Source organism: Roseburia sp. AF42-8, from assembly GCF_003435965.1.
Classification (GTDB): Bacteria; Bacillota; Clostridia; order Lachnospirales; family Lachnospiraceae; genus Roseburia_C; species Roseburia_C amylophila.
In genome coordinates, this window is sequence record NZ_QTVB01000007.1 from 1 (window position 1) to 103,371 (window position 103,371).

The window sequence follows — 103,371 nt, forward strand, 5'->3', positions numbered from 1 at the left end:
TATATTAAGGATAAAAAGATAGATTACAATTAAATGTATACCAGAAGAATGCCAGAGCAATTTCTTTTTACCAAAGAGAAGGGTTCATTATTCAATGTAAAGGTTTGGATGAAGTTACTGGTGAAAAAGAATACACTATGCTATGGAAACAAAAATAGAAATCAAAATTTGACGGAGTGACAATATATGAAGTATTTATATTTGCATGGACTAGGGCAAAAACCAGACAGTTGGAATAGAGTAATAAAAGAAACGAAAGTATCGAAAAGCAGTTACAGTTTGAGTTTATCAGAGCTGTTAGAAAGGAAATCTGCTACATATAAGGAATTATATTCAGCATTCTCATCAGAATGCGACAAGGAGAACGAAGAAATTGTCTTATGTGGGCTTTCTCTAGGAGCTGTTTTGGCACTTAATTATGCGATAGACCACCCAGATAAAGTAAAGGCACTCGTATTAATTGCAGCACAATATAAAATGCCCCGAAAATTATTGAAAGTTCAGAATATATTGTTTCATCTTATGCCGAATTCGGCATTCAATAAAATGGGCTTCAAAAAAGCAGATGTTATTAAACTATGTGGTACGATGGCTGAATTAGATTTCAGTGACTCACTGCATAAGGTGTCTTGTCCGGTATTAATCGTTTGTGGAGAGAAGGACAATGCAAACAAAAAAACTTCAAAAGAACTTTGCCATTATCTGAACAATTCCTACTTCCATGAACTTATGAAAACAGGTCATGAAGCAAACATAGAAGCCCCGGAAGAGTTGGCGATTGTGTTGCAAAGATTTTATGATAGTATCAGTTAACTTCCTGCTTGTGAGGATTGCACCATTTGTTCTTATTGCATCTGTAATTGGAGTTGTATTCACATATAAAAGAAGTTAAAATGGAAACAGAACAGGAAAAGAAAATTAATAAGAAGATAGGAAAAACAAACTATGAAAATCGAACATATTGCATTATATGTAAATAATCTGGAAGAAGCAAGAAATTTTTTTGTGAAATATTTTGATGCAAAATCAAACGATGGATATCATAATTTTCAGACGGATTTCCGCTCTTATTTTCTTTCATTTGATGATGATACACGCATAGAGATTATGAATAAACCAGAAATGTCGGATTGTCCAAAAGAGCTTACTCGTACCGGATATGCGCACATTGCTTTTAGCGTAGGCAGCAAAGAAAAGGTTGATACTTTGACGGCAGAGTTAAAGGCAGATGGTTATGAAGTTGTCAGCGGTCCAAGAAAGACTGGAGATGGTTATTATGAAAGTTGTATTGTTGCATTCGAAGATAACCAAATTGAAATTACAGTCTGAAAAATAGGAGGCACAAATCGGAAATGGACGAGGTTTGGAGAGATAATCAAAAAGCAGGCAATGCAGGAAGAGAGGGAAAACCTTGAATCCTGTATTTTTTATACGCACTAAACCAGGAGTAGAGTGCAAAAATATCGAAATTCATATAGAATAAAGGTATCAAAATATCAGGGAGGAGAAGAAGTCCGGCAAACGGACGAGGATGGGTATGGATAAAGAAAAAACAGGCGAATATATCAGAAACCTCGGAAAAAGAAAGGCTGGACACAAATGCAGCTTGCAGAACAGCTTCATATTTCAGACAAAGCAGTTTCGAAATGGGAGCGCGGAATCTCATTTCCAGATATTGAATTAATGGAGGAGCTGGCACAGGTATTTCAGGTGGATGTTGCTGATATTATCCGGGGAGAAGAGGCTGGCAGGGCAGAGCATACGGTAAATGAGCTGGTAAAAGATACTATAGATATTGCAAAGAGGGAGAAAAAAAGACAGATACGAAAGTACCGGTGGGTGTTGTGTATTCTGTTTGTGCTATTTGGAGTTTTAATCGGATACAGTGTAGAGAACATTCAGAAAAATTATATTTTAGAATATCATTTATGCATGAATGCAGTGGTTGAATCGAAGGGTGAGGTGATTTATGTAAGAGAGACAGATGCAAATGGAAAAAATCCCGGAAAGGTATATCGTCTGGCACAGGATGATGCAATCCCGGTAACATTACCGGATGGAAGTGCCGGAAGTTTTAAAGATATTAAAGAAGGACAACATATTCAAATCTGGTATTTGGGACACCGGGTATTATGGAAAAATGCATGGATACCGGGCGTAGAGGAAGTAGAGATTACAAAGGAGGTTAAAAAAGATGTATAGAATAAAAAAAGTAATTTGTTGTGTGATAGTATTGGCAATATTGGGGAGTATGCCAGTAAATGCAAAAGAAGTATTACAGAATGAAAATGAGGCATGGAGTCCTTTGCAGAGATTACCTGCGTGCACAAAAGGAACCCATTTCCAAGGGTTTTTTTATGCATATAGGAATTGATGATTTCGGAGCAATCAATAGTTCCAGAGGAGCGGATTATGGTAACCATATCTTAAAAAGTGTTGCCGACTGCATGGAGAGCTGTCTTTCTGATAATCAAAAGCTTTACCATCTGGTTGCGGACCAGTATGTGATCGTGGATCTGGAAGCTTCTTCCTCCGAAGACGCTGTGGTACTGAAAGAAAAGATCACAGATAAACTTCATAATTTCATAGTAGCCGAAAATTATGAAGCTATATTTTCTATTTCTATTGGTGTTATAGATGCAGCAACATTTTGTGAGGGAACCGAAGAATGCCGCAAAAAGTTTGAATTTGCCTTGAAACAGGCAAAAAGCATGGCTAAAAATGGATTCTATATTTTTGACCAGGATGACTATGAGGTCTTTTTACGACATGATAACGGAAGAAGGGCGGGAGTTTGTTTCACCGATAGAGTTTATCCCATTATTGGAAGAGACCGGAATGCTTATGTGTTGAAATGACAGAAAGCGGATTTATGGATATGACACCTTCGTTCTGTAAATTTCGTAAAACTCTGGACAAGAACGGAATTCCCTTTGTGGTCGATGATTTTGGAACAGGATATTCGAATCTTCATTGTATCCGTGATATGAATCCAAGTTACGTGAAAATGGATAGGGATTTTACTGCCAAGGCGATGAACAGTGCGAGGGATTATGAATTATATAAAAATATCATCCCAATGGTACATAGTATTAACGTCAGGATATGCGCAGAAGGCATCGAGGAAAAAGAATGGCTTCTGAAAATGAAAGAAATGAAGGTTGATTATCTGCAGGGATATTATTTTGGAAGACCATGTGGAAAGAAACAGTTTCTACAGCAATATGTCAGTGGCATCAATGTTAAATAAAGAGAGTAAGGTAGCCTCAGATATGTGGGGCTGCCTTATTTTATGGTCTTATCAGAAGGATGAGTTCCTAACGGCTTGTCTGAGTTTCTCCAGGTCATCTGCATCAGGGTGAGACAATGCACAGTCAAAATTCTGGATCAATACATCAAGATTTGCCGGATGATCGGGAGCATCCTTCATTTTCAAGTAGCGTTCCCGGACAGACTGTGGCATTCTGCCCTGACACATATACTCTCCGACGATAACATTACTTGCATCAACGAACTGCTTAACCTGACTCAGGATTTTCCAAAAATAGATATCACTGCCACCAAAGCCTGCAGTTCCAAACAGAAAAATCTGTTTATTCTTTAACTGCGATAATAGCTGTAATGTCTTGGTATCTGCATTACCCTTGTCTGTCCAAAATCCGATATAGAGCAGTTCGGAAGAAGGAATCACTGTGTCGGACACACCGAAATACTCACATTCATCCTGAGGTAATGCCTCGTGGATCGCATCAGCCAGCACCCTGGTATTACCTGTTAAGCTGCTATAAACGATGGAATATTTTTTATTCTTCATATCATATTGTCTCCTTTCATAGGATTATGAAATTATCATATCGCATTCCTATTTTAGTTCGGAAAGCATGATTTGTCGAATGAATTTTCCATAAACATTTTACAGAGCGAAATGGATAGTTGCTTTTCCTGCCGCTTGTGATAGACTTGTTCATAAGTGGGGGAAAGATCATGGACAGAACCCCGATAAGGGAATAAAAGCCGGGCTGTCCCGGTATCATTTAATGAGGTAGAAAAGTTGACAGAAGAGAAATATACAATCCGAAAGTATAAAAGAATTTTATTTTATGTGGTGATATGTGTGCTGCTTGCGGCATTCCTTTTGGGACAATATATTTACCCAAGTGAAAGGGAAACGGTCACGGAGGAAAGCATTACTTATACCGGAACCTTTTACCGGGTGCTGGCAGACGGAACCAAAGAGGAAATCCCGGTTCCGGGCAAATGTGATGTGCCTGCCGGAGAGCCTCTGGTCATCCGGTCGGTGCTCCCACAGGATTATCATGAAAATACGATCGCCATCAGGTCCTCTCTGGAGAATGTGCGCATTTACATCGGTGGGGAACTGAGGGCGGTGTATGATACGGAGAATACCAGACCTTTTGGGAAAAATTCTGCCAGTGGGTATGTGTTCTGCGAGACATCCGGCGAGGATGCGGGGCAGGAAGTGCGGATTGAACTGCAGTCCTTTACCGACAAGTATTCCGGTGTCGTCAACACGGTATATTGTGGGGACAAATCAGATATCTGGGCATATATGCTCCACTGCTATTTTATGGTAACTCTGATCGCCTGCACCATGCTGTTTGCCGGACTGGTCGTGCTGATTATCAGTCTGGTGCTTGATATTATATATAAGACGAGATTTGATCTGGAGTACCTGGGATGGTGCATGATTCTGGGAGCAGTGTGGATGCTGGGAGAATCGAAGCTGCGCCAGCTGTTCGTTTCCAATGCTTCTATTCTGTCGAATATGTGCTTCTTCGTTGTGATGCTCTGCCCGGTTCCGCTCATGTTCTATATTGACAGTGTGCAGCAGGGAAGGTACCGGAAGGTCTATCATGTGGCAGAGTGTATCACCTGTGTGAACTTTGTACTATGCACGTCCTTACAGCTACTGAATATCGCAGATTTTATCTCGACAATGTTCTTGTCCCACCTAGTGATCGCAGGAACGTTCCTGACAATATTTATCACCATTTGCCGGGATCTCATCAAGGGAACGGCGAAACATTACAAGCTTCCGCTGATCGGACTGGTAGTTGCCATGATTGCAGTCATGCTGGAGGTGACAGAGGTGTATCGAGTGGTGTCAATGTCAGGGATTTTTATCGCAACCGGACTGGTGGCCCTGCTGGTCGTTACGCTGATCCAGACAATGGACCGCATCCGCGAGCTGGAGCTGGCCAGGCAGAAAGAGGCCAGGGAAAGCCTGGATTATCTGACAGGTCTTCCTATGCGTCATAAGGGTGAAAAGCTGATCCTTGAGAAAATGCAGGAGCATGATGGCTGTCTGGGATTTGTCGATATGGATAATCTTAAGAAGATCAACGATGTCTATGGACATAAGGCGGGGGATTGTGCTCTCAGGCTGGTAGGAGCAATGCTCACAGAGTGCATGGAGAACGCAGTGGTCTGCCGGCTGGGAGGAGATGAATTCCTGTTCTATCTGCCGGAGGCATCAGAAGAAGAGATGAACATGCGGATGAGAAAGCTGTTTGAAAGCTTTGGTGCGGCAAAAAATCTCACGGCAGAGACTCACCGGCATCCCTGTCCTGCGGTCTGTGCATGTGCAGACAGGGAGGAAACTTTGAAGAATATTATATGAGAGCGGACAAGGCATTGTATTATGTCAAACAGAATGGTAAGAACAGTTACCGGTTTTATGAGAAGCTCGAGGAACAGCAGACGGATGCATAGGCCAGAAAAAATGACCTGGAGGTAATCGCCGGAGCATCATCCTTGCGTGAAGCCATCAAACGATTCTGGACCTTCCGTGTTCCATGGGGATGGACATACATGTGGTGAGCATGGATGTGGAAACCATAGCTGTCATTAAGAAGAATAAAAAATACAACACGAAAGGATGTGTCAAGGTAATGCAAGAATTATCGTGATACATCCTTTTGTATTTGGATTGATTATTTTTCTTTCCCTGCTTGTCGGAAGTAATGGATGGAATGTATAATATTGTTAATGATCCAGAGATATTTATTTTGGAAACAGCTTAATCAATTTGGAGGTATAAAATATGTTAGAAGTAGGAAAAAAAGCACCGGACTTTGAATTGCCGGATCAGAATGGAGAAATGCATAAATTAAGCAATTATGCAGGAAAAAAAGTGATCCTATATTTTTATCCAAAGGATAATACACCAGGATGTACGAAGCAGGCATGTGGCTTTTCTGAGCGTTATCCACAGTTTACTGAGAAGGGAGCTGTTATTCTCGGAGTAAGCAAGGACTCTGTAGCGTCTCACAAGAGATTTGAAGAAAAATACGGACTGGCATTTACGCTATTAGCAGATCCGGAGCGTAAAGTTATTGAAGCATATGATGTCTGGAAAGAAAAGAAAAATTATGGAAAAGTATCTATGGGTGTAGTAAGAACTACATATCTTATTGATGAGCAGGGAATCATTATAAAGGCAAATGATAAAGTCAAGGCGGCAGATGATCCTGAAAATATGCTTAAGGAATTGGTATAATGAAGATTATTTTATCACCTGCAAAAAAGATGATTGTAGATACCGATAACTTAGCACCGGTTGAACTGCCTGTCTATATTGATAGGACAGCAGAAGTATTAAACTGGATGAAAAGCAAATCAAAAGAAGAACTGAAAGCTATCTGGAAATGTAATGACAAGATTGCAGAGCAGAACTTTAACAGATTGGAAAATATGGATCTTTATAACAGGCTTACTCCGGCTGTTTTAGCATATGAAGGGATTGCATTTCAATATATGGCACCATCTGTGTTTGAAAACCAGCAGTTTGAGTATTTGCAAAATCATTTAAGAATCTTGTCTGCGTTTTATGGAATTTTAAAACCAATGGATGGTGTGACTCCTTATCGTCTTGAAATGCAGGCAAAGGTTGGAATTGGAGATGCAAAAAATCTGTATGAGTACTGGGGAGAATTGTTATACCGCTCAGTAATCGATGACAGTAGGATTATCATTAATCTTGCATCAAAAGAATACTCAAAATGTATAGAAAAGTATCTGACACCACAGGACAGATATATTACGATTGTATTTTGTGAGTTATCCGGAGATAAATTGGTAACAAAAGGTACCTATGCCAAGATGGCTCGTGGTGAAATGGTCAGATTCATAGCGGAAAATAATATTGAAAATCCGGTGGAGATTCAGAAATTTGACAGACTCGGATATTCGTTTAGGTCTGATTTATCTTCAGATTCAGAATATGTATTTGAACGCAAAATAAAATAGTTATTCAGGTAAAAGATGCTCAGTTTGGCATCTTTTATAATAATGAGAATTATTACTATTTTTTATTGACAACAGGATGATAGTGATATATAATCCTTATTAAGAACTAATCCTAATAAGGAGGACAAATGACAAGTAGGAGAAATACCATTCAAAAAGATCTTGTAAGAAATACCGTATACGAAATGAGAAGACACGTTACGGCAAATGAAGTGTATGAATTTATAAAAGAAGCATATCCAACAATTGGAAAAGGAACTGTATATAGAAATCTTGATATATTGGTAGAGGAAGGTGCATTAAGAAAGGTTGAAGTTCCGGATGGACCGAACCGATTTGATTTTACATTGAAAAATCATTACCATGTAAGATGTATAAAGTGCGGTGAAATTTTTGATGTGGATATGGATCAAATACCGAATTTGCTGGAAAGAATTCATAACACTCATGGAATTGAATTTGTGGATTATGATATTTCATTTAAAGGCATTTGCCAAAAATGCAGGGAGAAAAAGTTGTAAAGAAGACGGAGGTAAAATAGATGGCAGATAACAAATATGCAGGAACACAGACAGAGAAGAATTTGCAGGAGGCATTTGCAGGGGAATCACAGGCAAGAAATAAGTATACCTATTTTGCTTCTGTAGCGAAAAAGGAAGGTTACGAGCAGATGTCAGCATTGTTTTTAAAGACTGCAGATAATGAAAAAGAACATGCAAAGATGTGGTTCAAGGAATTAGCAGGAATTGGTGATACAAAGGAAAACCTGGCGGCAGCGGCAGAAGGCGAAAATTATGAGTGGACAGATATGTATGAAGGCTTTGCTAAAACAGCTGAGGAAGAAGGATTCCCTGAGCTTGCAGCAAAATTCAGGGCAGTAGGTGAGATTGAGAAGCACCATGAGGAAAGATATCGTGCACTTCTTAAGAATATTGAAACTGCACAGGTATTTGAAAAGAGCGAAGTTAAGGTATGGGAATGCCGTAACTGCGGACATATTGTGGTAGGAACTAAGGCGCCTGAAGTATGTCCGGTATGTAATCATCCACAGAGCTATTTTGAAGTACATGAAGAGAATTATTAAGGAGATGAGATTATTACGAAGAAGAAAGTGATTAATTCAAAAAAAGCAGTAATGATAGGCTGTGGCTTTGTTGGTTCTGCATCGGTATTTGCTCTGATGCAGAGTGGCTTGTTTACAGAGATTGTCCTTATCGATGCAGATAAGAACAAGGCAGAAGGAGAAGCGATGGATATCAGTCATGGTATTCCATTTGCGAGTCCGATGAAAATATATGCCGGAGATTATGATGATGTGGCTGATGCTGCAATTGTTGTCATATCTGCCGGAGCGGGACAGAAACCGGGAGAGACAAGGCTTGATCTCGTAAATAAAAATGTAGCAATATTTAAGTCAATCATTCCTGAAATAGCAAAGAGAAATTTTGCAGGTATCATGCTTGTAGTTGCGAATCCGGTAGATATCCTGACTCAGGTAGCCATAAAGTTATCAGGACTTCCAGAAAACAGGGTTATTGGATCGGGTACTGTGTTAGATAGTGCCAGATTAAGATATAAGCTTGGTGAGCATTTATCTGTGGACAGCAGGAGTGTTCATGCATTTATAGTAGGTGAGCATGGAGACAGCGAAGTTGTAGCATGGTCATCAGCCAATGTATCTGGTGTTCCATTAAGTGAAATGTGTGAAATGCGTGGACATTACAAGCACAAGGAAAACACGGCAGAAATAGCTACAGCAGTCAAGAACAGTGCTTATGAGATTATAAACAAAAAGCACGCTACATATTATGGAATTGCAATGTCTGTAAAAAGAATCTGCGAAGTGATTATGAGAGATGAAAAATCAATACTTCCTGTATCACACATGATGCATGGAGTATATGATATTGACGGAGTATCGTTAAGTATGCCAGCTATTGTAGGTGCAGATGGTATTGAGTCTGATATACCTATTAATTTAAGTGGAGAGGAAGCGTTAAAGCTAAGGAATCTGCAGATTCATTGAAAAAGATTATGGAGACAATTGAATTATAAATTTTACACATGGAAGGAGAAAAAGGCATGGAAGTAAGATATTATATTTGTAAGCATTGTGGAAACATTGTTGAAAAGGTAAAGGATAAGGGTGTACCTGTAATTTGTTGCGGAGAACCTATGCAGGAATTAAAAGCCGGAGTGACAGATGCTGCTGTCGAGAAGCATGTACCTGTATATACGATAGAAGGCAGTCATGTTCATGTCGTGGTCGGAGAGACAAAACATCCAATGCTTGAAGAGCATTTCATTGAGTGGATTACATTAAATACAAACCAGGGAATATACAGAAAACAGTTAAATCCAGGGCAGGAGCCGGTAGCAGATTTTTGTCTTTGCGATGGTGAACAGGTAGAAGAAGTATATGCATATTGTAACCTGCATGGATTATGGAAATGCTAAAAGCATTTATACATATTAAGGTTACAGAACAACACAAATATAACAGTAATATAGGCTGTGTATTAATATATTTACAAGGAGGGACAACGAATGAAATACGTATGTGATGTTTGCGGATGGGAATACGATGAGGAGAAGGGCTATCCAGAAGGTGGTATTGTACCTGGTACAAAGTGGGAGGATATTCCAGAAGATTTTGAATGTCCGTTATGCTCTGTAGGAAAAGACCAGTTCTCAGAAGCATAAATGTATTATGATAGGATTATACCAATGAAAGAAGAACTAAGTATAGATATCATCGGACTTGCAGGAGCCTGTTCTTATGCTTTGGACTGTATAGAAGCAGAGTTGGTAAATATCAAAAACAAACATGGAAAAAGAGTGGCTTATATAAGTATACGCATGGCTGAATATTGGAAAATTCAAGGTGATGAATTACAAGATTTAGCCATGTGTGCTTTACTGCATGATAATGCTTTGACACAATATATTTCGGAAGACTGAAAAAGGATTCCGTCATTCATTGTAAAAAAGATTTATCCGAGAAAAAAACAAATCTTCATTGTATTTATGGTGAAAAAAATATTACTAAAATTCCATTTAAAACAGATGTGTCAAATGTGATTTTGTATCATCATGAACATGCCGATGGAACTGGTCCTTTTCAAAAAAAGTGGAATCAAATTCCATTGTTTGCAAGGATTATTCATCTTGCAGATACCATTGATATTATAGGAAATAACACGGGATCTGGAAATAACAGTTGGAATTTTATATGTCAGTACCTTTTAAAAAATAGGGATGGATTATTCGATTCAGAATGTGTGAATGCCTTTTTTCATGCATTCACACATTCTGAATCATTTATATGTTTAAGTGATAATTCTTTTGAAATGAAGCTATGGGAGATTATCCCAAGACAAAAACGGGTTTTTGATTGGAAAACGTGTAAAAATGTCGCAGATTTTTTTGCAAAGATTGTAGATTATAAATCTTCTTTTACAAGCAGACATTCTATAGGAGTGGCTGAAAAAGCAGCTTTTTTTGCTCAATATATCGGATATGATTCTATTAATGTGCAAAAAATTTATCTGGCTGGTGCACTGCATGATATTGGGAAGATGGCAGTAGGCAATGAAATTTTGGAAAAACCGGATAAGCTTACGGATGATGAATTTTCAAAAATGAAGAATCATGCTGGCTATACATACCTTATATTATCAGAGGTTAATGATTTTGAAGAAATACGAGACTGGGCAGCTTTCCATCATGAAAAATTAAATGGAAAAGGGTATCCTTTTGGAAAAACCGCAGCTGAATTAAATGAGCCGGAACGTATTATGGCATGTATTGATATTTATCAGGCATTAACCGAGGACAGACCATATAAGAAAGGTTTATCGCACGAAAAAACGTGTGAGATGCTCGATGACATGGCACAGAAAGGTTTTGTTGATTCTGATATTTCCAAGAAAATTAGGGAATGTTTTGGTGGAATCTATTAATTATAAGAAGATATTTACACAGAAAGTTCAACATCAGGAATTTATACATAAACTTGATGAATTTATGGAATATCACAATGATGAGGTAGAAGATCAAGATGAACAGATTATGGGAATTTTAAAATATCTCACAGAGTGGTTAGTTAATCACATTCTGTATGTCGATGGTCAAATTCCAAAAGGCTGATATAGTAAGAAAGGCTGTTATTTTTTAGAGAGTAGCAGCTTTTTTTATTTTGAATATAAAATATGACATATACACTTGACAATATGCATACGTAGAAGAAACGCATCAAGTGCTTGCTAAGCGAAACTTTGTGCTGGCAGTAAGAGGAGGTATCTTTGGTGATAAACCAACTGCTTACTATGACTTTGGAGAGTGGAAAGCGACAAGATAGCTGTTTATTGGATGAAATAGGACATTTCTTCCCAAAAACAGTATGTTTATGGTATACTAGCTATTAGTAATGCGATTTCAACCGATATTACATATTATGATGAGAAATTAATACAAAGGACTATTCTTTCACAGCTTATGATGCAGGTGCAGGGCAGTGCTGCCCGGGTAAATGGTGAAGGTACCTATACGGACAGCAGAGACCATGGTAAACAGTTTTCAGTGGGCAGATTAGGTAACTTTGACAAGAGCGAGGAAACGAAAATGACGGAAAGTAAGATACTTCTGGTATTAGATAAAAAAGATTATAAGGATGGCATGCCGGTATTTGAAAGAAAGTGCGTCCGGGCAATCATAAAAAAGAATGGAAAAATTGCAGTCCAGCGCGGCAGGGCTGGGGACTGCAAAATATTAGGCGGCGGCATGAATGGTGAGGAAGATTTTGAAACGGCACTTTCCAGAGAAGTATTAGAAGAGGGCGGATTGATATTATGCCCGGGAAGTATGCAGCTGTTGGGCGAGATAGAAGAAAAACGCCGTGATTTATTTGAAACAGATAAAATATATCACTGTCACACCTATTTCTTTGCCTGCACAGTTGAGGAGAGAACAACAGAACCGCATATGACAGAAAGCGAGAAGGCAAAAGGCTATCATCTGGAATGGATGACACCGGAAGAGATTGTAAAAGCAAATGAGCCATTTTCGAAGGAACCGTGGATATATCGCGATACTGCATTTGTCAAAATGATGATGGAGGGAAATTTATGAACACAGGATATGAGGGAATCCTGCAATTTCGGGGAAAGTGGAGAGATTATCAGGAAAGAGTACTCTTACATGCACAGCAGTATTTGAAGGATGGAAAGATACATATTGTGGCAGCGCCGGGTTCCGGCAAGACTACACTTGGAATAGAACTGATTCGGAGGCTGGGAGCACCCTGCCTTATTTTTTCACCCAGCATTACCATCCGCCAGCAATGGCTGATGCGTATACAGGAGGGCTTCTTAACCGAGCAGGCAGATCCGCAGGAAATATTATCCAATAATTTGAAACAGATGAAACAGATGACTGCAACGACTTATCAGGCATTGTACAGTGCCATGAAGCGGGAACAGGGCACACTGGAAGAGGACAGCGGGGAAGCGGCAGAGGAAGATGCAGCAGCCAGTGAAGCGGTGGATGGAGTAGATGCGGCAGACAGTAAAGTGGCAGCCGGCGGAGTGACAGAAGAAGCAGATGGAGAGAAGGAAACGGAGCAGGTTGACTACCGGGATTTCGATATTTTTAAGGCAGTAAAGGAAGCCGGTATTACAACAATTTGTCTGGATGAGGCGCATCACCTTCGTAGTGAGTGGTGGAAGGCACTGGAGACTTTCTTAGATAAGCTGCCGGATGTGAAAATCATTGCATTGACAGCAACACCGCCTTATGACAGTACACCGGCACAGTGGAAGCGTTATATCGATATGTGCGGACCGATTGATGAAGAAATCTTTACACCGGAACTGGTAAGAGAAGGAAGTCTCTGCCCGCATCAGGACTATGTTTATTTTAACTGGCCGACAAGAGAAGAGGAAGCATATGTCAGGGAATATCAGAAACGGATGCAGATGCAGGTGCAGAAAATGATGGCAGATGAGACATTGCGAAGAATCGTATCTTCCCATCAGGGGCTTATGCATCCGGAAGAATACAGTGAGCGGTTCTTAGATAAACCGGAGTATTTTACAGCACTGCTGGTATACTGCCAGGCAAAAGGGATTCCATTTTCAGGTTATTTAAGGAAGCTCATCGGAACAAAGGGAAAGCTGCCGGGAATGGATGCACACTGGATGGAAGTGTTACTGCAGGGTGTTCTTTATGAGGACAGAGAGTCCTATACCATGATGGAAGCAGAGCGGGAAAGCCTGCTGCAGGAATTAAAAGAGGCAGGAGCCATCTACCGGAACAAGGTTGCGCTGCGGGATAATGAAGCCATTAAAAAGGTACTTATGAAAAGCCAGGGAAAGATGGAGAGCATCCATACCATTGTGCAGGCTGAGTATGAGGCACTGGGAAATGATTTACGCCTTCTGGTTCTCTGCGATTATATTAAGAAAGACAAATTGCCGGAGATTGGAAGTAAAGATACACTGGTAACAGAGCTTGGTGCAGTGCCGATTTTTGAATATTTAAGGCGGCAGAACATGACTGGAATCCGGCTGGGTGTACTGAGCGGAACAGTGATAATCGTTCCAATGGCAGTGGAAGCAAAACTGCCGGAATTACTGGCACAGTATGGCTGCAGTGGAACGTTGAATCCACTGGGAGATACCGGATATGGACAGCTTATGATAAAGGGAAAGAGCACCCACACCGTAGCTGTTGTGACGGAGTTATTCCGCCAGGGAGAGATTCATACATTGATTGGAACCAAGTCATTGCTGGGAGAAGGCTGGGATGCACCGTGCATCAATTCCCTGATACTGGCAACCTATGTAGGGTCTTTTATGCTGAGTAACCAGATGCGTGGAAGAGCAATCCGTACCGATAGAGAGCAGCCGGATAAGACTGGAAACATCTGGCATCTTGCCTGCATTTTTCCAAAAGAGCGGGGACAGCAGAGTAATACCGATGCAGAGGGCGATTATGAAATGCTGGAACGCCGGTTTGAATCATTTTTAGGAGTATCCTGCAGGGAAGATGTAATCGAAAGCGGAATCGGTCGGCTGGACATTCCAAAGATAACATCAAAATATGAGGTAGATAAAGCAAACCGCATGATGCTTGAGCGTGCAAAGGACAGAAATGCATTGAGGCAGCGATGGAACCAGTCCTTACAGGAAGTGCGAAATCAGATGGAAATAGAACAGATAGATGAAATTGCAGCAAAAGAAATAGAAACCGGATATATCTTTATTAATGCGGTCTGTATAGAAATCATACAGGTGATACTTGCAATACTCTTAATGAGTGGAAGAATGATGGCACAGAAGCTTGGTAATCATCCGGCTTTCCTGTTACTTGGAATTGCGCTGTTAGCCGCATTTGCCGGAATTGTCTATCAGGGATACGTCTGTTTAAATTCAGCACCCCGGCAAGACGGATGAAACAGCTTAGCGAAGCAATGCTAGATGCATTGAGGGAATGCGGGGAATTAGAGGATGGTGCCCATTGCAGGACAGAAGTAGAATCCTTTAACGGACTTGTGGTAGGTACCTGGCTTAAAGGTGGAACCACCAGAGATAAGACAACCTATTCTGCCTGCATGGAAGAATTGTGGGGTGTTATTGATAACCCAAGGTATCTTCTTATCCGGGAAAAAATCTTTGGCACATCAAGAGAGTGTTACAGTGTCCCGGAAATATTCGGAAGACAAAAGGAGCGTGCCCTGATTTTTGAAAAGCATATGAAAAGGGCTCTTGGACCATACCATGTGGTATATACAAGAACCCCGGAAGGACGAAAATTATTATTAAAAGAGCGGACACGCTCCTTTGTAAATCAAAACCAGAGCCTTTTGCAGGGAAAGAAAATTGCAAAAGGATATTAAGAATAATAAGAATTTTCAATTTTCGGATACTTTTTATTTACTCCAAAGAAAAAGAGGAACAGTCCTGCAACCAGTAGTCCTGCACCAACAAAGAACCACAGGAAGAAGAACGGAACGGTATCTGCTTTATACATAAACCAGTCCGGAGAGAAGGTTCCCCAGAGGTTAAAGAGGATATGGAAAAGCATGGAAGGATAAATGCTGCGGCTTTTCTCGCAGATAAATCCAAGAACAATTCCTACCACAAAAGCATAAACACCCTGAATCATATTCATATGGAACACACCAAAGAGCAGTGCCTGCAAGAGGTTAGCAACCCAGAAAGGCATTGCTCTTTTTGCATATTTCAAAGTCAGTCCACGGAAAATCAGTTCTTCACAGACAGGTCCAATCAGAACGGAATAGAGAACCAGAATCAGGGAAGGCTCATCCAGTCCCACCGATTCTACCAGGTTACTGTAATATTCCAGCCAGTGCGGGTTAATGGCTGCAGTAAAAGATACAATGTAATTGGTAATATACTGTAATCCTACTGCAGTAATAAGAATGCCGAAGATAACCGGAATATTAAATGGTTTCCGTACATTTTCCGGTTCTGTCTGCCGGAACTTTTTATAATACCAGTAGGCAAATATCACAAGGGCAACAGTACCGTAGGCTGCACTGACACCGGCATTAAAATTGGCGGTGGAAATAATATTTAAAAATGCATCCATACAGTCATCGATAGAAGTTGCCCCTTTGGTATAAAAACCACCCAGCAGGGCAAGCCCTACTGCCGGAATGGAGATAAGCTGCTGCAGGCCAAATGCCAGCAGAGCCGGAAGAAAACAGAACATAATTCTGCCAAATCGCTTCATGAAAAAACCTCCTCAAGTATCATCACTTTTCTTGGCACATTATAACAATTATGAAGCGAATATGCAAACTACTGAGGTACCGCCTGTTTAAAAATACATGGAAAAATGTATTTTTAAATGCAGATAAATACTCTCCGGGTACTTGTGAAATAGGCGGAATCATGCTATACTAGGCGTTATGTTGATATATTTTATGATGCTGTATGAAATATAAATTCACATAATTATAATCAGAGGAGGAATAAATATGAAGAACATGAAGAAATTTGCAGCACTTTTATTAACTGCAGCAATGACAGTAGCAATGGTAGGATGTGGCTCATCTGTAGCTGCAAACACGGTAAATTCCAAGGATGACCTTCCGGGAAAGAAAATCGGTGTTCAGCTTGGAACAACCGGAGATGCCGATGCAACAGCATATGAGGACGAAGGAAGCACCGTAGAGCGTTACAACAAAGGTTCTGATGCAATTCAGGCATTAAAGACCGGTAAAATTGATTGTGTAATCATCGACAAGCAGCCTGCAGAGGCATTTGTTGAGAAGAATGATGACTTGAAAATTTTAGATGATACCTTTGACGCAGAGGAATATGCAATCTGTATCGCAAAAGATAACACAGATTTAACAGACAAATTCAACAAAGCAATCGAAGAGTTAAAAGCAGATGGAACAATCGATACTATCATCAGCAACTATATTGGTGATGAAACAGGAGAGCATCCATATGAGACTCCGGAGGGAACAGAATATCCAAATGGAAAACTTACCATGGCAACCAATGCACAGTTTGAGCCATACGAATATTATGATGGTGACAATGTAGTTGGTATCGATGCAGACATCGCAAAAGCAATCTGTGACAAGCTTGGCTATGATTTAGAGATTGAAGATATGGAATTTGATGCAATCATCGCAGCAGTATCTTCCGGTAAAGCAGATTTTGGTGCAGCAGGAATGACTGTAACAGAAGACCGTCTTAAGAACATTGACTTTACAGATACTTATGCAACAGCAAGCCAGGTTATTGTAGTAAGAAATAAATAATCGGTATAGGAGGAAAGACCTTGAGCGATTTTTTAAGCAGCTTTCAACAGGATTTTATAGAGAAAGACAGATATCTTTATCTGTTACGTGGCCTTGGCAATACACTGCTTATTGCAGTGCTTGCAGTACTTCTGGGTATTGTGGTTGGATTTTTAGTCGCAATTATCCGTTCCACCCATGATAAACATGGTGGATTAAATGTTTTGAATTTTATATGTAAAGTGTATCTTACCATATGGCGTGGAACCCCTACGATGGTACAGCTTTTGATTATGTACTATATTATTCTGGTTGCACTCGATAATAAGATTGCAGTGGCTGTAATCGCTTTTGGTTTGAATTCGGCTGCCTATGTGGCAGAGATTGTACGTTCCGGAATCATGTCTGTAGACGAAGGACAGTTTGAAGCTGGACGAAGCCTCGGACTGAATTATTCGCAGACCATGCGTCTGATTATTCTGCCACAGGCATTTAAGAATGTACTTCCGGCACTGGCAAATGAGTTTATTACCTTACTGAAAGAGACTTCCATCAGTGGATATATTGCAATCCCGGATCTGACCAAGGGTGGCGATATCATCCGTAGCCAGACCTATGACCCGTTCTTACCATTGTTCGGTGTTGCAATTATCTACCTGATAATCGTTATGATTTTAACGGCTGGTGTACATAAACTGGAAACGAGGTTGAGAACAAATGAGCGATAAGAAGGTATTGATTGAAGTAAAGGATTTGTGTAAATCCTTTGGAAATGTAAATGTATTAAATGGTATCTCCACAGAAATCGCCCAGGGAGAGGTAGTAGCCATCATCGGACCATCCGGTTGTGGTAAATCTACATTCTTACGTTCCTTAAATCTTTTAGAGGAGCCGACTTCCGGTGTGATTACTTTTGAAGGAACAGATATCACGGATAAATCCGTAGACATCAACAAGATGCGTCAGAAGATTGGAATGGTATTCCAGCAGTTCAATCTGTTTCCAAATTATACCGTAAAAGGAAATATCATGCTGGCACCGGTTCAGACCGGACTTATGAATAAGGAAGAGGCATCTAAGCGTGCGGACGAGCTTTTGATGAGAGTCGGACTGTCTGATAAAGCAGATACCTATCCGGCAATGCTTTCCGGTGGACAGAAACAGCGTATTGCAATTGCAAGAGCACTGGCAATGAATCCGGATGTCATGTTATTTGACGAGCCGACTTCCGCACTGGATCCGGAAATGGTAGGAGAAGTCTTAGAGATTATGAAAGAACTGGCACAGGATGGCATGACCATGGTAGTAGTAACACACGAGATGGGATTTGCAAGAGAAGTGGCAAGCCGTGTCATGTTTATCAATGAAGGACAGATTCAGGAAGAGAATACACCGGCAGAATTCTTCGCCAATCCACAGAATCCGCGTCTTTGCGACTTCCTTTCCAAAGTATTGTAGGGAAAGAACAGATAAAACGGAAAAAATAGTTGATAAAAAGTTTTCATAAGCTATTGCAATCAGAAAAGAAATAGTCTATGATAAAACCGTTATATGACTGACGGATAAGTGGAAAAACCACATGAAGTATAACGAAAACGAGCCGACCGTCTGGGCGATGAACCTGGAGGACCGGCTCGTTTTTTTTTGTATGTTATTTTGAACACCAAAAGATATTGACAAAAAAATAACAGTCAGTATATACTAACTACAGTTAAACAAGACTAATTCAAACCAATGAATAAAAAGTCTGTTGACAGTAAATTTAGTAACCATTCAGTGTTCATACTGAATACATTTTTTTAGGAGGATATCGCAATGATAGAAATGAAAGAGTGGGATGGATTCGAAGGACGTCTCTGGAAAGAAGAAATCAATGTTCGTCAGTTCATTCAGGACAACTACACTCCATATGATGGAGATGAGAGCTTTTTAGCTGAGCCGACAGATGCAACCAACAAGCTGTGGGATGCACTTCAGAAATTACAGAAAGAAGAGCGTGCCAAGGGTGGCGTTCTTGATATGGAGACAGAGGTTGTAACCGGAATTACAGCATATGGTCCGGGATATATCGATGAAAGCTTAAAAGATTTAGAGCAGGTAGTTGGTCTTCAGACTGACAAACCATTAAAGAGAGCATTCATGCCATATGGTGGAATCAAGATGGCTGTTCAGGCTTGTGAGACCTACGGCTATGAGGTAAATGATAAATTAAAAGAAATTTTCACCAAATATCATAAGACACACAATACAGCAGTATTTGACGCTTATACACCGGAAATGATGAAGGTCCGTCATGCTAAGATTTTAACAGGTCTTCCGGATACCTACGGTCGTGGACGTATTGTAGGTGATTACCGCCGTGTGGCATTATACGGACTGGATTACTTAATCGCTGAGAAGAAGAAAGACAAAGCAAACTGCGGATGCGGACAGATGACAGATGATGTCATCCGTTTAAGAGAAGAAATCGCAGAGCAGATTAAATGTCTGGAAGATATGAAGAAACTGGCTGAGATTTACGGATATGACATTTCAAGACCTGCAACCAATGCAAAAGAGGCTGTCCAGTGGTTATACTTCGGATACCTTGCAGCAATCAAGACACAGAACGGTGCAGCAATGTCAGTAGGACGTGTTTCTACTTTCCTTGATATTTATATTAAGAGAGATATGGATAAGGGAATCCTTACCGAGCAGCAGGCTCAGGAGCTGATTGACCATTTCACAATGAAACTTCGTATGGTAAAATTCGCACGTATTCCTTCTTACAACCAGTTATTCTCCGGTGACCCTGTATGGGCAACCCTTGATGTAGCAGGAACAGGTGTAGACGGACGTTCCATGGTAACCAGGACAGACTTCCGTTTCCTTCATACTTTAGAGAATATGGGACCGGCACCAGAACCAAACCTTACTGTATTCTATTCATCCAGACTGCCACAGACCTTCCGTGATTATGCAGCACGTATCTCGATTGAAACAAGCTCAATCCAGTATGAGAATGATGATGCAATGAAACCGGTATGGGGCGATGATTATGCAATCTGCTGCTGTGTATCTGCTACACAGACAGGTAAAGAGATGCAGTTCTTCGGCGCTCGTGCAAACCTTGCAAAATGTCTGCTTTACGCAATCAATGGTGGTGTTGATGAGAAATCAGGCGAGCAGGTAGGACCAAATTACGCACCAATTACAGCTGAATATCTTGACTATGATGAAGTAATGGCAAAATATGACAAGATGATGGACTGGTTAGTAGACATCTATGTAAATACACTGAACCTGATTCAGTATATGCATGATAAATATTACTATGAAGCAGCAGAGCTTTCTCTGATGGATACCGACTTAAAGAGAACCTTTGCAACCGGTATTGCAGGATTTTCACATGTTATCGATTCTCTTTCTGCAATCAAATATGCAAAAGTAAAAGTCGTACGTGATGAGAACGGACTTGCAAAAGACTTCGAAATCGAAGGAGACTTCCCGAAGTACGGAAATGATGATGACCGTGCAGATGAAATCGGAGTATGGCTGCTTAAGACTTTCATGGATAAATTAAAGAAACATCATACTTATCGTGATTCTGAGCCTACAACTTCTATCCTTACCATTACTTCTAACGTAGTATATGGTAAAGCAACCGGAGCTATGCCGGATGGACGTAAAGCCGGCGAACCACTTTCACCGGGAGCTAACCCATCTTACGGTGCAGAGCAGAACGGACTTTTAGCTTCCTTAAACTCTCTGACCAAGCTTCCATATGAGTGGGCATTAGATGGTATTTCCAATACACAGACCATCAATCCTGGCGCACTTGGAAACAACGAGCAGGAAAGAATCGATAACCTTGTAAATGTAATGGACGGATACTTTGATCAGGGTGCACATCATCTGAATGTTAATGTATTTGGCAAAGAAAAGCTTATTGATGCAATGGAGCATCCGGAGAAAGAAGAGTATGCAAACTTCACAATCCGTGTATCCGGCTATGCAGTTAAGTTCATCGACCTGACAAAAGAGCAGCAGCTTGATGTTATTGCCCGTACCTGTCATGAGCGTATGTAATTTAAGACAGTAACCGAACTGCGGGGAGCATATGATTTTTCCGCGATTCAGGTAAAGCAGAATGTGCAGGCTTAATGAAAAAAGCCTGCACATTTTTATCGTAGGTTGTTAAGCAGCCGTAAGTATTTTGGTGTATAGGAGGCAACATGAGTGAAATAAAAGGACGTATCCATTCCGTAGAGAGCTTTGGTTCAGCAGACGGGCCGGGCGTAAGATATATTGTATTTTTAAAAGGCTGTAACATGAGATGTCAGTACTGCCATAACCCGGATACCTGGGCAAAAGATGGCGGAGAGCTGATGACACCGGAAGAAGTGTTAAAAAAGGCGCTTCGCTATAAAACATATTGGAAAGAAAAGGGCGGAATCACCGTAAGTGGTGGAGAGGCTCTTTTACAGATAGATTTCGTAACAGAACTGTTCCGGCTGGCAAAAGAAAAAGGGGTAAATACCTGTCTCGATACCTCCGGCAATCCATTTTCCATGGAAGAACCGTTTAAAAGTAAATTTGATGAGCTGATGAAATATACAGACCTTTTTATGCTGGACATTAAGCATATGGATGATACAGCACACCGGAAACTCACCGGACAGACCAATCAGAATATTCTGGAAATGGCAGCTTATTTATCAGACCATGGCAAAGCAATGTGGATCCGCCATGTGCTGGTGCCGGGTATTACAACAGAAGAGGATGAGCTTCACCGCTTAAGAAGTTTTCTTGATACCCTTAAGACAGTAGAGCGGGTGGAAGTGCTGCCATATCATACCTTAGGCGTCTTTAAATGGAAGGAACTTGGAATTCCATATCAGTTAGAAGGCGTAGACCCGCCTACAAAGGAGCAGATAGACCGGGCAAAAGAGATTCTTGGGGCACTGTAAAATAGATAAGCAGCATTACAGGAAAATAAAAAAGTAATGCTGCTTTTTAGATTCTGACGATAATGCGGGTAAGGTATTCACTTCGTTTATCCGTCATGGTAGCGTTAATCAATTCTTCTTCATAGAATCTGCCATCGGATGAAGTAATCTGGTGCTGCTTCATGTAGCTGCGCAGCCTGTCATAAGCGAGTGAAATATCATCCCAGTCTCCCAGGTGATAGGCAGCGAGACATTTAGAAGCCGGAAGAATCCGGTAAGGCATTTTCTTGGGAGGGGTCTGCATGGCAAGGCATACCTCGTGATAAAGATTGTGGGCACCCCGGGCAAGGTCACGCTCCATCTGGATATAAAGCACTGTAAAACCGGTAGTTTCCTTGCTTTCATAATAGGAGTTCAGAAGCTCACTGACTTTTACGGAGATGGTCTTATCATCGGAAGAACTGACAGGGTGTGCTGCAATATAAAATCCTGGCAGAGAGACTTCTTCAATGATATCCGGATTTGTAGTCAGGCTGGTTTTAATTCGTTTCTGCTGTCTTTGAATCCACTTCTGCTTTTCTTTTAATGCACGAATCTGCTGTTCGATGACAGCGTTTTCTTTCGTAAGAAGTGTGGCATAATTTTCCGGGCTTCGGTGTTCCATGTATTCTTTAATTTCCGACAGAGGCATGCCAAGTTCCCGCAGCGTGATAATGGCATCTAACACATCCATCTGGCGGACGGTGTAGTAGCGGTAGTCATTGTCCCCTCTTGCTTCGGGTGAAAAAATGCCAAGCTGGTCGTAGTGAAACAGTGTATTCTTTGTAGTGCCCATCATCCGGGCAACTTCTCCGGTGGTCAGATATTCATTTCTACTCATTAAAAAAATCTCCTTGACTATATGGTTACCATATAGTTTATGATAGCAAATAGTGATTCATAAGACAAGGAGGTTATCATGTCGAATTCATTAAATCAGAACTTTAAAACATTATCCTTATTGAAATTTGCATTGCCATCTATGATTATGATGGTATTTATGTCATTGTATACAATCATAGATGGAATCTTTGTGTCAAGACTGGTAGGAGAAAGCGCTCTTTCTGCAGTCAATATTGTATGGCCGGTTATTTGTATTCTCATTGCAATCGGCGTTATGTTAGCAACCGGTGGAAGTGCAGTGGTAGCAAGAAAAATGGGTGAGGGAGATGAAAAGGGAGCATGTGAGAACTTTACTTTTCTTGCAGTGGTAGGAGTTGCTGTAAGTCTGGTGCTGCTGGTTATTGTATTACTTTTTCATAAACCGATTGTATATGCATTAGGAGCAGACGACTCTTTATTCGAAAATGGGAAAACATATCTTATTGATATGATGTATTTTGGACCGTGCTGTATTTTGCAGAGTTTATTTCAGTGCTTCTTTGTGACTGCAGGAAAACCTGCATATGGACTCGGACTGATTACTGCCGGAGGTGTAGCCAATGCAATCTTAGATTATGTCTTTATGGGGCCAATGCAGCTTGGCATTGCCGGAGCAGCTATTGCAACAGGCATCGGACAGATGATTCCTGCGGTAGTGGGAGTCATCTATTTCCTGGTGAAAAGAAAAGGACTTCATTTTACCCGCTTCCATTGGGATGGAAAAGCATTGTGGCAGTCCTGCACCAACGGTTCTTCCGAGATGGTAACGAACCTTTCCAATGCAGTAATTACATACCTTTTTAATATTATTCTGATGCGTATGGTTGGAGCAGACGGGGTAGCTGCAATTACCATTATTTTATACGGACAGTTTTTATTCAATGCGCTGTATCTTGGATTTTCCATGGGTGTGGCACCGGTTATCAGCTTCCAGTACGGAGCAAAGAACAGTGAAAAATTAAGTAACGTTTACCATATCAGTAACCGGTTTGTAAAAATATCCTCTGGCTTTATGGCGGTGGCATCGATTCTTCTGGCGAAGCCGATTACATCAGTATTTGTCTCAGAAAGCAGTCATACCTTTGCAATGACAGTTACGGGATTTGCATTGTTTGGCATCAACTATCTTTTCAGCGGCTATAACGTATTTACCTCTTCGCTGTTCACGGCACTTTCTGATGGAAAAACATCTGCACTGGTATCCTTCAGCAGAACCTTTGTCTGTATTCTGGCCTCTTTACTGATTCTGCCGCAAATTATCGGATTAAAGGGAGTCTGGCTGGCAGTTCCGGTGGCAGAATTTGTGACATCAGGACTTTCTTTTTACTGTCAGAGAAGAAATTTATCGAAATACGGAATTTAAGAAACTTTTTTTTCATCTGGAACGTCTAATCTATAAAGAGTATAATGAATGGTAAAGAATGAATGGATAATACCATTTTAAGATAGTAAAGAGAGGATACGAAAGATGGTTTTTAGCAGCATAGCATTTATCATGTATTTTATGCCGGTATTTTTTCTGGTTTATTATATCCTGCCGGCTTCTTATAAGAATGCCTGGCTTTTCCTTGCCAGCCTTGGTTTTTATTACTATGGTGTCAGGGGAAATCCGGGTTATCTTTTACTTATGATTATGTCTGTGGTGGTCAATTTCGTGGCTGGAAAATTGATTGCGGCACAGAAGACGAAGCGGGCGAGGAAAGCCTGGCTTGTGGTTGGAATCGTCTATGATTTAGGATGGCTCATTCTGTTTAAATATCTGGGCTTTCTTATAGAGAATCTGAATGCCCTTTTTGGTGCAATGCACGTTAAGGTACAACTGGAAACATGGAATCTGATTCTGCCAATTGGAATCAGCTTTTATACGTTCCAGATTATTTCCTATCTGGTGGACGTGTACCGGAGGGAAACAAAAGCGGAAAAATCGTTGATTTCTCTGGGAACGTATCTATGCATGTTCCCGCAGTTAATTGCAGGACCGATTGTCAATTACCATCTGATTCAGGAGCAGCTTCATAAGAGAAAACATTCCATGGTAAAGGTGGAATCCGGACTTAAGGTATTTGCACTGGGACTTGCTTATAAAGTATTGCTGGCAAACCGGGTGGGACATCTTTGGACAGAGGTGACAGCAATCGGTTATGAGAGCATTTCCACACCGCTGGCATGGATGAGCATTGTGGCATACAGCCTGCAGTTATATTTTGACTTCTATGGGTATTCCCTGATGGCAATCGGACTGGGGCGGATGATGGGCTTTGACTTTCCACAGAACTTTAACAATCCGTATATGGCAGTGTCCATGACGGATTTCTGGCGCCGCTGGCATATGACACTGGGTGGCTGGTTCCGGGAATATGTATACATTCCGCTGGGCGGCAACCGCGGTGGTTTTGCAAAGACCGTCCGCAATATGTTTGTGGTATGGCTTCTGACAGGGCTCTGGCATGGCGCAAGCTGGAACTTTGTACTGTGGGGACTTTTGCTTTTTGTCTTATTATTCGTGGAAAAAGCCGGACTTGGAAAAGTGCTGGAGCGGCATAAGGCGCTTGGCCATATTTATATGATACTCTGGATACCACTTTCCTGGCTGGTCTTTGTGATTACGGATTTAAGCCAGCTTGGCATTTATTTACAGAAATTATTCCCATTCTTTGGCAGTACCGGAACGGTATTGTTTCAGGGAGATTATCTGAAATATGGTAAGACCTATGGCATTTATCTGGTGCTTGGTATCCTGTTTGCAACAGGTGTTCAGGAGAAGCTCCTTAAGAAGAATAAGAACCGCCTCTGGGTGATTTTACTGCTGCTGGCATTATTCTGGGCGAGCGTATATTGTATGTATCTTGGAATGGATGATCCATTCTTATACTTCAGATTCTAGTGAGGAAATACGATGAAAAAATATAAATTTACTATACTTTTACTGCTGACATTTGTGATTGCATTCCCGGTGATTACCGTAAAGCTTGTAACTGCGGAGCAGGAGAAGAAGGCAAGGCAGGAAGAACTGGCACAGGTGACAGACACAGAAAAAGAGCCGGCGGAAGCAGTTGCCGGAACGGAAGAAAACAGCACAGATAAAGCCGGTACAGGACAAGAAGATATTGATAGTACAGAAAATACAGAAGATAAAACAGGTACCAAGGATAATGAAACGGTGCAGATACGGAGCAGGAGGGAACCTTTACAACAGAGGATATCAGCTATTTTTCCGATGCTTTATTTATTGGAGATTCCAGAACAGTAGGATTATCGGAGTATGCAGACCTTGGGGATGCGGATGTATTTGCAACGATTGGCTTAAGTTCCTTTAAGCTGTTTGAAACAGAGGTGGATATGCCGGGCTATGGAAAAGAAACTTTGGATGAAGTGTTAAGCCGGAAAAATTACGGAAAGATTTATCTGATGCTAGGTATCAATGAACTGGGATATCCACATGCAAGCATAGAAAAGCAATATCGTGAAGTGGTAGAGAAAATACGGGAAATGCAGCCGGATGCCATTTTATTCTTAGAGGCGAGTCTTCATGTTTCCAAGGCAAAATCCGATTCGGACAGCCTTTATAACAATGCCAATATTGACTGGCTCAATGACGTGGTGGAGTCCTTATGTGACCAGAAGCAGACCTATTATATTGATGTGAATGAAATCTTTGATGATGGGGCAGGAAACCTCGATGCCCAGTATACCAGTGATGATGCCCATCCTCTAGGAAAATATTATGCCCAGTGGGCAGAATGGATTCTGACGAAAGCTATTGTAAAGGAAAAATAAGACCAAAACTCTTAGGAAAACGCAGTGGAAAACCGATGTATTATTTATAAAAGTGTATACAACAGTGAAAGAAATATCCGATAACCGGATAAGCGTTGCAGAAAGGCAAGGGAAGCGTATATGAATGGAATCAATACCAGTTTTGGGACACAGAGCTTATATCAGAATGACGGGACACAGGGAAGTGCAAAGTCAGATGATAAGAAGCAGGATAATAAGAATGACAGCAATGTAATAAAAGGTGCCGGTCTTAATCTGAATCAGACAGATCTGATTGGACAGAAGATGGCAAATGCCCAGAAAGAAGCATTAAAGAAGATTATGGATACATTTTCCGGTGAGCACGCAGTGGATGAAGAGATGGACGAGCGGCGTGCCCACATTAAGGAAATTGACAGCGAGATAAAAGATTATCAGAGTGAAATCCGCGACTTACAGAATAAGGAAGCTGAATTAAAGGGACGTTACCAGGTAGCGGATGGCAGCCAGGAAGAGGCAGACCTTGACCTTTTAAAGAAAGCCAGTACAGCAGAAGGAAGAAGCATGCTTTCCAAAGAAGAATTAGAGCATGTCTCAGAATTACAGAAAGGCGGAATGACAGACTATCAGAAAGAGTCCATGGACTACTATAAAATGGAGTCAGAATACAGAAGCAAGATAAAAGACCTTGGAAAGGAAAGAGCCGAGGATAACGGATACCTCCGGGCAGTACATACGGAACGGTTAAAGCATCATGATATGATAGACAGCCAGAAGGAAGCGGAAGAAATATTAGACAATGCATCCGATGAAGCAACATTAGGACTGATTGGGGAAGCAGTAGACCACATCGATGAGACCATCAAAGAAAATGAGAAAGATACGGATAAGAAGGATGCAGACAAGAAAGAGGATAAGAAGACTGATACAAAATTAGACAAGGAGACCCAGAGCAGCCTTTTAAAGAGTGAAGCAGAGAAAAAGGTTGCGGAGCATAAACTTGCCGAGGACGATATCAAAGGACTTGTCTATGATGAGCAGTTATAAACAAAATGGACAATTTGTGCTGTCAGATATACAAATTGTCGAAAAAGTATAACTTGACCATACAAAAAAAATCTATTGTATATGTCAAAAAAACGCATTGTTTCTTATACTAATAAATGTTAAAATACATAGAAGAAAAAAGAGGGAGGAAGTTAGCATGGCTTCATTCGTTGAAAACACACAGCACAAAGTAGAAAGAAAAGCTTTTGAGATAATGACCAATAGCATCGTAGGTAAGTTGACTAAGACAGATGATATCGCGAAAAGACAGGAAACATTCCTTGAACTTATTGATAAGGCAGAGACTTTCTGGGGAAATGGCGCAGACAAGGCAACATTGGATAAGGTCAGAGAGTATGTAAAGAATCCGGAGAACAGATGGGTGAAGTTTGTAAACCGTGTTCTGGATGAGACAAATCCAAATTATGCTAAGAAATTCCTTCTGAATTTAGGATATGAAGCATTTTTCCGTGGAACAAAGACAATCAGGGCAAACCGTGAGAAGTACAACTGTAATATTCCATGGCTGATTCTTTTTGACCCGACAGACGCATGTAATATGCATTGTGTAGGATGCTGGTCCGGCACATATGGCCACAAGAATAACATGTCCTATGAGGATATGGATAAGATTGTTACACAGGGTAAGGAACTTGGAACTTATCTTTACTTTATGACAGGTGGAGAACCGACTGTTCGTAAGAATGATATTTTAAAACTTGCTGAGAAGCATAATGATTGTATGTTCGGTCTTTTCTCCAACTCTACTCTGATTGATGAGGAGTTATGTAAGAAGATTGTAGAACTTGGAAATATTACATTCCTTCTTTCCATTGAGGGAACACCTGAGACAAATGATGGACGTCGTGGTGACGGACATTATGCAGCAGTTATGAAGGCAATGGATCTGTTGAAACAATATGGTATCATATTCGGAACTTCTATCTGCTATACCAGAGCCAATGTTGAGGCTGTTACCGATGAGAAATTCTTACGTTTCATTGCTGATAAGGGCGCACGTTTCGGTTTCTACTTCCATTATATGCCGGTAGGACAGAACGCAGCTCCGGAGCTGATGCCGACATTGGAACAGCGGGAAGAAATTATTAAGAAGATTCGCTGGGTTCGTACCGGAGACAATGATATCGGATTTTTCCCAATGGACTTCCAGAATGACGGAGAATTTGTTGGCGGATGTATTGCCGGTGGACGTAACTACTTCCATATTAATGCACAGGGAGACGCAGAACCGTGCGTATTTATCCATTTCTCGGATTCGAATATCCATGATAAGTCAATCCTTGAGATGCTGCAGAGTCCATTGTTTAAGGCATATCATGAAGGACAGCCATTTAACAGAAACCACCTGCGTCCATGTCCGATGCTTGAGAATCCAAAGCTCTTAAGAGAAATGGTAAACAAGACTGGTGCGAAGGGAACAAACGCTGAGGCAGAAGAGACTGTTGAGCATCTTTGCTCTAAGTGTGATCACTATGCAGAAGAGTGGGGACCGGTTGCAGACCGTATCTGGGCAGAACAGAAACATAAGAAAGCACCTTATGAGAACTATACGGAAGAAAAGAGAGAACATCCGGAACTTGCAGCATTTGAGCATGCGGATGGTTCCGATGGATTAAGAGATGAGGATCTTCAGTAATTAAATCAGATGATAAAATAGGACTAAATCAAGAGAAACCTTATACAACAAGGGTTTGAATGATTTAAGTCCTATTTTTTTGAAAGTCCGCGAGAGATAAGTAAAGCATCTTGAAGTCTTATACCTGATACAGTAAAATAGATACATCCGGCAACAGGGAGGTCTCAAATGAAACAGGAATCCATTACAATCATATGATGAAATAGTTTTCTCTTAAGATAACCGCAGCATAATATTTGAAATAAACTCCGTTTCCTCATTATAAAACCGGGTAGAACCATGATAACGTTCGGCAGTGGTTTGGATAGAAAGAAGTCCAATACCGCTGCCGCTTTCTGTTGTAGACAGAAACTGCCCGTTCATCTTTTTTACAATTCCATTGAAGCTGTTTACCATTGTGATATATATGGTGCCCGGACTGTTAAGGTCAGAACTGAGGTGGATATATCTATTTTCCACCGGAACTTGACAGCAGGCATGGATGGCATTTTCCAAAAGATTGCCGAAAAGCAGGCTTAAGTCTACATCAGAAATAGAAATCTTCCGGGGAACAATAACCTTAAAATCCATTTTGATATGGCAGGATTCTGCAAGGGAAGCATAGTAACTGATAACTGCATTCACAGCCATGTTTTGGCAGAAAAGATACTGCATGGAATGTCTTCCGGTTTCCAGCTGGTAGTCAGCCATATAATTTTTTAATTCTTCATATTGCCTGGATTGGGCCAGCTCCTGCATAACTGCAATGGTATGTTTGAAATCATGCCGCTCCTGACGGGACTGATCGAGATAATTCTGAAGCTTGACATACTGGCTTGCCTGGGCGCGGTACATAATCGAAGTGGTATCTGCTTTGATTTTCTGTGCAGTTGTAACGGCAATGAGATAAAGCAGAATCTGGAAGGTTATAAAAAAGATAAAAAGAACCACCTCGATAACCATGGCAATTACAAATACCCGGCCTACACGGATATTGTTGTAGTCCTTAGGCAGCATAAAGATATTACAAAAAGTAATAATGGCAGGAATAATCCATGTAAGCCACCAGAATAAAGGCTGATTTACATTTTCGAAAATCCATTTCAGCTTATCTTTTATGACGATAAATAAGAACATAATAAGAAAGCTGATGGCGTATTGTAAGAGCAGTCCCGGAACAGAGCTGTCATCTACATTGGAAGAAGGGACGGTATAAGCAATGATATAATCGTTGGCAATGCAGCCAAAGGAAAGGGCTGCGGTGGCACATAAAAATAAATACCAGAGCTTTAGATTACTCAGGCGGACCGTAATAAAATATACAATAAGGCATACGGACAGGAGTGGGAAAAAGAACAGATTTGCATCATAATTCCCGGTGGATTCAACGCAGCCTAAAATCAGACAAATTGCAGTCATAACCGGAATCAGAACAGAAAAGAGTTTCCGCAGGGGAATTGATATCCAGTCAGCAACCGGAACGATGCAGATAAAAATACCCGGGAAAATAACTCCGTAATGGGCTGCGGCAATCAGAACAGTAAAAGGATTCATGACAGACCTCCGTGTAAAAGTGACTTTGTGCGTTGGGTAAATTGCCAGGTAATATAAGTCTGCTGAAGGGTATTAGACTGCTTTTTGTTCATGGAAAAGGATGCTCCATCATTCATCATGCAGACTGCTCCGTCCATGGAAGAAACATAGTCCAGATTTACCATAACACCACGGTTAATGGTCAAAAAACGTTCATCCTCCGAAAGTGTGCGGGTAACATCCCGAAACAGCATACGGCAGCGGATTTCTTCGCTGGTATGAATAATAAGATAGTTTGAATCTGAAATAATATATTGAATGTCCGAATAAAGAATCGGAAGCTTCGTCTTGTTGGTATTTACGGTCAGAAATAAATGGGAATCCAAAACAGGACGGACAGCCAGAAGGTCATCTAATAACGGATGGATGGCAGCTTTGGTAATCGGTTTTTGTAGATAGTCGAAAGCGTGGACATGCAAAGCTTCCACATGATATTCCGAGCTGGAGGTCAGAAAGACAATCGGTGTCTTCGGTGAAATTTTTCGAAAAGAAACCGCAAGGTCAATCCCGTTTGCTTCCTTAAGATAAATATCGAATAGCACAAAATCATAGGAATTCGAGGCGGCAGACAACAAAAAAGCATCTCCTTCGGTAAAGGTATCACAGCAGACCGTCATGTTATGGCTGCCGCACCAGTCCTGGATGAGCAGCTCTGTCATATGTATTTCTTCTATATTGTCATCAACAATCGCAAACCGCAATAAGATAGCCTCCTTTCGATTTCATGGCTTTTCAGGCATTATTATAGCATACCTGTCGAAAAAAGACGAATCTTTCATCCCACTAAAGTGCTTTTCATCCCACCCCGATTGACAAGCCTTCAAAAAGAATGGTATAAAGGAAATTGGTATACAAATTCATTTTGAAAAATATTTCGTAAGAGAAAAATAAATTTGGGAGGTAACTTATGAAATTAAAAAAGAAAACATGTGGAATCTTGGCAGTGTTACTGCTGCTTATGACTGTATTTACCGGAATGCAGGAAGTAATGCCGGTACATGCAGAGGGACTGAAGGTATCCATAAACGGAACTGAACTGGAAGAGGGCAAATACTATGCATTCGGAGGAAGCAGAGGGAGTGGAACCATGAGTGAATGTGACCCGGCGGCTCTTCCGGAAGCATATATCTATTATAGTGCAGGTATAATGGAAGTAAAAGGAATTGTAAGAATATATTCGAACGGAGGAAGTTCAACAGAAATCTTAAAGATTGAAAATGGAACCCTGACATTGAAAGGGGATGGTAACTTTTATCTGACAAATTGTAATGATACGGAAACATTGGTTACAGGAACTGCAGATGCAGTACTTAAGACGGATGAATATACCGGAGATATTAAATTTTCTGGAAGGGGTGGAAATGCTCTTATAAAGGGACTTTCTCTGGTGGACTTAAAAACCGCCGGGAAGATAACTTTAGATGCAGACGATGTTACTGGTGATGCATTTATCTCTGCCGGTTCAGTTAAGCTTGAGGCGGATCAGTTGGACATCTATTTATCAGGTGGAGCGGTGAAGTATCTGATAGAGGCAACGGATGAGCAGAACGGAGAAATCAGCCTGAAAAAGACTGGTTCCCTGAATTCGTTTGATCTGGTAAATGGAAATAATATAAATGTAACAGAGGCATTTTTTAAAGCAACAGATACTTTCCTGTCATCCAATGGAAACAGTAATTCGAACAGTTCGAGTGGCAGGATAGTTCTTGTGGGTGAAACAATAGCAGAAGGCAATCTTGAATTAGAAACAGTAAAAGATGTAACAATCCGCGCAAAGAAGACTGCGGTAAAAGGAAATCTCGCTGTCAATGCAGAAAATGGATATGGTGTTGAGATAACCAGTGAAGGGGGAGCGGTATCAACCGGAAGTACAGAGATTACGGCACCTTCATTAGTTGTTATGCTGCAGGCAAATGGAGATGCTGCCATAATCGAAGGAAATGCAAAGATAAATGCAAATAGAATATCCATGAAGAGTGCGAACAATGCAGCAATTGCAGGGGATGCAGACCTTCAGGCACGAAATTACATTACACTTCTGGGAGCAGAAGGGCATTCTGTAATAGGGGGAAGCAACATTTTAATGAATGCAGCAGGCGGTGAGCTTTCCATATCCAGAACCGGAAGTGCTGCTACCGATACTCCGCCACTTCTGGGAGGAACATTGCAGACGCAGAATGATATCGTAAAATATAGCGATGGCGGGGAAAACTGGGTACAGATAATGGCAACCGGCGAGACATATGATGCAGATAACTGTGAACATCCGATTTTAGCAGGAGATTCCGGCAGATGTATGGTCTGTGGAGAATATGACATAGAATATGCAGAGCTGATTGGAACGGATGGAACGACTAAGAGAATGCTGAATGGAGACTTCGGTGGAACCGGAGCACGTAATGATTTCAGATACCTGGAAGATGGAGATACCATCAAATTTGTGAAAGATATTTATGGAAATGGAAGAACCGCAGCAATCGGAGACAGTAAAGCCGTAACCCTTGACCTGAACGGACATACATTGATTCTGGATACGATTTCCTCAGGAAACAATCTTACCATTGCAAATGGTAATTATAAGGGAAAGATTACCAATGGCGGTGTCGGACTTACAAAGGAACTGACCTTTAAAAATGCAAAAGCAGCACTGACTGATTTACAGTGGATGACGAACAGTGGAGTAAAGCTTGAGGGAAGTGAAGTTACAGTATCCGGAAATGACGGTTCTGGACGGTGCTGGTTAGAGAAGCTTACAATGGATGAAGATTCAAAGATGGTATTAAAGAATGTGAGTCAGGGCATTTCGAATTATGCCAACGTTGCTCTGGAAGAAAGTCTCGGAACAATCCGGGGATTCCTGCCAAAAGATTATTCTATTGCAAATAGGAAGAGAAATCCTGCAGATGCTGATTACAGAAATACCATTGTGGATGCAGATGGTCAGATTGCCCAGAATGTGGAGCTTCGTTATCGCAAGATGACAGATGCAGATTTATCGGCAACATTGAATCCAACGACCTATACTTATGATGGAACAGCAAAGGAACCGGAAGTACTTGTGGTATATGACGGACAGACACTGACAAAGGATACGGATTATACCGTTGCTTATTCGGATAACAAAAATGCAGGAAATGCAGAGGTAACAATAACAGGTATTGGAGTGTATCATGAAGCAGCACATCTGCAGTTTACGATAGGGAAGGCAGGTCAGGCGGCACCAACAGGATTGAAGGCTGTAAATACCAGTAAAACAGGTGCAAGTGATGGAGCCATTGAAAACCTGACTACTGCAATGGAATACAGCACAGATGAAATTCATTGGATCAAGGTTACAGATGGTACAAAGATAAGCCAGCTTGCAGCAGGTGACTATTTCGTACGGTATGCAGAGACAGGGAACTATCTGGCTTCTGCATCTACAAAGGTGACAGTTGCCGTAAAGGAAGCCCCTTCCACTGGAAACGGTTCCAATCCAGGTGAAACCACAGGCAGTAATGGAACTACAGGCAGCACTGGAACGAACGGTTCCGGCACAGTAGCGGGAACTTCAAATAGAAGCAGCTCTGATGCAACCGGTTCCAATACGGCAGCCCTGACGGGAACAACACAGAAGACTGCAACCATAAAAACTGGTGATGAAACACCGGTTGGAAGAATACTGCTTCTGATGTTTTCCGCAGCTGGATTGATGGTTGTGGCAGCTGCTGGCAGAAAGAAATATTGTTAATTGTTTAAGAAGGCACGCAGCGCATCCTTTTGTGCTTTATAATCACTGATTCCTAAATCATAAAGCTCCTGCATGATTTTTGGGTCAGTGGTAAAAGTGCCAATCTTAACCTGATGGGACGGTGCAAAGAGAAATGCCCGTCCTTCTTTTTGTAATTTTGCAGCAACTTCTACCGAGTGCCGGTAATTTAAGTGTCTGTTATCAATTGCAGTAATCGTATTTGGAAATTTCCGTAACATCTTTTTGTAAAGAAAACGGTAACTCTCCGGCTGCTTGACATAGCCAAGTGGACGGCAGTAGATAATTACTACCTTGTCGCAGCCATCTGCAATGGCACGTTCAACCGGAATGGAATCTGCAACACCGCCATCATAGTAATAATTGCCGTGAAAAGAAATCGGTTTGCAGAAGCCCGGAAGGGCACAGGTTGCCATAATGCCGCGGTAATCATCACGGCCTAAATCTTCTTTGGAAAAATATTCTGCCTTTCCGGTGGCAGCATTGGTTGCCGGAAAATGAAATTCACTTGGATTTGCTGCTAAGGCATCATAATCCAGCGGGTCGTTTCCTGTGGAATTGGTTAAGGTTCCGTAAATATATTGAAGCCCGAAGAGAGAACCGGTTTTAATCAGATTTTTGATACTGATGTAGCGGGGGTCTTTTACATGCTCTATATAGAAACGCAGATTACGGCCACGTTGCCCGGCAAGGTAAGAAGCAGTATTTGCCGCACCGGCAGATACCCCCATACAATAATCAAATGTAACATTGTCGTCTAAGAAGGCATCCAGAATTCCGGCACTGTAAGCGCATTTCATACCGCCGCCTTCTACAATCAATCCAGACTTTTCCATGATATCACCTCTTGAGATATACTTCGTTAATTTTTTCACATATAGTTTAGCACATTGAAGAAGAATGTCAAAATACATTTTTTATTGTATGTATATTCCGGGAAAATATAAGAGTTTGCGGCATTCGGGCTGCTCCCCATATGTCACTGCATTGTTAAGAGTCTCTAAGAATTTCATGAAATATAAAAAAAGTTCCGGCAACCGGCACAAATTCACATCCATGTTCATCTGTGCCTTGCTGGCACGTCCATGTGCCAGCATTGCCAGTTTTGGTGAGAAATTCTAAGAGTCTCTAAACAATTTCGTTAATATATGGGGAGCAGCACGAATGCCGCAAATTGATATAATTTCCCCGGAATAATCCACACAGAATCTCCTTCCGGTCGTTGAAACCTTCCGCAAAAAACGTTATAATATGAGACAGTGATAAAAGGCGAAGAATAGAAACAGCGGAAGAGAGGAAACGGGAATGGCATTTGCCCATTTACATGTACATACAGAATACAGTCTGTTAGACGGTTCAAATAAAATAAAAGAATATGTGGAGAAAATCAAGGCACTTGGCATGACAGCAGGGGCGATTACCGACCATGGTGTTATGTATGGTGTCATTGATTTCTATAAGGCAGCCAGGGATGCGGGAATTAACCCGGTTCTTGGCTGTGAAGTCTATGTGGCTCCCGGCTCCAGATTAGACCGCGAGATGGTACATGGAGAGGACAGATACTATCATCTTGTGCTTCTGGCAGAGAATAACACAGGCTATAGCAATCTGATGAAAATTGTATCCAAAGGCTTTGTGGAGGGATACTATTATAAGCCGCGTGTGGACATGGAAGTGTTAGAAAAATACCATGAGGGAATCATTGCCCTAAGTGCCTGTCTGGCAGGTGAAGTACAGCGTAATCTGGTACGTGGAATGTATGAAGAAGCAAAAGAAGTAGCTTACCGCTATGAACGCTGTTTTGGAAAAGGCAATTTCTTTTTAGAGCTGCAGGATCATGGAATCCCGGAGCAGAAGCTGGTAAACCAGCAGCTTCTCCGCATGAGTCAGGAGACCGGAATTGAGCTGGTGGCAACCAATGATGTGCATTATACCAATGCAGAGGATGCAGAGCCTCATGACATCCTGCTCTGTCTTCAGACCGGAAAGAAATTAGCGGACGAAGACAGAATGCGCTATGAAGGCGGACAGTATTATGTCAAATCCGAAGAGGAAATGAAATTACTTTTTCCATATGCACTGCAGGCACTGGAAAATACCCAGAAGATTGCAGACCGCTGTCATGTGGAAATTGAATTCGGACATACCAAGGTGCCGCATTTTGAGGTGCCGGAAGGCTATGATTCCTGGACTTATTTAAATAAATTGTGTCATGAAGGACTGGATAAGCGGTATGGAGCCGATGCACCAAAATATTTACAGAAATTAGATGACGAGCTTGCCGTTATTAAAAATATGGGATATGTGGACTATTTCCTGATTGTGTGGGACTTTATCCATTATGCGAGAGAGCATGATATTATGGTGGGACCGGGACGAGGCAGTGCCGCAGGAAGCCTTGTTTCTTACACCACCGGAATTACAGATATTGACCCGGTTCGTTACAATCTGATTTTTGAGCGTTTCTTAAATCCGGAACGTGTATCTATGCCCGATATTGATGTGGACTTCTGCTTTGAACGAAGACAGGAAGTTATTGATTATGTGGTAGAAAAATATGGCAAGGACTGTGTGACACAGATTGTAACCTTTGGTACGCTGGCAGCCCGTGGAGTAATCCGTGATGTGGGACGTGTCATGGATTTGCCTTATAATTTTGTGGATACGATTGCCAAGCAATTCCAAATGAACTGGGAATTACCATTGATAAGGCACTGTTGATGAACCCAGAGCTTCGGGGCATGTATGAATCCGACGAGTCAGTAAAGAAACTTATCGATATGTCAAGAAGATTAGAAGGTCTGCCGAGGCATACGTCCATGCATGCAGCAGGCGTGGTAATCAGCCAGAAACCAATGGATGAATATGTTCCGTTGTCAAGAGCATCCGATGGCACCATAACCACACAGTTTACCATGACTACCATTGAAGAATTAGGACTTCTGAAAATGGATTTCTTAGGACTCCGGACACTGACTGTAATCCAGAATGCAGTCCGTCTTGCAGAAAAGAGCAGCGGTAAAAAAATTGATATGAATGCCATTGATTATAACGATAAGAAAGTGCTAGACTCTCTTGGAACCGGCAAAACCGATGGTGTCTTCCAGTTGGAAAGTGCCGGAATGAAGAACTTCATGAAAGAGTTGAAGCCGCAGAGCTTAGAGGATGTTATCGCAGGTATTTCTCTTTACCGTCCGGGTCCAATGGACTTTATTCCGGCTTATATCAAGGGAAAAGACCACCCGGAAAGCATTACCTATGACTGCCCGGAATTGGAGCCGATTCTGGCGCCGACCTATGGCTGTATCGTATATCAGGAACAGGTTATGCAGATTGTACGTGACCTCGCCGGTTATACATGGGGCAGATCTGACCTGGTGCGCCGTGCTATGTCTAAGAAAAAAGGCAAGGTAATGGAGCAGGAGCGGAAGAACTTTGTCTATGGTAATCCGGAAGAAAATGTTCCGGGCTGTATTGCAAGAGGAATCGATGAGAAAGTGGCAAACAAGATTTATGATAACATGATTGACTTTGCCAAATACGCATTTAATAAATCCCATGCGGCAGCTTATGCAGTGGTTGCATATCAGACCGCATATTTGAAATACTATTATCCGGTAGAGTTTATGGCAGCGTTAATGACATCAGTCTTAGACAATACTTCCAAAGTCTCAGAATATATCTACACCTGCCGCCAGATGGGAATCGCAATTCTGCCGCCGGATATCAATGAAGGCGAGGGTGGTTTCTCCGTATCCGGTCAGGCAATCCGCTATGGACTTTCTGCCATTAAGAGTATCGGAAGACCGGTGATTGATGCCATTGTGGAGGAGCGTAAAATCCGTGGGCCGTTTACCACGTTAAAGGATTTTATTACAAGACTTTCCGGAAGAGAAGTGAATAAACGGACCATAGAAAACTTTATCAAAGCGGGAGCCTTAGACGGACTGGAAGGAAACCGCCGTCAGAAGATGATGATATACGGTTCTCTTTTGGATGCACTGAATCAGGAAAAGAAGACCACAATGGCTGGTCAGATGACACTTTTTGATATTGCACCGGAAGAGGACAAGGCAGAGTATGAAATCAAGCTTCCGGATGTAGAAGAGTATGACAAAGAAGTGCTTCTTGGCTTTGAAAAGGAAGTTCTGGGCATATATATCAGCGGACATCCGCTGGAAGAATATATGGAGCGTTTAAAGAAGAATACCAATGCCGTTACTACAGACTTTGTACTGGATGAAGAGACCGGAACCCTTAAGGTATCGGATGGCGCAAAGGTGTGTATCGGTGGAATGATTACCGATAAAGTCATCAAGTATACCAAGAATAATAAGGCAATGGCATTTATTACGTTAGAAGATCTGGTGGGAACAGTGGAAATCATCATTTTCCCGAAGGATTATGAGCGTTATGCAAAATATCTTGAAAATGATGCCAAAGTATTTGTGGAAGGCCGTGTAACTGCAGAAGAAGACCGCAACGGCAAGCTTATTTGTGAGAAAATCATTTCCTTTGATGAAGTGAAACGGGAGTTGTGGCTGCAGTTCCCAAGTAAGAGCGATTTCGAAGAAAAAGAAGGTACTCTTTATGAAAAAATGATGGATGCCGATGGCTCAGAGCATGTCGTTATTTATCTTGCAGCAGAAAAACAGATGAAGCGTCTGCCGGAAAACAGAAATGTTGCAATTACAAAAGAGCTTTTAGAAGATCTTGGGAATTTCTTAGGCAATGATAATGTAAAAGTTGTAGAAAAGTCGTTGTAGCCATTGCAAAACCACAGTTTAAGGATTAGAATAAAAATGATTGGATAAAGAACAAAGAGAAGTGTTTACATATAGGAGGTAACAGGGAATGTCAAAAGAAATTCAGACAATTGGTGTTTTAACCAGTGGCGGGGATGCTCCGGGCATGAACGCTGCTATCCGTGCGGTAGTAAGGGAAGCTATTGCAAAGGGAAAGAAAGTAAAAGGAATTAAGAGAGGTTATGCAGGTCTTTTGCAGGAAGAGATTATTGATATGGAAGCAAAAGATGTAGCAGACATTATCCAGAGAGGTGGAACAATTTTACAGACTGCACGTTGTCTGGAATTCGTAACACCGGAAGGACAGCAGAAGGGTGCTGAAATCTGCAGAAAACATGGCATTGATGGAATTATTGTAATCGGTGGAGACGGTTCCTTTAAGGGCGCACAGAAGCTGGCAGCACTTGGAATCAACACCATCGGATTACCGGGAACCATTGACCTTGATATTTCCTGTACCGATTATACCATCGGTTTTGATACCGCAGTAAATACTGCCATGGAAGCCATTGATAAGGTACGTGATACCTCAACCTCCCATGAGCGCTGCTCCATCATTGAAGTAATGGGCAGAGGCGCAGGCTACATTGCACTGTGGTGTGGTATTGCCAATGGAGCAGAGGATATCCTGCTTCCGGAGAAATATGATTATGACGAGCAGAAGCTTGTAAATAATATTATAGAGAACAGAAAACGTGGAAAGCAGCATCATATTATTGTAAATGCAGAAGGTATCGGTCATTCCGCAAGCATGGCAAAGAGAATTGAAGCAGCAACCGGAGTTGAAACCAGAGCGACCATCTTAGGACACATGCAGCGTGGTGGAAGCCCGACCTGTAAAGACCGTGTTTATGCATCTACCATGGGATGCATTGCCGTAGATTTGCTGTGCGAAGGCAAATCCAACCGTCTTGTAGCATATAAAAATGGTGAATTCGTAGATTATGATATTGACGAGGCACTGGCAATGACCAAATCCATTCCGGAATATCAGTATGAAATCTGTAGAAATCTTTCCAGATAGGATGTTATTATGATTACCAGTACAGCAAATCCGCAGGTAAAAAATTTAATTCAGTTAGTAAAAAAAGCCAAAGTTCGTAATGAACAGAGGCTTTTTGTTGTGGAAGGAATCCGTATGTTCCGGGAAATCCCGGAAGGCTGGCTTGATAGAATTTATGTTTCCGAGCATTTCATGGAAGAGGAATCCCATGTAAAAGTTCTGCAGGGGAAAAATTATGAAGTACTTGCCAATCATGTGTTTGAAAGTGTGTCCGATACCAAGACACCGCAGGGAATCCTTTGTCTTGTGAAAATGCCGGATTATACCTTAGAAGAAGTAATACCAAGGGAAAATGCCCATCTTCTGATTCTTGAAAGTATTCAGGATCCGGGCAATTTAGGCACGATGTTCCGAACCGGAGAGGGAGCGGGAATCAGCGGAATTATCATGAATCGCACCACTGTAGATGTTTTTAATCCAAAGACCATCCGCTCCACTATGGGCAGTATCTTTCGCGTGCCATTTTTCGTGACGGAAAACATGCAGGATATATTGATGCAGTTAAAGTCCCGGAAAATAAAGCTTTACAGTGCCCATCTGCAGGGCAGTGTTTCTTATGAGGAGCCGGATTATAAAGAACCCACAGGCTTTTTAATTGGAAATGAAGGAAATGGATTATCGGATGAGATTGCCAGAATGGCAGATACCTATATCCACATTCCAATGGCAGGAAAAGTAGAATCACTGAATGCAGCAATTGCGGCAACACTGCTGATGTATGAGGCAGCACGCCAGAGGAGGTAAGGGATGTTCCGGTTATGGGCAAAAGAATTTAAAGACAATCATATGTTAAAGGATACCACCATCTGTGATGACTCCGGGGATACCAGAACCCATAAGGTGTTCCGGGCATTAGATGAGGTGTGCTATACCTTTGATTTGGGAAAACCAATCTGGTTAGACCGCAATGTGGATGAATTTAAGCGGCATGCAAAGACCAGGTTTTATCAGGATAATTTTGTGGAAGAAATTGAATTTGATTTTTTGGAAATTCATGTGATTGAAGAGGATTAAGTAACTGTGTCAGGAGGAAAGAAAATGGAAGGGCAGATGCGCCGGGATACCATCATTAAGATGCTGGGGGAGAAGGGAAAACCTTTGTCCGGAACAGAATTGGCAAAAGAATTAGGAGTCAGCCGTCAGGTGATTGTACAGGATATTGCATTGCTTCGTGCAGTAAATAAGAATATTTTAAGCACCAACAAAGGCTATGTGCTTTATGACCCTTCGGAAGAGACACAGAAAGCAAGAAGAACCATTGCAGTAAGCCACAGTGATGAACAGACACAGGATGAGCTTTATACCATCGTGGATTTCGGTGGGAAAGTCTTAGATGTCGTAATCGAGCATGATATTTACGGACAGATAACGGTGGATCTGATTTTAAAAAGCCGTCAGGATGTGGACGAATTTATTGCAAAGGTTGCAAAGAGCAAGGCAAAGCCGCTTAAGACACTGACCGGAAATAAACACTTTCATACCGTAGAAGCAGATTCAGAACAATTACTTGACATCATAGAAGAAAAATTACGGGAAAAAGGCTACGCAAGATAACAGCTTGACTTTTTTTCTCGATATGGTAAACTACTCCTTGACTGACAAGACAACTGACAAGACAGTTAAGGTCAAGGAGGAAGAAAAATGGAAAAGATAAAAGCGTTCTTAAAACGCAAAAATATTATTATCTCAGCAAAAAGATATGGCATTGATGCCTTAGGTGCAATGGCACAAGGTCTTTTTGCTTCTCTTTTAATTGGAACAATTATCAGTACAATTGGTGAGCAGGCTGGCATCCAGCTTCTGGTGGACATCGGTGGATATGCCAAAGCAGCAACCGGTCCGGCAATGGCAATCTCCATTGGTTTTGCTTTGCAGTGTCCGCCACTGGTGCTTTTTTCACTGGCAGCCGTCGGTGTGGCCGCAAATACCCTGGGTGGAGCAGGCGGACCGCTGGCAGTATTGATTGTCACCATCTTTGCAGCCGAATTCGGTAAAGCAGTATCCAAAGAAACCAAAATTGATATTATCGTTACTCCGTTTGTAACCATTTTCATCGGAGCAGGCTTATCCATTTGGTGGGCACCGGCAATCGGAGCCGCAGCCAGTGCAGTAGGAAATGCCATTATGTGGGCAACCGAATTGCAGCCGTTCTTTATGGGAATTTTAGTCTCTGTAATTGTAGGTATCGCACTGACGCTGCCAATCAGCAGTGCTGCAATCTGTGCAGCTTTGGGACTGACCGGACTGGCAGGAGGAGCTGCAGTAGCAGGATGCTGTGCCAACATGGTAGGTTTTGCAGTACTGAGCTTCCGGGAAAATAAATGGGGTGGACTTTTCGCACAGGGAATCGGAACTTCCATGTTACAGATGGGAAATATCGTGCGGAATCCAAGAATCTGGCTTCCGGCAATTTTAAGCTCCGCCATAACAGGCCCAATAGCAACCTGTGTATTCCATCTTCAGATGAACGGTGCAGCTGTAGCATCCGGAATGGGAACCTGTGGACTGGTTGGTCAGATTGGTATTTATACCGGCTGGATTAATGATATTGCATCCGGCACCAAGGCAGCCATTACACCAATGGACTGGATTGGAATGCTGTTAGTATGCTTTATCTTACCGGGTGTTTTAACCTGGGCATTCGGTCTGTTCTTCCGTAAGATTGGCTGGATCAAAGAAAATGATTTGAAGCTCGATTTATAAGAAAGATTTAAGAAAATATAGATAAAAGTTATACCATAAGAAAACAAAAACAATACCTCTTGTGCATAATTATTAAAAATTGATAAAAATTTAACTAATAACAAACATATTATACAAAGATGTGCTATACTAAAGTTAGATTGTTATTGCATATATTATAACTTACGAGGAAAATTCCGGAAATATAAAAAGGTTATTTTCCGCAGTAGATGCATGGAGGAGTAGAAAATGGAATCACCAATTGAAGTGACAGAAGGTGTAGATGGTTGGAATACCATAATCTTTCTTTATAATTCTGCATTAAAAGAAGTTGGAACCAAGCTTGAAATATTAAATGATGAATTTCAGCATGTACATCAGTACAATCCGATAGAATATATAAAGCGGCGGATTAAGACGCCGGAGAGTATCGTAAAGAAGCTGAAACGATATGGTTACGAGAGTACCATTGATAATATGGTCAATTATGTAAATGATATTGCAGGAATCCGTATTGTATGTTCCTTTACCTCTGATATTTATCGTATGGCAGAGATGATTGGAAAACAGAATGACCTTACCGTGGTATCGGTAAAGGATTATATCAGGCATCCGAAGGAAAGCGGCTATAAGAGTTATCATATGTTGGTTACGGTGCCGATTTTTTTATCAGACCGTGTAGTGGATACAAAGGTTGAGATTCAGATACGGACCATTGCAATGGATTTCTGGGCGAGTCTTGAACATAAGATATATTACAAATTCGAAGGAAATGCACCGGAATATATCAGTAAAGATTTGCGGGAGTGTGCAGAAATTGTTTCTATGCTGGATGCAAAGATGTTATCCTTGAACGAAGCAATTCTAGAGGCTAAGGCAGCACAGGAAGCAGAGCTATTGCGGGAAGAAAAAAATAGAGCGGATAAAGAAAAATAAAAGAAGCTGCCAAAACCGGCAGCTTCTTTTTTACGCGAGTAGCGAGAAAAATCGCATGCTTGCGTGCAGATTTGGCGAGCACCGCGATAACTCGAGAAACTCGCAAAGCGTGTTTCTCGTAGTTGCAAGTGGCTTAAAAATGATTTAATCGTCTTCACCATTCATCCAGCTATCGAATTTTTCTAATACTTTATCATAGGTCTGCTGGGAAATATCAGGAAGCTTTCCACCCCAGGCTTTGGTAGCCTGATCGAAGCCCTTTTTAAAAGCATCTGCTAATTCCTGGGCCTTGGACTTATCATTACCGGATAATGCTTTTGCAAAATCTAAAATACGGTCAGAGGTCTGGTTTACACCCCAGTATCCGTCTTCTGCAATATCAGCCTGTGCCTGTGCCTTTACATCAGCAGAAACAGTGAAGTTACCGCCTGCAAGGAAAGACCACATATCATCGGCTTTGCCAATGGCTGCGCCCTGTTTGCTCATCATCTGTTCTACAATTCCGCGAAGCTGTGAAATACGGCTGTCAGAATCAGCTTTCATTTTTGCAATGAGAGCAGAGTTCTGTGTCTTTTGGGAAGAACTGCTCTTGTCACTGGAGCCTTTTTCATAGATAACACCAGTAGAGGTGTTATTCTTCGAAGATTCGGTCTTCTTAGAAGAAACTTTGGAATCTGTGGCAACAGTGGATGCAGCAGATACATAATTGTTAATAGAATTAATTGCCATAATCTTAACCCTCCTTGGTCAAATGCTTACTAAGTATCCATTCTTAGTCTTATTCATATATTTTATCGGTAAGAATGGGACAAAATATAAGAGGAAGAATTGACCTTTTTTAGAAAAAATGATAACATAAATTTGTATCATGTATACAAAATACAGGAGAAAAACAATGGACGAACTTGCAGTAAAAGCGCTGGCAAAAATTAATCTTGGATTGGACGTATTACGTCGGAGAGAAGATGGGTATCATGAAGTAAAGATGGTTATGCAGACCATTCATTTATATGACCAGCTTCATCTTAAGAAAATAGAGTCTGGCATACATTTAGAGACAAATCTTGGATTTCTTCCGGTAGATGAAAGTAATCTGGCTTACCGGGCAGCGAGACTTATGAAAGAAAAATATCAGATTGAAGAAGGCATTGATATCCGGCTGAATAAGCGGATTCCTGTTGCTGCCGGGATGGCAGGTGGAAGCACGGATGCCGCAGGCGTGCTTTATGGAATCAATGAATTATTCAATCTTGGAATAAAGCGGAAAGAACTGATGGAACTGGGCGTTCAGATTGGGGCTGACGTACCGTATTGCATCATGCGTGGTACAGCTTTGGCAGAAGGCATTGGAGAAAAATTAACTTCACTGCCACCGATGGTGAAGTGTCCGGTAGTGATTGCCAAACCGCAGGTCAGTGTATCTACTAAATATGTCTATGAGAATCTGAAGTTGGATGAGCATACACAGCATCCTGACATTGATGCCTTAATACAGAATATCCGCACAAAGGATTTGCCGGCAATTGCAGGTAGTATGGGAAATCTTTTAGAAACGGTTACTGCAAAGAAGTATCCGGAGATAGAGAAGATAAAAGAACTGATGCGGGAAAATGGTGCATTGAATGCCATGATGAGTGGAAGTGGTCCGACAGTATTTGGACTTTTTGATGAACTGGAAACGGCAAAAATGGCAGCAGCGATTGTACGCCAGAGCGGGCTCGCAAGGCAGGTCTTTGTAACAGAGATTTATAATAATAGAAGATAACAACATGCTCTTTATAAAAAGGGTTGGAGGGTTAATATATGACAGATAATCTGGAATTAAATATGAATGCATATCTTCCTTTGCGAGATGTTGTATTTAATACACTTCGTGAGGCAATATTAAAAGGAGAATTAAAACCGGGTGAAAGACTGATGGAGCTGCAGCTGGCATCTAAGCTTGGAGTCAGCCGGACTCCGATTCGTGAGGCCATCCGGATGTTAGAGCAGGAGGGGCTTGCTGTAACCATACCGAGAAGAGGAGCCGAGGTTGCCCGCATGACAGAAAAGGACATGGAAGATGTGTTACAGATCCGGGCAGCATTAGATGAACTGGCAGTGCAGCTTGCAACAGAACAGATTACAGATGAACAGTTTGGTGCATTAGAACAGGCAAGACAGAATTTTGAAAATTCTTTAAAAAGTGATGATGTAAAAGAAATTGCACAGGCAGATGTAGCATTTCATGATGCTATTTATAATGCTACCGGAAATGCAAAACTGGTATCCATGCTGAACAATCTGCGGGAGCAGATGTATCGTTACCGTGTAGAATATTTAAAGGACGAGACGATTTATCCGAGATTATTAAAGGAACATAAGGATATCGCAGAGAGTCTTCGCAGGAAGGACAAGTCCCGTGCTTCAGAAACCATGCGGGAGCATGTGAAGAATCAGGCAGAAGCAGTCAAAGATATGATTCGTCAGCAGGAACAAGACCAATAGCATAAAGAAACAGGAATAAAAAAACAAAATACGGAAACACTAAGGACAGACCATACAGGGTCTGTCCTTTTTGCATATGCACAGGTGACTGGAAAATCGCATGCTTATATGCAGAGTTGGCGGACATCCGATACTATAAAAATTATGCCAAGGAGTTGATTTATGCAGCAGAAAGAAGAAAAAATCGCAGGGCACACTGCAAAGCATATCGCAGGACATACCGCAGAACATACAACAGAACGTAATGCAGAATACAATGATGAAATTACAACCAGTTTGCAGGAAAATACTGCACGTTTTCAGAAGATATTTTCCGGGTGTGCGGATATTAAAATGCGAACCATGAAGATAGGACAGAAGCAGCAGATTGCATGTATGGCAGCATACATAGAGATAACCGGTGGTGGAGCAATTTTTGAAAAATCTCTCGTTGGCAGGCTTTTAAACGAATTGTGTCATTATAATGAAAAAGAAGTCTATGAGCGGCTGTCGCAGAATGCCCTTGGATTATCGGATGTTACGCCCTTTGATACTTTTTCGGATGCAGCGGCAGGTCTTCTGACCGGAGATACCATTCTATTTATAGATGGCTATGATAAAGCATTAAAGATTCCGGATAAGGGATACCCGTCTATGGGAATTTCTGAAGTAAATTCAGAAAAGGTAATCCGGGGCTCTAATGAAGGATTTACCGAGTCCGTAAAAGCGAATACGGCATTGGTACGTAAAAGGATTCGTTCTCCGAAAGTAAAGGTAAAAGAGAAAAAGGTAGGGCTGCGCAGTAAGACCAATGTGGATTTGATGTATATGGAGGATTTGATTTATCCCGGAGTTTTAGAGGAGGTAGAAAAGCGGCTTGACGGATTTGAAATTGACGGAGTCTTAGACAGTGGAATCATTGAACAGCTTACAGAAGAAAAATGGTATTCTCCATTTCCGCAGTTTCAGACCACACAGCGGCCGGACCGGGCAGCCATGGCAATTTTAGAGGGAAGGGTAGTACTGATTGCGGATAATTCACCAATTGCACTGATACTGCCGACGGATTATAACTCCTTCATACAGACCAGTGATGACTATTACAACCGCTGGGAAATTGCATCATTGGGAAGAATGTTACGTTTTCTGGCTTCTTTTTTTGCCATGACATTACCGGGACTGTATCTTGCAGTCTGTAATTTTCATACACAGATACTGCCGACGAAATTGCTGTTATCCTTTGCAGCAGCAAGACAAGGAGTGCCGTTTCCCGGGGTGGTAGAGGTACTTTTGATGGAGTTATCCTTTGAACTGTTGCGGGAAGCAGGCGTGCGCCTTCCGGGAGCTATGGGGAATACCATAGGAATTGTCGGTGGGCTGATTATCGGACAGGCGGCGGTGGAAGCAAATCTGGTCAGTCCTATCGTGGTAATTGTGGTGGCATTTACAGCACTTTGTTCCTTTGCGGTACCCAATGAAGAATTTGCAACAGCATTTCGCATCTTGAAATTTTTCTTTATTGCCATGTGTGCGTGGCTGGGCTTTTTCGGCTTTTTGATGGCTTTGCTTGCGGTACTCATTCATCTGTCACATCTTAAGAGTTTTGGCATTCCATATCTGATGCCCTTTGTAGGGGCAGATGTAACGGATTATCAGGATGAGCGGGACAGTCTGCTGCGTCTGCCATTATATCAACTGCGGCACAGACCGGTTTTTGCGAGATGCCACAATCGTCTGCGGCTTAGGAGGAAAAAGTAATTATGTTTTCAGAAAATCAGAAAATATCAGAGAGGCAGATGGCGAGGCTCCTGATTTTTGATATGTGCGGAATCAGTACGTTGCTGCTTCCCGGACTGTTAGGAAAAATGCTTGGGACAGACGGCGTATTTGCTATATTGCTGGGAGCAGTGCCGGTGTATCTATTTACCTTTCTTCCAGAGCTGCTACAGGAAAAGCGGAAAAACAGTAATACCAGAAATGGCAGTAATACCAGCAATATCAGTAATATCGGGAAAAGTTATCCGGAGATTTTAAAGAAGCAAGGAAATGGTTTTATTCGCATTTTTGTATTGGTAGTCTATACAGTCGAGGGAATTCTGCTGGCGGGCTATGGCTTATTTCTTTTAAGTGACCTGATGGTGAGTGAATTGTTAAAGGACAGTTCATTTGTGCTGGCAGCAGTTTTACTAATGCTTTTATGTGGCTATGGAATCTGGCAGGGCATCGAAGGGCGTGCCCGGGTGTATGAAATCCTGTTCTGGTTTGTATTTCTTCCACTTATTTTAATGTTGCTTCTGGCAACAAAGGATGTCAATACGATTTACTGGACTCCGGTAATGGTACATTCCTGGGGAAACTTTGTGAAAGGGACAGCGGCAGTCGTGCTCCTGTATGGCACAATGGCATTTGTTTTGTTTTTACAGCCCTATCTTGCAGAAAATGTCCGTGTAGGACGGACATGCCGGAAAAGCCTTTGTGTTACAGTGATTTTTAATGCTGCAATCTATCTGATTACGCTTGGCATCTTTGGCAGTGGCATGCTGCCGAAAATGAAATATCCGGCAATTACATTAATGAGCATGATAAAACTGCCAGGCGGTTTCTTCGAACGGCAGGATGCCTTTATGGTAGCAATCTGGTTCTTTACAATTTACGCATTTATCAATACCGGAATGTTTTATGCCTCAGATTTGCTGAAAGCTGTATGGCAAAAGGAAGGGCACCAAAAAGCGGATGGGAAAAATGAAGCGATTCAGGGAAAAGCCGATGCGAAAAGTATAGAAAAATTGATAATACTAATTGTAATGGTTCTTACATTTGCAGTCACATTGCTTTTTTACCGGTTACCGGAGTGGAAAATAATATTTATATGGATTCAGGCAATTGCATTTCTTCCGTTGACGGTAATTTTTCCGCTGTGCATTGGAGAGATAAGGAAATGCCGGGAAAAGGGATAGTGAAAAGGGATAGTGAAAAAGGATAGCGGAAAAAATGGTGGAAAGGAGCAGCAGTATGAAAAATAGAATCGTGACAATTGTTTCCATGATATTTTTGGCAGTCTTATGCCTTGGCGGCTGTGGGAATACAGAGTTGGAAGAACGGAATTTTCCATTGGCAGCAGCGTTGACTTTGACAAAGGAGAACTATCAGATGGCATTTGGTTTTGAGCAGCTTAAGGATGTGGCAGATGAGAAAAGCGAAAAAGAGAATACATCGGTACTTCTGGCGGAAGGAAAAGACTGCATGGAGCTGTTTTTACATGCAGATGGGGAAAATCCTGGAGAGATGGATTATAACCATTTAAAGGCATTGATTCTAAACAGGTCGCTGTTAGAGAATGAAAAGCAGCTGGGGGCATTTCTTGGGTATCTGGAAGAGGAAAATCTTTTTTCGAGGAATACGCTGCTTTTTGTTACGGAGGATGAACCGGATCAGGTGATGGAGATGGATACAGTTTTAAAAGAGCCGGTAGGAACTTATCTGAATGAAAGAATTGCCTCGGATGAACGTTTTAAGGACAGTGAGGCAGTTACCCTGGGCAGCCTGTTCCGGATATGGGAAAATGAGAACGAAAATCTGTGGATTCCCTATATTAACTGTGCAGAAGATAAAATGATACTGGAAAAATATTATCTGATGCAGGGCAGGACGGCAGCAGGCAAAGTGGACCGGGAAACGGGAGAACTGGCTTTGCTCTCAGAGCAGAAGATGAAAAGCTACAGCATTTCACTTGAAGATGCAGAAAGTGTAACACTTAGTAATTTATGCTGCAGCTATGCTTTTACGGAGCAGAATGGCCAGGTGACGGAAACCGTTACAATAAAGGCGGATGGAAAGTATCAGGGCAACAGGGAACTGCTGCAGAAAACAAAGCACAGGGATGAAAAATTGGAAGACCTTCATACAGACAGTCAGGATGAAAATGCACTGCTGGAAGTGGAAGCAGAAATAGAGCAGACTTTGGAAGAAAAGATGGATGCCATGACAGAAAAATTGCAACAGAATCAGAATGCAGATGGAACAAACAGTTATTATAAATTAGGGGCATATGCAAGAGATATTTATTTGCAATATCAGAAGGATTGGAGCAGTTACCGGAAAAACCTGACAGTGGAATATCATTGGGATGTCACGCTGGTGACATCTCCGTAGGATGCTGGACACCCGGTTACACTGGTAACATTGGCAACATCTTTGTAAGATGTCTGGTTCTGGTGATGCTGACGGCAGCCTATTATTTCTTAAGTTAATTTATTAATTTGACTTAGATTGGGCAAAAACAGAAAGATTACATTACTTTTTGCCCAAAATGAGTTGCAGAAGGAAGCATAGTCTTTGTTATTTGCTTCTGATTGGGTAAAAAGACTTCATTTTTCTAGAATCTTACCCAAACCGAGAGAACTTCGGAGATAACAGCAGAGGAGATTGGCAAAAAAGAGTCATTTTTCTTAAATTATACCCAAATCAACTTCACCAGCGACTTTTGAGAGAAAAGTCGCAAACTCAACCGTGTCCCCAAAAAGAAAAGTTACAAGCTCAGCCGCATCCCACCAAGAAAAATTTACAACCCCACCCCATTTCTACATAAAATTTTCTCCCCCAAAAAGTTATCAAAATGTATAAAGAAAATTTTTCGGTTATATTCCAGATAGAAAGTCAGAATAGTATGGCGAAAGAAAGTGTAGCAAGGAAAAGAAGAAATAAGAAATCAGAAACATGAAAAGGAGTTTTACCATGAAAGAATATAACCGAAAAAAATTGTATTTAAAAAGGGCGTTGTTCTATGGCATGCTGTTATTACTGTTGGTATTTACGGCAGGCAGTGCGAAAAAGGCTTATGAGGGGCGAAGAATGCAGGAGGACATTGCAGAAAAGATTCTGCGTTTCCATGTCAGGGCAAACAGTGATGGGGAAGCAGATCAGGCACTGAAGCTTAAGGTGCGGGATGCTGTTGGAAAAGAAATGGGAGAACTTTTGCAGGATGCTAAGACAGCCGAAGAAAGCAGCCGGATTGCAAGAGAACACTTCCCGGAAATTATACATATTGCAAAAGAAGTCATCCGGCAGGAGGGCTATGATTATCCGGTAGAGGTGAAATTATCTTCCGTGGAGTTCCCGGTAAAGACCTATGGCAGTTATACGTTCCCGGCGGGAACTTATCAGGCACTGGAAGTGATTATCGGAGCAGGCATGGGACATAACTGGTGGTGTGTCATGTATCCGAATATGTGCTTTGAAGGAAGTGTCTATGAGGTTGTGGATGGTAAATCAGAAAAGGTATTGAAGGATACCTTGAGTGAGACGGAATATCAGTCTCTGATGGAAGAGAAGAATTATAAGATTTCATGGAAATGGCTGGATTTCTGGGATAAATAGTGCTATACTGACCTGGATTTCTATAGAAGGAGCGGATTAGATGACAAAAGATGTAATTGTATCAATCAGCGGATTACAGATGCCGGCAGAAGGAGAAGCAGAGCCGGTTGAAGTGATTACAGTAGGGGATTATTACCAGAAAAACGGAAAACATTATGTGCTGTATGAAGAAGTAAATGAAGGTTTTGAAGGAAGCACAAAGAATATAATCAAGATGCAGGAAAACTGTATTGATATTACAAAAAAAGGAGTTTCCAATGTACACATGGTCTTTGAAAAGAACCGGAAAAATATGTCTTATTATGGAACGCCATTTGGAAATCTTCTGGTTGGAATTGATGCAAAGGATATTAAAGTGGAAGAGACAGAACATTGTATTGATGTGCAGATAGATTATGCATTGGAGGTAAACTATGAGCATCTGGCGGACTGTACCATTAAGATGAAGATTGCATCAAAAGAAAAAGGCGGATTCAGTCTTGCGTAGCTGGATGTATAAAAATAGAGCTGGGTGAAAACCCAGCTCAAGTTATTTTATTTACCAGCTTTTTCTTTTAACTTTGCCATAAAGCCTTTTTTCTTTTTGGCAGGCGCTTCAATAGGACCACGCATTCCTTTTACTGCAGTAATGTAAAGCCCGCTGACAGTAGCTTTTACTTCCTTCTTAACCGGAACAGAATCAAAAATCTGTCCGTCACAGATTAAAGTCATAACCTTTGGACCAACCTTTGCTTTGACGATTGGAAGTTTGGAACGGCGGAGCATTTTCGGGGTCTGGGCAATGACATTTGCCGGAAGACCGGAATCTTTAAGCCGCATCTTCTTCTTATCGATAATCAGCATGGAAATGGTCTGTGCTGCTGCTGCAATCTGGGCATCCTGTTCTTCTTTCTTTTTCTGAGCTCGTTTGCCCACAAAATAAAGAACAATCAGGGCAATAATCATAATAATCAGTATTGTTAATAATACAATCGCAAATTTTGGCACGATGAAAACCTCCTTAAGTAAAATCCAAATATGATTGTATCATTGATTGGCAGGATTGACAACCTGCAAATGCGAAAAATTCTATGAAATGCTTTTATTTTCGGTGAAAATGTGGTATCTTTAGAAAGTATGACTGACTGGAAAAATCCAGCCTTTGAATGAAAGACAGAAGGGAAATAAACATGAAGAAGAAAATAGTAGCAGTATTGTTATGCCTGACACTGGCATTTTCAGTAACTGGCTGTGGAAAAGACAAGAAAAGTGAATCGGTAGAGAATACAGAGAGCACAGAAGTGGTATCCAGTGCGGCAATTGATTTTGACCCGCTTGATTATGTGGAACTGGGCGATTATATGGGATTGTCAGTAGCTTTGACAGACGATTATTCCGTAAGTGATGATGATGTGAAGACTTTTATTGAGAATAGCGTAATTACCAACTATCCATACTATGCAGATACGGATAAAACAGTGGTAGAGGATGGAGATGCTGTAAATATCGATTATGAAGGATTAAAAGATGGCGTGGCATTCAGCGGTGGAACTGCAACAGATACGGTCTTAGAGATTGGAAGCAATACGTTTATTGACGGCTTCGAAGAAGGACTGATCGGTGCAAAAGTAGGGGATAAAGTAACCTTGAATCTTACATTCCCGGAAAGCTATAAAAATACAGACCTGGCAGGACAGGCGGTTGTGTTTAATGTAACCATCAATAAAATTGTTGAGAAGCAGGATATTACTTATGACAATATGACAGATGAATATGTGGCATATGTCAATGCTAAGGCCAGCCTTGGCTATGATACGGTAGATGAGATGAAGGCAGATGCACGCAATTATCTGGAATCTTCTAAGGAATCCTCCAAGAAATCTGCAATCCGTTCTGCAGTAATGGACAAGTTAGGAGAGGTATGTACCGTAAAGGAACTTCCGGATGGACTTCTGGATGCCCGTATGGAAGAGGTAATGGCACAGTATGAATCCTATTACTGCAGCGATGGAAGCAGCCTTAAGGATTATGTGGAAAATACAGCAAATCAGGATTATGATGAATTTGTAAGCAATGTAACTGACGAAGTGACATCAGATCTTAAGACACAGATGATTTTAGAGGCAATTGCAGAAAAGGAAGGCATTGAGTTTGACCAGGATGGCTTTGACAGCTACGTTGGAAATCTTATGAGCAATTACAGCTACAGCGATGAATCCACATTATACAAATCATATGGATTGAGCGCAGACAGCGGAAAAGAATATTTAAAGAAAGTATATGTATGCAATCTGGCACTTCAGAAAGTAGTTGACAGTGCAACTGTTGAAGATGAGGCAGGAACAGAAAATGTTACAGATACTGAATTAAATACAGAAAACTAAAAAGGATTAGAAAATTTTTTATCTAAGGGGGATAGAAAAATGGAACTTGTTGACATCAGAGATTTATTTCACCATCAGGAAGATTATGTAGGTAAGAAGATTACCGTCGGAGGCTGGGTAAGAAGTAACCGTAATTCTAAAAACTTCGGATTTATCGTAGTAAATGACGGAACTTTCTTTGAACCACTGCAGGTAGTATATGCAGACGGACTGGAGAATTTTCAGGAGCTTACCAAAATTAATGTTGGTGCAGCTATTGTTGTTACCGGAGTGCTGGAAGCTACACCGGAAGCAAAACAGCCATTTGAAATTCAGGCAGAGGAAATCGTAATTGAAGGCGCATCTGCACCGGATTATCCGTTACAGAAGAAACGTCACAGCTTCGAATATTTAAGAACTATTTCACATTTAAGACCACGTACCAATACCTTTGAGGCAGTATTCCGTGTACGTTCCCTGATTGCATATGCAATTCATAAGTTCTTCCAGGAGAGGGACTTTGTCTATGTACACACTCCGCTGATTACCGGAAGTGACTGTGAGGGTGCGGGAGAAATGTTCCAGGTTACTACCATGGACTTAAATAACATTCCACACAAGGAAGACGGAAGCATTGATTATACACAGGATTTCTTTGGAAAACCAACCAATCTTACCGTAAGTGGACAGTTAAACGGAGAGACCTTTGCACTGGCGTTCAAAAATATTTATACCTTTGGACCAACCTTCAGGGCAGAGAATTCCAATACTACAAGACATGCTGCAGAGTTCTGGATGATTGAGCCGGAAATTGCATTTGCAGATCTGGAAGATGACATGGTACTGGCAGAGAGTATGCTGAAATATATTATTTCCTATGTTATGGAACATGCACCGGAAGAAATGCAGTTCTTTAATTCCTTCGTAGACAAGGGACTGATTGAACGGCTGAATAATGTATTACATTCCGATTTCGCAAGAGTGACTTATACAGAAGCCATTGAACTTCTGGAGAAGAATAATGATAAATTTGATTATAAGGTATCCTGGGGCTGTGACCTTCAGACCGAGCATGAGCGTTTCTTAACCGAGCAGGTTTTCAAGAGACCGGTATTTGTAACAGATTATCCAAAGGAAATCAAAGCCTTCTATATGAAACTCAATGAGGATGGCAAGACAGTTGCAGCAGTTGACTGTCTGGTGCCAGGAATCGGAGAAATTATCGGAGGAAGCCAGAGAGAGGATGACTACGATAAATTATTAGAAAGAATCCATGAACTTGGATTAAAAGAGGAAGATTACAGCTTCTATCTTGATTTACGTAAATATGGTTCTGCAAGACATGCAGGCTTCGGACTTGGATTTGAAAGATGCGTCATGTATCTTACCGGTATGGCAAACATCCGTGATGTCATTCCGTTCCCAAGAACCGTTAATACCTGTGAATTGTAAGAGCAGCAGGTTATAAAAGAAGTATATAGAAGAAGGGCGTATGAAAAAACTTTCGTTTTTTCATACGCCCTTCTTTTGAATCATGGATTGATTTTATATAAGATAAATAAAGGGAGGTATTTTGCTTAACCCATAATTACTTCAACAGTAACTTCTTTCTTAGACGGATCAAATGGAATCATATTGCCATCAGCAATAACACCATCCACAGTAAGAACCTTGACACCTTTCTGTACGCCATTTGGATTCTTTACCTGAATGTGATAAGTTACACCACGGAAATCACGTTTTGCGGTAAAACCGGATAAAGTAGATGGAATACATGGGTCAATTACAAGACCATCATAATCCGGACGGATACCTAAGATATACTGGGATACATCAAGGAAAGTCCATGCAGCAGTACCGGTAAGCCAGCTGTTCTTTGCTTCACCGAAGTTTGGCGCATCTTTTCCGGCAATCATCTGAGAGTACACATATGGCTCAGTGCGGTGGATTTCGCTGATATCTTCGATATAAGCAGGACAGGTTCTGGTGTATACCTGCCATGCACGGTCGCCACGTCCAACGACTGTTTCTGCAATGGAAATCCATGGATTGTTGTGACAGAAGATACCTGCATTTTCTTTGTATCCAGGTGGATAGGAAGAAATTTCACCGAGCTCTACATGGTATTTGTGATAAGGTGGCTGCAGCAGTACAATACCGTATTTGGTATCTAAGTATTTTTCAACAGACTGCATTGCCTGAAGACAATTGCCTTCTTTCAGTCCGATTTCTGCCATAACACAGAATCCCTGCGGCTCGATAAAGATTTTACCATCGTCACATTCTTTGGAACCGATTTTCTGTTTGTAGTGGTCGTAAGCTCTTAAGAACCATTCGCCATCCCAGCCGGCATCGAGAACGGTTTTTTCCATGGAAGCAATTGCTTCTTCCGCTTCTTTGGCTTCTTCTTCCAGACCTCTGTGTTTGCAGATTTCTACATAATCTTTACCATATTTTACAAACATGCCTGCGATAAATACAGACTCTGCATTTGGTCCCTCAGATGGTCCGAAGGTCTGGAAAGATTCACCCGGCTCTTCTGAGAAGCAGTTTAAGTTCAGACAGTCATTCCAGTCAGCACGTCCAATCAGAGGAAGTCCATGTGGTCCTAAGTGTGTTCTGGTATAGTTGAAGGAACGTCTTAAATGTTCCATAAAATCGGTTGCTTTGCTTTCGTCATTATCATAAGGAGTGATTTCATCTAAAATGGAGTAATCTCCGGTCTCCTTGATATAAGCAGCAGTACCGGCAATGAGCCATAACGGGTCATCATTGAATCCGCTTCCGATATCAGCATTTCCTTTTTTGGTAAGTGGCTGATACTGATGGTAAGCACTTCCATCCTCAAACTGGGTAGATGCGATATCTAAAATACGCTGTCTTGCACGGTCCGGAATCAGATGAACAAATCCTAAAAGATCCTGACAGGAATCACGGAAGCCCATGCCTCGTCCAATTCCGGATTCGAAATAGGAAGCGGAACGTGACATATTAAAGGTAACCATACACTGATATTGATGCCAGATGTTTACCATACGGTCTAACTTCTCTTCGGAAGAAGATACGGTAAAGTGGTTTAAAAGGTTATTCCAGTATTCTTTTAATTCTGCTAAAGCAGCGTCAGCTTTTTCTGTGGTATCAAAACGTTTTAATAATTCTTCTGCCGGTTTTCTGTTGATGCATCCGTTTTCAGCAGGACCATCCCATTTCTCGGCAACCGGATTCTCTACATAACCCAGTACAAAAACAAAGGATTTTGATTCGCCCGGTGCAAGAGAAACCTTGATATGGTGGGAACCAATCGGAGACCAGCCGCTTGCTACAGAGTTCTTAGAGGTTCCGTTTATGACAACTTCCGGCGCGGAATTTTCGCCATAAGCACCAAGGAAAGATTCACGGTCGGTATCGAATCCGGCAAGCTGGGTATTTACAGCATATACCGCATAATGATTACGGCGTTCGCGGTATTCTGTCTTATGATAAAGGGCAGAGCCGTGAATTTCCACTTCACCAGTACTGAAGTTACGCTGGAAGTTTGTCATATCATCCATGGCATTCCACAGACAGAATTCTACATAAGAGAATACGGAAATTTCTTTGTGTTCGCTGCCGTGGTTGGTCAGTGTCAGTTTGTTAATCTCACAGGTATTTCCCATAGGAACAAACATGGTCAGCTCTGCGGATAACTGATTTTTGCTTCCCTCAAAAACAGAGTAGCCTAATCCATGCCGGCACTGATAGGAATCTAATTCAGTCTTGGCTGGCATCCATCCCGGATTCCAGATGGTGTCACCATCTTTGATATAGTAATAATGTCCATTGCTGTCATAAGGAATATTGTTGTAACGATATCTTGTAAGACGAAGGAGCTTGGCATCTTTATAGAAACTGTATCCTCCGCAGGTGTTAGAAACCAGTGAAAAGAAATCTTCACATCCTAAATAGTTGATCCATGGAAGTGGAGTCTTTGGGGAAGTGATGACATATTCTTTCGCTGCATCATCGAAATGTCCAAATTTCATAATTAAATAACCTCCTTAAATACAATAAGTCCGAAAACGATTAAGAGAGGTATTTCTTTAGGTTGAGTATAATATAAGAATCAGGAAAAAGCAACAGAAATATTGAAGAAAGTATGCATTTTAGGAGAAAAGAGCGAAAATGACAGCTTTTTGTCATATGAATCGAAAACACCGAGTGATAACGATTAAGTAAAGAGAAAGAAAAAAATCGACTTAATATAGAAGAAAGAAAACAAGATTAGTAAAAAATGCACAAAACTGACGACTTAAAACTGGATAACTGTTACAAATATACAAAAAATAGTTGCATTTCACACTGAATATGTTATGATAAAGCTACGAAAACGATTAAGAAAAGCAACTCAAAACAGTGAGGTGCAAAAGATGGTATCTTTAAAAGACATTGCGAAAGAATGTGGTGTATCAACTGCAACAGTTAGCAAAGCACTGAATGGACAACATGATATTGGAGAAGAAACAAAAGCAAGAGTAAGAGAGACAGCAGAGCGGATGGGGTATTTTCCAAATGCAGCTGCCAGAGCATTAAAGACCAACCGTTCCTACAACGTAGGAGTCCTGTTTCAGGAAGAAGCAGGAAGTGGCCTGACACATGAATATTTTTCAGGTGTGTTAAATGGAATTAAGGTGCAGGTTGAGAAGATGGGATATGACGTGACATTTATCAACAACAGTTACGGAGTAAAGAAAACCTCATTTTTTGAACATTGCAGATACCGGAACTTTGAAGGAATCGTTATCGTGTGTGCTGATTTTGCCAGCCAGGGAGTGCTTGAATTAATGAACAGTGCATTCCCGGTAGTGACCATTGATTATACACATTACAATTGCACAGCAGTTTGTTCCAATAATGTAAAAGGAATGGAAGAGCTGCTGAAGTATATATATAAGAAGGGTCACCGAAAAATTGCTTACATACATGGACAGAAAAACTCGAATGTAACAAGAGAAAGACTTACAAGCTTTTACCGGACGATGGAAGAACTTCATATTAAGGTAAATGAAGATTACATTCGGGAAGCTGCTTATCTGGAAACAAAGGGAGCGGCGGAGCAGACAGAAATTTTACTTGATATGGATGACCCGCCAACCTGTATTCTTTATCCGGATGACACCTCTTTAATCGGAGGGAAAAACGTGATTATGGAACGTGGGATGCATATCCCGGAAGATGTTTCCATTGCAGGATATGACGGAACAAGAATTTCCCAGTTATCTCATCCGAGAATCACAACGATTCGTCAGGATACAGAAGAAATAGGAAGAGAAGCAGCACGGCGTCTGATTGATGCCATCGAGAAACCGAGAACTACTCTCATAGAGAGAGTCGTTATAGAGGGCACATTGATTACCGGCCAGTCGGTAGGAGAGCTGCCTGAAACAACATCCGAGGAGGATGAAAAATGAGAAGGAGGAGAACTCAATGAAAAAGAAACTTATCAGTACTTTATTATGCGTATCCATGGTAGCAGCTATGGTAGCTGGATGTGGATCAGGGGATGACACAAAGGATGCGAACAATGATGCATCCAACACAGAAGGAACAGCAGATGCAGATACGGACACAGACAGTGGTTCTGATTCTACAGAAGTAGAGAACACCATCACCGGTGATCCAAGTGCAGATGATGCATTCGTAGTATGGGGCTGGAACGATGACATCAAGAACATTTTGGATGGACCGTTTGCAGAGCAGTACCCAGACCTTGCAAAACGTATCGTATTCGTAAATGCAGGTGGATCTGATTATTATCAGACAAAGATTGATGAAATCTTAGATGATCCTGATAATGAATTGTATCCAGACCTGATGGGACTTGAGGTTGACTACGTTTTGAAATATGTAAACAGTGACTGGCTGACCTCAGTTGGTGACTGTGGAATTACAGCAGATGATTATGCAAATCAGTATCAGTACAATCTGGATCTTGGAACTGTATCCGGCGAAGATTCTTCTGATGCAAACAATGTAAAAGCATTATTCTGGCAGGCTACTCCTGGATGTTTCCAGTTAAGAGCAGACCTTTGTGAGAAATATCTTGGAACAACTGATGTAAATGAATTAAGCACAATGTTCTCTACATGGGATGGTGTTCTTGATGCAGCAAGAAAAGTAAATGATGCATCTAATGGAAAATGTAAACTGTTCTCCGGTTATGATGAGTGCTTCCGTGTACTTTCTAACTCAAGAGCAACCGGCTGGTATGGCGATGACGATGTTATTTCTGTTGATGATAACATGACACAGTATATGGAACTTGCTAAGACAATGGTAGACGAAGGATTAACCTATGAAACAGACCAGTGGTCAACAGACTGGTATGCAAACATGGAAGGTGACGGCGAGACATCTAATGCAGCAGTTGCTTACTGTGGATGCCCATGGTTCACATACTGGAGCTTAAAAGATACCTGGAAAGGTAACACAATCCTTGTAAATGCTCCGGAACAGTTCTACTGGGGTGGTACAGGACTTGCAGCAACAGCTAACTGTGCAGACAAAGAAATGGCTGGAACAATTATCAAAGCATTTACCTGTGACACAGACTTCATGGTATCTATCAATGCAAAGAACAGTGATTTCGTAAACAACAAAGAAGCTGTTAAGAAGATTTCTGAAGCAGGCGCAACATGTGACTACTTATATGAAGCAGCTGGTCAGGATATCATGGCATTCTACTTACCAATGGCTGATTCCATCAGTGCTAAGAATGCAACAGCAGAAGATCAGAACATCAACTCTGCTTGGTCTACTCAGGTGAAAGAGTATGCAGCAGGAAACAAGGATAAAGATACTGCAATCGCAGATTTCAAATCCGCAGTACATGACTCCTATTCATACTTAAAAGCTGAATAATCAGTAAAAGAACAATAACTATGCTGCCCTTTCCGGCATGGGAAGGGCAGCATTTATAAACAAAACTATTGGAGAGTTATTTTAAAATATAGGGAAATGGAAGATGGATTGAGAGGAGTTGGCAAAGATGGACAAAAAGAAAAAACGTAAACATATTGAATATGGCAGATATGGATACTTCTTTATCGCCCCATTCTTCATTGCATATTGTCTGTTTCAGTTATGGCCGTTATTTAATACATTTTACTATAGTACATTAAGCTACTATAAGAGAAACGGTAGAGAATTTATTGAATTTTGCGGATTAGACAATTTCAAAAATATTCTCGGACTGACAGCCGGTGAAAAAGGATATGCATTGATTTATTTGAAAAATACACTGACAATGTGGGTATGTAACTTTATTCCACAGATTTTAGTTTCATTGTTACTGGCAGTATGGCTGACTGATAACATTGTAAAATTAAAAGCTCAGGGCGCATACAAAATTATTATTTACTTACCTAGTATTATCACAGCAGCGTCTGTATCTGTTTTATTCAATGCAATGTTTTCCCAGTATGGACCAATTACACAGACTTTACGTGATATGGGAATCATTTCACAGAAATTTAACTTTATGACAAGCGTCGGCGGAACGCGGGGATTAATATCATTTATCCTCTTCTGGATGTGGTATGGAAATACAACCCTGTTGCTGATATCAGGAGTTTTGGGAATTGACCCAAGTCTTTATGAAGCGGCTGATATCGATGGAGCAACCGGATGGAAGAAATTCCGTTATTTAACACTTCCATTATTAAAACCGATTATGTTATACGTATTGATTACTTCCGCAATCGGTGGTTTACAGATGTACGATATCCCGGCATTATTCAATGTCAGTAAGTCAGGACTTATCGGACAGCCGGATGATTCATCCACAACAATGGCAATGTACATCATGAGATTATATCAGAGTGATGTAGGTAAGGCAGCAGCAGTATCTGTATTCCTGTTTATTCTGACCTTGATTATTAGTCTTATCTTCTTCGGAACGATGACGGATCGGAGCGAGAAGAAACATAAGAAAGGAGGGAATCGATAATGGCAAGTTTTGATATGGCAATGAGCGGACAGACATCCCAGCCAAAACAGAAAAGTTATTCGAAAGTATTACATACAAAAAGAGCAATCCGAGGTTTGATTTGTATCCTCTTCTGTCTCCTTAGTTTACTGCCATTCCTTTTAATGGTTATGAATGCGACCAGAACTTCTGGAGATATTCAGGCAGGTGTATCCTTGATTCCTTCCTCCCACCTGATGGAGAACTGGAACATGCTTCTTCAGAAGCAGAATGGTATGAGATTAACATTAGGAAGAGCAATGATTAACTCCTTATGTATCACAGTACCAGGTACCTTCCTTGCAGTATATTGTTCCTGTATGACAGCTTATGGAATTCATGTATATAACTTCAAAGCAAAGAAGTTTGCATGGGCGTTCATCATGGCAATCATGATGGTGCCGAACCAGATTACAATCATTGGTTTCTACCGTTTTATGTTAAAACTGAATCTGGTAGATACTTATATCCCATTGATTATTCCTTGTATCGCAGCACCGGCAGTTGTATTCTTCATGAAACAGTATATGGAAAGTACCTTATCCATTGAAATGATTGAAGCTGCACGAATTGACGGAGCAAGAGAATTCCGGATTTTCAATACCATTATCATGCCGATTATGAAACCGGCAGTAGCAACACAGGCAATCTTCCAGTTTATTGCACAGTGGAATAACCTCTTTACCCCAACCATCATGTTAACAACTGATGAGAAGAAAACACTTCCATTGTTTGTACAGATGCTGACATCTGATCAGTTCCGTGTAGATTACGGTGTTGTATATGTAGGCCTTACCGTAACGGTACTTCCATTAATTATTGCTTACCTTATCCTTTCAAAGTATATTGTAGCAGGTGTAGCACTTGGTGGTGTAAAGGGCTAAAACAAAGATAATTCTTTTTTCCATTTCCTCATACAAAATATAATTAAGCGCGAAGAGAGGCTGCTACAGCAGCCTCTCTTTGTGTGCATACAATCGCTTGCAATTAGACAAGTTCTGTGATACACTTTCAAACGTTGCAAGTACCCCGTAAAACCAAGGTCTTAGGGGAAGAAGAAACCGAGTGTTCGAGACCTTCCACTCGTAAAACAAAACTAGAGGAGACAAAAGAATATGAGAAACAAAAAAGTATTATTTATTGTGCAGGCTGCGTTAATTGCAGCAATCTATGTGGCACTGACTTATCTTAGCAGTATTGCAGGACTGGCATCCGGTACGATTCAGGTGCGTATTTCAGAAGCATTATGTATTCTGCCAGTATTTACGACTGCAGCAATTCCGGGATTATGGCTGGGATGTTTTCTGGCAAATATGCTGACAGGCGGGATTCCGGTGGATGTTGTGTGCGGAAGCATTGCAACTTTGATTGGAGCGTTTGGAACTTATGCATTAAGAAAGCATAAATTCGCATGTACATGGCCGCCGGTTATTGCAAATATGGTGATTGTACCTTTTGTATTACGCTATGGTTATGGCTTTATTACAGAATATAAAGGCGTTGACTGGTCGATTCCATTTAATGCACTTACTGTCGGAATCGGAGAAGTTATCACTTGTGTGATTTTAGGCAGTGTATTACTCCGGGTACTGAATAAGTACCGCAATGTAATCTTTCATGAATAAAAATAAAATAATACTTGCAATTTAAAATGCCATAAAATATAATGGTTTTAGACCAAAGAGGGTATATTCGAAAGAATATGCCCTCTTTTTACATCTGAAAAATACTTAAAGAGGGTGATTGATTGAAAACATTAGAGACAAATGACTGGATGATTTTAAATAGTATTATTTATAAGATTTATACGACGGAAGATGCAGATATTATGCGGGAGCAGTTTTTAGAGCAGATGAAGATGGTGCTGGATTTTGACAGTGCAGATTTTTTTCTCGCAGACAGCCAGGAGAGCAGGCATCTGGTAAGACCGGTCACTTATAATTGTGATGATGAATCCCCGATGTATGATGAAATGAATTCGAATCGCGGAATTGTATATAGCGGAAAGAGTCTGGTGTACCGGGAAACAGATATGATATCGGATGAAAAAAGGGTACAGACAGAATATTATCAGAAGGTGTACCGGCCAAATAACTGGCATTATGCAATCCAGATGATATTGGGAAGAAATAAAGAATTTTTAGGCGTTGTCACTTTTTACCGGACAATCGGAAAAGATAATTTCCAGTATGATGACATTTTTATTCTGGACATGTTGAAAGACCATCTGGCATTCCGGTTATATAAGGACGGACAGCAAAAGGATGAAAGGGCAGAGAAACTAACGATAACAGAAGTAACAGAGAAATATGAACTGACAAAGCGGGAGCATACGATACTGCAGCTTCTGATGCAGGGAAAGGATAATCATACCATCTGTGAAGAATTGTCCATAAGCGTAAATACATTAAAGAAGCATATCTTAAATATCTATCGGAAGCTGGGCATCAGAAACCGTGTCCAGATGTTTAAAATGATTAAAGAAAAAGAATAATGTGCAGGAGAAGACCTTTTTGTTTGAAAGATAAAGGGTCTTCTTTTTTGACTTGAGTAGTAAGAAAATCGCAGAGTATGGTTCTTGTAATTGCACTAATAAATTGAAAAGATACATTTATAAAATTTCTCTGAAATAAAGGAATGTTATATTGACTTATCCGGAATCAGCCGTTAAGATAGCAGTGTCAGAAACATATCGTATGTTTTCTATCAGAATTTAAATGGGGATATTTCCCGTTTCAGTGGCATTTCGCCAGAAAAATCCAAGAAACAGGTACAAGAAGCAAAAGGATGAAATAGTAAAAGACTGTGTTCGGGTTGTCAATCAGGCATTCTTTTACTATAATGAAAGGAGAAGTAGTGTATATGGAAAGAAAATGGAAAAGTTATGAGGAACTGGAGCTTTCGGATGATTTTATGTTTGCAAAGGTAATGCAGAATAAAATGCTTTGTAAGGAATTGCTGGAATTGATTATGGGGTTTCCAATTGCAGACATTGTATATCTGGAAGAGCAGAAGACTCTGGACGTGGCGGCAAATGCAAAAAGTGTGCGTATGGATGTTTATGCAGCAGATGAGAATCATACAATCTATGATATCGAGATGCAGACAGGAAAGAAAAAGCATCTTCCGAAAAGAAGCCGTTATTATCAGGGAATAATAGATATTGATGAGACGGATAAGGGTATTGAGTATCAAAGCCTGAATAAAAGTTATGTGATATTTATCTGTACATTTGATCCTTTTGATGAAGGCAGACATATTTATTCTTTTGAAAACCGTTGTATACAGGATTTGAACCTGGCATTGGGAGACGAAGCGGGAAAAATATTTTTGAGTACAATGGGATGGCAGGATGATGTCAGTGCAGAGATGAAAGCATTTTTGGAATACCTGTCTGAGAAAACAATAGAAACAGATTTCGTCCACCGGTTGGACAGGGAGGTTCAACGGGTTCGTGATAACCAGAAATGGAGGAAAGAATATATGCAGAGACAGTCGGACTGGATTGAAGATAGAGAAGAAGCAAGGGAAGAAGGAAAAGCAGAGGGAATTGTAACTGGAAAGAGGGAAATACTAAACCAGTATATTGAAAAGATGCGGACAAAGAACGTACCGGCAGGTGAAATAAAGAACAGCCTGATGGACATTTTTGCTCTGCCAGAGGATGAGGCGGAAGCATTATTAAAGGGTGTGAAGAAGTTATAGATATGAAATAAATATGATATCGGAGAAGCTCGCTATTGCCATAAACTATATGGAGTGTGGCAGTAGCGATTTTGTGTTGCCCTGCATATCTTATGTGATGCAGGGCAGGAGTTGACAATCTGGGGTATAATATGGGGGAAGAAAAGAGAATGAGGAAGATGATATGATAGAATTTAGACCAATAACCATAGATGACAGAGACTGGATGAGTGAAAAGCTCAGGGAAGATAACAGACAGGGCTGCGAATATAGCTTTGCAAATAACTTTATCTGGTCTGTGATATATAAAGTGGAAGTGGCAGAAGTCTGCGGCTGCTGCGTGATAAAATTCGATGCAGAAGGGGAAGACTGTTATGCATTCCCAATTGGAGCCGGAGATAAGAAGGCAGCAATTATGCAGCTCCTTACACATGCAAAAGAAGATAACAGCAAGCTCTATATTGAAAGTATTGAGGAGGCAGACCGGGAGTTTTTAGAAACGTATTTTTCCGGTATTTTTCAGATCGAAGAAAACAGGGACAGCTTTGATTATATTTATACAGTGGATAAGCTGACCAGTCTGGCAGGAAAGAAGCTTCATGGCAAACGAAATCACATTGCAAGATTTAAAGATGACGAGGATTGGAGTTATGAGCCAATGACAGCGGAAAATAAGCAGGAATGCTATGATATGAATCTTAAGTGGTGCGACCGGAGAGCCTGCAAGTGGAATGAGGATATGAGTGATGAGCAGTGTGCCCTGAATCAGGCAATGAAATATTTTGATGAGTTGCATTTAGAAGGTGGCATATTGCGTAAGGCTGGAGAAATCGTAGCATTTACCATAGGAGAACGATTAAATTCCGATACTTATGTCGTGCATTTTGAAAAAGCATTTCCGGAAATACAGGGTGCTTATCCAATGATTAATCAGCAGTTTGTAATGCATAATTGTCAGGAGTATAGTTATGTAAACCGAGAAGATGATGCCGGGGATGAAGGACTGCGAAAGGCAAAATTATCCTATTATCCTGATATTTTGCTGAAAAATTATACTGCACGGGAGATTTAAGATGGAAATACGGTTTGCAACAAAAGAGATGATTCCACAGATAAAAGAGATTTGGCATCGGGGCTTCGGGGATGAAGAGGACTATATGGAATTCTATTTCACGCACCGGTTTACGGAAGAAAATATGCTGGTGTGTATGGAAGATAAGAAGCCTGTGGCAATGACAACATTTCTTAAGGCGTATCTTGTGACCGGGGAAGGCGAGATACCGGTACATTATGCTTATGCAGTAGCAACCCTGCCGGAATACCGGGACAGGGGCTATGCAAAAATGCTGTTAGAAAAAGGAAAACAGCATTTCCTGACACCGATTGTCTTAGAACCAGCCAGCGAAAGCCTCATATACTATTATGAGAAGCTGGGATTCCGTATGGCATTTTGCGTAGCAGAGCGAACCATTCTTCCGGATGAAATTGCAGAAGCAAAAGGGGAAGAAAAAGGGAAGCAGGAATACTGGCTGCTTACAGTGACACCGGATGAGTATGTGCAGCTTCGGGATGCTTATTTTATGGGAAATGGTTATATCCGCTGGGATAAGGATGCAATCACTTATGCGTTGCTGGAAAATGACTATGCAGATGGTTATGCTTATAAAGTGCAGCACCATGGCAGAGAGGAGCTTTTATTATTCCGGGAAGAGGAAAATGCAATCGAAGTATTGGAAACAACTTTATCAGAGCAGGATTTGCTGGCGGTATTAAAGCGTCTTCGGATAAAAGTTCCGGTCAGAGTCAGAAAATCTCTGGCGGCAGTTGAAAGAGAAGAACGAGTCGGAAATGATAAAAAAGAACAGGGCTATCAGAAAAAAGATTTTGGCATGATAACCGGCTGTGATGAGGTAAAGAATGGGTACTTGAATCTTACGCTGGAGTAGAAACTTTATGAGATAAATTCTATATGAGAGAAGAATTTTATAAGAAGATAATGAAATGCTGCTTTAGAATAGCAAGTGTGAAAGGAGGTGTTATATGATTGGAATATATATCTGGATTCCGTTTGTAGGAACATTTTTAGGGGCGGCCTGTGTGCTGTTTATGACTGGGGAGTTGAAGCCGCTGGTGCAGAAATCCCTGCTGGGATTTGCATCCGGAGTCATGGTGGCAGCGTCGGTATGGTCGCTATTGATTCCGTCTTTGGAAATGTCAGAAGAAATGGGAAGGTTGTCATTTATTCCGGCAGCAGTTGGATTTGCCCTTGGAATTGCATTTTTGCTGATTTTGGATAGGATTATTCCGCATTTACATTTAAACAGTGATGAGCCGGAGGGAATTAAAGCACACCTAAAAAAAACAACCATGCTGGTACTAGCAGTTACCTTACATAATATTCCGGAAGGGATGGCAGTGGGTGTAGTATTTGCAGGATTTCTGATGGGCAGCGGAAATATTACTTTGACAGGAGCACTTGCCTGGCAATCGGTATTGCCATTCAGAATTTTCCGGAGGGAGCAATTATATCCTTGCCACTTCGCAGTGAAGGAACCGGAAAAGGAAAAGCATTTCTTTACGGTGCATTGTCTGGCATTGTAGAGCCGATAGCTGCAATTATAACCATTGCAGCAGCATCCATAGTGATTCCGATTCTGCCGTATCTGTTATCGTTTGCAGCAGGCGCCATGATTTATGTGGTAATCGAGGAATTGCTGCCGGAGGCATCCACAGGCAGCCATTCGAATATTGCAACCATATGGTTTTCAGTAGGATTTCTGCTGATGATGATACTGGATGTGGCACTGGGATAGAAAATCCCGGATAACTGATAATTTGAGGAATATCTCATTTTTATCAGCTTTCCGGGATTTTTTTACTGTCGGAAGATACCACTTTTAAGATAAATTCAATAATTTCTGTATTGCTTCCTGCATTTCCGGGTGCTTCCGGTATTGTAGAATCAATTCTTTTTCATGTCTGGTCAGAATAATTTTTTCGGAATCGTCATAACCGAAAGTTCCAAGAATGTCATTGATTTTATATATTTCGCATAAGAGCAAAAGCGTATCGGCATCCGGCTGGGTCTGACCGCTTTCCCAGCCATAAATGGTTTTTGGCGCTACCGGGACAGATTTCTCACTTAACTGGATGGAGACATCCGTTACGGAAAGCTGGTTGCGTTTGCGATATTCTTTTAATACTTTTGCGATGTTTGCATTTTTCATTTTTTCACCTCTTTTTTAATCATAAACTAACATATTTTGAACGTCAAACAATTCTCGGATAACAGGAAAAATGAATGTTGATATTCTCTTTAAGAAAGAATATAATGCTATTTATAAGAAAATATTCCCGGAGTCAGAGAATATTATGAGTTGGAATCTTTTAAAGAGAGAAAGAAAAATGGCAAAGACAATAACAGAAAAATTAGCAATATACATAGCAGATAATCATTTATCCGTAACACAGGTTGCACGGGATACCGCCATTTCGGAGGATAAACTGCAGGTGGGAGCAAAAGAAAGCCTGAACGCAACAGAGTTTCTGGAATTGTGTTCCTATTTGAATGTGAAACCGGAAGAATTGAAGAAATGGTGAGTTAAATGCAAAGATATCGATGCACGAAAGATAATATCATAACACAGACCAGCGTCTGTCCGGTATGCAAGGAACGGGCGGAACTGGAAAAATCCGACATTTACTGGTGTGATACCTGTAACATTCCTTTATATCAGAAAAAATGTTCCTGTGGCAGTAAGCCAAGGAGAATGGTATCGGATATCCGCCCGGTATTTCCGGAGGAAGATTGCTGTTAGAAATTTTGCTGAAAAAGCCATTTGCATTTTTAAAAGATTCGGTATGGAATGGCTCCGGAAATAAATATTATGTCAATGGCAAACGAATTGACTTTTCTGTAAAAGATTTAATAGAAGTAGACGCAGAAGAAGTGCGTAAGCAGTATGAGGATTTGAGAGAACAGAATACCTATCAGTATTTTGATTCCTATATAAAAAGATTCTTAGAGGAGAACCGGGAGCGTTATGAAGAGATAACCACAGAAGCGACCGGTTATATCAGAGAGAGCACGAAGAATTATAAGATTCAGGATATGTTTGTCTCTTTTTCCGGTGGAAAGGATTCCACGGTGGTATCCAGTCTTGTAATGCGGGCGTTATCAGAACCGAAGATACTTCATATTTTCGGGGATACTACATTGGAATTTCCGGAAACCATGCACTATGTGGAGCGGTTTAAGAAAGAGCATCCGAAGACACCGGTTCTGTCATCGAGAAATAAAGAAAAGAATTTTGAAGAACTGTGTGAACTGATGGGACCGCCAAGCCGTGTCATGCGCTGGTGCTGTACTATTTTTAAAACGGGAGCAATTCAGCGGAAGATAAAAGCGTTGTTTGGTGATAAAGATAAAATAATTACATTCTATGGAATCCGGAGAAGTGAGTCTGCCAGCAGAAGCAAATATGAGCGGGAGACAGAAGGCTCGAAGATTACGAAGCAGATTACGATTTCGCCGATTATTGACTGGATGGACTTTGATATCTGGCTGTATCTTCTGACTACAAAGACAGATTTCAATGACGCATATCGCTGGGGTTATACCAGAGTAGCTGCTGGTGCTGCCCGAATAACAGTGCCTGGTCAGAATTTTTATCAAGAATTTATATGCCGGAGCAGTCAAAGCACTGGCAGGAATTATTGGTTGATTTTGCAAGGCGGATTGGCAAGCCGGATGCAGAAAGTTATATCCGGGATGGCAAATGGAAAGCCAGACAGGGCGGAAATGGCGTGGAATATGCCAATAAAGCAGTGGTGTCATTTAAACCCTGTGTATTGGAAGAAAACAGCTTTAATTATGAATTGCAGCGGCCGATTTCAGAAGAATTATATGAGCTATTCCGGCCGTTTGGATATATCAATAAGAATCTTGGAAATGAGCGTTTGGGAGAAGTGTTTATTACCACAAAAAATGGCAATCCAAGAATAAAATTGCAGGGACGAATAGGTAAGACCACTCTGAAGGTGACAATTTATGATACGCATCTGGATGGAGCAAAAAATCTGGAAACAGCGGAAGATAAGATAAAATGCCAGCTGACCAAATATCAGCTCTGCATGGGCTGTAAGGCCTGTGAAAGTATCTGTAAGCACAATGCGATTGTTATCCGGGATGAAAAGGACGGAAGCATTTCCTATCATATTTTGGATGAAAAATGTGTCCGCTGTGGAGAGTGCGTCAACCATTATGTAGGTGGCTGCTATATTAGAAAAGTGCTGGCAACAAAACGAGGAAAAAGGGAAGAGTAAGAAGAATGGGAGCAATGATAAAAAAGATTCGACTGAAAGGTCATGAGACATTTATATTGCGGGAAGGCTGGCTGACAAAGGGACTGGCAGCAGCAGAAAAGGATGGAACGGTATTCAGTAAAAACTCCGGGGCAGATGCTTTGGGAGTCGGAACCAATATGGCAAAGGCAATCCGTTACTGGATGCAGTCGGCCGGATTCATTGGAAAAACTGAAAACAGGGCAGCCGTAAAACTGGAATCACTTGGTCAATTAGTATATCAGAAGGACCCGTATTTTGAGGATGATTTTTCCTATTGGCTGGTACATATGAATCTGGTGACAAATGCCGAGGCAGTTACAAGCTGGTATCTTTTCTTTAATACGCTGCAGGCAGAAGAATTTACAAGAACAGAACTGGAAGATTATATGCTGCGGGAATATGCAGTGGAAACGGGACGGACAGAGATACCAAGACGTTCGCTGGCAGATGATTGCAGTGCCATACTCCGGATGTATAGCAGGGATCATGTGGAGGATTACGACCCGGAGGATAAGAGCATCAGTCCTTTTGCACACCTTGGATTATTAAAGCTGGATGGTGGGAAATACCGGAAGAGCCAGCCGAATTTAAACCGGCTCAGCCCATTTGCAGTCTGGTATCTTATCGAAAAGATGTGGAAAGAAAATAAAACGAATAGCATCAGTATTGCAAGCCTTTTGGAAGATGCAAAAGGTCCGGGAAAAGTCCTGCAGTTAAAACGGGCTGCATTGAATGAATATCTGGATAAACTGGATAACTATGGCTATATCCGGCTGAACCGGACTGCGGGGCTGGATATGGTATACAAAAACGAAGAGAAAAATTGGGAGCCGCAGAAAGTTGCGGAATTATATTATGAAAAATAAAGGAAACGATGAAGATGAAGAGACTGAAAGATTTCGTTGAGATAGATAAAAGATTTCAAAATTCCATAAATTTGCAACTGGATTTGCAGGATGATACCAAGCTGGAAAGTTATATTCCAACCAAATCATCTTTATTAATTCTGCAAAAATATCTGAAATCCGTAATGGGACAGGAACAGGAAAAAGCAACGATTCTGATTGGACCTTATGGAAAAGGAAAATCACATTTACTGCTGGTATTGTTGCAGATTCTTTCTGCACCGGAAAATGAAAAGGTAAATGACCTGGTTCAAAGAATCAGCAAATTAGATGCAGAAACAGCAGAATTAGTGGAACAGTACCGGAGTCAGAAGAAAAAATTCCTTCCGGTTATTGTATCCAGTTCGAATATGAATCTTTCGGATGCCTTCGTCTTAGGACTGACAGAAGCATTGCAGTATGCAGGACTTAGCGACATTGTTCCGGACAGCTATTATAAGGAAGCAGAAAAGGCAGCGGATAACTGGATGGAAAATTATCCCAAGACTTATCAGAAGTTTGCAGAACTGATGCATTCAGAGCATGGTCGCTCCATTGAACAGTGGAGAAAACAGATGGATAAAATGCAGGAAGATGCCTTAGAAGCATTCCGGGAAATTTATCCGAAAGTGACTTCCGGCAGCCAGTTCCAGCCGATTGTAAATATTGAAACCATGAAGGTCTATGAGGGCATCAATCGTATTTTATGTGAAAAATACGGTTATGCAGGCATTTTCCTTGTATTCGATGAGTTCAGCAAATATGTGGAAGGTCATGAAGAGGCAACCTTTGCAAGAGATATGAAGGTATTGCAGGACATGTGTGAGCTGGCAAATTCCGGCAAAGAGGAAATTCATATCGTATGTGTTGCCCACAAGAGTATTAAGGAATATGGACATCAGTTATCAAAAAATATAAAGGATGCTTTTGATGGAGTAGAAGGAAGATTAAAAGAAGTCCGGTTCGTAGTATCTGCGAAGAATAATTTTGAACTGGTGATGGACGCCATTCATAAGGATATAGAGGAATGCAGACGTGTGGCAGCAAAAAATGCAGAGTGGAAAAAGGTGTTAGAAGATACCTATCAACTGCCTTGCATTTCTGCACTTTTTGAACAGGAGGAGTATGACACAGTAGTAAAGGAAGGCTGTTTTCCTTTGCTGCCGCTTACCGTTTATCTGTTATTAGGAGTCAGTGAAAAAGTGGCACAGAATGAGCGCAGCGTGTTTACTTTCCTTGCAAATAATGAGCCGGGTTCACTGGTACGCCTGATTGAAGAAGATGAAAAGGAAGCCCATGGAATCGGTGCGGCAGTCGTTTATGATTATTTTTCCAGATTATTCCGGGAAAATACAGACCTTATCCATATTCATGCGGAATGGCTGAAGGCAGAGTATGCCCTTGGAAAGGCAGAGTATGAGGAAGAAAAAAACATCATCAAAGTAATGGCATTGCTTAAGATGATGGGAAATGAAGAAGAACTTCCGGTAAACGATGAAAGCATCTATCTGGCAAGCGGACTGGAATATGGAATTGTAAAAGAAAAATTAGAACAGTTAAAAGAAGCACAATTAATACAGTGGAGAAACCGGACTGCTTCTTATGATTTTAAAAATAATGTCGGTGTAGATATCGAAAAAAAGATTCAGGAAGAAATACAGAAACAGAAAAAAGTAAATATCGAAAAAGTGTTAGGTGAAATTGCAGAATTAGATTATGTCCTGCCAAAGCAGTATAATCAGGAATTCACCATGACCAGATATTTTCATTATGAATATAAAAAGTTAGAGCAGTTTCTTGCATTAAAGAAGGCAGAATATCTTTTTGAAGAGAAACCCGCAGACGGAAAGATTATCGCATTGACGGATGCAGATAAGACAACAGATATGGAAAAAGTCCAGCAGCATCTGAAGGAGTTAAAGGACGAGCGAATCGTAGTCTCATTCCGCGAGAACCGTTAATGGAAGAAGAAAATATCCGGCGTCTGATAGCAGTTCGGCAGTTAAAAGAAGATAAGACATTTTTAGAAGAAAATGCAGTATTGCAGCAGGAATTGCAGCTATATGAAGAAGATTTGATTTATGAAATCAATGCGGCATTAGAAAAGCGTTATCTTCCGGAAAATGGAAACTGCACAGTATTATGTGGAATTGTATCCCGGAACAAGAGTAAATCAGTAGGTGAATTTAATCGTACGCTCAGTAGAATCTGTGAGGAATATTATAATCTGACTCCGAAAATTAATAATGAAATGATTAACCGCAGAAAGGTGTCGTCCCAGACAAAACGTGCCAGAAGAACCATTGTAGATGCTGTTTTAAATGGAAAAGAAATGGCGCAGTGGGAGAACGGTTCGGCGGCAGAAGCAACCATTTACCGGGCAACCTTACGGGTACTGGATGAAGGAAGAGCAGAAGAGGGAAGCCAGCAGGTATTACAGGAAATCATGGAATATATCAACCGCTGTGCCGGGAAAAAACACAGTTTTTCCGAACTTTATGAAAGCCTTTCCGGAAAAGGCTATGGAGTAAGAGAAGGTATCATTCCAATTTATATCGCAAGGCAGATTGCGGAACTTGAGGATACACCGGTCATTCTTTTGCAGGAGCGTGAGGTGGAGATTACGCCGGAAATATTTGACAACATAGAAGAACATCCGGAGAATTACAGCCTCTATGTGGAAAAGGAAACGGTAAATAAAGAGAAGTATATTAAGCAGTTAGAAGAAATTTTTTGCGGACAGGATACCTATCAGAGTATTGGAAAACGAAACCGGCTTTATGAACTGGTACGAGCAATGCAACGGTGGTACAGAAGTCTGCCGCAGATTGCTGTTTCCTTTCAGACCTGCCCGGAAGGCATGGATGAGGAAGCTTATGTATTTATCAAGGGGCTTCGTAAGATTCTTAAAAATATGGAGCCGAACCCAAGGGAAATGCTGTTTGAACAGCTTCCGGGACTGGTAGAGAAAAAGAATTTAAAGGAAACGACACGGCAAATCAAAGAGGGAAAAGAATATTTAGATACCTTCCTTTTTAAGAAAAATGAGCAGGCAATAGAGGTCACAAAGAAAATCTATGGCGCAGCAAAAGAAGACAGTCTTTCTGGCGTTTTAAAGGCATGGTATGAGGAACAGGGGAAGGCGGCAAAGAGTTTTCTGGCCAGCAATCAGGTGACGGCATTGATGGGCTATTTATCCAGAATGCAGACCCACAATGAACAGGAAATTGTAGAACATCTTTCCAAGGCAGTCCTTGATATTTATATGGAAGACTGGCGGGATGAGTCCTTGAAGCAGTATGAAGAAGAGCTTGCCCGGTTAAAGGCAGAGATTGAACACATCGGAATGGAACAGAGTGAGTCCGGCAGCAGGCAGATGATAGAATTTACCGGAAGTGATGGAAAAAAGGTAAAGAAATTCTATGAAGCAGAGGATGACAGCACCAGTTATTTTCTGAAAAATGCCATGGAAGAAGCTATGGAGGAATTCGGAGACAGTCTGGAAGTGAACCAGAAGGTAGCAGTACTGGTTCAGATGATAGAGAAACTGACGAAGTAGCAAGGAGTTGTAGTTATGAATACAGAAGAAATTATTTATCTTGACAATGCGGCAACAACATATCCAAAACCGGAAGTAGTATATACGGAAATGGACCGGGTCAACCGCAGCCTTGCATTTAATGCAGGGAGGGGTTCCTATGCCCTTGCAAAAGAGGCGGATGAAATTATCGCGGAAACAAGAGAATCACTGCTTGATTTAGTACATGCAAAAGAACAGGCAGAGGTGGTTTTATCTGCCTCTGCTACTGTTGCTTTCAATCAGATCATTGGCGGAATGGACTGGAAGGAAACGGATGTGGTTTATGTCAGCCCTTACGAACATAATGCGGTGGTTCGCCCACTGGATTTATGGAAAGAGCGGATTGGGTTTACCACAATAGAGCTTCCTTTGGAAAAAGAATCCTTAAAAATTGATTTGGAAAAAATGGAATATCTTTTTACGGAGCAGCCGCCAACTCATATCTTTCTGTCACAGGTCAGCAATGTGACAGGTTATATACTCCCCATCGAAGAAATATGCAAAATTGCAAAGAAATATGATGCAATCACAGTAATCGATGCATCCCAGTCCCTTGGGCTGACAGAGCTTGATATGCGAAAAGTTCCGGCAGATATTGTAGCATTTGCCGGTCATAAAAATCTGTATGGTCCATTCGGAACAGGAGGATTTTTCTTAAGACATGGCATAAAGCTGAAAGTTTTTCTGGCAGGAGGAACCGGCAGTGATTCCCTGAATCCGAAGATGCCATTGGAAAGCCCGGCACGTTATGAGGCAGCCAGCCCCAATATTGTAGCAATAGCAGGACTTTGGGCAGCCTCATGGAGATAAAGGCAGCCGGAACGAAAGGCTGGCTGGCGCATGAACAACAGTTGACTGATAAATTAATTGCGCAGTTAAAACGGATTCCAGGTGTGAAATTATATGGAGATTTCGGGCAGGACAAAGTCGGAATTGTTCCTTTCCATATCCGGGGCTATCAGGCGTCCGAGGTGGGATTGCTTTTGGACACAGACTATGGAATTGCCGTAAGAACTGGATATCACTGTGCACCACTGATACATAAGCATTTAAAGGATGAAGCTTCCGGCGGCGTCGTCCGGATCGGAATCGGAAGATATACCACGGAGAAAGAGATAGATACACTGGTTGCCGCAGTAGAGGAACTGGCGGAGTAGGAGGAAGAAGATGGAGAATGAAGTTATGAGATCTCATATGATGAAATTTTCCTTGGAAGATTTAAAAAGTTTTCTTGGAGAAGATATTGTGGAATCTTTACTTGAATGGAATACAGGAAGTGAAGCTCTGCTTACGAAGAAAAGATTGGTTGATATGATCATGTGCATTTATGGGGTGAATATTTTAAAGAGTAAGGAATTCAGACATCATATTTTGAGTACCTTTCAAAAAGAAGATATTCTGGATTTTCGTGTGGAATTGCCTGAAAAATATAGAACCTGTGAGAATCCGGAATTGATTATAGATGTAGTAGCGAAGAAAAACTGGCGTGAAAGTCAGATAAATAATCATGTACTTCATTTGTTGAACTATTCGGAAAAAGATATTTTTCAGGAACAAAGTGTAGAGGAAGTTTCATCTGAAAAAATTGCATCATATGATAAGTTTTATGAATTGTTGGATTATCAATATATTATTCGCCAGAGAGCACTGAATATACTGACTTCAGAATATAAGCAAAGACGTTTTTTAATACATATGCCGACCGGAACGGGGAAAACCAAGACGGCAACTCATATTATATGTCATCACTATAATTATAATTTAAAGAAACAGGGATTGATTGTCTGGATAGCACATACCACAGAATTGTTGCAGCAGGCATATGACACATTTGTTAATGTTTGGAAGAACATAGGAAATGGAGAAATTTCAACGTATAAACTTTGGGGAGAACATAATATAGAAGCTATTCCAGAAGATATGTCTGGTTTTATGGTCTGTGGAATACAAAAATTGCAGTCTATGAAGGAAAATCAACCGGACAAATTTCAGAAGCTTGTAAATGCTACCAGATTAGTTGTATATGATGAGGCACATAAAGCAGCAGCTCAGGAGACAAGAAATGTAATTGAACATTTTATGCGTAGAACGGGAGAAATGAAGGATTGTGCGTTGATGGGATTATCGGCAACGCCGGGCAGAACAACAGAAATGAGTTTTGAAAATGATTTGTTAGCATCGACGTTTGGAAACAAAATCATATCCATTGATACGAAAGTTATGAATGAAGTGAATTTGTCCAGACAGGAAGCACTCAATGCAGAGGTGGAAAAAGATATTATCCGTTATTTTCAAAACAGAGGTGTGCTGGCAAAGATAAAGAAGAAAGAGCTTACATATGCAGAAAAATTAACAGATGAAGAACTGTCAAAGATAAAAGTAATAGCCACGAAGAATGGTTATTCCGATTTCTCGCCTGCAGCACTTAATGTGATTGGAAAAAATAAGAGCAGAAATTTGCGGATTATGCAGGAATTAAGAGCACTAAATCAATCACAGACACCTACAATCGTTTTTGCGTGTTCTGTAAAACATGGACAATTACTTTCTTCCATGCTTACTCTGGAAGATATACCTAATGCATTGGTAATAGGAGAGATGTCAGCAACTGAGAGAAGGGAAGCAATCCGGAAGTTTAAAGATACAAAAAATGATATGAATATTCTGATTAATTATGAAGTGCTGACAACAGGGTTTGATGCAACAAACATTGAATGTGTTTTTATTGCAAGGCCAACACAATCAGTAGTTCTATATAGTCAGATGTTAGGGCGCGGACTTCGTGGACCACAGATGGGCGGAAAAAAGGAATGTTTATTAATAGATGTAAAAGACAATTTGAATCAGTTTAATGAAAATATGGCATTTTCACACTTTAATAATTATTGGAATGCATAGGAGGAAAAGTTATGGCAAAAGACATATTTGTAATTCAGACAATGGGAGATGCACTGAGAAATACGGGTTATAAAAATATTGAATGTGCAATGGCAGAAATTATTGATAACTCTATTCAGGCAGAGGCAAAAGATATTTTAATAATTGTATCAGAAGAATATAATCCAGAAACAGGAAGAAATAATATCAAAGAAATCGGATTTCTGGATAATGGAAAAGGAATGGAGCAGTTAGAACTGGAAAGCTGTCTTGGAATTGGATATTCCACAAGAACTGACAGAAAAGGAATGGGAAGATTTGGAGTTGGTTTGCCGCAGGCTTCTTTATATGCATGCCCATCAGTTGATGTGTACTCCTGGCAGAATGGATATGATAATTGCAAGAAAGTATTTTTGGATATAAATAAAGTAAAGGATGGAGCGCAGACCGTATTGGAAGATCCGGTGCAAAGTGAGATTCCTTCAAAATACAAGAAGTATTTAACCTATAAAATGCAGGGGCAGAATGATGCTGTAAAAGAATACAATTTTATGGAGAGTGGCACATTTGTATTGTGGAAAAACTGTGATAGAGTAGTGCCTAAAACAGTATCATTTCTGTTTAAAAAATTGGAATTTGCATTAGGACAAAAGTTCAGATATTTTATTCATGATGGAATCTGTAATATCAGTTTAATTCATCATGAAAATCAGGATAATTCAAAAAGAATAATGCCAAATGATCCGCTGTTTCTCATGAAACCAAATTATGTATTGGGAAATCCTGCAACACCGGAAAATATCTGTCCAGGCGATAATATAAATTACACAGAAAGTATTTTTGAACCTTATACAGATGAGAAGCATACAGATGGAGTTATTTATTTTCCTATTCAATATATTGATAAGATAACAGGAGAAACAAAGGAACACAACATTGAAATTCGTTTTTCAAAAGTAAAAAAGGAATTTTATGACAAGACAGCAGTAGCAGGAGATCCGGGTGGAAAGCCATTAGGAAGCTATGTAAAAAAATTGGAAGGAATATCAATTGTACGGGCAAATAGAGAAATTGATTTTGGACAGTTCGATTTTTATGAAAATATTAATCAGCCGCAACATAGGTGGTGGGGCTGCGAAATTAAATTTGATCCTGTTCTGGATGAAGCGTTTGGAGTGGCAAATAACAAGCAGTTTGTCGAATTGAGAAAGATAGATAAAGATGATTATTTGGATGAGCCTGTAAAACCGGTATGGGTACAGTTGTATAGCATAATTCATCCTACAATAGAACGGATGTATAAAGAAAATAAGAAGACCAGAGAAAATGCAAGGTCTTCAAAGGATATAGATTCTCCGACAACGAAAATAATAAATAAAGTAGAAGAAAGTGAAATACCGAATGAGGAAAGTGAATCCGCAGAGGTAAGAAGAACTACTTCCAAAGAGGAATTATACGAAAAGAGCAAACAACAGTTAGAAGAGAGAGGGGTTATAGATCCTCAGCAGGAAGAAATCGTAAATAATCTTAAAAATCAGGTTAATATAGACTATCAGAATATGGGAAAACTGGCAGCTTTATTTGACTATTCATTTGGTTTGGGAAACTGTTATGTAAAGTTTAATATGGATCATATTTTTTATAAGACATTTCTTGAAGATTTGATAAAATCAAATGATGCAAAGGTTGCATTTGAACTTTTTGTGGCATCCTTAGTTAAGGCAATTGATGAGACTAATCGCAGACAGGAAGATGAGAATGATAATCTTATTGCTACATGGAATGAAAAATTAAGAAAATATATCAATGCACAACATGGAAGTTTGAAATAGCAGGTGATAACGTGAGTATCTTAATATCTGATGAAATAAAGAAATGTATCTATAAGGAATTACAAAGTTGTCATCAATCCATTGTAGTTATTACTGCGTTCTGCAAGCAAAATGCACTTGAGTTTATGCAGAAAAATTGTAATGAGACAATAAAGGATAAGACGTTAATTGTGCGTTTTCAATTAAAAGATATTATTAATGGTGCAACTGATTTGCAAATTTATGAGTATTGTAAATCACATGAATGGAAAATGTATGCTTATTTTGATTTGCATGCAAAAATGTATATATTTGATGATAAGAATGGAGTGATAGGAAGCGCAAATTTAACAAATAAAGGAATACTGCTGGAAGAAGGCGGTAATCTTGAAATGGCTGAAAAATGTGAAGTGGATGAAACAGATATACAAAGAGTAAACTGTCTTATAAAAGGCTCCGTGGAAATGGATGACCGAATATATAGTATTATGAAGGCAGAAGCATTAGACAAGATGAAAAATAGAACTTCTTCTGAGTTGGGCTGGTCAAAAAGGATTACCGACTTGTTTCGTCCGGTAGAAAACATGTTATTCGTAAATGATTTTCCGGAATATGATACAGCGAAGGAAAGCTTAGGGCAGAAAATAGAATTTCTGGAAATGAGTAAAGGAGAATCATTAACTGAAATACAGCAAGCATTTTCGTTATGCAGAGCATACCGATGGCTCTTAGAATTATTGCAGAAACATGGTGGTGAAATGTATTTTGGTGAAATTACGGTAGAATTACATAGTGCATTAGTAAATGATCCAAAGCCATATCGAAAAGATGTAAAAGTACTTCTGGCAAGATTGTTAGAGTGGACACAGGAGTTGGAATGCAAAGAAGTCATTGTGGACAGACCGAGGCATTCGCAACGGGTGAGATTGAGCCAGAAAGTGAATTAGAATATTTAAATAGTATTTTTAATAGACTACACATTTTGAATGAATTTTCAAGGTGTGTAGTTTTTTTGGGTCGAAAAATGTAGATGGAATTCATGGAAGTGGAAATCTTTGCCACAATGTTAAGTGGTGAACTTAAATTATTTTTGATTTTGTGCTTGTGTAGCAGGAATGAAGGAACTTCTCTTATATGGTTATTTATGGTATCATATAAGAGAAGTAGTACTATATAATCAGAAAGAAACAAATAACCTTGATTACAGGAGGTATGGCAATGAGAAATTGGATGGATTTAAATGGCGATGGAGAAATAGATAGCTCAGAAATGATGTTTGCAGGAGAAATGCTTTGCACTAGCAGGGAAGAACATGAAGTATTATTTGGAGATGCCGGAGACTTCGAGGATGACGCAAAGGATGATTTGTATGAGAAAGAATTCATTTGGACAGGGACTGGCAATATTCCTTGTAATAATAGGCGTTCTGTTTGTAATAGGTTCCATAGGTGAAGCAAGTGAGCCTAAGTGCATTAAGGCAGGATGTGATAATAAGCAGGCAAGTGGAAGCAGCTATTGTTATTTGCATAAACCATATACGGGAAGCAGTACATCCCATAGCAGTTCATCATATAGCAATAAATCGTCTGGCAGTACTTCTAAGAGCAGTACAAGTAACTCTGGTTCAAGTAGCAGTTACAATAATAAATCAAATTCTACAAACAAGTCATCATATAGCAGTGGTACAAAGAAAAGTACAACGACAAAGAAGAGTACATATGACTCTTATGATGATGGCTATGATGATATCTATATGGATGACGATTATGACTATGACAGATATGACAGAGACAGCGATTATGCAGATGGTGTAGATGATGCAATGGATGAGTATGGAGAAGATTGGTAATGCTGACAAAGTTTTACGGAAAGGAGACCACTATGGAAGAACTTTATTTTACCATCAGGAGTTTTCAGTTAAGAACCAATACTTGAATCACCACACCATACTTCATTTATGTGAGGTCTTTCATAGCGGCGCATATCCTGATTGCTGGTTGTTTTGAGCTTAAGAGCCAGGAGATTAATATATCTGTTAACCGTGGATTCAGATACATCCCCTTTTTTGATGCTTCCGTTTTCATGAAGCTGTCTGTAGATAGCAGAAAGTCTGATGATGTTATCGTTCCAAGCGTACCTAAAACCGGAAAGGCAAGGTAAGTGCTTATGACAGATAAAGAGAAAAGGTACTGGGCATATTTTCTGAATGGAAAGTAGTAGCTGAAGGGAGGGCGATTCATCTTATGGTGGATTGCTCTTTTTGTCGTTTTGCTTGAAAAAGTAAAAAAATTCCAGGTATATTTTTTTGAGAAAAGCAAAATATATTAATGGCACTAAAATAATAATAGTGCCGAAAAAATATTGACAAATATGAAAAGAGATATTACGCTATTCATATATTTCCGGCACTTGGCTGGGTGAAGTGCCGGAAAAATAATTGGAGGTGATATCACGATGACTGAAGAAATTTATTTCAGGGGTGTTCATAATGTGACGGAATTTACGCGCAATGAATTATTCGTCTCTTTTCGTCAGGGAGGATATCAATTAAGTGAAGCTTCGTTCTACAAAAAGGTTGAAGATATGGTCAATGATGGTGAGATAGTAAGGGTGGGACGTAATCATTATTGTTTGCCGAATGATAAGCGGCAGGTGTACCGTCATGACTATTCGGAATTGGCGGAAGAAGTGGCATTGCAACTAGAGGAACAATATCCATATTTGAATTTTACAATATTTGAATTTGTTCAAATGAATGATTTCGTAAATCATTTAGTGGCTCATAATGTTATATTCCTATCAGTAGAATCAGATATTATGGAATTTGTTTTTGATACATTAAAGGAGAAATATCCTGGAAAAGTGCTTATCAATCCAACGGCAGATATCTACCATCAGTATTGGTCGGATAACATGATTGTAATTGTAAAGCTTATAACAGAAGCACCAAAAGGACAGGAAAAATCGTGGCATACAAGATTGGAGAAGCTATTAGTAGACATTATGTCAGAACCGTTACTTCTGGCATCTATAAGTGAGTCAGAATATCCGGGTGTATATATGGATGCTTTTGCAAGATACTATATTGATGAAAATTGTTTGTTTCGATATGCAAATCGAAGAAAGAGCGCAAAGAAAATAAAGAAACTGCTACATGATAAAACGGATATTATATTAAAAACAAAGGAATAGGTGCAAATGCTTTTGAAAGAAAATTTTAGTGAGGAATATATTCGCAGTCTACAAAAGGACAGCAAGAGAGATCCGGTGCTTTTAGAACGTACTGTATATGCTTTTGGACTTCTTGAAGCTTTGGCAAGGGTGAGGATGCCATTTATTTTTAAAGGTGGTACCTGCCTTATGATGCTAATGGATAAGCCACGTCGATTATCTACAGATATTGATATTATTGTGGAACCAGGGACTGATTTGGATGATTACTTAGAAAAAGCATCTGCTATATTTCCATTTCAGATGGTGGAAGAACAGAAGAGAGTCGGAAAAAACAATATAGAAAAGCGGCATTTTAAATTTACTTATGATTCACCAATTAACAATAAACAATTTTATATATTATTGGATGTGCTATTTGAAAATAATCATTATGCAGAAGTTGAGACAAAGGAAATAAGAAATGATTTACTACTGACGGAAGAAGAGTATCTAACAGTTAAAATTCCGAGTGCAGATTGTATTCTTGCAGATAAACTGACTGCATTTGCTCCTCATACGACAGGTGTCGAACTTAATAAAGGTAAGGATATGGAAGTAATGAAGCAGCTTTATGACGTGTGTTCTTTAATAGAGGTTTTTAAAGAATGCGATGTTGTAAAGCGTACATATGAACCGATTGCGTTGGCGGAGATTGCATACCGTGGAATAAATGCAACACCAACGGACTGCTTATGGGATAGCTTTGAGTCAGCTTTATGTATTGCGTCACGAGGCAAGGTCGGAGCAGAGGAGTATCCGATATATGTTAAAGGTATACGTGACTTACGTGGACATATTTATGCAGAAAACTATAGTCCGGAAATTGCAGCAGGGAGAGCAACCATGGTTATGTACATGGTAATGTGTTTGTTGACAGATACAGAGTTTGAAAAGGTGAGGGACTTCCGGGAATATGCCAATCATAAATTAGTGCATGAAAAGTTATTGACTCTTCGTTACTTGAAAAAGGCAAATCCAGAGGCCTATGCTTATGTGGTGAAGACTGATGAGATAATGAAATAAAATGATACTTGAAGAATTAATATCAAAAGCTAATCTTTGAATAAATATTTTTTGAATTTAAGTGACTCTTGACACATTTTCCCCGTCTATTAGGGTGAAAGGCCTTAATACAAAGGAGGAGAAGCCTATGGATGATAAACAGATATTAGATTTATATTGGGAGCGCTCCGAAGCTGCTATATCCGAAACTTCAAAAAAATACGGAAAGTATTGCAGATACATAGCCTTTAATATTCTTCACAATGACGAAGACAGCGAGGAATGTGTAAATGATACTTATTTAAGAGCTTGGAACAGCATACCGCCTAACCGTCCATCTGTTCTAAAAACTTTTTTAGGGAAGATTACTCGCAACTTATCTTTGGACAGGTACGAACTGCTCAATGCAAAGAAACGTAATGGCGGGCAAATGCCATTGATTTTTGATGAAATACAAGAGTGCATACCATCGTTGGATAGTACAGAAAACATTGTTGAAGAAATTGCTCTAACGGATATTCTCAACCGCTTTCTTTCTTCCCTGTCATTAGAACAGCGAAAAATCTTTATGAGAAGATATTGGTATTTATCGCCCATTAAAGAAATTGCAACGGAATATGGTATGAGCGAGAGCAAAATCAAGATGTCATTATTTCGTTCAAGGAACGAACTCAAAAAATTGTTAGAGAAAGAAGGTATCTCTGTATGAAAGAAAAGAAACTTTTAAGGGCATTGGGAAATGTCGATAATCAGTATATTAAAGAAGCTGAACCTATGAAAAAAACAAGTAAAATAACTAATCGGCAAAAATGGGTGTCTGTTGCTGCTTGCTTCGTACTCGTTGCTGTGATTGGAGTGGGAGTTTTTCAAAGCAAACTGTTTGGTACAAAAAACGATATTGCCACGCTGGATAGTGGAGAAACAATTACTTTTGTTAAAAATGACTTATCACAATCTTCAATTGACTTAAATGTAACAACAAGACCTTTGAGCGATGCTGAAATTGAAATGCTTTTTGCAGACTTGCCTGTTACCGCAGATGCTTACTTTGATGCTGACAATCATAATATTCTGGGTTTTGAGGGAAAAATTGGTGATACAAGAATGGTAGTTTCTAAACAGGGTGTAAATCTATTAGATACTATCATTGATGGAAATACAATCACTTCAAGTGTAGACGGCGTTGATATCAATGCAGGATATTTCATAACAAAGTCAAATAGTCAAGGTATCAAAACCGTAATATATTATGCAACCTTTGATATGGGAGAGAACACTATTTATGTAGAGTATTCTGGCACTGAAAATGAAAGTGAAACTGTAAAGAACAACTTGGTAGACACAATTTTGCAGTTGATTGAGAACGGTGCATTTGATTTGAGCCAAATCCAAGAATAATCTGCAAATTTGTACGATAAGGCAAAGCTAACAGCATTGCATATTATGGAACGGTGTGCATTGTGCTGCTTGGATTAATGTGGAGTATAGTCATGGAATTGAAGCAGGAATTAAAAGAAGACCTTTTGGGGTTTCCACAGGAACATTGGCTTGTTCCGTGTTCTAATAGTTCAAGATATAACAAGGTGTTTCGTTTTATATGGTTAGTAGGCGTCGTTTTAAGAACGATATTTTTATTAATGATTAAAAGGGGGATGAGTCTTTGATAAAAGTTATATTTTATTTTTTGCTTGTAAGTATAGGAGCAGGTTTGGTGCAGATGAAAATACCGCTGTTTGGTGGTCATGGCAAGCGGTGGGAAGAACAAAATTATGCACAGCGGTTTGGCGGTATCTTTTTTCCGGCATTCATTGCGCTTGTAGTTATCTTTTTATTTAATGAGTATAAGACGGCTCAATTACCCACTTTGAATGAAGAAATGCTGATGAATGGAGCGGAGTATTGTTTGGTAACTGATCTGAATGAGATAGGAGATGCGGATTATGCTTATGAGATAAAAAGCGGAAGCTCACAAGAGGAGATTTGTGGAATTATATCAAGTATATGTATAGACTTAAAAAGGGAAGATGATTTGGTAAATGCCAGATATGAAAACGGAGAATATATTATCATCAGCAATGGCATAACAATAGGACGGGCTGTCATAAATGACAAAGCAACAACAGATTTGTTGAAAATATACTTTTGCGACTAACAGTGGATGAGCGTTTCTGTGTAACTTTAGGCGAGAATATCAAAAAATTTTCGTTCTGTTCACATTAACTGCTATATATTCGTTGAAGAATTTGCTATAAAATAAGTGGTTAAGGATACCTGTTAGCCCATAACACGAAAGGCGATGTTATGTATGCGTATGTAAGCTCAGTAACAATTCTGTCTTTCTGCTAACGACAAGGCTTCCTATGACGTGACGTAGATTATAAAAGATATTAAAGAATGGATTACATCATGGAACGAGTAGTACAATTTTTAAAAGAAGCAAGACAGTCTATGCTTGAGGCTTATCCTTCTTTAACTATGGAAAAGTAAGAGGATTGCGTGATGTAATAGATTATCGTACAATGGATTATTATCAAAGAAGATATATGGCAGGAAAGGAACAGCAAACCAACCAAAGTGAAATAAAATTATGAGCAGTAAAGCAGAAAGCAGAAGAAAAAGTATCGGGATGACATCCGGCTCTTTATGGAAGAACATCTTCCTCTTTAGCATACCGTTGATGTGTTCTCAGATATTAGAAGTATTATTTAATTTAAGTGACGTAGCAATTGTAGGAAAATATGCAGGATATATCCCCCTTGGGTCGGTTGGCTCGACCACGCTGTTGGTGTCCTTATTTACCGGCTTCCTGATTGGAATGGGTGGCGGTGTTAATGTAAGGGTAGCGCATAAACTGGGCGTAGGCGATGCGAAGGGAACGGAAGAAACCGTGCACACGGCGGCATTGATTTGTCTGGTGGCAGGACTTATACTGTGCCTGATATGTAATATATTTGCGGAGCCATTTTTAAACATTTTACATACAAAATCAGAGTTTATGGATGGCGCAGTACTATATTTTCGGATTTATGCACTGGGGCTTCCGGCACTTGCAATTTACAATTTTGGAAATGGTGTTTTAAGTGCATCCGGCGAGACGAAGCTTCCACTTATTTATCTGAGTATTGCCGGTGTGTTAAATGTGTTATTAAATCTTTTCTTTGTTATCCAGTGTAATATGGCAGCAGGCGGAGTGGCAATTGCCAGCGTTATTGCTCAGTATGTGTCAGCTATTTTGGTGGTTTCTCATCTGTGCCGGAGAAAGGATAGCTGCAGGCTTTACTTTTCCAGACTGCGTTTTCATAAGGAAGCGGCGAAAAGTGTGCTGATGCTTGGCGTTCCGGGCGGAATGCAGAATGCAATCTTTGCAATTGCAAATCTTTTTGTGCAGACCGGAGTCAACTCCTTTGATGCGGTTATGGTGTCCGGCAATTCAGCGGCAATCAATGCAGATACGCTGATTTTTAATATTATGACAGCATTTTATACGGCATGCGCCAGTTTCATGGGACAGAATATGGGGGCAGGAAACAGGGAACGCATGATAAAAAGTTACCGCATCAGTTTATTGTATTCGTTTCTGGCAGGCGTAATTTTTGGTGGGCTGCTGGTGGTTTTCGGAAGACAGTTCCTGTCTCTTTTTGCCAGCAAACCGGAGGTAATTGAAGCCGGAATGGAGCGGATTAAGATTATGGGATTTTCCTATGCACTTTCCGCATTTATGGACTGCACTATTGCGGCATCCCGCGGAATTGGAAAGAGCATTGTGCCGACCATTATTGTTATCATGGGCTCCTGCGTATTCCGTGTAATCTGGGTATATACAATTTTTGCATATTTTGGAACCATTGCATCCTTATATCTTTTGTATGCATTTTCCTGGTCGATTACAGCAATTGCCGAGATTATTTATTTCAAAGTATGCTTCCGGAAGCTTCGGATAGCGGCATAGAACCATAGAGTCATGGAAGAAAGTAAAAAAGAAAGCGGAAGAGAGAAAGAAAAATGGAAGAAAGACGTTCGGAAAATACAACGCTTTGCTATATAGAAAAGGAAAATTGCTACCTGATGATGCACCGGGTGAAGAAAAGCCATGATGTAAATAAAGATAAATGGGTTGGTGTTGGCGGTCATTTTGAAGCCGGAGAATCTCCGGAAGAATGCCTGCTTCGGGAAGTGAAAGAAGAAACCGGGCTTACCTTGGATTCTTATCGGCTGCGGGGCGTGGTCACTTTTGATTCCGATGCGTGGCCGACGGAGTATATGTTTCTATATACGGCAGATGAATTCTACGGTACGATGACCGAGTGCAACGAAGGAACACTGGAATGGGTGCCAAAGGAAGAAGTATATAATTTGCCTATCTGGGAAGGTGATAAGATATTTTTCCGGCTGTTAGAAGAGAGGGAGAGCTTCTTTTCACTGAAATTATCCTATCAGGGAGATACTTTGACCCATGCCATATTAGATGGGACAACCCGATTGAAATAAAAGTAAATTATAAGTAGAAATAAGCAACCAGATACCATTGATTAGAAAAACTAATTAGTGGTATTACTATATATAATTGGTCTTTATAAGCAAATGACGTTATAATGTAAGTAGCATTGAGCAGTGCCAGACCTTATAAGCAGTCCGTTGGGCTGCTGGCAGTCCAAACGGGCTGATTAAAAGGTCTGATAGGGCGAAAGCCGTAGTATGGAAATGCGAAGCATTTCCATACTTGCACTGAAAAAATAAAGAGCAAGATAAAGAATAATTTCAGGAGGAAGAACAATGGATTACAAGAACGCAGGCGTGGATATTGAGGCAGGATATAAGTCCGTAGAACTGATGAAGGAGCATGTAAAGAAGACCATGCGTCCAGAGGTTCTTGGAGGGCTGGGCGGATTTTCCGGAGCATTTTCATTAGAGAAGATTAAAGAAATGGAAGAACCGGTACTGTTATCCGGAACAGATGGCTGTGGCACGAAAGTAAAGCTCGCCATGATTATGGACAAGCATGATACCATCGGTATTGATGCAGTAGCAATGTGTGTAAATGATATTGCCTGTGCAGGTGGAGAACCATTATTCTTCTTGGATTATATTGCATGTGGTAAGAATTATCCGGAGAAAATTGCAGCCATCGTAAAAGGTGTAGCAGAAGGCTGTCTTCAGTCTGATGCAGCATTAATTGGTGGAGAGACTGCAGAGCATCCGGGTCTGATGGCAGAGGATGAATATGACCTGGCTGGATTTGCAGTAGGTGTATGTGATAAGAAAGATATGATTACCGGCGAGACCCTGGCAGACGGTGATGTTCTGATTGGTATGGCATCAACCGGAGTACATTCCAATGGATTTTCACTGGTTCGTAAAATCTTTACTATGGATAAAGAAACCCTTGATACATACCATGAAGAACTGGGAACTACTTTGGGAGAAGCATTACTTGCACCAACCAGAATTTATGTAAAAGCACTGCGTGCCATCAAAGATGCCGGCATCCGTGTAAAAGCCTGCAGCCATATCACAGGCGGTGGTTTCTATGAAAATGTTCCACGTATGCTTCCAGAAGGAAAACATGCAGTGATTGAAAAGAACAGCTATCCGATTCCGCCAATCTTTACCCTGATGGCAAAAGAAGGAAATGTAGAAGAGAAAATGATGTACAATACCTACAACATGGGACTTGGTATGGTACTCGCAGTTGCACCGGAAGATGTAGATAAAACCATGGAAGCAATCAAATCTGCCGGAGACAAGCCATATGTTGTTGGTAAGATTGAAAACGGAGAAAAGGGTGTTACATTATGCTAAAAGTTGCAGTATTAGTATCCGGTGGTGGAACCAATCTTCAGGCAATTATCGATGCCATGGATAATGGAACCATTACCAATGCAAAGATAGAAGTGGTAATCAGTAATAATCCAAATGCCTATGCCTTAGAGCGTGCAAAAAAACATAATATCAAGGCACTTTGCATTTCTCCGAAATCCTATGAGAACCGGGCGGCATTCAATGCTGATTTCTTAGAAAAATTGAATGAATATAAAGTAGATTTGGTTGTGCTGGCAGGCTTTTTGGTGGTAATTCCACCGGAAATGATTGCACAGTACCGCAACCGGATAATCAATATTCATCCATCCCTGATTCCATCTTTCTGTGGAACAGGCTTCTATGGATTGAAAGTTCACGAAGGAGCACTTTCCCGTGGAGTGAAGGTAACAGGAGCTACGGTGCATTTTGTGGATGAAGGAACAGATACCGGTCCAATCATTTTACAGAAAGCAGTTGCAGTTGAAGAGGATGATACACCGGAGATTCTGCAGCGTCGTGTGATGGAACAGGCAGAGTGGAAAATTATGCCACAGGCAATTGATTTAATTGCCAATGGAAGAGTAAAAGTCGAAGACGGGAAAGTGAAGATTCTTCCAAAAGCAGACCATTAGAATTGAGTAAAAGTAAATAAAGATTAAGTAGAAATGAATGAAAAATAACCGGATTAGGAGGAGCAGCATGAACGTATTAGTAGTTGGAAGTGGCGGAAGAGAACATGCAATTGTAACCAGCGTGGCAAAAAGCAGCCGCGTAGACAAGATATACTGTGCACCGGGTAATGCAGGAATCGGTCAGATGGCTGAGTGTGTCAATATCGGTGCAATGGAATTTGACAAGCTGGTAGCTTTTGCAAAGGAAAAAGAGATTGATTTTACCATCGTAGGAATGGATGATCCATTGGTTGGTGGAATTGTAGATGTATTTGAAGCAGAAGGATTAAAAGTATTCGGACCGAGAAAGAATGCTGCAATCTTAGAGGGATCCAAAGCATTTTCCAAAGATTTGATGAAGAAATATAACATTCCGACCGCAGGATATGAGACCTTTGATGACCCGAAAAAGGCATTGGAGTATCTGGAAACTGCAAAAATGCCAATCGTATTAAAGGCAGACGGACTGGCACTTGGTAAAGGTGTTCTGATTTGTAACACCTTAGAGGAAGCGAAAGCCGGAGTAAAAGAAATCATGGAAGATAAGAAATTTGGTTCTGCCGGCAACCATATGGTAATAGAAGAGTTCATGACAGGCCGTGAAGTATCCGTGCTTTCTTTCGTAGATGGCAAGACCATTAAGATTATGTCTTCCGCACAGGACCACAAACGTGCCAAAGATGGAGATCAGGGCTTAAATACCGGTGGAATGGGTAACTTCTCTCCAAGTCCTTTCTATACCAAAGAAGTAGATGATTTCTGTAAGAAATATATCTATCAGGCAACCGTAGATGCCATGGCAGCAGAAGGAAGACCATTTGTAGGTGTTATTTTCTTCGGTCTGATGCTGACAGAGGATGGACCAAAGGTATTAGAGTACAATGCCCGTTTTGGTGACCCGGAGGCTCAGGTAGTTCTTCCGAGAATGAAAAATGACATCATTGATGTAATGGAAGCCTGCGTAGACGGTAAATTAGATACCATTGATTTACAGTTTGAAGATAATGCAGCCGTATGCGTTGTTCTTGCATCTGACGGATATCCGGTGGCATATGAAAAAGGATTTGAAATCAAAGGCCTTGAGAACTTTGATGGCAAAGAAGGTTACTACTGTTTCCATGCCGGAACCAAGTTAAATGAGGAAGGAAAAATTGTAACCAACGGAGGCCGTGTACTTGGCATCACAGCCAAGGGAGCTACCTTAAAAGAAGCAAGAGCCAATGCTTATAAGGCAACGGAGTGGGTAGACTTCGAAAACAAGTATATGCGCCATGACATTGGAAAAGCCATAGATGAAGCATAAAGTTAAAAAATGATTTAACGAATCGACAAAATAGAAAGATAAGAAAAGTATCCGTAAAAAACAGAAAAATTTACGGGTACTTTTTCTATACTTAAAAATGCAATGTAATAAAGAGACGAGAATCAATGAAGAATTCTTGAAATTAAAACAAGACATAATAAAATTTGATAAAATAAAAACCAATCATACTACGATAATTCAATTCATATTAGAACAGACCGGTTCATATTGGGATAGACCAATTCTTCCGCCCATCCCCCAGTCCGGCACATTCCCTTCTTCTAAAAAAGAATAAAATCAGAAAACAAATTAACATAAATCTTAAAAGAAAGATTTTAAGATTACATAATATATAAAATAATAAAAATTGATAAGACAACTTGCAGGAGAAAAAGAAAATGCACAAGCTGCAATCATAAATTTGTAATGTTAAATTTTCTACTCTTGCGCTTGGTGGGATTATCCGATACAATATTAATTTAGAATATACTCTAAACAGTGAAAAAACTAGCGCAGGAGGTGCCGCAGCATGAGTCTGGCAGATAAAATTTTTATCGATATGTGTCAGGATATATTGGACAACGGGGTAAGTACAGAAGGAGAAAAGGTCCGCCCACATTGGGAGGATGGAACCAGTGCTTATACAATTAAGAAATTTGGTGTGGTAAACAGATATGATTTATCCAAAGAATTTCCGGCAATTACATTACGAAAGACAGCAATCAAGAGCTGTACCGATGAGATGTTATGGATCTGGCAGTTGAAGTCCAATAATGTCAATGACTTACACAGCCATGTCTGGGATGAATGGGCAGATGAGACAGGCTCCATTGGAAAAGCATATGGCTACCAGATGGGAGTAAAGCATAAATATAAGGAAGGAATGTTTGATCAGGTAGACCGTGTGATTTATGACCTTAAGAACAATCCTTTCAGCAGAAGAATCATGACCAACATATATGTACATCAGGATTTAAGTGAGATGCATCTTTATCCATGCGCATACAGCATGACCTTTAATGTAACCCAGAAGAAGGGGGATGATAAGCTGACTTTGAATGCAATTTTAAATCAGCGTTCCCAGGATATCTTAGCTGCCAATAACTGGAATGTCTGCCAGTATGCAGTACTGATGCATATGCTGGCACAGGTGTGCGATATGCGTGTGGGAGAGTTAGTGCATGTGATTGCAGATGCACATATTTATGACCGGCATATTCCTATTATAAAGGAACTGATTCAAAGACCGACGTATGACGCACCGACATTCTGGCTGAATCCGGATGTAAAGGATTTCTATGAATTTACCAGAAATGATGTACGTCTTGATAATTATGTGACAGGACCACAGATTCAGGATATTCCAATCGCAATATAAAAAGGAGCAGGTGAAAGAGATGAATTTAATCGCAGCAGTAGATGCTAATTGGGCAATTGGCTATAAGAATAAATTACTGGTAAGCATTCCGGATGATATGAAATTTTTCCGTCAGACCACAACCGGGAAAGTGGTAGTCATGGGACGTAAGACCTTGGAAAGCTTCCAAATGGACAGCCTCTTAAGAACCGTGTCAATATTGTACTGACCAGTGATAAGAATTATAAAGTGAAGGATGCCATTGTGGTGCATGATTTAGACGAACTGCATAAAGAGTTAGAGCAGTATAACAGTGAGGATGTCTATGTTATTGGCGGTGAAAGCATTTATCGTCAGCTTTTGGATGAGTGCGATGTAGCGCATATTACGAAGATTGACTATGCATATGATGCAGATGCCTATTTCCCGAATCTGGATGAAAAGGAAGAATGGCAGATTACAGAAGACAGTGATGAACAGACCTATTTTGATCTGGAGTATTACTTCTTAAAATATGAAAGAATAAGATAAGCAGAAAGAAACGTGTAAGAAATGAATAATCTTATTTTCAGTTTAAATACCACCATGCCAATCTTTCTTGTGATGGTAATCGGTTATATCTTAAAGCAGATTGGTATGCTCAATGATAATTTTGTAACGGTGGCGAATAAGTTTAATTTTAAGGTGACCTTGCCATTTATGTTATTTCGGATATTTCTACGGTAAATATCCGGGAAATCTTTGATTTGAAATATGTGCTTTTCTGTGCACTGGCAAGTACCGCCTGTTTCTGGGTAATCTGGGGAGCTACAAAGCTTTTTGTAAAGGATAAATCCATCCGTGGTGCATTTGTGCAAAGCTCCTTCCGGAGCAGTGCCGCAGTCATGGGACTTGCCTTTATTGAAAATATTTATGGCAGTTCTGCCATGGGACCATTGATGATTATCGGGGCAGTGCCGCTTTATAATATCTTTTCTGTTATTGTACTGACCTTTGAAGCCAATGAAGATGGAGAAGGAGAAGAGGCAGCACATGGTGGCAGAATCAAGAAAGCATTTCTTAACATATTAAAGAATCCGATTATCCTTGGAATTGCCTTTGGTATGGTGGCAGCATTATTGTCCCTTGATTTTCCTGCCATGGTAGATAAGACCATTGAGAATGTGGCAAAGATGGCAACACCACTGGCGTTGATTGCACTGGGTGCAGGCTTTGAGGGAAGAAAAGCCCTGGCAAAAATCAGACCGACCCTTGCAGCATCTGCAATCAAGCTTGTGATACAGCCGCTTTTACTACTTCCGGTGGCAGCAGCTTGGGATTTACCGGAGAAAAAATGATTGCAATTCTGATTATGCTTGCATCACCGACTACACCAAGCTGCTATATTATGGCAAAGAACATGAAAAATGATGGTGTGCTGACAGCAAGTATTATTGTGACAACAACGCTTTTGGGAGCATTTACCTTAACTGGCTGGATTTTTATCCTTAAGACCATGGGATTGATATAGAGGAGGACGTTAGATGGATATTACAGGAAGAAAATTATTTGTAAAGGCGATGATGGAAGAAGGCGTGGATACCATATTTGGCTATCCGGGCGGAATGGTCACCGACCTTTTTGATGAATTATATAAACAGGATGATATTCACCTGGTGCTTCCCAGACATGAGCAGGGACTGATTCATGAGGCAGAAGGATATGCGAGAGCTACCGGAAAGCCGGGCGTATGCCTGGTAACCAGCGGACCGGGTGCCACCAATATTATTACAGGACTCGCAGATGCGCATTTTGACAGCATTCCGCTTGTCTGCATTACCGGTCAGGTGCCACTTCCGTTGATTGGAAATGATGCCTTTCAGGAGGTTGATATTGTAGGAATGACCCGTTCCATAACAAAATACGGCGTAACCGTTCGGGACAGAAAAGATTTGGGAAAAATAATCCGCATGGCATTTCACATTGCAACCACCGGAAAACCGGGACCGGTTCTTGTGGATATCCCAAAGGATATCCAGTTAGAGAGTGGACCATCCGATTATCCAAAGAGTGTGCAGATTCGTGGTTACAAGCCAAATGAAGGCGTACATATCGGACAGTTGAAAAAGGCATATAAGCTTTTAAAGAGTGCCAAGAAACCATTGATTCTCGCCGGAGGCGGAATCAACATTGCCCGTGCCAATGATATTTTTGATGAATTTGTTACTAAAATGCAGGTGCCGGTTGTTACCACCATTATGGGAAAAGGAGCCATTGGCACATCCAATCCTTATTATATGGGAAACTGCGGTATGCATGGAAGATATGCAGCCAATATGGCAGTTTCTGAGTGTGATGTATTATTTTCCATCGGAACAAGATTCAATGACCGCATTACCGGCGATTTGAATGAGTTTGCGCCAAAGGCAAAAATTGTTCATGTGGATGTGGATACAGCATCCATTTCCAGAAACGTTGTGGTGGATGTACCGGTAGTAGCAGATGCAAGAACCGCACTGGAAAAATTATCAGAGTGGGCAGAACCGAAGAAAACAACAGCCTGGATAGCCCGCATTGAGGAATGGAACAAAGAAAATCCTCTGGAAATGCGAAGAGATAAGGGACTTTCCCCACAGATGATTATGGAAGGAATCAATGAGCATTTCAAAGGAGCCATTATTGCAACAGATGTTGGGCAGCATCAGATGTGGGCAACCCAGTATCTTGAGATGGAACGTGGCGGAACCTTTATTACATCAGGGGGCCTTGGAACAATGGGCTTTGGATTCCCGGCAGCAGTCGGAGCAAAAATCGGCTGTCCGGAAAAAGAGGTTATCTGTATCACCGGAGATGGTGGATTCCAGATGAATATGCAGGAAATGGCAACTGCAGTATGCAGGATGCACCGGTAATTGTCTGCATTTTAAATAATTTTTATCTTGGCATGGTTCGCCAGCAGCAGCAGCTTTTCTACGGAAAACGTTATTCTGCAACCTGCCTGCGTCAGCATAAGGAATGTCCAAGCAACTGTAAGGGACCGGGAAAAGACTGCCCGGTATATGAACCGGATTTTGTGAAATGGGCAGAAAGCTATGGCACAAAGGGTATTCGTGTAACGAACACCGAAGAAATGAATGCAGCCTTCGAAGAGGCAAAGAAGAATAAAAAGACTTCTACCGTAATAGAATTTATGATTGCAACAGAGGACATTGTACTTCCGATGGTTAAGAGTGGAACTGCAATGAGCCAGATGATTTTGAAATAGGAGGAACGTTGGTATGAAAAACAGATGGATTGCATTATATGTAGAAAACCAGGTTGGTGTACTGGCGAAGGTTTCCGGACTTTTTTCCGGCAAATCCTATAACCTCCAGAGTCTTACCGTAGGAACCACGGAAGATGAGAGTGTGTCCCGTATGACAATCTGTGTAACCAGTGATGATATTACATTTGAACAGATTAAGAAGCAGTTAAACAGTATGGTAGAGGTCATTAAGGTAATTGATTTAACCAATGTACCAATCCATATGAAAGAGATTCTTTTTGCAAAAGTGCTGCATTGCAGCGTGGAAGATAAAGCGGAGGTATTTCAGATTGCAACAACCTTTAAAGTAGATGTGGCAGATATTGGGGAAGACAGCGTATTGTTAGAGTGCAAGCTGACAGAACGCCGCAACAATGAACTGATAGCTCTTTTAAAACGCCGCTTCAGGACCATCGAAGTAGTGCGTGGCGGGGCAGTAGCCATTGAATCAATCAGCACATCCTGCCGGTAATATTAAATACCAGGAATATGGGAAGTCCGTAATGCGGAATTCCCATATTTTTTATAATCTTTTTTTCAACAGTGCAATAAACTTCTCAAACTGCAATGGTGTTCCCTGAATTTCCTGTACCTTCAGGCGGTTCTTTTCGTTGAAGCCTACAAGAATATCATGATTTGCTTCTGCTAAGTAGTCGATGATACCGTCGATATCGGATTTTAAGTTCTTCGGACACTGGATGTATAAGTGCTTTTTCGCAGAGATACACAGCGTATAGGAGATACTGAAATGGTACCAGAAGAACTTGTGCAGGGTGGAATGTTTATAAAGCCAGATGATTTCCTGAATCGGAACAAAGGCAATTCCATCCGTAGAGATTTCAATAAAGAAATGCTCGGTAATAAACATATCTTCCGTAGCCAGCTGTGGCAGTGTCGCCAGTTCTTCTTCTGCCTGCATAAGAAGAGTCTTCGGAGAACCGAACCGGGCCAGCTGCTGGCAGGGCGGTGACAGCCATGGAAAATGAATGTATACAAAATAACATATGATACTGAAAATGGCATAAAGTCCACTGCATGCAAAAAGCAGAATCAGAAAGATACTGAAGCCGTAACGGAAACCGGGCTCACTGATATAATAGGAGGAGCTTTCTCCGTAAATACCGCTGTCTGTCCAGTTCAAATCTGCTGCAATTTTAGAAAGCAGGGTATGGTAGGATTTGGTTGCGGTCTGGATTTTGGCATGGACGGTTACTTTGTTAATATTCGGAAGTCCCTCTTCGCTGGTCTTCGGAGAGAGCAGTACGATATTACAGCACCCATCCTGAATCGTATAGTAGTAATATCCATGGGTCTGCCCTAAGACTTCCTGTGTGTATCCGGTAAATTTTAAATCCGTCAGCGTAATACTGACATACCGGTCATTCTCTTTATATAATTTATCAAGAGAAGTTTTTTCGTTGATAACCTTCGGACTTAAGATGGTGCCGATGGGAAAGATAATCCAAAGAACAATCAACAGTATCATATATAGAATTGGCGAAAAAAGCTTATGCCGGTAAAGACTTTTGATGTGGTTGGATATATAGTGGTCTAATTGGTTTGTCATAATTCCTCCCAGTAGTGTTATGATTTTAAGTATAAAGTTTTAGGGAAAAATAATCAAGCCTTAGGGCGCGACTACTTGCTTTTATCAGGGAAAATTGTTAGTATTACAGAAGAATAGGACAGAAAGAGTGGTTGTGTGGAAGCATATACAGAATTTGCAACAGTTTATGATACATTTATGGACAATGTCCCTTACGAAGCATGGAAAAAATATCTGGTGGACATATTAAAAGCAGAGGGGATAAACGATGGCCTGCTTTTGGAACTTGGCTGTGGAACCGGAAGGATGACGAGACTTTTAGCGGCAGAAGGTTATGATATGATTGGGGTGGACAATTCCGAGGAAATGCTCTCGGTAGCCAGAGAATATACCATGGAAAATACAGAGATACTGTATCTTCTTCAGGATATGAGGGAGTTTGAATTGTATGGAACCATCCGGGCAGTAGTAAGTGTCTGCGATTCCATGAATTATATCATGTCAGAAGAGGATTTGAGACAGGTATTTTCCCTGGTCAATAATTATCTCGACCCGGGCGGAATCTTTATTTTCGATATGAATACCAGATATAAATATGAAGAACTCTTAGGAGACAACAGCTTCTGCGAGACCAGAGAGGACAGCAGCTTTATCTGGGAAAATTATTATGACCCGGAGGAACAGGTCAATCAGTATGATTTAACACTTTTTATCAAAGAAGAGGATGATTTGTTCCGGAGATATGAAGAAACACATTTTCAGCGGGCGTATGAGATAGAAACTGTACGAAAATTAATCGAAGAAGCCGGTATGAAATGGGAAGGTGTCTTTGATGTAGAGACGGGAAAAGAACCGACAGCCTGCAGTGAACGGATTTATATCATCGCAAGAGAACAGGGGAAATAAGAAGAAAGAGGAAGAAAAAATGTCAGATTATATGGTGAGAGCAACAGCTGCAGATGGACAGATTCGTGCATTTGCGATTACATCAAAAGAGATGACGGAGGAAGCAAGAGTCCGTCATAACAGCAGCCCGATTGTAACAGCAGCATTAGGACGTGCCATGAGCGCAGCAGCAATGATGGGCAGCATGATGAAGGGAGAAAAAGACCTTCTGACCCTGCAGATTCAGGGAGATGGTCCGATGCATGGCCTTACGGTAACTGCCAATGCTAACGGGGGTGTAAAAGGCTATCCCGGCGTGGCAGACGTGATATTACCACCCAATGCAGCCGGTAAATTAAATGTAGGCGGAGCCATTGGAAATGGTGTTTTAAGTGTCATAAAAGACATGGGATTAAAGGATCCGTATGTGGGACAGACTGAGCTTCAGACCGGTGAAATCGCAGAAGATTTAACTTATTATTTTGCGGTATCTGAGCAGGTACCATCTTCCGTAGGTTTGGGAGTCCTCATGAATAAGGACAATACGGTGCGTCAGGCAGGCGGATTTATCATTCAGCTGATGCCGTTTACAGAGGATGCAGTCATTGATGCATTAGAGCAGAAAATCGCACAGATAGCATCCGTAACAGAAATGTTGGAAAAGGGCATGACACCGGAAATGATTTTAGAGGAAATCTTAGGAGAGATGAAGCTTGAAATCAATGATACGATGCCGGTTACCTTCCACTGTGACTGTTCCAAAGAGCGTGTGGCAAAAGCACTGGCAAGCTTAAGCAAGAAAGATTTGGATGATTTAATCAAAGATGAAGAACCGATTGAAGTAAAATGTCATTTCTGTAATGAGAATTATGTATTCAGTCCGGATGATTTAAGGGAGATAAGAAAATGAGAGATGGATTTATCAAAGTAGCAGCAGTAACACCAAAAGTAGTAGTCGCAGATCCGGTAGAAAATACCATTCGAATAAAAGCGGCAGTAATGGAAGCAGCAGCAAACGGAGCCAAAGTCATTGTGTGCCCGGAGCTTTGCATTACCGGATATACCTGTGGCGATTTATTTTTACAGGAGACTTTATTAAGAAGCGCAAGGGAGCGGCTGGTATGGCTGGCAAAGGAACTCGGTGCTTTGGATGCCGTTGTATTTGTTGGTCTGCCTCTGATGCATGAAGGCAAGCTTTATAATGTGGCAGCAGCTTTAAACAAAGGCGAGATTATCGGCATCGTGCCAAAGACCCATATTCCAAATTACAATGAATTCTATGAAGCAAGATATTTTGCTCCGGGAAAAGAAGAAGCAGAGGGTGTAGATATTGCACCGGCTTATCATGTACCGATGGGAAGCCACATTTTGTTCCAGTGTGATGATGTATTGCCGGAGCTGGTAATCGGTGTGGAAATCTGCGAGGATGTCTGGACACCAAACCCGCCGAGTATTTCCCATGCTCTGGCAGGAGCAACTTTAATCGTAAATCTTTCTGCCAGTGATGAGACAACCGGAAAGGATATTTACCGGAGAGAGCTTGTTGCAGGACAGTCTGCCCGCCTGCTCTGTGGCTATGTCTATGTCAGTGCCGGAGATGGAGAATCCACACAGGATGTAGTATATTCCGGGCATAATATCATTGCAGAAAACGGAGCGGTTTTAGCAGAATCTGAACGTTTTACCAATGAGACGGTATATTCTGAAATTGATATGGAACGTCTGGTATCCGAAAGACGGAGAATGAGCACTTTTGCAGCAGGCAGCAGAAGCGGGGATTATCTTAGATTTTCTTTCTTTATTGATAAATCAGATACAACGCTGAGCCGTTTCGTGGATCCGGCGCCATTCGTTCCGGGCAATAAGGACAAGCGTGATAAACGTTGTGAAGAGATTTTAGCTATTCAGTCCATGGGACTTAAGAAACGGTTAGAGCATACCGGATGCAAATGTGCAGTGGTGGGCATTTCCGGTGGACTGGATTCCACACTGGCACTTTTGGTTACGGTACAGGCATTTGACCGGCTGAATCTTCCGAGAGAACAGATATATGCGGTTACCATGCCGGGCTTTGGAACCACAGACCGTACCTATGAGAATGCATTAAGTCTCATTCGCTGCCTTGGAGCAAAGCTGATAGAAGTAGATATCAAAGAAGCAGTACGTATTCATTTCCGTGACATCGGTCAGGATGAGGGTGTACATGATGTAACATATGAAAATGGACAGGCAAGGGAACGTACCCAGATTCTGATGGATATTGCTAATAAGAATAATGGTATGGTAATCGGAACCGGAGATATGTCAGAGCTGGCATTGGGCTGGGCTACCTATAACGGTGACCATATGTCCATGTATGGAGTGAATGCATCCGTACCAAAGACTCTGGTGCGTCATCTGGTACACTACTATGCGGACACCTGTGGAAATAAGGAACTTTCAACTGTGCTGTATGATGTCTTAGATACACCGGTCAGCCCGGAACTGCTTCCGCCGGAAAATGGAAAAATCGCCCAGAAGACAGAGGATATTGTAGGACCGTATGAACTCCATGATTTCTATTTATATTATGTGATGCGATTTGGCTTTGCTCCGGCAAAAATATATCGTCTGGCACAGGTGGCATTTGCCGGACAGTATGACAATGCAGTGATTTTGAAATGGTTAAAGACCTTCTACCGCCGTTTCTTCTCACAGCAGTTTAAACGTTCCTGTCTGCCGGATGGACCAAAGGTCGGTACGGTAGCAGTATCACCAAGAGGTGATTTACGAATGCCAAGTGATGCATCGGCACGTATCTGGATGGATGAAATCGAACATCTGGAATAAAATGTGAAAAATGAACTACGAGAAAAGAACTGCTGCTCAAAATGGAGCGGCAGTTCTTTTATAAAAACTATATGTGCTTAAGTTGTTTTTCAAAAGATTCTTTTGCCTTGCTGCGACCGAAAGCAAAGTTCCTGCCGTAGACGAAAGAGTACATGACAGCAGCCATTACAAATGCAGTAACCACATCAAATACAGAATGCTGTTTTAAGAACATGGTTGCAAGAATAATGCTGACCATAAGGATGAAAGAAGCCAGCTTTAACTTCGGACGCTCCTTAAATTCTTTACTGTTACAGAGTGCAATGTGAACACCGAGCGAATTATAAACATGAATACTTGGAAACAGGTTTGTCGGTGTATCGGTTGCGTAAAGCCAGGCTACCATATGGGTGAAGACATTGTCATGCTCAAAGGAATGCGGGCGGAGATAATGTCCGTTTGGATAGAGGCTGGATACTACCAGAAATACAGTCATTCCCACAAACAGGAATGTACAGAGCCGGTAATAATCTTCTTTATTTTTGAAGAAAAAGTAAAGAACCGCATATGCGACATATCCAAACCATAACATATATGGTACGATGAAAAATTCTATAAATGGGATTTTATCATCCAGTGCAGTATGTATTACGTTGAAATTTGAAGTCACATGTTTTTCCAGATAGGTAAACCATGGAAAATATATGAATACATACAGCAGAACCCATGCGTGCTTATATTTTTGAAAAAATGCTTTGAGATTTTGCTTAAAGTTATCTTTTTTCGACATCGGATTCCCCTTTTTTAATGTAAGAATACTACTTCTATTGTGGAATTCTAGCACAGCATTTTTAAAAACAATGCTATAAATCGATTTAATAATTTTTGTGGAATTCTAGCACAGCATTTTTAAAAACAATGCTATAAATCGATTTAATAATTTTTATGGAATTCTTAAGATTTTAATGGAA

Annotated in this window: 92 protein-coding genes, 10 pseudogenes and 1 riboswitch; of the genes and pseudogenes, 89 read left to right on the plus strand and 13 right to left on the minus strand. The window is 40.7% G+C overall.

All coding sequences use genetic code 11. From position 1 onward, the window contains the following. The 6 genes and pseudogenes from DW059_RS17530 to DW059_RS16370 form a co-directional block, all read left to right on the plus strand. Positions 1-158 (plus strand): annotated as a pseudogene (locus tag DW059_RS17530) (GNAT family N-acetyltransferase); the annotation flags it as partial. A gap of 28 nt (positions 159-186) precedes the next feature. Continuing rightward, positions 187-813 carry an alpha/beta fold hydrolase gene (locus DW059_RS04510; RefSeq protein ID WP_117697956.1) on the plus strand — a complete coding sequence of 209 codons (627 nt, stop codon included), beginning with the start codon at positions 187-189 and terminating at the stop codon, positions 811-813. Positions 814-945: 132 nt separating this feature from the next. Then, complete coding sequence (locus DW059_RS04515) at positions 946-1,329, plus strand: VOC family protein (protein ID WP_117697957.1); 384 nt, start codon at positions 946-948, stop codon at positions 1,327-1,329. Between the two features lie 231 nt (positions 1,330-1,560). Further along, on the plus strand, positions 1,561-2,202 hold the full coding sequence (locus tag DW059_RS04520) for a helix-turn-helix domain-containing protein (RefSeq protein ID WP_256385505.1): 642 nt from the start codon (positions 1,561-1,563) through the stop codon (positions 2,200-2,202). A 155-nt stretch (positions 2,203-2,357) separates the two neighbouring features. Beyond that, entirely contained in the window at positions 2,358-2,858 is a 501-nt protein-coding gene (locus DW059_RS16365) for a diguanylate cyclase domain-containing protein (protein ID WP_242986108.1), read from the plus strand. Between the two features lie 14 nt (positions 2,859-2,872). Beyond that, positions 2,873-3,250, plus strand: a complete 378-nt coding sequence (locus DW059_RS16370) for an EAL domain-containing protein (protein ID WP_242986110.1) — start codon at positions 2,873-2,875, stop codon at positions 3,248-3,250. A 51-nt stretch (positions 3,251-3,301) separates the two neighbouring features. On the opposite strand, the gene bilS is transcribed toward DW059_RS16370, so the two are convergent. Beyond that, positions 3,302-3,814 (minus strand): flavodoxin family protein BilS, encoded by a 513-nt coding sequence (gene bilS / locus DW059_RS04530; RefSeq protein WP_117697959.1) that lies wholly within the window; start codon positions 3,812-3,814, stop codon positions 3,302-3,304. Between the two features lie 237 nt (positions 3,815-4,051). Here bilS and DW059_RS04535 point away from each other — a divergent pair, with 237 nt between their 5' ends. From DW059_RS04535 to DW059_RS04600, 13 genes and pseudogenes are all read left to right on the plus strand, one after another. Beyond that, entirely contained in the window at positions 4,052-5,641 is a 1,590-nt protein-coding gene (locus tag DW059_RS04535) for a GGDEF domain-containing protein (protein ID WP_242986111.1), read from the plus strand. A 423-nt stretch (positions 5,642-6,064) separates the two neighbouring features. Next, a complete protein-coding gene (bcp, locus tag DW059_RS04545) occupies positions 6,065-6,520 on the plus strand; it encodes a thioredoxin-dependent thiol peroxidase (protein WP_117697960.1) in 456 nt (151 codons plus the stop codon). Beyond that, entirely contained in the window at positions 6,520-7,269 is a 750-nt protein-coding gene (yaaA, locus tag DW059_RS04550; RefSeq protein ID WP_117697961.1) for a peroxide stress protein YaaA, read from the plus strand. The genes bcp and yaaA overlap by 1 nt, the downstream gene beginning before the upstream one ends. A gap of 128 nt (positions 7,270-7,397) precedes the next feature. Beyond that, positions 7,398-7,790 (plus strand): Fur family transcriptional regulator, encoded by a 393-nt coding sequence (locus DW059_RS04555; protein WP_117697962.1) that lies wholly within the window; start codon positions 7,398-7,400, stop codon positions 7,788-7,790. Between the two features lie 20 nt (positions 7,791-7,810). Continuing rightward, positions 7,811-8,353, plus strand: coding sequence for a rubrerythrin (gene rbr, locus DW059_RS04560; RefSeq protein ID WP_117697963.1), 543 nt, complete (start codon positions 7,811-7,813; stop codon positions 8,351-8,353). A 51-nt stretch (positions 8,354-8,404) separates the two neighbouring features. Then, positions 8,405-9,324: pseudogene (locus DW059_RS04565) on the plus strand (L-lactate dehydrogenase). A gap of 27 nt (positions 9,325-9,351) precedes the next feature. Next, positions 9,352-9,726 carry a desulfoferrodoxin family protein gene (locus DW059_RS04570; protein ID WP_023920586.1) on the plus strand — a complete coding sequence of 125 codons (375 nt, stop codon included), beginning with the start codon at positions 9,352-9,354 and terminating at the stop codon, positions 9,724-9,726. 90 nt (positions 9,727-9,816) lie between these two features. Further along, complete coding sequence (locus DW059_RS04575) at positions 9,817-9,972, plus strand: rubredoxin (RefSeq protein ID WP_117697964.1); 156 nt, start codon at positions 9,817-9,819, stop codon at positions 9,970-9,972. Continuing rightward, positions 9,973-11,231: pseudogene (locus tag DW059_RS04580) on the plus strand (HD-GYP domain-containing protein). After that, positions 11,218-11,418 (plus strand): annotated as a pseudogene (locus DW059_RS17535) (bacteriohemerythrin); the annotation flags it as partial. The pseudogenes DW059_RS04580 and DW059_RS17535, both read left to right, overlap by 14 nt. A 348-nt stretch (positions 11,419-11,766) precedes the next feature. Continuing rightward, on the plus strand, positions 11,767-12,399 hold the full coding sequence (locus tag DW059_RS04590) for an NUDIX domain-containing protein (RefSeq protein ID WP_242986113.1): 633 nt from the start codon (positions 11,767-11,769) through the stop codon (positions 12,397-12,399). Further along, positions 12,396-14,723, plus strand: coding sequence for a DEAD/DEAH box helicase family protein (locus tag DW059_RS04595; protein WP_117697965.1), 2,328 nt, complete (start codon positions 12,396-12,398; stop codon positions 14,721-14,723). Before DW059_RS04590 ends, DW059_RS04595 begins: the two co-directional genes overlap by 4 nt. Beyond that, on the plus strand, positions 14,720-15,166 hold the full coding sequence (locus DW059_RS04600; RefSeq protein ID WP_117697966.1) for a hypothetical protein: 447 nt from the start codon (positions 14,720-14,722) through the stop codon (positions 15,164-15,166). Before DW059_RS04595 ends, DW059_RS04600 begins: the two co-directional genes overlap by 4 nt. Here the strand turns inward: DW059_RS04600 and DW059_RS04605 are convergent. After that, positions 15,163-16,026, minus strand: coding sequence for a type II CAAX endopeptidase family protein (locus DW059_RS04605; RefSeq protein WP_117697967.1), 864 nt, complete (start codon positions 16,024-16,026; stop codon positions 15,163-15,165). The two genes, DW059_RS04600 and DW059_RS04605, sit on opposite strands and share 4 nt — an antisense overlap. A 247-nt stretch (positions 16,027-16,273) precedes the next feature. Between DW059_RS04605 and DW059_RS04610 the strand changes: the two genes are divergently transcribed. The 5 genes from DW059_RS04610 to pflA all read left to right on the plus strand — a co-directional run bounded on the left by DW059_RS04610 (position 16,274) and on the right by pflA (position 21,999). Then, entirely contained in the window at positions 16,274-17,071 is a 798-nt protein-coding gene (locus DW059_RS04610; protein ID WP_117697968.1) for a transporter substrate-binding domain-containing protein, read from the plus strand. Positions 17,072-17,091: 20 nt separating this feature from the next. Then, positions 17,092-17,778: an amino acid ABC transporter permease gene (locus DW059_RS04615; RefSeq protein ID WP_022242707.1), complete on the plus strand. Its 687-nt coding sequence runs from the start codon at positions 17,092-17,094 to the stop codon at positions 17,776-17,778. After that, on the plus strand, positions 17,768-18,508 hold the full coding sequence (locus DW059_RS04620; protein WP_022242706.1) for an amino acid ABC transporter ATP-binding protein: 741 nt from the start codon (positions 17,768-17,770) through the stop codon (positions 18,506-18,508). The genes DW059_RS04615 and DW059_RS04620 overlap by 11 nt, the downstream gene beginning before the upstream one ends. Positions 18,509-18,591: 83 nt before the next feature. Then, a riboswitch (ZMP/ZTP riboswitch) is annotated at positions 18,592-18,671 on the plus strand. Positions 18,672-18,865: 194 nt separating this feature from the next. Further along, positions 18,866-21,118: a formate C-acetyltransferase gene (gene pflB / locus DW059_RS04625; RefSeq protein ID WP_117697969.1), complete on the plus strand. Its 2,253-nt coding sequence runs from the start codon at positions 18,866-18,868 to the stop codon at positions 21,116-21,118. Positions 21,119-21,264: 146 nt separating this feature from the next. Next, on the plus strand, positions 21,265-21,999 hold the full coding sequence (pflA, locus tag DW059_RS04630; RefSeq protein ID WP_117697970.1) for a pyruvate formate-lyase-activating protein: 735 nt from the start codon (positions 21,265-21,267) through the stop codon (positions 21,997-21,999). A gap of 46 nt (positions 22,000-22,045) precedes the next feature. Here pflA and DW059_RS04635 read toward each other — a convergent pair whose 3' ends face one another. Further along, entirely contained in the window at positions 22,046-22,858 is an 813-nt protein-coding gene (locus DW059_RS04635) for a MerR family transcriptional regulator (protein ID WP_117697971.1), read from the minus strand. A 78-nt stretch (positions 22,859-22,936) separates the two neighbouring features. On the opposite strand from DW059_RS04635, the gene DW059_RS04640 reads away from it, so the two are divergent. From DW059_RS04640 to DW059_RS04665, 6 genes are all read left to right on the plus strand, one after another. After that, positions 22,937-24,262 (plus strand): MATE family efflux transporter, encoded by a 1,326-nt coding sequence (locus DW059_RS04640; protein ID WP_022242703.1) that lies wholly within the window; start codon positions 22,937-22,939, stop codon positions 24,260-24,262. Between the two features lie 105 nt (positions 24,263-24,367). Then, the gene (locus DW059_RS04645; RefSeq protein WP_117697972.1) at positions 24,368-25,783 is read left to right on the plus strand and encodes an MBOAT family O-acyltransferase; all 1,416 of its coding nucleotides are present in this window, start codon (positions 24,368-24,370) and stop codon (positions 25,781-25,783) included. Positions 25,784-25,795: 12 nt separating this feature from the next. Beyond that, entirely contained in the window at positions 25,796-26,149 is a 354-nt protein-coding gene (locus DW059_RS04650; RefSeq protein WP_117697973.1) for a hypothetical protein, read from the plus strand. Beyond that, positions 26,128-26,676: a GDSL-type esterase/lipase family protein gene (locus DW059_RS04655; protein WP_242986118.1), complete on the plus strand. Its 549-nt coding sequence runs from the start codon at positions 26,128-26,130 to the stop codon at positions 26,674-26,676. The genes DW059_RS04650 and DW059_RS04655 overlap by 22 nt, the downstream gene beginning before the upstream one ends. A 120-nt stretch (positions 26,677-26,796) precedes the next feature. Then, entirely contained in the window at positions 26,797-27,702 is a 906-nt protein-coding gene (locus DW059_RS04660) for a hypothetical protein (protein ID WP_117697975.1), read from the plus strand. A 157-nt stretch (positions 27,703-27,859) separates the two neighbouring features. Next, complete coding sequence (locus tag DW059_RS04665; protein WP_022242699.1) at positions 27,860-29,359, plus strand: radical SAM protein; 1,500 nt, start codon at positions 27,860-27,862, stop codon at positions 29,357-29,359. Between the two features lie 213 nt (positions 29,360-29,572). Here DW059_RS04665 and DW059_RS04670 read toward each other — a convergent pair whose 3' ends face one another. Next, complete coding sequence (locus tag DW059_RS04670; protein WP_117697976.1) at positions 29,573-30,892, minus strand: ATP-binding protein; 1,320 nt, start codon at positions 30,890-30,892, stop codon at positions 29,573-29,575. Next, the gene (locus DW059_RS04675) at positions 30,889-31,632 is read right to left on the minus strand and encodes a LytR/AlgR family response regulator transcription factor (RefSeq protein ID WP_117697977.1); all 744 of its coding nucleotides are present in this window, start codon (positions 31,630-31,632) and stop codon (positions 30,889-30,891) included. Before DW059_RS04675 ends, DW059_RS04670 begins: the two co-directional genes overlap by 4 nt. Positions 31,633-31,838: 206 nt before the next feature. Between DW059_RS04675 and DW059_RS04680 the strand changes: the two genes are divergently transcribed. Continuing rightward, complete coding sequence (locus DW059_RS04680; RefSeq protein ID WP_117697978.1) at positions 31,839-34,661, plus strand: hypothetical protein; 2,823 nt, start codon at positions 31,839-31,841, stop codon at positions 34,659-34,661. On the opposite strand, the gene DW059_RS04685 is transcribed toward DW059_RS04680, so the two are convergent. Further along, on the minus strand, positions 34,658-35,515 hold the full coding sequence (locus DW059_RS04685; protein WP_022242317.1) for a patatin-like phospholipase family protein: 858 nt from the start codon (positions 35,513-35,515) through the stop codon (positions 34,658-34,660). The genes DW059_RS04680 and DW059_RS04685 overlap by 4 nt on opposite strands. A 469-nt stretch (positions 35,516-35,984) precedes the next feature. Here DW059_RS04685 and DW059_RS04695 point away from each other — a divergent pair. The 7 genes and pseudogenes from DW059_RS04695 (at position 35,985) to DW059_RS04725 (ending at position 44,165) form a co-directional block, all read left to right on the plus strand. Beyond that, positions 35,985-39,445: pseudogene (locus DW059_RS04695) on the plus strand (DNA polymerase III subunit alpha). A gap of 88 nt (positions 39,446-39,533) precedes the next feature. After that, a complete protein-coding gene (pfkA, locus tag DW059_RS04700; RefSeq protein ID WP_117697980.1) occupies positions 39,534-40,508 on the plus strand; it encodes a 6-phosphofructokinase in 975 nt (324 codons plus the stop codon). Positions 40,509-40,517: 9 nt separating this feature from the next. Beyond that, the gene (locus DW059_RS04705) at positions 40,518-41,291 is read left to right on the plus strand and encodes a TrmH family RNA methyltransferase (RefSeq protein ID WP_117697981.1); all 774 of its coding nucleotides are present in this window, start codon (positions 40,518-40,520) and stop codon (positions 41,289-41,291) included. A 3-nt stretch (positions 41,292-41,294) separates the two neighbouring features. Further along, positions 41,295-41,561, plus strand: coding sequence for a hypothetical protein (locus tag DW059_RS04710; protein ID WP_022242313.1), 267 nt, complete (start codon positions 41,295-41,297; stop codon positions 41,559-41,561). 24 nt (positions 41,562-41,585) lie between these two features. Then, entirely contained in the window at positions 41,586-42,101 is a 516-nt protein-coding gene (locus DW059_RS04715; RefSeq protein WP_022242312.1) for a transcription repressor NadR, read from the plus strand. 87 nt (positions 42,102-42,188) lie between these two features. Next, complete coding sequence (locus DW059_RS04720) at positions 42,189-43,250, plus strand: PTS transporter subunit IIC (RefSeq protein ID WP_117697982.1); 1,062 nt, start codon at positions 42,189-42,191, stop codon at positions 43,248-43,250. Positions 43,251-43,478: 228 nt separating this feature from the next. Beyond that, on the plus strand, positions 43,479-44,165 hold the full coding sequence (locus tag DW059_RS04725) for a GTP pyrophosphokinase (protein WP_117697983.1): 687 nt from the start codon (positions 43,479-43,481) through the stop codon (positions 44,163-44,165). Between the two features lie 144 nt (positions 44,166-44,309). Here the strand turns inward: DW059_RS04725 and DW059_RS04730 are convergent, their stop codons facing one another. Then, positions 44,310-44,894: a hypothetical protein gene (locus tag DW059_RS04730; RefSeq protein WP_117697984.1), complete on the minus strand. Its 585-nt coding sequence runs from the start codon at positions 44,892-44,894 to the stop codon at positions 44,310-44,312. Between the two features lie 166 nt (positions 44,895-45,060). Between DW059_RS04730 and ispE the strand changes: the two genes are divergently transcribed. The 7 genes from ispE to DW059_RS04765 all read left to right on the plus strand — a co-directional run bounded on the left by ispE (position 45,061) and on the right by DW059_RS04765 (position 52,494). Beyond that, positions 45,061-45,930: a 4-(cytidine 5'-diphospho)-2-C-methyl-D-erythritol kinase gene (gene ispE, locus DW059_RS04735; protein ID WP_117697985.1), complete on the plus strand. Its 870-nt coding sequence runs from the start codon at positions 45,061-45,063 to the stop codon at positions 45,928-45,930. 38 nt (positions 45,931-45,968) lie between these two features. Then, positions 45,969-46,652, plus strand: coding sequence for a GntR family transcriptional regulator (locus DW059_RS04740; protein WP_117697986.1), 684 nt, complete (start codon positions 45,969-45,971; stop codon positions 46,650-46,652). Positions 46,653-46,814: 162 nt separating this feature from the next. Continuing rightward, the gene (locus DW059_RS04745) at positions 46,815-48,389 is read left to right on the plus strand and encodes a spore germination protein (protein WP_117697987.1); all 1,575 of its coding nucleotides are present in this window, start codon (positions 46,815-46,817) and stop codon (positions 48,387-48,389) included. Positions 48,390-48,391: 2 nt separating this feature from the next. Continuing rightward, entirely contained in the window at positions 48,392-49,588 is a 1,197-nt protein-coding gene (locus tag DW059_RS04750) for a GerAB/ArcD/ProY family transporter (protein WP_117697988.1), read from the plus strand. A 55-nt stretch (positions 49,589-49,643) separates the two neighbouring features. Further along, the gene (locus DW059_RS04755; RefSeq protein ID WP_158552019.1) at positions 49,644-50,783 is read left to right on the plus strand and encodes a Ger(x)C family spore germination protein; all 1,140 of its coding nucleotides are present in this window, start codon (positions 49,644-49,646) and stop codon (positions 50,781-50,783) included. A 582-nt stretch (positions 50,784-51,365) separates the two neighbouring features. Continuing rightward, positions 51,366-52,007, plus strand: coding sequence for a stage II sporulation protein R (gene spoIIR, locus DW059_RS04760; RefSeq protein WP_158561838.1), 642 nt, complete (start codon positions 51,366-51,368; stop codon positions 52,005-52,007). Positions 52,008-52,047: 40 nt separating this feature from the next. After that, the gene (locus tag DW059_RS04765; protein ID WP_022243709.1) at positions 52,048-52,494 is read left to right on the plus strand and encodes a DUF1934 domain-containing protein; all 447 of its coding nucleotides are present in this window, start codon (positions 52,048-52,050) and stop codon (positions 52,492-52,494) included. A 47-nt stretch (positions 52,495-52,541) separates the two neighbouring features. Here the strand turns inward: DW059_RS04765 and DW059_RS04770 are convergent, their stop codons facing one another. Continuing rightward, positions 52,542-52,952 (minus strand): hypothetical protein, encoded by a 411-nt coding sequence (locus DW059_RS04770; protein WP_117698024.1) that lies wholly within the window; start codon positions 52,950-52,952, stop codon positions 52,542-52,544. Positions 52,953-53,176: 224 nt separating this feature from the next. Here DW059_RS04770 and tig point away from each other — a divergent pair, with 224 nt between their 5' ends. Together tig and asnS are read left to right on the plus strand one after the other, a co-directional pair. Beyond that, positions 53,177-54,370, plus strand: coding sequence for a trigger factor (tig, locus tag DW059_RS04775; protein WP_158552022.1), 1,194 nt, complete (start codon positions 53,177-53,179; stop codon positions 54,368-54,370). 39 nt (positions 54,371-54,409) lie between these two features. Then, complete coding sequence (gene asnS, locus DW059_RS04780) at positions 54,410-55,801, plus strand: asparagine--tRNA ligase (protein WP_117697991.1); 1,392 nt, start codon at positions 54,410-54,412, stop codon at positions 55,799-55,801. A gap of 125 nt (positions 55,802-55,926) precedes the next feature. Here the strand turns inward: asnS and DW059_RS04785 are convergent, their stop codons facing one another. Then, the gene (locus DW059_RS04785; protein WP_117697992.1) at positions 55,927-58,371 is read right to left on the minus strand and encodes a GH36-type glycosyl hydrolase domain-containing protein; all 2,445 of its coding nucleotides are present in this window, start codon (positions 58,369-58,371) and stop codon (positions 55,927-55,929) included. Positions 58,372-58,755: 384 nt separating this feature from the next. On the opposite strand from DW059_RS04785, the gene DW059_RS04790 reads away from it, so the two are divergent. The 10 genes and pseudogenes from DW059_RS04790 (at position 58,756) to DW059_RS04835 (ending at position 68,848) form a co-directional block, all read left to right on the plus strand. Continuing rightward, positions 58,756-59,796, plus strand: a complete 1,041-nt coding sequence (locus DW059_RS04790) for a LacI family DNA-binding transcriptional regulator (protein ID WP_117697993.1) — start codon at positions 58,756-58,758, stop codon at positions 59,794-59,796. A 16-nt stretch (positions 59,797-59,812) separates the two neighbouring features. Beyond that, positions 59,813-61,246 (plus strand): hypothetical protein, encoded by a 1,434-nt coding sequence (locus DW059_RS04795; RefSeq protein ID WP_147326025.1) that lies wholly within the window; start codon positions 59,813-59,815, stop codon positions 61,244-61,246. A 127-nt stretch (positions 61,247-61,373) separates the two neighbouring features. Next, complete coding sequence (locus tag DW059_RS04800; protein ID WP_117697995.1) at positions 61,374-62,333, plus strand: carbohydrate ABC transporter permease; 960 nt, start codon at positions 61,374-61,376, stop codon at positions 62,331-62,333. Continuing rightward, the gene (locus DW059_RS04805; RefSeq protein WP_242986114.1) at positions 62,333-63,235 is read left to right on the plus strand and encodes a carbohydrate ABC transporter permease; all 903 of its coding nucleotides are present in this window, start codon (positions 62,333-62,335) and stop codon (positions 63,233-63,235) included. The genes DW059_RS04800 and DW059_RS04805 overlap by 1 nt, the downstream gene beginning before the upstream one ends. Positions 63,236-63,466: 231 nt before the next feature. Continuing rightward, on the plus strand, positions 63,467-63,976 hold the full coding sequence (locus DW059_RS04810) for a QueT transporter family protein (protein ID WP_022243700.1): 510 nt from the start codon (positions 63,467-63,469) through the stop codon (positions 63,974-63,976). 122 nt (positions 63,977-64,098) lie between these two features. Then, on the plus strand, positions 64,099-64,845 hold the full coding sequence (locus DW059_RS04815) for a helix-turn-helix domain-containing protein (RefSeq protein WP_117697996.1): 747 nt from the start codon (positions 64,099-64,101) through the stop codon (positions 64,843-64,845). A gap of 368 nt (positions 64,846-65,213) precedes the next feature. Continuing rightward, positions 65,214-66,056: an Rpn family recombination-promoting nuclease/putative transposase gene (locus DW059_RS04820; RefSeq protein ID WP_158552025.1), complete on the plus strand. Its 843-nt coding sequence runs from the start codon at positions 65,214-65,216 to the stop codon at positions 66,054-66,056. 163 nt (positions 66,057-66,219) lie between these two features. Next, positions 66,220-67,107 carry a DUF2156 domain-containing protein gene (locus DW059_RS04825; RefSeq protein WP_117697998.1) on the plus strand — a complete coding sequence of 296 codons (888 nt, stop codon included), beginning with the start codon at positions 66,220-66,222 and terminating at the stop codon, positions 67,105-67,107. Position 67,108: 1 nt separating this feature from the next. Next, a complete protein-coding gene (locus tag DW059_RS04830; RefSeq protein ID WP_117697999.1) occupies positions 67,109-67,981 on the plus strand; it encodes a GNAT family N-acetyltransferase in 873 nt (290 codons plus the stop codon). A gap of 94 nt (positions 67,982-68,075) precedes the next feature. Beyond that, positions 68,076-68,848: pseudogene (locus DW059_RS04835) on the plus strand (ZIP family metal transporter). A gap of 84 nt (positions 68,849-68,932) precedes the next feature. Here the strand turns inward: DW059_RS04835 and DW059_RS04840 are convergent. Continuing rightward, positions 68,933-69,262: a helix-turn-helix domain-containing protein gene (locus DW059_RS04840; protein ID WP_117698000.1), complete on the minus strand. Its 330-nt coding sequence runs from the start codon at positions 69,260-69,262 to the stop codon at positions 68,933-68,935. 70 nt (positions 69,263-69,332) lie between these two features. Between DW059_RS04840 and DW059_RS04845 the strand changes: the two genes are divergently transcribed. The 14 genes from DW059_RS04845 (at position 69,333) to DW059_RS04890 (ending at position 82,382) form a co-directional block, all read left to right on the plus strand. Beyond that, on the plus strand, positions 69,333-69,635 hold the full coding sequence (locus DW059_RS04845) for a helix-turn-helix domain-containing protein (protein ID WP_117698001.1): 303 nt from the start codon (positions 69,333-69,335) through the stop codon (positions 69,633-69,635). 5 nt (positions 69,636-69,640) lie between these two features. Next, on the plus strand, positions 69,641-69,853 hold the full coding sequence (locus tag DW059_RS16375) for a hypothetical protein (RefSeq protein WP_242986115.1): 213 nt from the start codon (positions 69,641-69,643) through the stop codon (positions 69,851-69,853). Then, a complete protein-coding gene (locus DW059_RS04850; protein ID WP_242986117.1) occupies positions 69,844-71,040 on the plus strand; it encodes a phosphoadenosine phosphosulfate reductase domain-containing protein in 1,197 nt (398 codons plus the stop codon). Before DW059_RS16375 ends, DW059_RS04850 begins: the two co-directional genes overlap by 10 nt. Next, a complete protein-coding gene (locus DW059_RS16380; RefSeq protein ID WP_242986119.1) occupies positions 71,004-71,360 on the plus strand; it encodes a 4Fe-4S dicluster domain-containing protein in 357 nt (118 codons plus the stop codon). Before DW059_RS04850 ends, DW059_RS16380 begins: the two co-directional genes overlap by 37 nt. Before the next feature lie 5 nt (positions 71,361-71,365). Further along, complete coding sequence (locus DW059_RS04855; RefSeq protein WP_117698002.1) at positions 71,366-72,247, plus strand: DUF4007 family protein; 882 nt, start codon at positions 71,366-71,368, stop codon at positions 72,245-72,247. 14 nt (positions 72,248-72,261) lie between these two features. After that, on the plus strand, positions 72,262-74,226 hold the full coding sequence (locus tag DW059_RS04860) for a DUF6079 family protein (RefSeq protein WP_117698003.1): 1,965 nt from the start codon (positions 72,262-72,264) through the stop codon (positions 74,224-74,226). Then, positions 74,226-75,824, plus strand: a complete 1,599-nt coding sequence (locus DW059_RS04865) for a hypothetical protein (protein WP_117698004.1) — start codon at positions 74,226-74,228, stop codon at positions 75,822-75,824. Before DW059_RS04860 ends, DW059_RS04865 begins: the two co-directional genes overlap by 1 nt. Before the next feature lie 15 nt (positions 75,825-75,839). After that, complete coding sequence (locus DW059_RS16695; RefSeq protein ID WP_256385503.1) at positions 75,840-76,655, plus strand: aminotransferase class V-fold PLP-dependent enzyme; 816 nt, start codon at positions 75,840-75,842, stop codon at positions 76,653-76,655. Next, entirely contained in the window at positions 76,646-77,002 is a 357-nt protein-coding gene (locus DW059_RS16700) for an aminotransferase class V-fold PLP-dependent enzyme (protein ID WP_256385504.1), read from the plus strand. Before DW059_RS16695 ends, DW059_RS16700 begins: the two co-directional genes overlap by 10 nt. A 10-nt stretch (positions 77,003-77,012) precedes the next feature. Next, positions 77,013-78,743 (plus strand): DEAD/DEAH box helicase, encoded by a 1,731-nt coding sequence (locus tag DW059_RS04875; RefSeq protein ID WP_117698005.1) that lies wholly within the window; start codon positions 77,013-77,015, stop codon positions 78,741-78,743. 11 nt (positions 78,744-78,754) lie between these two features. Further along, positions 78,755-80,554 (plus strand): ATP-binding protein, encoded by a 1,800-nt coding sequence (locus DW059_RS04880; RefSeq protein WP_117698006.1) that lies wholly within the window; start codon positions 78,755-78,757, stop codon positions 80,552-80,554. An 11-nt stretch (positions 80,555-80,565) separates the two neighbouring features. After that, positions 80,566-81,480, plus strand: coding sequence for a phospholipase D-like domain-containing protein (locus DW059_RS04885; RefSeq protein ID WP_158552028.1), 915 nt, complete (start codon positions 80,566-80,568; stop codon positions 81,478-81,480). A 271-nt stretch (positions 81,481-81,751) separates the two neighbouring features. Further along, complete coding sequence (locus tag DW059_RS15805; RefSeq protein ID WP_118540901.1) at positions 81,752-81,985, plus strand: hypothetical protein; 234 nt, start codon at positions 81,752-81,754, stop codon at positions 81,983-81,985. Then, entirely contained in the window at positions 81,903-82,382 is a 480-nt protein-coding gene (locus DW059_RS04890; RefSeq protein ID WP_199534303.1) for a hypothetical protein, read from the plus strand. Before DW059_RS15805 ends, DW059_RS04890 begins: the two co-directional genes overlap by 83 nt. A 74-nt stretch (positions 82,383-82,456) precedes the next feature. On the opposite strand, the pseudogene DW059_RS17785 reads toward DW059_RS04890, so the two are convergent. Further along, positions 82,457-82,639, minus strand: a pseudogene (locus DW059_RS17785) (IS481 family transposase); the annotation flags it as partial. A 348-nt stretch (positions 82,640-82,987) separates the two neighbouring features. On the opposite strand from DW059_RS17785, the gene DW059_RS04900 reads away from it, so the two are divergent. From DW059_RS04900 to ilvN, 15 genes and pseudogenes are all read left to right on the plus strand, one after another. Next, a complete protein-coding gene (locus DW059_RS04900) occupies positions 82,988-83,725 on the plus strand; it encodes a DUF6577 family protein (RefSeq protein ID WP_117698008.1) in 738 nt (245 codons plus the stop codon). 6 nt (positions 83,726-83,731) lie between these two features. Continuing rightward, complete coding sequence (locus tag DW059_RS04905) at positions 83,732-84,769, plus strand: nucleotidyl transferase AbiEii/AbiGii toxin family protein (protein ID WP_117698009.1); 1,038 nt, start codon at positions 83,732-83,734, stop codon at positions 84,767-84,769. Between the two features lie 127 nt (positions 84,770-84,896). Continuing rightward, positions 84,897-85,457: an RNA polymerase sigma factor gene (locus DW059_RS04910; protein ID WP_022243687.1), complete on the plus strand. Its 561-nt coding sequence runs from the start codon at positions 84,897-84,899 to the stop codon at positions 85,455-85,457. Beyond that, complete coding sequence (locus DW059_RS04915; RefSeq protein WP_117698010.1) at positions 85,454-86,146, plus strand: hypothetical protein; 693 nt, start codon at positions 85,454-85,456, stop codon at positions 86,144-86,146. The genes DW059_RS04910 and DW059_RS04915 overlap by 4 nt, the downstream gene beginning before the upstream one ends. Positions 86,147-86,465: 319 nt before the next feature. Beyond that, positions 86,466-86,900, plus strand: coding sequence for a hypothetical protein (locus DW059_RS04925; RefSeq protein ID WP_227710007.1), 435 nt, complete (start codon positions 86,466-86,468; stop codon positions 86,898-86,900). A 435-nt stretch (positions 86,901-87,335) separates the two neighbouring features. Beyond that, positions 87,336-88,697: an MATE family efflux transporter gene (locus tag DW059_RS04930; RefSeq protein ID WP_117698012.1), complete on the plus strand. Its 1,362-nt coding sequence runs from the start codon at positions 87,336-87,338 to the stop codon at positions 88,695-88,697. A 53-nt stretch (positions 88,698-88,750) separates the two neighbouring features. Beyond that, a complete protein-coding gene (locus tag DW059_RS04935; protein ID WP_117698013.1) occupies positions 88,751-89,236 on the plus strand; it encodes an NUDIX hydrolase in 486 nt (161 codons plus the stop codon). Positions 89,237-89,521: 285 nt separating this feature from the next. Beyond that, positions 89,522-90,547, plus strand: coding sequence for a phosphoribosylformylglycinamidine cyclo-ligase (gene purM, locus DW059_RS04940; protein WP_022243386.1), 1,026 nt, complete (start codon positions 89,522-89,524; stop codon positions 90,545-90,547). Continuing rightward, complete coding sequence (gene purN, locus DW059_RS04945; protein ID WP_022243387.1) at positions 90,541-91,179, plus strand: phosphoribosylglycinamide formyltransferase; 639 nt, start codon at positions 90,541-90,543, stop codon at positions 91,177-91,179. Before purM ends, purN begins: the two co-directional genes overlap by 7 nt. A 67-nt stretch (positions 91,180-91,246) precedes the next feature. Continuing rightward, the gene (gene purD, locus DW059_RS04950; RefSeq protein WP_117698014.1) at positions 91,247-92,521 is read left to right on the plus strand and encodes a phosphoribosylamine--glycine ligase; all 1,275 of its coding nucleotides are present in this window, start codon (positions 91,247-91,249) and stop codon (positions 92,519-92,521) included. A gap of 529 nt (positions 92,522-93,050) precedes the next feature. Further along, positions 93,051-93,899, plus strand: coding sequence for a thymidylate synthase (gene thyA, locus DW059_RS04955; protein ID WP_117698015.1), 849 nt, complete (start codon positions 93,051-93,053; stop codon positions 93,897-93,899). Between the two features lie 19 nt (positions 93,900-93,918). Then, positions 93,919-94,409 (plus strand): annotated as a pseudogene (locus DW059_RS17540) (dihydrofolate reductase). A gap of 21 nt (positions 94,410-94,430) precedes the next feature. Further along, positions 94,431-95,388: pseudogene (locus tag DW059_RS17545) on the plus strand (AEC family transporter). A gap of 13 nt (positions 95,389-95,401) precedes the next feature. After that, positions 95,402-97,122 (plus strand): annotated as a pseudogene (ilvB, locus tag DW059_RS04970) (biosynthetic-type acetolactate synthase large subunit). 13 nt (positions 97,123-97,135) lie between these two features. Continuing rightward, on the plus strand, positions 97,136-97,633 hold the full coding sequence (gene ilvN, locus DW059_RS04975; protein ID WP_117698016.1) for an acetolactate synthase small subunit: 498 nt from the start codon (positions 97,136-97,138) through the stop codon (positions 97,631-97,633). 51 nt (positions 97,634-97,684) lie between these two features. On the opposite strand, the gene DW059_RS04980 is transcribed toward ilvN, so the two are convergent. Beyond that, positions 97,685-98,728, minus strand: coding sequence for a DUF6709 family protein (locus DW059_RS04980; protein WP_022243394.1), 1,044 nt, complete (start codon positions 98,726-98,728; stop codon positions 97,685-97,687). 135 nt (positions 98,729-98,863) lie between these two features. On the opposite strand from DW059_RS04980, the gene DW059_RS04985 reads away from it, so the two are divergent. From DW059_RS04985 to DW059_RS04995, 3 genes are read left to right on the plus strand one after another with little or no spacing between them, the layout of a single operon-like run. Next, positions 98,864-99,613, plus strand: coding sequence for a class I SAM-dependent DNA methyltransferase (locus tag DW059_RS04985; RefSeq protein ID WP_117698017.1), 750 nt, complete (start codon positions 98,864-98,866; stop codon positions 99,611-99,613). 19 nt (positions 99,614-99,632) lie between these two features. Next, positions 99,633-100,502 carry an Hsp33 family molecular chaperone HslO gene (hslO, locus tag DW059_RS04990; protein WP_117698018.1) on the plus strand — a complete coding sequence of 290 codons (870 nt, stop codon included), beginning with the start codon at positions 99,633-99,635 and terminating at the stop codon, positions 100,500-100,502. Next, positions 100,499-102,421: an NAD(+) synthase gene (locus DW059_RS04995; protein WP_117698019.1), complete on the plus strand. Its 1,923-nt coding sequence runs from the start codon at positions 100,499-100,501 to the stop codon at positions 102,419-102,421. The genes hslO and DW059_RS04995 overlap by 4 nt, the downstream gene beginning before the upstream one ends. A 67-nt stretch (positions 102,422-102,488) precedes the next feature. Here the strand turns inward: DW059_RS04995 and DW059_RS05000 are convergent, their stop codons facing one another. Then, complete coding sequence (locus tag DW059_RS05000; RefSeq protein WP_117698020.1) at positions 102,489-103,190, minus strand: phosphatase PAP2 family protein; 702 nt, start codon at positions 103,188-103,190, stop codon at positions 102,489-102,491. Positions 103,191-103,371 lie beyond the last annotated feature (181 nt).

What these genes read in the sequence shown, in the direction of transcription:
- DW059_RS04980 (WP_022243394.1), bottom strand. Translation starts at nt 98,728, where the DNA reads ATGACAAACCAATTAGACCACTATATATCCAACCACATCAAAAGTCTT.
- DW059_RS04935 (WP_117698013.1), top strand. Translation starts at nt 88,751, where the DNA reads ATGGAAGAAAGACGTTCGGAAAATACAACGCTTTGCTATATAGAAAAG.
- DW059_RS04785 (WP_117697992.1), bottom strand. Translation starts at nt 58,371, where the DNA reads ATGAAATTTGGACATTTCGATGATGCAGCGAAAGAATATGTCATCACT.
- DW059_RS04595 (WP_117697965.1), top strand. Translation starts at nt 12,396, where the DNA reads ATGAACACAGGATATGAGGGAATCCTGCAATTTCGGGGAAAGTGGAGA.
- bilS (WP_117697959.1), bottom strand. Translation starts at nt 3,814, where the DNA reads ATGAAGAATAAAAAATATTCCATCGTTTATAGCAGCTTAACAGGTAAT.
- DW059_RS04620 (WP_022242706.1), top strand. Translation starts at nt 17,768, where the DNA reads ATGAGCGATAAGAAGGTATTGATTGAAGTAAAGGATTTGTGTAAATCC.
- rbr (WP_117697963.1), top strand. Translation starts at nt 7,811, where the DNA reads ATGGCAGATAACAAATATGCAGGAACACAGACAGAGAAGAATTTGCAG.
- DW059_RS04685 (WP_022242317.1), bottom strand. Translation starts at nt 35,515, where the DNA reads ATGGAAAAGTCTGGATTGATTGTAGAAGGCGGCGGTATGAAATGCGCT.
- hslO (WP_117698018.1), top strand. Translation starts at nt 99,633, where the DNA reads ATGTCAGATTATATGGTGAGAGCAACAGCTGCAGATGGACAGATTCGT.
- DW059_RS04890 (WP_199534303.1), top strand. Translation starts at nt 81,903, where the DNA reads ATGAGAAAGAATTCATTTGGACAGGGACTGGCAATATTCCTTGTAATA.
- DW059_RS04805 (WP_242986114.1), top strand. Translation starts at nt 62,333, where the DNA reads ATGGCAAGTTTTGATATGGCAATGAGCGGACAGACATCCCAGCCAAAA.
- purD (WP_117698014.1), top strand. Translation starts at nt 91,247, where the DNA reads ATGAACGTATTAGTAGTTGGAAGTGGCGGAAGAGAACATGCAATTGTA.
- DW059_RS04610 (WP_117697968.1), top strand. Translation starts at nt 16,274, where the DNA reads ATGAAGAACATGAAGAAATTTGCAGCACTTTTATTAACTGCAGCAATG.
- DW059_RS16365 (WP_242986108.1), top strand. Translation starts at nt 2,358, where the DNA reads ATGCATATAGGAATTGATGATTTCGGAGCAATCAATAGTTCCAGAGGA.
- DW059_RS04750 (WP_117697988.1), top strand. Translation starts at nt 48,392, where the DNA reads ATGTTTTCAGAAAATCAGAAAATATCAGAGAGGCAGATGGCGAGGCTC.
- DW059_RS04825 (WP_117697998.1), top strand. Translation starts at nt 66,220, where the DNA reads ATGATAGAATTTAGACCAATAACCATAGATGACAGAGACTGGATGAGT.
- pfkA (WP_117697980.1), top strand. Translation starts at nt 39,534, where the DNA reads ATGTCAAAAGAAATTCAGACAATTGGTGTTTTAACCAGTGGCGGGGAT.
- DW059_RS04605 (WP_117697967.1), bottom strand. Translation starts at nt 16,026, where the DNA reads ATGAAGCGATTTGGCAGAATTATGTTCTGTTTTCTTCCGGCTCTGCTG.
- ispE (WP_117697985.1), top strand. Translation starts at nt 45,061, where the DNA reads ATGGACGAACTTGCAGTAAAAGCGCTGGCAAAAATTAATCTTGGATTG.
- DW059_RS04840 (WP_117698000.1), bottom strand. Translation starts at nt 69,262, where the DNA reads ATGAAAAATGCAAACATCGCAAAAGTATTAAAAGAATATCGCAAACGC.
- DW059_RS04725 (WP_117697983.1), top strand. Translation starts at nt 43,479, where the DNA reads ATGGAATCACCAATTGAAGTGACAGAAGGTGTAGATGGTTGGAATACC.
- DW059_RS04705 (WP_117697981.1), top strand. Translation starts at nt 40,518, where the DNA reads ATGATTACCAGTACAGCAAATCCGCAGGTAAAAAATTTAATTCAGTTA.
- DW059_RS04510 (WP_117697956.1), top strand. Translation starts at nt 187, where the DNA reads ATGAAGTATTTATATTTGCATGGACTAGGGCAAAAACCAGACAGTTGG.
- DW059_RS04515 (WP_117697957.1), top strand. Translation starts at nt 946, where the DNA reads ATGAAAATCGAACATATTGCATTATATGTAAATAATCTGGAAGAAGCA.
- DW059_RS04795 (WP_147326025.1), top strand. Translation starts at nt 59,813, where the DNA reads ATGAAAAAGAAACTTATCAGTACTTTATTATGCGTATCCATGGTAGCA.
- DW059_RS04800 (WP_117697995.1), top strand. Translation starts at nt 61,374, where the DNA reads ATGGACAAAAAGAAAAAACGTAAACATATTGAATATGGCAGATATGGA.
- DW059_RS04715 (WP_022242312.1), top strand. Translation starts at nt 41,586, where the DNA reads ATGGAAGGGCAGATGCGCCGGGATACCATCATTAAGATGCTGGGGGAG.
- DW059_RS16700 (WP_256385504.1), top strand. Translation starts at nt 76,646, where the DNA reads ATGGAGATAAAGGCAGCCGGAACGAAAGGCTGGCTGGCGCATGAACAA.
- purN (WP_022243387.1), top strand. Translation starts at nt 90,541, where the DNA reads ATGCTAAAAGTTGCAGTATTAGTATCCGGTGGTGGAACCAATCTTCAG.
- DW059_RS04635 (WP_117697971.1), bottom strand. Translation starts at nt 22,858, where the DNA reads ATGAGTAGAAATGAATATCTGACCACCGGAGAAGTTGCCCGGATGATG.
- DW059_RS04575 (WP_117697964.1), top strand. Translation starts at nt 9,817, where the DNA reads ATGAAATACGTATGTGATGTTTGCGGATGGGAATACGATGAGGAGAAG.
- DW059_RS04670 (WP_117697976.1), bottom strand. Translation starts at nt 30,892, where the DNA reads ATGAATCCTTTTACTGTTCTGATTGCCGCAGCCCATTACGGAGTTATT.
- DW059_RS15805 (WP_118540901.1), top strand. Translation starts at nt 81,752, where the DNA reads ATGAGAAATTGGATGGATTTAAATGGCGATGGAGAAATAGATAGCTCA.
- DW059_RS04665 (WP_022242699.1), top strand. Translation starts at nt 27,860, where the DNA reads ATGGCTTCATTCGTTGAAAACACACAGCACAAAGTAGAAAGAAAAGCT.
- DW059_RS04765 (WP_022243709.1), top strand. Translation starts at nt 52,048, where the DNA reads ATGACAAAAGATGTAATTGTATCAATCAGCGGATTACAGATGCCGGCA.
- DW059_RS04660 (WP_117697975.1), top strand. Translation starts at nt 26,797, where the DNA reads ATGAATGGAATCAATACCAGTTTTGGGACACAGAGCTTATATCAGAAT.
- tig (WP_158552022.1), top strand. Translation starts at nt 53,177, where the DNA reads ATGAAGAAGAAAATAGTAGCAGTATTGTTATGCCTGACACTGGCATTT.
- bcp (WP_117697960.1), top strand. Translation starts at nt 6,065, where the DNA reads ATGTTAGAAGTAGGAAAAAAAGCACCGGACTTTGAATTGCCGGATCAG.
- purM (WP_022243386.1), top strand. Translation starts at nt 89,522, where the DNA reads ATGGATTACAAGAACGCAGGCGTGGATATTGAGGCAGGATATAAGTCC.
- DW059_RS04875 (WP_117698005.1), top strand. Translation starts at nt 77,013, where the DNA reads ATGGAGAATGAAGTTATGAGATCTCATATGATGAAATTTTCCTTGGAA.
- DW059_RS04880 (WP_117698006.1), top strand. Translation starts at nt 78,755, where the DNA reads ATGGCAAAAGACATATTTGTAATTCAGACAATGGGAGATGCACTGAGA.
- DW059_RS04740 (WP_117697986.1), top strand. Translation starts at nt 45,969, where the DNA reads ATGACAGATAATCTGGAATTAAATATGAATGCATATCTTCCTTTGCGA.
- DW059_RS04900 (WP_117698008.1), top strand. Translation starts at nt 82,988, where the DNA reads ATGACTGAAGAAATTTATTTCAGGGGTGTTCATAATGTGACGGAATTT.
- DW059_RS04910 (WP_022243687.1), top strand. Translation starts at nt 84,897, where the DNA reads ATGGATGATAAACAGATATTAGATTTATATTGGGAGCGCTCCGAAGCT.
- DW059_RS05000 (WP_117698020.1), bottom strand. Translation starts at nt 103,190, where the DNA reads ATGTCGAAAAAAGATAACTTTAAGCAAAATCTCAAAGCATTTTTTCAA.
- DW059_RS04930 (WP_117698012.1), top strand. Translation starts at nt 87,336, where the DNA reads ATGAGCAGTAAAGCAGAAAGCAGAAGAAAAAGTATCGGGATGACATCC.
- DW059_RS04640 (WP_022242703.1), top strand. Translation starts at nt 22,937, where the DNA reads ATGTCGAATTCATTAAATCAGAACTTTAAAACATTATCCTTATTGAAA.
- DW059_RS04680 (WP_117697978.1), top strand. Translation starts at nt 31,839, where the DNA reads ATGAAATTAAAAAAGAAAACATGTGGAATCTTGGCAGTGTTACTGCTG.
- DW059_RS04645 (WP_117697972.1), top strand. Translation starts at nt 24,368, where the DNA reads ATGGTTTTTAGCAGCATAGCATTTATCATGTATTTTATGCCGGTATTT.
- DW059_RS04860 (WP_117698003.1), top strand. Translation starts at nt 72,262, where the DNA reads ATGAAGAGACTGAAAGATTTCGTTGAGATAGATAAAAGATTTCAAAAT.
- DW059_RS04600 (WP_117697966.1), top strand. Translation starts at nt 14,720, where the DNA reads ATGAAACAGCTTAGCGAAGCAATGCTAGATGCATTGAGGGAATGCGGG.
- DW059_RS16370 (WP_242986110.1), top strand. Translation starts at nt 2,873, where the DNA reads ATGGATATGACACCTTCGTTCTGTAAATTTCGTAAAACTCTGGACAAG.
- DW059_RS04590 (WP_242986113.1), top strand. Translation starts at nt 11,767, where the DNA reads ATGATGCAGGTGCAGGGCAGTGCTGCCCGGGTAAATGGTGAAGGTACC.
- DW059_RS04745 (WP_117697987.1), top strand. Translation starts at nt 46,815, where the DNA reads ATGCAGCAGAAAGAAGAAAAAATCGCAGGGCACACTGCAAAGCATATC.
- DW059_RS04720 (WP_117697982.1), top strand. Translation starts at nt 42,189, where the DNA reads ATGGAAAAGATAAAAGCGTTCTTAAAACGCAAAAATATTATTATCTCA.
- DW059_RS04555 (WP_117697962.1), top strand. Translation starts at nt 7,398, where the DNA reads ATGACAAGTAGGAGAAATACCATTCAAAAAGATCTTGTAAGAAATACC.
- DW059_RS04790 (WP_117697993.1), top strand. Translation starts at nt 58,756, where the DNA reads ATGGTATCTTTAAAAGACATTGCGAAAGAATGTGGTGTATCAACTGCA.
- pflA (WP_117697970.1), top strand. Translation starts at nt 21,265, where the DNA reads ATGAGTGAAATAAAAGGACGTATCCATTCCGTAGAGAGCTTTGGTTCA.
- spoIIR (WP_158561838.1), top strand. Translation starts at nt 51,366, where the DNA reads ATGAAAGAATATAACCGAAAAAAATTGTATTTAAAAAGGGCGTTGTTC.
- DW059_RS04570 (WP_023920586.1), top strand. Translation starts at nt 9,352, where the DNA reads ATGGAAGTAAGATATTATATTTGTAAGCATTGTGGAAACATTGTTGAA.
- DW059_RS04995 (WP_117698019.1), top strand. Translation starts at nt 100,499, where the DNA reads ATGAGAGATGGATTTATCAAAGTAGCAGCAGTAACACCAAAAGTAGTA.
- DW059_RS04925 (WP_227710007.1), top strand. Translation starts at nt 86,466, where the DNA reads ATGAAAATACCGCTGTTTGGTGGTCATGGCAAGCGGTGGGAAGAACAA.
- DW059_RS04820 (WP_158552025.1), top strand. Translation starts at nt 65,214, where the DNA reads ATGGAAAGAAAATGGAAAAGTTATGAGGAACTGGAGCTTTCGGATGAT.
- DW059_RS04650 (WP_117697973.1), top strand. Translation starts at nt 25,796, where the DNA reads ATGAAAAAATATAAATTTACTATACTTTTACTGCTGACATTTGTGATT.
- DW059_RS04845 (WP_117698001.1), top strand. Translation starts at nt 69,333, where the DNA reads ATGAATGTTGATATTCTCTTTAAGAAAGAATATAATGCTATTTATAAG.
- yaaA (WP_117697961.1), top strand. Translation starts at nt 6,520, where the DNA reads ATGAAGATTATTTTATCACCTGCAAAAAAGATGATTGTAGATACCGAT.
- DW059_RS04915 (WP_117698010.1), top strand. Translation starts at nt 85,454, where the DNA reads ATGAAAGAAAAGAAACTTTTAAGGGCATTGGGAAATGTCGATAATCAG.
- DW059_RS16695 (WP_256385503.1), top strand. Translation starts at nt 75,840, where the DNA reads ATGAATACAGAAGAAATTATTTATCTTGACAATGCGGCAACAACATAT.
- DW059_RS04855 (WP_117698002.1), top strand. Translation starts at nt 71,366, where the DNA reads ATGGGAGCAATGATAAAAAAGATTCGACTGAAAGGTCATGAGACATTT.
- DW059_RS04865 (WP_117698004.1), top strand. Translation starts at nt 74,226, where the DNA reads ATGGAAGAAGAAAATATCCGGCGTCTGATAGCAGTTCGGCAGTTAAAA.
- DW059_RS04710 (WP_022242313.1), top strand. Translation starts at nt 41,295, where the DNA reads ATGTTCCGGTTATGGGCAAAAGAATTTAAAGACAATCATATGTTAAAG.
- pflB (WP_117697969.1), top strand. Translation starts at nt 18,866, where the DNA reads ATGATAGAAATGAAAGAGTGGGATGGATTCGAAGGACGTCTCTGGAAA.
- DW059_RS04810 (WP_022243700.1), top strand. Translation starts at nt 63,467, where the DNA reads ATGAGAAACAAAAAAGTATTATTTATTGTGCAGGCTGCGTTAATTGCA.
- DW059_RS04770 (WP_117698024.1), bottom strand. Translation starts at nt 52,952, where the DNA reads ATGATTATTGCCCTGATTGTTCTTTATTTTGTGGGCAAACGAGCTCAG.
- ilvN (WP_117698016.1), top strand. Translation starts at nt 97,136, where the DNA reads ATGAAAAACAGATGGATTGCATTATATGTAGAAAACCAGGTTGGTGTA.
- DW059_RS04730 (WP_117697984.1), bottom strand. Translation starts at nt 44,894, where the DNA reads ATGGCAATTAATTCTATTAACAATTATGTATCTGCTGCATCCACTGTT.
- DW059_RS04905 (WP_117698009.1), top strand. Translation starts at nt 83,732, where the DNA reads ATGCTTTTGAAAGAAAATTTTAGTGAGGAATATATTCGCAGTCTACAA.
- DW059_RS04830 (WP_117697999.1), top strand. Translation starts at nt 67,109, where the DNA reads ATGGAAATACGGTTTGCAACAAAAGAGATGATTCCACAGATAAAAGAG.
- DW059_RS04755 (WP_158552019.1), top strand. Translation starts at nt 49,644, where the DNA reads ATGAAAAATAGAATCGTGACAATTGTTTCCATGATATTTTTGGCAGTC.
- DW059_RS16375 (WP_242986115.1), top strand. Translation starts at nt 69,641, where the DNA reads ATGCAAAGATATCGATGCACGAAAGATAATATCATAACACAGACCAGC.
- thyA (WP_117698015.1), top strand. Translation starts at nt 93,051, where the DNA reads ATGAGTCTGGCAGATAAAATTTTTATCGATATGTGTCAGGATATATTG.
- asnS (WP_117697991.1), top strand. Translation starts at nt 54,410, where the DNA reads ATGGAACTTGTTGACATCAGAGATTTATTTCACCATCAGGAAGATTAT.